Here is an 89,123-nt window from a genome sequence, read left to right as displayed (position 1 = left end):
TCACGGACTTCGTCCGCACGTTCTTCTGAGCACTTCAAGCCCCTCCGGCGATTGAGGAGCGGGGGTGGGGGGGGGGGGGGGGCCCCCCCCCCCCCCCCCCCCCCCCCCCCCCCCCCCCCCACCCGCCCCCCCCCCCGCCCCCGCGGGCCCCCCCCCCCCCCCCCCCCCCCCCCCCCCCCCCCCCCCCCCCCCCCCCCCCCCCCCCCCCCCCCCGGACCCCCGAAAGGCACCCATGGACCTCGTCATCCGCGACGCCCGCGTCGTCGACGGCACCGCCACCCCCTCCTACCGCGCCGACGTGGCCGTCACCGACGGCCGCGTCGCGGAGATCCACCGCGAGGACTCCCCCGGCCCCCGCCCCACCGGGCACCGCACCGTGGACGCCGACGGGCTCGCCCTCTCCCCCGGCTTCATCGACATGCACGCCCACAGCGACCTGGCGCTGCTCCGCGACCCGGACCACAGCGCGAAGGCCGCGCAGGGCGTCACGCTGGAGGTCCTGGGCCAGGACGGCCTGTCGTACGCCCCGGTGGACGAGCGCACGCTCGCCCAGGTCCGACGCTCCATCTCCGGGTGGAACGGCGACGGCGAGGACATCGACTTCGACTGGCGGACCGTCGGCGGCTACCTGGACCGCCTCGACCGCCAGGGCATCGCGGTCAACGCCGCCTACCTCATCCCCCAGGGCACGGTCCGGATGTACGCGGTGGGCTGGGACGACCGCCCCGCGACCGAAGCCGAGCTGGACCGGATGCGGCAGCTCGTGGACCAGGGCATGCGCGAGGGCGCGGTCGGCATGTCCTCGGGGCTCACCTACACCCCCGGCATGTACGCGGACGATGCCGAACTCACTGAGCTGTGCCGGGTGGTGGCCGCCCACGGCGGCTACTACTGCCCGCACCACCGCTCGTACGGGGCGGGTGCCCTGGAGGCGTACGAGGAGATGGTGCGGCTCACCCGCAGCGCGGGCTGTTCCCTGCATCTGGCCCACGCGACCATGAACTTCGGGGTCAACGAGGGCCGCGCCCCCGACCTGCTCGCCCTCCTGGACGACGCGCTGGACGCGGGCGCCGACATCTCCCTCGACACCTACCCGTACACCCCCGGCTGCACGACCCTCGTCGCGATGCTGCCCAGCTGGGCGAGCGAGGGCGGCCCGGAGGCGGTCCTGGCCCGGCTGGCCGACGCGGGGACGGCCGCCCGCATCCGCCACGACCTGGAGATCGTGGGGTCGGACGGCTGCCACGGGGTGCCGATCGAATGGGACACCATCGAGATCTCGGGCACCGGCACCCCCGGCCTCGCCGGATACGTCGGGCGTACGGTGGCCGAGTCGGCGGCGCTGCGGGGCGAGGAGCCCTGGGTGACCGCGCGGCGGCTGCTGGTGGAGGACCGGCTCGGGACGACGATCCTCCAGCACGTCGGCCACGAGGAGAACGTCCGGCAGATCATGCGCCACCGCGTGCACACGGGCGGCAGCGACGGCATCCTCCAGGGCGACAAGCCGCACCCCCGCGCGTACGGCACCTTCCCCCACTATCTGGGCCGGTACGCACGCGAGCTCGGCATCCTCTCCCTGGAGGAGTGCGTCGCCCACCTCACCGCCCGCCCGGCGGCCCGGCTGCGGCTCCCCGACCGCGGTCTCGTACGCGAGGGCTACCGCGCCGACCTGGTGCTCTTCGACCCGGCGACGGTCGCGGCGGGCTCGACGTTCGAGGCGCCGCGCACCCTGCCGACGGGCATCCCGCACGTGCTGATCGACGGCCGCTTCGTGATCGAGGACGGCAGGCGCACGCAGGTGCTGGCCGGGCGGTCGGTGCGTCCGGCGGGGGGCGCAGTGTAGTTTCTCCGCCCCCCGCCAGGGCAACCGGCTGTCATGAATATCTCTGCGACAGCCTCGAAGGGCCGGGGAAAGGCCCGGCGGGCGGGAAACAGCACAGCCGTGGAAGCGGCCGGCCGTGCGGGGTTCGTGGCACGCGGGGTCATCTACTTCCTCGTCGGGTTCCTCGCCCTGCGCATCGCGTTCAACGGCGGCGACGGCGACGGCAAGGGCGGCGGCGGGAAGCAGGCGGACCGGGGCGGGGCACTCGCGGAGATCGCGCAGAAGCCCTTCGGCCACGTGCTGCTGTGGGTCCTGGGCATCGCGCTCGCGGGCATGGCCCTGTGGCGGCTGTCCGAAGCGGCGTTCGGCGCGGCGGGCCCGGACGGGCACAAGGCGACGAAGCGGCTGACCTCCGGAGGGCGCGCGGTGTTCTACGGCTTCGTGGCGTACTCGGTGCTGATGTTCGCCGCCGGTGACAAGGGCAGCGGCAGCGGCAAGGGCGACGCCCGCTCGCAGGACGTCACGGCCCGGGCACTGGACCTGCCGGGCGGGCGCTGGCTGGTGGGCGCGGCCGGTGCGGGCATCGCCTGTGCGGGCCTGTGGATCGCGGGCCGCGCGGCACTGCGCAAGTTCCACAAGCACCTGCGCATGGACGACATGTCCCCGGCCATGCGGCGCGCCGTCGACGTCACCGGGGTCTTCGGCGGTGTCAGCCGGGGCCTGGTCTTCGCGGTCGCGGGCGGTTTCGCGGTGTCGGCGGCGGTGAAGGCACGGTCCGGTGAGGCCAAGGGCATGGACGACACCCTGCGGTCCTTCAGCTCCACCCCGGCCGGGCCGTGGCTGCTGGCCCTCATAGCCGTCGGCCTGATCGCCTTCGGCCTCTTCTCCCTCGCCAACGCGCGGTGGCGCAAGATCTGAACCGGGTGACGCGCGACGAAGGGGCGGGGCCGCGGCGGCCCCGCCCCTTCTCACGTACGACGGATCACGGCTTGGGCAGCGTGCACCCGGAGCGGTTCAGGTCGAAGACGTTGCCGGTGCCGATGCACGCGGCGATGCCGTAGGTCTCCTGGGCGTAGTTGATGCCCTGGCGGACCGTCACCTGCCCGTTCTCGTCGACCTCGCACGGGTTGTTGTCCGTGCAGCGCTGGCCGTCCTCGTTGCCGGTGTTGTTGACGGCGACCACCTTGCCGGTGGCGTTGTCGATCACCGGCGAACCGGAGGTGCCGCCGATGGTCTGGCAGGCGGAGGTGTAGCGGACCGAGTCCTTCCAGGTCCAGCTGCCCTCCTTGAGGCGGTAGACGAACCCGTCGATGTTGCAGCTGTACAGGCGCTTCCAGTAGCCGGACGCGACGGTGATCGCGGTGCCCGCGACGGGGTGCGTGGTGCTGAGCTCCAGCGCCTTGATGCCGTAGCGGCTCTCGATCTGCGCGTACGTGGAGGTGAGCTGGTACACCGAGATGTCGGTGTCCGTCATCGTCCCGTACGCGATCTTGCTCGCCCGGAGCGTGCCGACGCCGCTGCCCGAGGCGTTGAGCAGGGTGAAGCTGCGGCTGGACGAGCGGTTGAACACGACCGCGCCGGGAGCCGGGAAGCCGGTCTCCAGGCAGTGCCCGTTGGACAGCACGAGGGCGGGGTCGCCCGGCTGCGAGGAGGGCGTCCGGACGACCGAGCCGGAGCAGTTGCTGAGCGCCACGGTCCCGGCGAAGCCGACCGCCTCGGCCCGTATCTCCTTCTCGGACTTCACGGCGGTGTGACCGGACGGGGCCGAGGCCCCGGCCGAGCCGGCCGGTGCCGCGCCGTGGCTCGTGGCCGCGGTCGCGGGAGCGATGCCCGCTCCGAGGAGCAGCACCGCGAAGAGTGCACCGACGAGAGGCTTTTTCATGTGGGGGTCCCCTCTTGCGACTGAACAGAGCACAACTGGCCTCTGCGACCGAAGTTCCTTCGGTTTGACATGCGCATGCTGGCGTACGGAGAGGGGGCGCACAAGGGGCGGTTTCCGGCCGCGCGTTCAGGTCACCAGGCCCTGGCGGTACGCGTAGACGACCGCCTGGACGCGGTCGCGGAGCCCGAGCTTGGCGAGGATGCGCGAGACGAACGTCTTCACGGTCTCCTGGCTGATCACGAGCGCGGCCGCGATCTCGCTGTTGGAGAAGCCGTCCGCGATGAGGCGCAGGACCTCCAGTTCGCGCGGGGTCAGCGGGATGTCGGACGAGGAGTCCCCGGTGGGGCGGATCCGGGCGGCGTAGCGGCCGACCAGCCGGCGTGTCACCTCCGGGTCGATCAGCGCCTGGCCCGAGTGCACGGTCCGGATGCCGTGCAGCAGCCGGTCGGGCGGGGCGTCCTTCAGCAGGAACCCGCTCGCCCCGGCGCGCAGCGCCTCGTACACGTACTCGTCCAGGTTGAAGGTGGTCACCACGAGCACCTTGGCGGGCTGCTCCACGCCCGCCCCGGCCAGCAGCCGGGTCGCCTCGATGCCGTCGAGCTCGGGCATGCGGATGTCCATCACCACGACGTCCGGGCGCAGCCGCCCGGCCATCTCGACGGCGGTCCGCCCGTCCCCGCACTCGCCCGCCACCTCCAGGTCCGGCTGGGCGTCGATGATCGTGGCGAGGCCGGTGCGGACGAGCACCTGGTCGTCGCAGACGAGGACGCGGACCGGTGCGGTCACGAGGCGCTCCCCGAGGGTATGCGGGCCCGCACGGTGAAGCCGCCGTCCGGACCGGGCTCCGCGCGGAACTCGCCGCCGAGCACTCCGACCCGCTCGCGCAGCCCGGCGAGCCCCCGCCCGCTGCCCGCGGGCACCTTGGCGCGCCCGCCGGAGCCGTCCGTGCCGACCTCCACGGTGATCTCTCTTCCGCCGTGCCGCACGCGCACCGAAGTCCGGCCGCCCTGGGCGTGCTTGAGGGCGTTGGTCAGCGCCTCCTGGACCACACGGTAGGCCACGAGGTCGGCGCTCCCGGTGGCCTCGGCGGGGGTGCCCTCCTCGCTGAAGTCCACCTCCTGCCCCGCCTGCCGCGCCTGCTCGACCAGGCCGCGGATGCGGCCGGCGGCCGGTGTCCTGGCCCCGGCGCCGTGGCCCGGGTCGAGCAGGTCGAGCAGGTGGCGCAGGTCGTTGACGGCCCGCCGCCCGGTGTCGGTGACGCTGCTCAGGGCGCGGTCGAGCCGGTCGGGCGCGGCGGTCAGATAGCGCGCCGCCTCGGCCTGGACGATCATCGCCGTCACATGATGGGTCACCACGTCGTGCAACTCACTCGCGATCCGGGCCCGTTCGGCGGCGCGGCTCTCCTCGGCGACCCTCAGCCGGCGGTCGGCCTCGGCGGCCCGGGTGGCCCGCAGCCACGCCCCGACGCCCCAGACGAGGATGAGCACCAGATAGAACGTCAGGAACTCCTCCGCCGGTTCGGTGCCGTACCGGTGCAGGGCGAGCGCCAGCGGCACGTACGCGGCGGTGAACGCGACCGCGGCGACACGGCGGTGGCGGCCCAGGTGCGCCCCCGCGCTCATGACGGCGAGGGGAAGCGCGGTCCCGGCGACCGTGTGGTAGCCGCCGAGCTGGTCGACGGCGAAGCCCAGCGAGACCAGGACCAGGCAGATCACCGGCCACCGCCGCCGCAGGGCGAGCGACAGGCTCTCCAGTACGGCGGCCACCGCGCCCAGTGCGTCGAACGGACGCTCCGCCACGGCGCCGAGCGCCGTCCCGTGCCGGTGCAGGGCGGGAACGAGCGACATGGCCAGGAGCAGCAGACCGAACGGCAGGTCGCGGACCACGGGATCGAGCCGCTGCCACCGCTCCGACCACCGGACGGCGATGTCCAACCGCCGCCACCGGGCCGGTACTTCGCGAAGACTGATCACCGGGGCACTGTAGTGGCGGCCGGGGCCGGGGCGGCGCGCCGTCCGCCACGCGGCGCCAGATGGCCGCGCCGGCGGGCCAGCCACAGGAACGCGAGCGTCACGAGCACCCCGAAGACCACGGAGTACACACTCGCCTCCGGCCCGAAGTCGCCGCCGGTGACCAGTTCGGAGCCGGTGGCCGTCGAGTCCAGGAGACCCTGCGAGGCGCCGTTGCCCGAGACCTCCGAGCTGAAGATCCCCGCCGCGGCGAAGTTCCAGGCGAAGTGCAGGCCGATGGGCAGCCACAGGCTGCGGGTGGCGGCATACGCGGCGCCGAGCATGCCGCCCGCCTCGATCGCGATGGCGAGCGCGCCCCACAGGTTCGCGTCCGGGTTGGCCAGGTGCATCAGCCCGAACAGCAACCCGGTCGACGTGAGCGCGATCAAGGTCCCGGCGCGCTCCTCGACCAGCCGGAACAGCACCCCCCGGAACACCACTTCCTCGGTGACGGCGGCAGCGGCCATGAAGCCGACGAACCCGACCGCACCCGTGACCGACCCCAGGCCGTTCACCTCGTAGTCCCCGAGGAGGGCGATGTTCGCGATGACGGCCACGAACAGCACCAGCCCGATCAGCGCGCCGCGCCCCAGAGCCGGCCCGGCGCCCTCCCGGGCGAGCTCGGTGACCGGGCGGTGCTCGGTGCGCCCCACCACCCACCGGTAGACCAGGACGGCGAGCACCGACGTCACGAGGCCGAGCGCGAGCGTGAGCCACGGATTCCCGTCCACCGCGCTGACGCACTGACCGCCGACCGCCCAGACCGCCACGACGGCGAGAAGCTGCCAGACCACTCTCATGAGTCCCCCTTCGACGTGCCGCGGCGGCCTGCCGCGACTACCCCTGAACGCTATGAACGTCCGGCGCCGAAAGCGTCACCGCTGGGTGGACACCTGCGCGTAGCTCGCACGGGGGACAACGCGGTCCGGACTAGGGTTTCGCCGCCGCCACCGCCGTGGCTTCCCGCGACAGCTGTACGGCCTGTCGCAGGCTCAGTCCCGGCTCGGCCTCCCGCAGGGCCTTGACCGCCGCCACCGCGTCGAGGGGTCCGTCGTATCCGCCCGCCGTGATCCGCCGCGCGGCCCAGCGCCCGCGCAGTTCCGCGTCCGGGATCCCGGTCCGCGCCTCGGCCAGCGCGAGGGCCCGCCGCAGGCCGGGGCGGTCCGCGTCCGTCGCCCGGGCCAGCTCCTCGCGCAGCGCGGCGACCACGGCGTCCGCGTCCCGCACCACGATCACGGCCATGTCCTTCTTCCCGTTTCCGATCATGTACCGACCCTCCCCCGGAGCACCCGGGCGCACACGGCTGTTGAGCTGCTTCAGAGGTACGGGCGGACCAGGACGGACCGGGACCGCGTTCCCCGGGAGCCCTTCCGCCGGACCTGCCGGAGGGCGCGCGGCTTCCCGTGTGAGCCCCGGCGCACACCACTCCGTGGCGTATGTCACCCGTTCCGGTCCGTCACACAGCCGCGCCACCTCATTCCAAGCCCCGGGCCTCCCGTGACCGGCGTTCCCACGGTTCGCGGGAGGCGGGCGCATGGCGATGAAAGCCCGGGCGGAGCCGTGCCGCCGCCCGGGCGGGCCAACCGGCGGGCAAAGCCCGGGCGGCCCGTGAAACACAGTCGTAAGCTCGCTGACATGCAGGTCATCCAGTCCACAAAGCTCGCCAACGTCTGCTACGAGATCCGCGGCCCCGTGCTGGAGGAGGCGATGCGGCTGGAGGCGGCCGGGCATCGCATCCTCAAGCTGAACACCGGCAACCCCGCCGCGTTCGGCTTCGAGTGCCCGCCCGAGATCCTTGAGGACATCCTGCGCAACCTCTCCGGGGCGCACGGCTACGGCGACGCGAAGGGGCTGCTGTCCGCGCGCCGGGCGGTGATGCAGCACTACCAGACCAAGGGCATCGACCTGGACGTCGAGGACGTCTACCTCGGCAACGGCGTCTCCGAACTGATCCAGATGTCGATGCAGGCGCTGCTCGACGACGGCGACGAGGTGCTGGTCCCGGCCCCGGACTACCCGCTGTGGACGGCCTCGGTCTCGCTGGCGGGCGGCACGGCCGTGCACTACCGCTGCGACGAGCAGTCGGACTGGATGCCCGACCTCGCCGACATCGAGCGGAAGATCACCGACCGCACCAAGGCGATGGTGATCATCAACCCGAACAACCCCACGGGCGCGGTCTACGACGACGAGATGCTGCGCGGCCTCACGGAGATCGCCCGCCGGCACAACCTGGTCGTCTGCTCCGACGAGATCTACGACCGCATCCTCTACGACGGCGCCACGCACACCCCCACCGCGACGATCGCCCCGGACCTGATGGTCCTCACCTTCAACGGGCTGTCGAAGAACTACCGGGTCGCCGGATACCGCTCCGGCTGGATGGCCGTCTGCGGCCCCAAGGCGCACGCCACCTCGTACATCGAGGGGCTGACGATCCTGGCCAACATGCGGCTGTGCGCCAACATGCCCTCGCAGCACGCGGTCGCCACCGCGCTCGGCGGCCGGCAGTCGATCAACGACCTGGTGCTGCCCGGCGGCCGCATCCTGGAGCAGCGCGATGTGGCGTACGACCTGCTGACGCAGATCCCGGGCGTGACCTGCGTGAAGCCGAAGGGGGCGCTGTATCTCTTCCCCCGGCTCGACCCCAAGGTCTACAAGATCAAGGACGACCGGCAGATGGTCCTGGACCTGCTGCGGGCCGAGAAGATCATGGTGGTGCAGGGAACGGGGTTCAACTGGCCGGATCCCGACCACTTCCGCGTGGTGACGCTGCCCTCGGCCGAGGATCTGACGGACGCGATCGGCCGGATCGCCCACTTCCTGGACGGCTACAGCCAGGTGTAGCGGATCCCCGCTCAAGCTTTTCTCGAAGACGAACAACTTTAGACTGAATCCAAGCTAGGATGGTTCTCACAGCACCACCAGGAGGCCATCCATGTACGAACCGATCCGCACCAAATCGGTCCACACACCGGCCGACCACGCCGGCGACTTCCCGCACCGCACCCGCGAGGAGGAGCTGGACATCCAGCTCGCCGGACACCTGGCCGCCCTGCTCGCGGTCACCGACGAGCTGGGGCTCGGCGAGGCGGGCGACCGCATCGCCGAGCAGGTCGCCAGGCTGCGCGGCGCCCCGCCCGCCCGGCACGCCGGACTGAGCGACGCCCCCGCGACCGCCCTCCACCGCCGCGCCCACGCCCTCGCGGGCCGGGCCCTGGTGGTGGCGGCCTCACGCGCCGACACGGCGGCCGCGATCCTTTCGGCCGAGCGCATGGACGCCCACACCGAGGCGCTCGCGACCGACGCCCGGACTCCGGTCGGCGCCCACTGACGGCCCCGGTCCACGCACCGCAGAGGCGCGTGGACCGGGTGCCACCCAGACCCTCACGGGCCGCGCGAAGCCCCTGTCCGGGCCGTGCGCGTCGACGCGAAGGTCACGCCCCCGAGCGTGCACTCGGCGGCACCCCACACCGGAACCGGACCGGTGACCCGCCCGGACGCCGTGGCGCCCACCGCCAGGCCGGCCACGGTCACGCGGCCCTCCCCCGCGTCCACCCCGCGCCCCTTGCCGCTCCGCAGATCCCGGAACCCGACGTGCACGACGTAGGTCCCGGGCCGCGCCGCCTCACTCGTGACCCGTACGCCCGCCACCGGACGGCCCGTCACCTCGTCCCGGCCGCAGGACGTGACGGTGACGTCCTCGCCCGGGAACCGCATGTTCTCGTGGGCCCTGCCGGACGCCCAGATGTACGCGCCCAGGGTGCCGAGCAGGCCCGCCACCGCCAGGCCGGTCAGCGCCCCCACGGTGATCAGGGCCACCGTCCAGCCGTCCGTCCGGCTCCCTCGGAGAAGCGGCGGGCCGTCCTGCGCCGTGTTCGGGTACGGCGGATACTGCATGCCGGCCACCCCTCCGCCTCCGCGCACCGGCGGCGCGACCGGGCCGACTGTACGGCCGCGCACATCACCCCCGTGACTCCGTAAGGCCACAACCCGACCACGACCGGGGCGGGTTGAACGGCCGACGGCCCCCGAAGCCGTTTCGGGGGCCATCGCCTTACGTACGCGGGGCTCAGCCCAGGCGCTCGACCAGCGCGCGGTACTCGTCCCACAGCTCCTTCGGCGTGTGGTCGCCGAAGGTGTTGAGGTGCTCGGGGACCAGCGCCGCCTCCTCGCGCCAGACCTCCTTGTCGACCTTCAGCAGGAAGTCGAGGTCGGACTCGGAGAGGTCCAGGCCCTCGGTGTCGATCGAGCCCTTCGCGGGAAGGATGCCGATCGGCGTCTCGACGCCCTCCGCCTTCCCCTCCAGGCGCTCGACGATCCACTTCAGGACGCGGCTGTTCTCGCCGAACCCGGGCCAGACGAACTTGCCCGCGTCGTTCTTGCGGAACCAGTTCACGTAGTAGATCTTCGGCAGCTTCGACTGGTCCGGCTTGTCCGCGCCGACCTTGAGCCAGTGGCCCATGTAGTCGCCCATGTTGTAGCCGCAGAACGGCAGCATGGCGAACGGGTCGCGGCGCAGCTCGCCGACCTTGCCCTCGGCAGCCGCGGTCTTCTCGGAGGCGACGTTGGCGCCGAGGAAGACACCGTGCTGCCAGTTGAAGGACTCGGTGACCAGCGGGACGGCCGAGGCGCGGCGTCCGCCGAAGAGGATGGCCGAGACCGGCACACCCTTCGGGTCCTCCCACTCGGGCGCGATGATCGGGCACTGCCCGGCCGGGACGGTGAAGCGCGCGTTGGGGTGGGCGGCGGGCGTCCCGGACTCGGGGGTCCAGTCGTTGCCCTTCCAGTCCGTGAGGTGCGCGGGCGGCTCCTCGGTCATGCCCTCCCACCAGACGTCCCCGTCGTCGGTGAGCGCGACGTTGGTGAAGACGGAGTTGCCCCACATCGTCTTCATGGCGTTGGCGTTGGTGTGCTCGCCGGTGCCGGGCGCGACGCCGAAGAAGCCCGCCTCGGGGTTGATCGCGTACAGCTGGCCGTCCTCGCCGAACCGCATCCACGCGATGTCGTCGCCGATGGTCTCGACGGTCCAGCCGGAGATCGTGGGCTCCAGCATGGCGAGGTTGGTCTTGCCGCAGGCGCTCGGGAACGCGGCGGCGACGTACTTCGGCTCGCCCTGCGGCGGCGTGAGCTTCAGGATCAGCATGTGCTCCGCGAGCCAGCCCTCGTCACGGGCCATCACGGAGGCGATGCGCAGCGCGTAGCACTTCTTGCCGAGCAGCGCGTTGCCGCCGTAGCCGGAGCCGTAGGACCAGATCTCGCGGTCCTCGGGGAAGTGCGAGATGTACTTGGTCTCGTTGCAGGGCCAGGGGACGTCCTCCTGGCCCTCCGCCAGCGGGGCGCCCAGCGTGTGGACGGCCTTGACGAAGAAGCCGTCGGAGCCGAGCTCGTCGAGCACGGGCTGCCCCATGCGCGTCATGGTGCGCATCGAGACGGCGACGTACGCGGAGTCGGTGATCTCCACGCCGATCGCGGACAGCGGCGACCCGAGCGGGCCCATGCAGAACGGGACGACGTACATCGTGCGCCCGCGCATCGAGCCGCGGAAGACGCCCCGCTCACCCGTGAAGATCTCCCGCATCTCGGCGGGGTCCTTCCAGTGGTTCGTCGGACCGGCGTCCTCCTCCTTCGCGGAGCAGATGAACGTACGGGTCTCGACGCGGGCGACGTCGCTGGGGTCGGAGGCCGCGTAGTAGGAGTTCGGGCGCTTGATCTCGTCCAGCTTGGTGAAGGTGCCCTTGGCGACGAGCTCCCCGCACAGGCGCTCGTACTCGGCCTCGGAACCGTCGCACCAGACCACCCGGTCCGGCTGGGTGAGTGCTGCGATCTCGTCCACCCAGGAGACCAGCTCCTGGTGGTTGGTGGGAACAGTGAGGGGAGCCGCGATGTCGCGCGCCACGATCGCTCCTTGATGAGGGTGTATTCGGTTGGTGCCTGTGCCCCGTGGGGGCTGCGACCCGGATGCGTGTACCCCTTCGAATTCCCCATGGCGCTCATCCGGTGCCGACCGCACTCATTTGATCATCCGACCCTCGCGCCCATATGTCCAGAGGGCCGCCCATGTGAGCATCAGCACTCGGTCACCGCCCATATCCACTCCCTACGGGGGCGTAGGTACGATGCGGGAATGACTGCTGCCGCCGCGCCCGACACCGCCGGTCCCCGCCCGGCCACGCTCGCCGACGCTCCGCCGAAGCCACGGATGCGCGGCTGGCTGCACGCCGGGATGTTCCCCGCCGTCGTCATAGCGGGCCTGTTCCTCGTCGCCCTCTCGGACAGCACCCGGGGCCGGATCGCCTGTGCGATCTACGTCCTGACGGCGTGCCTGCTCTTCGGCGTGAGCGCGCTCTACCACCGGGGTACGTGGGGGCCGCGCGGCGAGGCCGTGCTGCGCAGGCTCGACCACGCGAACATCTTCCTGATCATCGCGGGGACGTACACCCCGCTGACCCTGCTCCTGCTGCCCGAGTCCACCGGCACCCCGCTGCTGTGGGCGGTATGGGCGGCGGCGCTCGCGGGTATCGCCTTCCGGGTCTTCTGGGTCGGCGCCCCGCGCTGGCTGTACACCCCGTGCTACATCGCGATGGGCTGGGCTGCGGTCTTCTTCCTGCCGGACTTCATGCGGACCGGCGGGATCGCGGTGCTGGTGCTGGTCGTCGTCGGCGGCGTGCTCTACAGCGCGGGCGGCATCATCTACGGCATCAAGCGGCCGAACCCGTCACCGCGCTGGTTCGGCTTCCACGAGGTGTTCCACTCGCTGACGCTGGCCGCGTTCGTGGTGCACTACGTCGGCATCTCGCTGGTGGCGTACAACCACAGCTGACGCCTCTCGGGGGCTTTCGCGGGGGGCACCCCTGGGCGCCCCCGCTCCCCGCTCAGACCCCGCCGAGTGCGCGGGCCAGCGCCTCCGCGTCCGTCGTCGGCGCCTCGCAGACGAAGTGCCTGCAGACGTACGCGGTCGGCGCACCGTCCGCCATCGGCCGGCCGGCCAGCAGCGGGAACTCCGCCCCGCCCGGCTCCCCCGCCGCCACGACCGCGCCGGGCGCCCGCCCGAGCAGAGCCGTACGGTGCAGCTCCCCGCCGACCGGCCCCGCCACGGCGACCTCGCGCGGCCCGTCGAGCAGCGCCTCGGCCACGGCGAGCCCCCAGCCGATGAAGCGCGGGGCGCGCGGGCCCAGCGCCTTCACGACGCCCAGGGCCTCCTCGGCGGCGGTGCGGTGCGGCTCGGAGCCGGTGTGCGCGGCGTACGAGAGGAGCGCACCGGCGGCGGCCGTCCAGCCGGCCGGGGTCGCGCTGTCGGTGGGGTCCTGGGGGCGCCGGATGAGCTGCTCGGCGTCGTCCGCGGTGTCGTAGAGCTGACCGCCCTCGCCCCGGAAGTGCTGGAGCACGATGTCCAGCAGGAATCCGGCGAACTCCAGCCAGACCCCCTCGCCGGTGACCCCGGCCAGCGCGAGGAAGCCCTCCGCGACGTCCCCGTAGTCCTCAAGGACCCCGGCGTGGTCACCGGCGCGCCCGTCCTTCGACGTCCGCACCAGCCGGGCGACGGGGCCCATGTGCACCCGCACCAGCAGGTCGGCGGCCTCGGTGGCCCGCTCGACCAGGTCGGGCCGGTCGAAGAAGGCGCCGGTCTCCGCGAGCGCGGCGATGGCGAGCCCGTTCCAGGCGGCGACGATCTTGTCGTCGCGCCCGGGTCGCGGACGCTCCTCGCGGGCGGCGAGCAGCCGCTGCCGTACGCCGGCGGCGCGGGGGTCGTCGGGGTCGCCCGGCAGCTGGAGCACCGAGGAGCCCTCCTCGAAGGTGCCCTCCTCGGTCACCCCGAAGTACTCGGCGGCGAACGCGGCGTCCTCCTCGCCCAGCACCTCGCGCAGCTGCTCGGGCGTCCACACGTAGTACGCGCCCTCGACGTGCCTGCCGTGCGCGTCCTCGCTGTCGGCGTCGAGCGCGGAGGCGAAGCCGCCCTCGGGCGTCCGCAGCTCGCGCACCATGAAGTCGGCGGTCTCCAGGGCCACCCGCCGGGCGAGTCCGGACCCGGTGGACCGCCAGAGGTGGGCGTACACGCGGCAGAGCAGCGCGTTGTCGTACAGCATCTTCTCGAAGTGCGGGACGACCCACTCCCGGTCCACGGCATACCGGGCGAACCCGCCGCCGAGCTGGTCGTAGATCCCGCCCCTGGCCATCGCCGCGCAGGTGTCGGCGGCCATCTGAAGCGCCCCGTCCGCGCCCGTGCGGGCGTGGTGGCGCAGCAGGAACTCCAGCGCCATGGACGGCGGGAACTTGGGCGCCCCGCCGAACCCGCCCCGCTTCTCGTCGTAGTCCCGGGTCAGCCCGAGCAGCGCCTGCGCGAGCTCCGCCTCCCCGGGCGGCCCGTCGCCGCCATGGGCGAGGCTGCGCTCGGACAGGTCCCGCACGATCCGCCCGGCGACCTCCCCGACCTCGTCGCGCCGGTCGGTCCAGGCGGCGGTGACCCCTTCGAGCACCTGCCGGAACGACGGCATCCCGTGCCGGGCCTCGGGCGGGAAGTAGGTCCCGAAGTAGAACGGCTCGGCGTCCGCGGTGAGAAACACGGTCATCGGCCACCCGCCCTGCCCGGTGGCCGCCTGCACCGCCTCCATGTACACGGCATCCACGTCGGGCCGCTCTTCACGGTCCACCTTGACGGACACGAAGTGCTCGTTCATGTACGCGGCGGTCGCCTCGTCCTCGAACGACTCGTGCGCCATGACGTGGCACCAGTGGCAGGACGAGTACCCCACGCTCAGCAGCACGGGCACCCTGCGCCGCCGCGCCTCCTCGAACGCCTCGGGCGACCAGGGCCACCAGTCGACCGGATTGTCAGCATGCTGAAGCAGATACGGCGAGGTCACACCAGCCAACCGGTTCATACGGGCCAGCCTCTCACAGCGCCGGTCCCGGGCACGGGGACCACCGCGAGACACTAGGCTGAGCCTCAACGGTCCCGGACTGTTCACACTCCTCGATGGAGGTACACCATGACCGCCGAGATGGTGGCGCCCGAGTGGATGCACGCGCAGATCAGCGCGGAGCAGTACGACTCGTGGTCCGAGGAGCAGTGCGCCGGCATCGAGATCGTGGACGGGATGGTCGTCGTGAGCCCGAGTGCCTCCAAGCGCCACAACCGGCTGGCCCGCATCCTGGCCAACGCCCTGGACGCCGCCGCGGGCCCGGACTGGAACGCGGACACGGACTTCGACGTCCGCCTCCAGGACGTCCCCCTCACCAACCGCCGCCCGGACGTCACGGTGTACCGGGCTGACACCATCGACCTCACACCGACGCGCCCCGAGCACGTCCTCCTGGTCGTCGAGGTCGTGTCGCCAGGCTCGGAGACCACGGACCGGATCGTGAAGGTGGACCAGTACGCCAAGGCCGGCATCCCCTTCTACTGGCGCGTCGAGCAAACCGCCACCGGGGTCCCGATCGTGTACACGTACGTCCTCGACCCCGCCACCAGGACTTACCGGGACGGCGAGATGTTCACCGGCGCGGTGAAAGCCAGCGCACCTTTTTCCGTCGCAGTCGATCTTGGGGACATGTAGGAAACGGAAAGTCGCCGCGCACAGCGAAGTGAATACGGCTCGGTCACACCAGCCAACGGTGCACGTCTTGCGCCATGGCGCCAAGGCGTCTTGGTGCTCCGGGAGCAAGGAAGGGGAGCAGCGGGATCACGCGTGTCCAGGCATCGGATCGCAGGATCTCCATGGCGATGCTCCGGGCCGCCTCCGTGTCAGGGGAACAGTCGCGGGTCCCAGCACGGGCGAGTGCCAGACAGGTGCGGAGAACCCGGGCGTGGGCTCCACTGTCCGCGGACGGCGCCACCTGGGCGCCCGCCAGGTGCATGGCGGCGGTGCCGAGAGCCGTCGCGCGGTCGTCCGGCGTCCGCGCTGCGTGGGCGTGCCGCCGCACGGCGGCGATGTCGCCGTTCACCGCTGCCAAGAGCGCCAGTTCGGCAGACGCCTGCGGTTCCCGCTGACCGGCGCGCCTCCATCTGCCCACCGCGCTGTCGGCTGCGTCCACGGCTTCGTCCGGAACGCAACCGAGCCGTTCCAGCAAAGCGAGGACGGCCATCGCCCGTGCCGGCGCCGCCATGGCGGGGGCGGTCATGCGCAGCACGGCCCGGCCAAGGACGTCGTTCAACCGGGGGGAAGGGTTCCGGACGTCGGGGAAGGCAAGGAGCAGCGCCGCCAGCTCGGAGAGGGGGACGCGTGGGCCGGCAACCCCCATCCGCCGCGCGAGGACCTCCACCAAAGGCTCGGCAACCCGTGCGCCCGCCTCCGGGCTGTGGTGCACGAGTCCGGCAGCGACGGCCGTCAGGGTCTGCAGCCGTTGCCCGGTGTTTCCCGCGGCCATGGCCGTGGCGGCGGCCTCGTCCCCTGCGTGAGCGAGGACCTGAGCCACGGCGTTGACCAGGTCGGGCGCAGCTGAGGCGGACAGCAGCCGAGCCGCTGCCCGGGCGTGACGGGCGCCCGGGCCCTCGTGTCCGGCGAGAGAACAGCCGAGGGAGAGAGCCGCCAGGTGTCGCACGCGGGCATGCATGTCAGGCAGGTGCAGCACGAGCGCTTCGGCCTCATCGGATGCGCCTGCCGCGCCCATGGCCTGGCAGAGTTCCGCAGTCCAGTCTCCGGTGAGACAGCGGGTGCTCGCGGGCTGTACCGCAGGTCGGCCTCGCAGGGCCGTCTCCAGAAGTTCCCGGCCGCTCAGGAGGTGGCCCGCGCGCACGTGGTCGTCCGCCTCCAGAAGCAGGGGAATAAGGGGCTGCTCCGGACGATCGGGGCACGGGCCGTCGCCTGGGCGCAGCAGGCCGGTCGCTCGCCGTTGCGGATCGTGGCGGAGGGGCGGGGAGGAGGAGCGCGTGCCCTCGTTTGGCGCTGTCCGTGGCGCCTCGGAAGCTGTCCGTGTGGGCGGTGGCGCCCCGGGGACGTGTGCGCTGTGGGCCATCCGCCCTGCGTTCAGCATCGCCCGCTCGGTGTCAGCCTCCCTGCGCTTCGCCTTGCGCTCCTTCTCCGTGTTCTCAACAGCCTCCCGCGCTGCCTCGCCGGCCCGTCGCACCCTCTCCTTCTCAGCCGCGCAGAGGATCAACTGCGCGCGTTCCAACAGGAGGTCCCCAAGGATTCCGGCGCGCTGGTCCTCCGGTACGGCCTCCATCTGGCGTCTGACGCCGTCATGGTCGCCCACCGCTTTCATGGCCACTGTGGCCTCGGCCAGCCGCTCCAGCGTCCCGGCGAGTTCGCGGCGCAGGTGGGCGCGATCGGCTTCCGACAAGGCGTCGCGCGAGGAGTCGGGGTCCCTCAGTACCTCGATCGCCCGACGCATCCGGGTGCGGGCCCGCCGCAGTTGCTCGGCGGCCCTGCGATGCCGCCTCGCGGGCAGAGCGACGAGCACTGACGCCGCGGTGGCCAGGACATCGACCGTTCCCAGTCCATCCGCGTCACCGAGGTCCTCGCAGACTGCCTCGATGCGATCACCGGCGTATGAGCCCAGATGGGGCGCCGCCTTCGCTAACGCTCCAAAGAGTTCGACGGCCGCGGTCCGGGCACGCAGGTCGCCCGCGCTGAGCGTCTCCGCCCGGAAGTACAGCGCCATGACGGCGCCCAGTTCCCCAGCCGCTTCGGCGGTCACGGCCGTCCCGGCCGCCGGGTCTCGGAACACCGCTTGGAACAAGGGCCGGGCGGTGGCGGAACCGTGCAGACGGGCAAGCGTCGCGGCGGCGCGTAGGAGTCGTTCGTACGTCTCTGGGGCCCGGAAGGCGGCGGGAAAGTCCTGGTGCTCGTGGTCCCGGGCCAGCCACTCTCCCGCCTCCTGGACAAGAGCGTCGACGTTCCCGTGGGCTTGTCCCACGGAGGGTCGTTCCGCGTGGGCCAGCTCCACCGCCACCTCCGCCAGATGGACGGCCCGGTCGACGGCCGTGGGCGCGGAGCGGGCCAGGCCGCGCGCACGCTCCACGTCCCCGAGCCGGACGAAGAGAGCCGGGGCTCCGTCGGGAACGTACGTGTCGGTTGCCTGGCGCAGCAGAGTCCGCGCACCGCAGAGGGCAGCCAGTTGCGCCAGCCGGTCGGCGGACGTGATGCCCGCCGCCGTGCGAATTTCCTCCTCGAAGGCGTCAAACTGGGCGAGCGGGACGTCGGGCCCGGCGGCGCGGGCGAGCCGCCGCAGGCGCGGCACGTCGAGTACGTACGAGATGCGTTCGGCGATCCCGGTCAGTAGACGGAGCTGATGCGCCAAGGGGTACGGAGGAGTGTCGTCCGGCCAGCCGGCCGCGCGCCACCTTCGCGCCCAGAGCAGCAACTCCTCGGTGTACCGCCGGACCGCAGCACTTCCCAGGTCCTCGCGTACCGCGTGCACAACGCGGGAGTCCGCCAGGGCGTACGTCCCGAGCACGGGGTCCTCGGTCACGAGGGCGCGCCCTGACGGGCCGCGCACCAGGCGGTCGAGGTGGTCCACAGAGAGCCCGGTCAGCTCCGCCAGGTCCGTGATCCGCAGGCTGCCGTCCGCCACGGCCAGCAGTCCCGCGACCGGTTCGCCCAGCGCGGTGGCGTCGGGTGGCGGCCGTCGGTGTCTCGGCACCCCGTCGATCGGCAGGAGGGTGCGCAGATTCTGGCTCTGCCGCAAGGGGTGCCGCTTCCGGGGGACGTCGCGAGGAAGGGGGACGCAGCGGCGGAGAGAGACGATGACGCGCATGTTGGGCGGTGGTACGGCGGGCAGAAGCGCGGCGATGCTCCCGCGCGCGGTTCTCCGTACGGCCCGGGCCAGGTGCTCGGGTCCGCCCGTGGAACGGGCTCCGGACCCAGGGGCCCCGCCGTCGTCGGCCGGCTCCGGCCGCCCGGCTCCGTCGCCCGACCAGGCCACGTCGTCGTCGAGTCCGTCGACCACGAGCAGGAGGTTCCGTCCGTGTCCCGCGCTCTTCTCGGCGGCCTGGGCGAATCGGGCGTTCCACGCCCGGGTGCCCTTGGGCACCAGGCTCCTCTTCTTCATGTCGAGAAGCCGGTCGATCTGGGCGGAGATCTCGTGCTCGAACGCGGCTCGGGTGTCGGTGCCGTGGGAGGCGGAGACGAAGAAGGTCAAGATGTCGCTGCTGATCGGGGGCCTATGACGGACGTAGCCGGCGAGCAGCGTCGTCTTGCCCACGGGGCCGTCGGCGTGCCAGCACAGGTAGGACGGCGCGCCGGAACGGGATTCCTGCGCGAACGCCTTCATCTCCGCGCGTTCGTTCGCGCGCGGGCGGACTTCGGAGGCGGACACGTCGGGGACCGAGCCGTGGAGGCCGATGAAGCGAAGGCCGGGGTCGGCCTTCCGCCGGTTGATGGGGATCTGCCGGTGCTGCGTGCTCTTCGCTTCCGCCTTCGCCGCCGTCACAGCGGCTTCCCACTCCGCGTCCGAGTGCAACGTCGGCGGGCCGTTCCCGCTCTGTGACCGGGCCAGTACGGCCAGGAGGGCACGCACGTGATCCACCGAGGGGACCCTCTCCCCCCTAAGCCAGTTCTGCAGCGTCGCACGGGAGACACGCAGTTCCCTGGCCACGCCGTTGTACGTCAGGCTCCGGGAACTCCACGCCTGCTGAAGCATTCCGCGCAGCGCGTCCCGCGCTCCCCGGGCTGAACCCTCCACCACCCGCCCCCAGTCGTGTTCGTTACGCGGAAAACTCAGCCGCCGCCGTAACAATTCAAGCGTTTGACCTGCGGAGATCGTGCGGCATGAGCAGCGCAACTGGGTTGCATGGGTGCGACGCCGCCAGTCTGGAGCCATCACCGCAAGCAGCCGAAACGGGCTCCCGACAGAAGGTCAACTCATGCCTCAGCTCCATGAACTCGCTGTCTACACCGCGCTCTTGAGCGGAACCGCCGGTCTACTCTACGGGGTCGCCCTGATCACCGCGGCCCTCGTCTCCGTCCTCGCTTCCACGCAGGATCGCCGCAGGGACGCGCGGACGACGCTCAGCATCCTGGTACGCCGACGCCCGCGTTGAGCCCGGCCGCGCCCCCAAACGACACCCGCCGCCACCCCCGCAGGGCATCTGGCATCGAAGCCGAACGCCATCTGGGATCGAACTCGGACGGTCGGAGTGCTTTGGCTTAGGCAACCTGTTGGACACCCCGCTCCGTGAAGGCCTGAAATCGCCTTTCTCCACTAGAAGTTGATCGGCAGACTCCTGCTGTTGCCACCCCGCTCGGGCCGTGGCGTTGTCTGCAGCTCGGCGACCGCCGAGGTGCAGACCTCGACGCGGAGGAGCGACATGGGCAGGGCAACACGCAGGTGGCTGGGGCGCCGCAGGGCTGAGCTGGTCCTCACCCTCGTGGCTGGAGTGGTCAGCGCAGTGGCTGCCAAGGTGGTCGACCAGCTCTGGTAGAGGGCCGTTCTCGACGCGAAGAGAGCGCCGAGAACGGCCGGCCCCGGCAATGAACGGTTCCCGTTCCGCGCGCACGGGGCGGGAACCGTTCGCACCTCGCCGGTCTCCCGGTGAGGTCCTGCCAGGGGTGCCGAGTCATCGGCACCTCGAATTTTAGTCCTTTGCGCAGGTGCCATCCGGCCGGATGGCGAGTACGGGCACTACCAAGGACCGTCCCGGCCGGGGAAGCGTTTCCCGCTTTCCGCGGGAGTGGCCCGTCGGATGGCCGTAGAGCCCTGGGATGGGCTTTGCCCCGCATACGCGGGGGTCGTGTTTCACCGGGGACCGACAGTTTGATCGAGCGGCAACCGAACAGAAGGAGGTGGCACTGATTGCCCGAGGCCCGACCGGCGGTTTCCGCCGGGCAGCGCGCCAGTTGGGACCCTCGCTCGCAGCCGTGCATCCCCGCCGTCGGTCTCGACGGTGCGACCGCGCACCATTCACTGCGTGCGGTCTTCGAGCGGGCCGACGACCTAGCCGCCCCCGACTGCGCCTCGCCGGGGGAGACCGTCGCCGTCATCGAGTACTTGCTGGCCATCTGCTTCGCCTCCGGCACCTGCCCGTCCTCCGACAAGGACTGGCTCGCCTGGGTCCTGGGCCGACGGTCTCTCGCACCGGCCGCCGAGTGGTTGTCGAGGCAACCGGCGGACTGCTGGGACCTGTTCCACCCCACGCAGCCCCTGGCGCAGAATTCCGACCTGGCGAACGATCTCCGCCGGAGCGGCACCGGAACCGCTCAGCTGGTCATCGAGCACTCCGGCGACTACAACCAGCACTTCGACCATCATCATCTCGAACGGGACAATCCGCTCCCTGCGGCGGACGCGTTCCGCGCCACCCTCACCCAGCACGTCTACGGTCCATACGGACGGGCCCGCATGTCCGGCGGCGAACTCGGCGCCCGGGTCACCAACCTCGCTGCGGGTCGCCTGACCGGCAGAATCCGGGTCGTCACCCTGGGGGGAACGCTCGGCGAGACGCTGCGCCTGAACCTCTATCCGCCCGACGGACCGGGCGAGCCGCTCAACACCTCCTGGACCACGTCCGTCCTTGAGCAGCGCAGGTTCGATGAGAAGCGGAAGCCCCGGGCGCCCCGGAGCTCCGCGGACCTGCACAGCGTCCTGGGGCGTTCCGTACTGCTGCGTCCGGCGCACGGTCCGCACGGGCAGGTCATGGTCGACCGGGTTCTGATCGGTGCAGGTGAGGTGCTGGAGCTCGACCCGGCGCGGCACCTCCAGGACGCCGTGTACAGCACAACGACGAACGGCGTGTCTAAGCCCCTGTGGCCCTCGCCCAGCCGGGCCCTCTGGCAACAGGCCCATGCCTTGTACGGCGCCGTCAACGACGGCAGGGGCGGGATGTACGCACGGCTGCGGTCCCTTCTCCCGTACCGGCGACCGGAGCCGCAGGAGCAGGACCGGGAGACGCAGCAGGGCGCCCCGTACCACCTCTGGGCCGTCGGCCTCCTGGCCAACAAGACGCTCCCCGTCATCTGGACCCACGGCGCCTACCCCTACGCCCCCGGGATGGCCGCGCACCTCTACCGCGCGTCCCGCCGCGGCTCGGACATCGCCGAGTATTTGGCGCGGACCCTCAAGAACGCGGCGATCGTGGCCGCCGAGACCGCGTTCCCCGCCATGCGAGCCGCGGACGAGCCGGGTCAGGTGGCACGGCTCGATGCCCGGTACGGCTTCTGGCCCGCAGCCGAAGACCCCTTCCTCGAACTTCTGGACGAAGTGGTCGACCGGGGATTCGAGGACGACGATCCGGTGTCCGCTCCCTTGATCGCCTACGCGCTGAAGTTGATGATCACGGCCCGGACCCGGTTGCTCCAACTCCTCGACACCCTGCCGCCCGGCCACCGCTACAACCAAGCACGGTCCCGGGCCGTGGGGCTCTTCGAGGAGGCCGTGTCCGGGAGCCGGGCTCCGGCCGAACTCCGAGGGGAGATTGCACTTGACTGAGCAGCATCCGTCGCCCGGTACGGAAGAGCATCGTTTCCCGCACGACAGCGCGGCACTGATCACTTGGCTCACCACCCTCGTCCGGAACCGCGAGTACGGGACGCTCGCCGATCTCCGACGGTCCCGGGTTCGCACCAACGCGCACATCCGCGCGGGCTGGTACGGCGGCGACGACCACCGCGACCTCTTCGAGCGGATGGCCTTCCTGTTCGCGGTCTACCACCAGGGGCGCTCCACGCCCTCGTACGGCCACGGCAGCTTCGGCGACGCGGCCCGCAGGATCGGGGACGGGACCGGGCGCGGGCCGGACAATCCCGGTGCCCAACGGCTGCTGGACCGGGTCGTCGCGAGCCGGCGCGTGCCCTGGCGCCACCTCCAGCACGGGATCACCCGGCTCCGCTCCTGCGAACAGCCCCCGCCGTCCTGGACCGCCCTGACCGACGATCTCATCCTGTGGCACGACCGCAAGGCGCGCATCGCCTACGAGTGGTCGGTCCATTTCCATACCCCTCCCGGGGCGGCCGGGAAGCGCGGAACGACCCCGTGACGCGAGTGACTTTGCCGCCGGCGATTCCATCGACGATTCGAAGGGACACCACCTCGTGACCGAGCCACCTCGGAGCCAGTTCCTCTCCCTGCACCTCCTCGAGACCTTGGCCGCAGTCCTCCCGGTCAGGGACGAGAACGGGCAGCCCAAGTCGCTGGTCTTCGGCGGTGTGGAGCGCCACATGATCACGAGCCAGGCGCGCCGGCGTGCCGAGCGGGTCCACGCCCGCAACCGGGCCAACGCCGGCCTGGGTGAGCTCAAGGGGCGCGCCATGGGCGTCCGTACCCGGGAGTGGGCCCTTCTGGCAGGTCGTGAGCTCGAGTCCGTCCACGGCTGGGACGGGGGCACGGCGCTGGTCACGGCGCGCGCGGTAATGGAGGCCAGCGGTCTCAAGTTCGGCGATCCGAAGAAGAAGACCGTGGCCAATCTGACCAAGGTGCTCGTCTTCGCCCCATCCGACGCCGGAGCGAGGATCGCGCGCCACATCGCCGAGCGGGTGGGGGAGATCGAGGAGTGGCGCGACGCCTATCTCGAAGCCCAGGCCCGCATCGAGGCGGCGAAGAAGCAGACGCGCCGGGGGGCGAAGAGCAAGGGCGCGGCAGAGCCGGATGCACAGGAGCCGCCCGGGGAATCCGCCACGGACGTCACGCTGCCCCGGCTGCCCAAGGCCACCCGCGACGCCGTGCTGCTGGCCCTCGCTCCCCGGGACGCCGTGGACATCGCTCTCTACGGCCGGTTCCTCGCCGAGATTCCCGACTCGCCCAACGTCGACGGCGCCGTCCAGACGGGCCACGCCTTCACGGTGCACGAAGCGGAACAGATCGAGGACTTCTACGCGGCTGCCGATGACGCGAAGCTCGACCGCAAGCGCAATGCCCTCGACTTCCTCGACGCCGCGGGCGACGCAGGCGCGGGTATGACCGGGTATCAGTCCCTGATCTCCGGCACCTTCTACCGACACGCAGTCCTCGACCGTACGCAGCTTCGCGTCAATCTGAGGGTGGCCGGAATGGGCGAGGCGGAAGCCGAACAGGTAGCGTCCGAGGCTGAGAAGGAGTTCGTGAATTCCTTCGTGGAGGCTTTTCCGGAAGCGAAAAAGAACTCGACTGCGTCCACCGGGTCGCTGCCGGTGCTCGTCCTGGCCTTCGAAGGGGACCGTCCCTACAACTACGCGTCCGCCTTCCAGCGGCCGGTCGACGAAGAGCCCCTGGCGGCCGGCGGGGAGGGACCGGCGGGACCCGCCGCCGTGCGCAGACTGCTGCGCCACCACCTCTTCGTCAGCCGCCGTCGCGCCGATCTGCGCACCGCACGGTTGCTTACGTACGACCCCGAGATCGATCTGCTCCTGGGAGAACTGGAGCTGCCGGCGGCGCTGTCCGTGGTGGAACGGGCCGAGGACCTCACACCGTGAGCGGCGCGAACGACTCGCACGTCCTCCTCGTCCGGCTGGCGGGTCCCCTGCAGTCCTGGGGCATCTCCGGCAGATTTGCCCGCCGCGACACACACAGTCGTCCGACGAAGTCAGGCGTGATCGGTCTGTGCGCCGCAGCCCTCGGGCTGTCGCGGGAAGACCCGCTCGGGGAACTCGCCGAGGTGCGCTTCGGGGTGCGGGCCGACCGCCCCGGCACGTCGCTGCGCGACTACCACACAGTGGGCGGCGGGACGTATCCGCTGCGTCCGCGAGACCTGATCACCGACCACCGGCGAGCCGTCAAGGCGACCACGGACCCGCTGCCCGAGTCGTCACCGGACGGCACACCGGAGTCCGGTCCGTTCGGACGTGCCGAGCTGCGGGCCTGGTACGGCTCACCGAAGTACGTCACCGCCGACCCGGAGTCAGGAGTGCTCGTCTCCGGGGAGGTCCGCCGCCACAGCCTGATCACGGAGCGCTGGTACCTCGCCGACGCCGCCTTCCTCGTCGGTCTGGAGCACGGGAACAGGGTCCTCCTGGAGCGTGTGGCCCATGCCCTGGAGCACCCGAATCGGCTGCTCTGGCTCGGCCGCAAGGCCTGTCCGCCGTCAGGAGACCTCGCCCTCCGCATCGCTCCGGGCTCACTCAAGGACGCTTTCGAGACGCACTCCCTGCTTCCCGACGCCGTCGGTCCCGAAGCCGATCCGTCGGCAAACGCGCGGCGCATACGTCCGTGGGCCTGGATCGAGAGCAGACGGCCGCTCCCCGGCGTCGGCCCCCTGTCCGACCAGCCCGTGCAATTCGGAGCGGGCGGCGGGACTCACAGTCTCCGCTGGGAAACCCGCCACCGCATCACCATCGCCGCACACGCCCATGGATGGGACATCATCCTGTGAACGCCACCCCTACCGCGCCGAACGCCTCGTCGGACAAGGGGCGGACCGCCAGGTTCGTCGCCGCGCAGAGTCTGCTGACCCTGGACGCCCGGCATCCGTTCGCCGGCAAATCACTCATCGACGCGCAGGACATGCACCGGACCGTCATGAGCGGCTTCCCCGGCTGGGTGGATGACGGCAGCCCGGACCCTCGTGCCCAGATGGGCATCCTGTCGACCTGGACCGTCGACCTCCGGCAGGCGCGCCTCAACCTGGTGGTCCAGTCGTCGCTCCCCGCCGACTGGAGCGGGATTCCCCGTGCGGCGCTGGTCGAGAAGCCTGAGCACCTCACGGTCGATCGCACCTTCCGCACCGGCGACAGCGTCGTCTTCCGCACGGTCGTCAATCCCGTACGCAGCATTCCGGCTCCGCCGGGCTCTCCGCCGGGGACCCGGGGCACCCGCGTCCCCCACACACGCCCCGAACATGTGAAGGGATGGTTCACGCGCCGCCTTCAACGGCCCGGCGATCCCGCGGTCGCCCCGGACGGCGTCACCCGCATCGGAGCGGACGCCGACACCGATCGGATCGCCGTACGCATGCTCCCGAGCGTCTCGAGCCCAGCGCCTCACAAGGGCCTGCGCATCGCTCGTGCGGAGATCAAGGGCACCCTCACGGTCACCGACCCCACGGCCTTCGTCGCGGTGCTCGCCCAGGGCATCGGCCACGCACGCGCATACAGCTGCGGGCTGGTCCTCGTACGCTGAACCATTGCGAGAACGGCTCGACGGCAGCAGGCCAGGGCGCAGCAGAACCAAACCCGCCGTGCGCTCAGGCTTGTGGCTGAACAGTCTTCAGCATCTGCAGAGCGACCTCGATCTCCTGGACGGCACTGGCACGGTCATCGTCACTCGTGTGGAAGTGCATGGTCTCGTTACATATCTTTCGAACGCGATCCATGCGTTCGGCGAAGCTCTGCTGCGGGAACTGCCAACCCGTTGCCTGCCAGACGTCATCCCGCTTGAGCAGAGTGATGTAGTCAGAAAAGTTCATGCCCTGCTCCGTGAGCTTGACGATCCTTGCGGGATCGCCGGGAAGCCCGTATGCGCCATGAGCCTGCTTCACCCGTATCAGAGCCTTCTTGAGCGCTCGGCGCAGACGCAGTTCAAGCTCTTGGAGGAGGGCGTACGGACGAAGTTCCTGCTCGAATCTGTGGGCCAGGTCGTGGCCGGTCACGATCCCGGAGAGGCTGCCGTCGGGATTGAGTACGAAGACGCAACCGTGGTCGGCCACATCCGCCAGACAGTCCACCATGGGCTCATCGGTGCGTATCGACCGGACCTTCAACACTGCGGCATCTTCGACCAGCGCGGTTGCAGGGCGGTTGGTCGCACCGATTTCCCGCCAGGTGATGGAGCCGCGCAAGTGACCGTCGTCGTCGAGGACCGGGAGCTGGTCATACGTGTTCTCGGACAGAAGTTCCACAGCTCGGCTGAGCGGGTCGCTGAGCCTGACGGTCTTCAGTTCACTGCGCGCCGACGGCAACCGCCCCACGGTCACCAACACGGGCGCCGGGCGAGCCGGCTCCTCGTCATCGTCGCCGCTCTCCCCCTCTCCGGCCCCACCAAGGATCAGGCTGACATCGCCGACATCCGAGGTCCCGGACGCCTCGTCGACCGGGAGATCCACCGGGGAGTCATCTCCTTCTTCCGGCTCCAATTCCAGGTCGGCGGTCTCCGCGCCCGACGTCTGCCGCTCAGCCTCCGGGGCCAGCCCGATGGGCACGACGCGGACCATGTGGTCGATCGACGGGACCTCGGTGAGGGGAGGGACAACCGCGAGACCGAGATCGTCCAGATCCCGGCGAATGGTGGCGATCGCCTTGCCCGAGCGGCTCACGAAGTCCCAGATGCTGAGCAGGTCCCGTACGGCAAGTCTGACCGGCTCGCCCGCCGGGGCTTCGGCCACCTTGTCGGCCAGTTCAGCAGGTCCTTGCAACAATCGCAGGTCAGCCGGAGCGTCAGGGTTTCCCGGATCGGAGTCCCCCGCCGCGAGTGCGGTGAGACGCTTCACGGCATCGAGGCGGCGCAACTCGCTCACCGTGAGGAGGGAGCCGATCGTGGCACGCAGGTCGGCGCGGAGCTCCGAACGCGGCACATCGGTCCGCTTCCACGTGACAGCACGTACATGCCGGAGTCCCGGAGCGGCCTCTGCACGGAACCGGTAATCGCCAGTGAGGTATCCGATGGCAATGTCGCCCGCCTTGAGCGGCAGGACGATCAGGTCCCCGGTCCGCATGACGGCGCGAAAACGCCACAGTTGCCCGCGCCAGTTGCCGAGAACGCGTGGGTTTTCACGGGGATACGCCTTGGCAAGCTCGGCTTTGAGGTCTCCCGGCGTTGTACAGCCCGACAGGTCACCGACCTCGGGCCAGCCGGCGATCGTCAAACCCTCGGACAGGGAGACGGTCTCCCTCTCGTCGTCCGCACCGGCGCGCACCATCCATGCCCGTACAGCGCCCACGTCGTCCCCTCGAACCTGTCGTTACTGAATATCGAAGTGCGATTCGCCGAGCCTAGCCCGGGCTTCCTGATCACGAAAAGCGGGTCATCACTCCGCTGACAACAGCCACACGCATGAACAGCACTCGCGGTGTAATAGAGCTTGTCCTACACTTTGAACATGAAGCCGACCCGCGCTGGAACCACCGAGAACATCTCCGTGTCCATGCCCGCCGAGCTGGTCAGCGAGCTCCGCTCTCGAACCGGCCGCCGCGGGCTGTCCGGCTACATCACCGAAGCTGTCAAACACCAGCTCGCCATGGACGGGCTCGCCGAGATCGTCGCGGCCCATGAGGAAGAGCACGGCGCGCTCACGGACCAGGAGATCGAAGCCGCTCGACGCGAGCTGTTCGGAGATGAGCACGCCGAGCGGGGCGCCGCGTGAAGGAGCAGCCGGCTCGCTCGCTGGTGCTCGACTCCGAGGCGCTCTCTCTGCTCCTGCGCAACGACCGTGGTATGGCCGCTCGCATCGAGGCATCCCGGCAGGCGGGGGTTCCCGTCCTCGTGTCCGCACTGACGATCGTTGAAGCCGTACACGGGAAGACCGATCTGGCGCGCCTGAAGTGGGTACTCTCCCGACTGCGGGTGGAACCGGTCAGCCAGGAGGACTCACTTACCGCAGTTCAGCTGCTTCAGGACGCAGGCGGGCTGCACGGGCACAAGTACGCGATCGATGCCCTCGTCGCCGCGCTTGCGCTCCGCGCCCCGGCCCCCGTGATCGTTCTTACCTCCGACCGGGACGACTGGTCGAAGCTCTGCGGGAAGCGCGTGATCATCAGGGACGTGTAAGCACCGTCGACTACTGGGTCTGTGAGGTCACTGGCACCAGTGGCAGGACGAGTACCCCACGCTCAGCAGCACGGGCACCCCGCGCCGCCGCGCCTCCTCGAACGCCTCGGGCGACCAGGGCCACCAGTCGACCGGATTGTCAGCATGCTGAAGCAGATACGGCGAGGTCACACCAGCCAACCGGTTCATACGGGCCAGCCTCTCACAGCGCCGGTCCCGGGCACGGGGACCGCACGGACTCCCCGCAGGAGAGGTTCCGGTGCGGGGTGGCGGCGCGGGTCCGCACGCGCGTCATGCGGACATTTATCCGGGGGCCCTACCCTGCGGCGCATGGTTCGTCTCGGGGGAAGGAATCTGGGTGTGTACACCATTGTCGTGGTACCCGGGCCCGGTATGCGGCCCGGTGAGAAGGTGCGGCTGGGCCCCGGGGAGGCGTTGCGGTTCGGGCGGGGGGTGTCCGGGCGGGGGCTGGGGATCCCGCATGACGGGGTGTCGCGTTGCGCGGGGGAGATCGTCGCGACCGACACGTACTGGGTGCTCAGCAATCTGAGCCGTACGGCGACCTATGCCGTCGAGAACCCCGAGGGCGCCGGGGAGCACATCAAGGTGGCGCCCGGGCGGCTCGGCGCGCCGGTGGCGTTCGAGTTCGCGCGGGTCGTGCTGCCCGCGGGGCACGAGCTGGTGAGCTTCGACGTGTGGGCGCCGCGCCACGATTACGCGGCGGAGGCCGAGGCGGTGGGCCGGGACGGGGAGGCGACCGCGCTCGCCTTTCCGCTCGACCGGTCGAAGCGGTACTTCACCGTGCTCGCGACCCTGTGCGAGCCACGGCTGCGCGGCGAACCGTATGCGCCGCTGCCCACCGTGGAGCAGGTCGTGGAGCGGCTGCGTCCGCTGTGGCCGGCGGCGAACCGGGCGGCTGTGCAGTGGAACATCGACTACCTCGCGGTGAAGCTGCGGCTCAAGCCCGGGCCCGAGTCCTGTGAGGCGGGGCCCCGCCTGAACGGCAAGAAGGACGCGCTCGTCGCACTGGCGCTGCGGTTCGACCTGGTGCGCGAGGACGACCTGACGGCGCTGCGCCCCGCGGCGAACGGGGCGGTCCGGTGAGCGGGCAGCGGCCGTACGCCGTCGCATCCGTGCCGCCCGGCTACCGCGTCGGGCCCTGGATCGTCGAGAAGCCCCTCGGCGCGGGCGCGTTCGGGAACGTGTACGCGGCCCGTCACGAGATCCCGGGCGCCCAGCCGGAGCGCGCGGCGCTGAAGTTCCTGCCCACCGGTACGCACACGCCCCGTCAGCTGCGCCACCTGCGGGAACTGGCCGAGCGCGAGGTGGCCCTGCTCCGCCGGCTCAGGTCGCCCCGGCTGATCCGGATGTACGAGGCGCTCGCCGTGGACGATCCGGAGCATCCCGAACTCGACGGCGCCACCGTGCTCGTGCTGGAGGAGGCGCGCCAATCGCTCGACGCGTTACTGGGGACGGACCACGCGCCGGAGAACGGCCCCGCCCTGCTCGTACAGGTCTGCGAGGGGCTGCGCCAACTGCACGACGCGGGCTGGGTCCACGGGGATCTCAAGCCCGGCAACGTACTCCTGATGAAGGACGGCACCGCCCGGCTCGGCGACTTCAACATGGCCGCCGAACTGGAGGGCACGCATGCCTATGCGCCCGCGTTCGGAACCGCCGACTACACGCCGCCCGAGCTGCTGTGGTCCGAGGTCGGCGAGCGGGGCATACGGATCCGGAAGACCGCGGACATCTGGGCGTTCGGGGTGCTGGCCCATCTGGTCCTGACCGGTTCCTTCCCGCTTCCCGGGGGCACGCCGACCGCCCGCCGGGACGCGGCGGTGCGCTTCGCGCGCGGCGAGGAGGAGCTGCGCCTGGCGGGCGAACTGCCGGACGCCTGGCGGGAGATCGTGCGGGACTGCCTCGCCCGCACCCACGAGGAGCGGGCCCCGCACGACGCGCCGTCACTGCTGCGCAGGGTCACGGCCGCCGCGGCGGGCCGGGAGCCGCGCCCGCGCCGCAGCCGTCGTCCCCTGCTGGTCGCGGTGGCCGCCGCCCTCGCGGTGACGGCTGCGGGCCTCGGGGCGTGGGCCCGGTGGGACGACGACCCGGCCGGGAAGCCCGGGGCCCGGGAGAGCGCGAGCCCGGTCGCAGGGGCGGAAGAGGCGAACGACGCGGGGTACGACCGTTGCCCCGCCCGGTCCGTGTGCTTCTTCCCGGAGGCGGACGGCCAGGGCGACATGTGCGCCTGGGACGGCGACGATCCCGACTGGACGGACGGCATGAACGACTGCGCGTGGGCGTCCGAGAGGTCACCGGGCTCGATCTTCAACAACGGCGGCGCCGATCCCAACGGCTTCGTGAACGTCTCGTACTTCAAGGAGCAGGAGTTGCACGGGCGCCTCGGCTGCGTCGAGCGGGGCGAGCGGAAGAACCTCACCCTCGCCTCGCATGTGCAGTCCCACACGTGGGCGAAGAGCTGCACCCTCTGACGTACGAGGTACCGCCCCGCCCGCCCCGGCGGGATGGTGTGGGTGTGCCACCGGGGGGTGGCACACCAACGGGGGTGGTGGCATGAATCGGGGGATCATCGCCGCGTGCACGGTCGCGGTGGCCTTGGCGGTCACCGCGACCGGGTGTACGCACGACGGCGCCTCCGAGCAGGGGTGGAAGCGCGACGCCACTTCGGCGGAGCGGCTGCGGATCTCCGACGCCGTCCAGGTGCTGACCGAACGGTGCATGGAGCGCCAGGGGTTCCGGTACTGGGCGGGTGTCCGGCTGAGCGAGGAGGAGAGCCGGGTCGCCGGTTACGTCAACGACGACACGGCGTGGGCCGCCGCGCACGGCTACGGCAGCCGCATCGACGAGAAGGCCGACCGCGCCCGGCGGGCGAACCCGAACGGGAAGTACCGCGCCGGTCTGTCGCCTCGGCGGCGTGCCGCGTACGACGCGGCGCTCGGCGGCGGCCCGGACACCCCGGTCGTCACCGCCGAGGTCCCCACGCCGAACGGGACGGGCCGGATCGGCAAGCGGCTCGGCGGCTGCTCGGCGGAGGCCGAGGAGAAGCTGTACGGGGACCCTGCCGCCTGGTTCCGCGCCGACAAGGCCGTTTCGAGCCTCCAGGGGCTGTACGTGCCCCGGATCACCCGCGACGCGAAGTTCACCGCGGCACTCGCGGCCTGGGCCCGCTGCATGAGCCGGGCCGGACACCCGTACCCCGACCCGCCCGCCGCACGGGACGCGGTGGCCCGGCAGTCCGCCGGGCTCCCGCGCGACGAGGCGTTCGCGGCGGAGAAGCGCGTCGCGGTCGCCGAGGCGCGGTGCGCCCGGGAGAGCTCGCTCGCGGCCGTCGCCCGGGAACGCGAGACCTACTACCGCGACCGCCTCCCCGACCGGTACCGCGAGCTGATCGGCACGCACCGGCGGCTGGAACACCAGGCGTACGTACGCGCGACCGGGCTCACCGGCCCGCGCGCCTGACCCGGCCGCCCCCACAGACCTCCACGGCGCCCTGCCGTGGACCATCACGCCTCCGACGAGGCAGACACACAGGAGCGAATCATGCGAAAGCTGGGCATGTCCATCGCAGTACTCGGTCTCGCCGCCGCCGGGCTGCTCGTCCCCGCGACGACCGCCCAGGCGTCCGCCGCGTCCAACCACTGCAACGACATCTGGCCGGGCCGGAACGGCTACGTGTACGCGTACGACTCCACGTACTGCTACAACAAGCTGGGCGCCGCCGCCGGAAACGACGCCGACTGGGACACGGCGGGCGGCGGCTTCGAGAACGCCAGGGACAAGGCGTCGTCCGTGCTGAACGCCGGCTACACCGGCGACCTGTCCACGGTGAAGTTCTACTGGCTGCAGAACTACGAGGGCGGCTACGCCTGCATCTCCGCGGGCGAGTTCTTCGTGGACGACCTGTCCCGGAACAAGTTCACCAACGGCTACAACGTGAACAACAACATCCGGTCCCACAAGTGGGTCAACAGCTGCGACAACTGGATGCACTGACCCAACCCCCGTGCGGCCCACCGGTGTTCCCGGCCGGTGGGCCGCTCCCCTCCCTCGCGCGGACGCGCCGTACGAAGGACACTGGACCCTCGCGACCGGCGGAGCCGAGGGGGACACGGATGCAGATGAGGGACGGCCACCGGGCCGACGCGGAACGACTGTTGGCCCGGGCCGTGGAGGAAGAGGCACGACGCAGCGGCGGACGGACCGACCCGTCCGTCCTGCTGACCCGGGCGCGGACCGCCCTGGACACCATCGCGGAGGGCGCGGCGGAGGAGTACGCGGCGTATGTGCGGGCGCTCGACGCGTCGGCGGGCGAGCAACGCTTCAGCCGGGAGAGCATGGCGACGCCGTTACTGGTCACGGGTGTCGCCGCAGCGGCGGCCTTCGGCGCCGATGTGGCGCTCGGCACCGCGTCCGGTCTCGCGCTCGGCGCGGGCGCGGTCGTCGCCGTGGCGGGGGCCACCGCGACGGTCGCCAAGGCCACCGCCTCGCACCGGCCGGCGGCCCGGGCGGGCGCGAGTCCGGAGCAGTTGCGGCTGCAGTGGCTGGCCGCCCTGGACGTACGGGGCATACGCCCGTTCCTCGACCAGCAGCGGATGCTCGCCGCCACCACCCGCGCCCCGGCGAAGAAGGCAGCGGCCAAGGCGCGCACCCCGCTGCGCGGCGGGGACCGCAGCGCGGCCGCGCGGATGCGGTCGCTCCTTGAGCAGTCGTTCGGGCATCTCCCGGCGGCCGACGGGCCGTTCGCGGGGCGGCGGGCCGAGCTGGCCCGCATCGGCCAGTGGGTGCACGCGGCCCGCGCGTCGACCGAGACGAAGCCGACCGTCGTCGTGCTGCACGGTCCTCCGGGCGCCGGGCGCACCACGCTCGCCGTGCGGGCGGCGCACGAGCTGAAGGACCAGTTCAAGGGCGCGTGCGTGGTGGACCTGCGCGGTGCGGCGGAGGGCGAGGCACCACTGCCGACCCGGGACGCGCTGCTGCATCTGCTGAACCGGCTGGGCGCGCCCCGCGAGCAGCTGCTGTTCCGGGACAGCGCGTCCGCCGAGCAGCAGGTGCGCAGGCTCAGCGAGCTGTACCACCAGCACCTGACGGGCACCGCCGTGACGATCGTCCTGGACGACGCCCGGGACGCGGAGCAGGTCGCCACGCTGATCCCGGAGCGCTCCGAAAGCCTGGTCCTGGTCACCGCCCGGGAGCCGCTCGACCTGCCCGGTTCGCTGCCCGCCTGGGTGCACCGGCTGGAGGTCGGCGCCCTCGATCCGGGCGGCGCGGAGGAGCTGCTGCGCGGGGTCTCGCAGGAGGCCGAGCCGGGTCCGTACGACTATCCGTCCAGCGAGGCGATCACCGAGCTGTGCGGCGGGCTGCCGCTGGCCCTGCGCGTCGTGGGTTCGGCGCTCGGGGCGCGTACGGCGGACGTGCTGGCCGCGGACCTCGCCGCGTACGGACCGGTGCCGCCCGTCGAGCGCGCCCTGTGGCTGCGCTACACCGACCAGTCCGAGCAGGCCAGGCGGCTGCTGCGACGGCTCGCGCTGGCGGGCCGGGCGAGCCTGGGCGCGGCGGCGGCAGCGGCCCTGCTCTCCGCCGACGAGCAGGAGGCGGACCGGCTGCTGACGGCCCTGTCCGGGGCCGGGCTGATCGACCACGTGCGCGGCTCCCGCTACCGGCTGCACGACCTGGTGCGCGGCTTCGCCCTGGCCCGGCTGCTGGACGAGGAGGAGCCCGCGGAGCGCGCCGCCGCGCAGGAGCGGCTGATCGCGAACTACGCAGAGCTGGCCGGTGCGGTGATCAGGATGGTGGACGGCAAGATGTCGACCCGGGCCGGCCAGTTCGGCTCGCACGGCTTCAGCTCGCTGGACGCGGCCCTGCGCTGGCTGGACGACGAGTCGAGCTTCATCACCTCCGCCCTGCGGCACGCGGAGGGCGTCGACCAGGCGGCGGTGCTCGCCCTGCTCGGCGCGCTGTGCGACTACTGCCTGCTGCGCGGCGACCTCTACCGGCTGGGCGAGATCAGCGAGCTGTCCCAGGCGGTCGACCAGGGTCTCCTCGAACGGTCGGTGCGGTGGCGCACGGGCATCGCGGCCCGGCAGCTCGGTGAGCTGGACAAGGCCCGCACCACGCTGTCCTCCGTCGTCGGCCTGTACCGGGAGGCGCAGAACGACGCCGGTACGGCGCTGGCGCTGTGCTCCCTCGGCATCACGCTGCACCACCAGGGCAACCTGACCGAGGCGGCGGCCCGGCTCCGCGAGGCGATGGCGCTCCAGCTCGCCGCCGGGCAGGACGCGGACCGGGCCTGGTCGCTGCACGCGCTGGCCGCCGTCGAACGCGACCGGGGCAACCTGGCCGAGGCGGCGGCCCTGCTGGACACCGCGCTCACCCTGCACCGCGAGGGCGAGTCGCTGCACGGGGAGGCATGGACGCGGTTCCAGTCGGGCCAGGTCCGGCTGCGCCTGGGCGAGGTGGCGGAGGCCGAGACCGCCCTGCGCGCCGCCCTCGATCTGTACGGGCGGACCCGCGACGAGCGCGGCATGGCGTGGGCGACGACCCAGCTGGCCCGGGCCCGGCTGCTGGCCGGCGACCCGGGCCCGGCGGTCGAGCAGCTGACGGCGGCCCTGGCCCGGCACCGCGACAACGAGGACGCGCGCGGCGAGGCGTGGACCCTGTACTACCTGGGCCAGGCGCTGGAGGAGACCGGCGACACGGTGGAGGCCGTACGGCAGCTGGAGCGGGCCCGGACGATGTTCTCGCGGATGCGCGACGTCTACGGTCTCGCCTGCGCCCGGCACCACTCGGGGCGCGTCACCCGGGACCAGCGGGCCGCGCAGACGGGCAACCTGCGCAATTCAGGGTTCGCCCGCCAGCTGCTGGCCGACGCGCGGGCGGACTTCCGGCGCATCGGGGTCGCCCACGGCGAGGCGTGGACCTGCCTGGACCTCGCGCTGATCGACGCGGGCAACCAGCGGACACCCCAGGCCCTCGGGCTGTGCGACGAGGCGGTCGCCCTGTTCGAGTCGTACGGGGACGCGCGCGGCGCGGACTGGGCGCGCTTCCTGCGGTGCACGCTGCTGCCGTACGCCTCGCCGGGCGGCGCCGAGGTGGGCACGGTGGTGGCCCAGCAGGAGCTGGCCGAGCTGCGCGCGGCCGGCCACCCGGCCAGGGACCCCAAGGTGGACGACTGCGCCGACACGTACCGGGTGGTCCTGGACCGGGGCGCGGACCTGGAGGCGGGCTGGCAGGCGTGGTCGCTGCACCTGGTCCCGTCCCGCCGGACCCGGGAGATCATGGGTGTGACGGTCCACTCAGGCCCGCCCGGCGATTGAGGGCGTCAACCCGCCGAACGACGGCGGTGGCGGGGGCGGCGTCCGTGAGCTCCCCGCCCCGCCGTACTACTTCCGCTTCGCGGACACCGGCTCGCCCGACTCCTCCGGCACCGGCTCCGGCGCCTCCTCGAAGTTCACCCGTCCCATGTGCCGGTTCATCGACTTCATGAGCGCCCACACGCCCACGGCGAGCGCCGCGAAGACGATGAAGCCGAGGACCCCGGGGGTCACCTTGTTCTTGTCGAGTTCCTCGGCGAGCGGGACGAGGTTCGTCAGTGCCTGAGTCGCGTACATATCAGGCATTGTCGCGGATGCCCGCGAAGAGGTCGCTCTCGGGGAGGGAGGTATCGACCAGAGACTTCGCCAGCTCGTACTCCTCGGTCGGCCAGACCTCCCGCTGGATGTCCATCGGGACGCGGAACCAGCCGCCGTCCGGGTCGATCTGCGTGGCGTGCGCGATCAGCGCCTTGTCGCGGATCTCGAAGAAGTCCGCGCACGGAACGTGCGTGGTCAGGGTGCGCTCGGCACGCCCGAACTCCTTCCAGCGCTCCAGCCACTCCCCGTACGGCGACTCCATGCCGCGGGCGATCAGCGCCTCGTGCAGGGCGACCGTGCGCGGCCGGTTGAAGCCCTGGTTGTAGTAGAGCTTCTGCGGCGTCCAGGCCGGGCCGAATTCCGCCTCGGGGAACTTCTCGGTGTCGGCCGCGCCCTCGAAGGCGATCATCGAGATGGTGTGGGTCATGATGTGGTCGGGGTGCGGGTAGCCCCCGTTCTCGTCGTACGTGGTGATGACCTGCGGCCGGAACGCGCGGATCTTCGCGACGAGGCGGCCGGCCGCGACGGTCTCGTCCTCCAGGGCGAAGCAGCCCTCGGGGAGCGGGGGCAGCGGGTCGCCCTCGGGCAGGCCCGAGTCGACGAATCCGAGCCACTCCTGCTTCACGCCCAGGATCTCCCGGGCCTCGTCCATCTCCTTGCGGCGCACCTCGTGGATGTTCTCCTCGATGTACGCGTCGCCCTGGAGTTTCGGGTTGAGGATGGAGCCGCGCTCGCCTCCCGTGCAGGTCACGACCAGCACGTCCACCCCCTCGGACACATACTTGGCCATGGTGGCCGCGCCCTTGCTCGACTCGTCGTCGGGGTGAGCGTGTACGGCCATCAGTCGAAGCTGCTCAGTCAAGACTCGATCCTCAGTCATTGGTCGCCATCAAAGGTGCCGTCCCGCAGGGACGCCGGTCTCGGGGCGGCGGTCGGGTGACGGGTGGGCGGCTTCTATAGTGACTGAACCGGGGGGTGGAAAATTCCTCGATCCCCGGTACGGGAGGAACGATCATGACGGCGGTGCGCGAGGCGCTTCCCGAGAACCGCTACGGCCGCTCCGCGGACCGGCGCGCGGACCGCAGGCTCAGGATCATCGGCTCGGTGCTGGGCGTCGTCCTGCTGGGCGTGGTCGGCTGGATCGGCTACGGCTATGTGACCGGGCAGGGCCTGAGCGGCGAGATGATCAAGTTCAAGGTGGCCTCGGACGCGAAGGTCGAGGTGCACCTGGAGGTCCGCAAGGACCGGGACGCCAAGGGCTACTGCACGCTCCGCGCGCTGAGCGAGGACAACGCCGAGGTGGCCCGCAAGGACTTCCGTTTCGACGGTGACAGCGGCCGGATCGACCAGATCCTGACCCTGCGGACGACCTCCAGGGCGACCGCCGTCGAGCTGCTGGGCTGCACGGAGGACGGCGGGGCGTCGAGTTGACCGCAGCACGCCAGTCGTAACCCCTTTTGACCGGCCCTGACCTGCGGTTTCCGCGGTCGGGGCTTTTACCTTCTCCCCCTTTTCCCGGTGAATTGTTAGGCTCGTGGTTTCGCCCACCCGTAGCAGCGCATGCTTGCGGGTAGGGCGTTGCTTTGTATTCCCAGTACCGACGAGGAGCACCCTGTGACCCAGACCAGCGAAAACGTCACCTGGCTCACGCAGGAGGCGTACAACCAGCTCAAGGCCGAGCTGGAGTACCTGTCTGGTCCCGCGCGCACGGAGATCGCCGTCAAGATCGCGGCGGCCCGTGAGGAGGGGGACCTGCGCGAGAACGGCGGGTACCACGCGGCCAAGGAGGAGCAGGGCAAGATGGAGCTCCGGGTGCGCCAGCTGACCCAGCTCCTTGAGCACGCGAAGGTCGGCGAGGCGCCGGCCGACGACGGCGTGGTCGAGCCCGGCATGGTCGTGACGATCGCCTTCGACGGCGACGAGGACGACACCATGACCTTCCTTCTGGCCTCCCGTGAATACGCGAGCGCGGACATCGAGACGTACTCCCCGCAGTCGCCGCTCGGCGTGGGCGTGAACGGCAAGAAGACCGGCGACAACGCCGACTACGAGCTGCCGAACGGCAAGACCGCCACGGTGAAGATCCTGTCGGCGAAGCCGTACACCGGCTGATCCGTACGTGCGGGAGCCCCGGCCGCGCGGTGCGGCCGGGGCTCCTCCGTGTCCGGGGTCCTCAGTGGGAGACCGAGCGGTACTTGCGTACGGCGAGGGTCCGGAAGACCACGATGATCAGCACGGACCAGATCAGCGACGCCCAGACCGGGTGCTCCATCGGCCAGGCGCCGGTCACCGACTTCGGGACGCCCTCGATGGTGTTGCCGAACAGTTCGCGGGCCGCCGCCACCGTCGCGCTGAACGGGTTCCACTCGGCGACGTACTGGAGGAACGTCGGCATGCCGTTGACCGGCACGAAGGCGTTCGAGATGAACGTCAGCGGGAAGAGCCAGATCAGACCGCCGGAGGTGGCCGCCTCCGGGGTGCGGACGGTGAGGCCGATCAGCGCGCCGATCCAGGTGAACGCGTAGCCGAGCAGGAGCAGCAGGCCGAAGCCGCCGAGGACCTTGCCGATGTTCTCGTGGGTGCGCCAGCCGACGAGGAGCGCCACGCCCGCGAGGACGACGAGCGTGACGGCGGTCTGCACCAGGTCGGCGAGCGTCCGCCCGGTCAGCACCGCGCCCCGGGCCATCGGCAGCGAGCGGAACCGGTCGATGAGGCCCTTGTGCATGTCCTCGGCGATGCCCGCGCCGGCCCCCGCGGTGGCGAAGGTGACGGTCTGCGCGAAGATGCCGGCCATCAGGAATTCCTTGTACGCACTGGCGCTGACGCCCGCGCCGGGGATGGCGATCGAGCCGCCGAACACGTAGGTGAAGAGCACCACGAACATGACCGGCTGGATGATCCCGAACAGGATCATCTCGGGGATCCGGGTCATGCGGATGAGGTTGCGCTTGCCGATGACCAGCGAGTCGCGGACCGACTGGCCGATGCCGCCGCCGGGGCGCGGGGCGGTCGTGCGGGCGGTTTCGCTGAGGGCGCTCATTTCTCCGTCTCCGTTCCGGGGGCCTGGGCCTCGTTCTTCTCCTGTTCGGCCGCATGGCCGGTGAGGGAGATGAACACGTCGTCCAGGGTGGGGCGGCGCAGCCCGATGTCGTCGATCTCCACGCCCTGGGCGTCCAGGTCGCGGATGACCTCGGCGAGGAGCTTGGCGCCGCCGTCGACCGGGACGGTCAGCTTGCGCATGTTCGGCAGGACGGCGGTCTCGCCCTTGCCGAGGCGGGTGAGGACGGTGCGGGCCGGCTCGATCTGCGCCGGGTCGTGGACGACGACCTCGACGCGCTCGCCGCCGATGCGGGCCTTGAGCTGGTCGGAGGTGCCGCGCGCGATGACCCGTCCGTGGTCGATCACGCAGATGTCGTGGGCGAGGTGGTCCGCTTCCTCCAGATACTGCGTGGTCAGCAGCAGGGTCGTACCGCCGGCGACCAGTTCCTCGATGACCTCCCAGAGCTGCTGGCGGTTGCGCGGGTCGAGCCCGGTCGTCGGCTCGTCCATGAACATGACCGGCGGCGACACGACGAGCGCCGCCGCCAGGTCGAGGCGGCGGCGCATGCCTCCGGAGTACGTCTTGGCGGGGCGGTCCGCGGCGTCGGCCAGGTTGAACCGGTCGAGGAGCTCGCCCGCCCGGGCCTTCGCCGCGCGTCCGCTCATCTGGTAGAGCTGGCCGACCATGCGGAGGTTCTCGCGGCCGGTGAGATATTCGTCCACGGCGGCGAACTGACCGGAGAGCCCGATCGAGCGCCGCACCTCGTTGGGGTGCTTCAGGACGTCGATGCCCGCCACGAAGGCGCTGCCGCTGTCCGGCCTGAGCAGCGTCGTCAGGACCCGGACGGCGGTCGTCTTGCCGGCCCCGTTGGGGCCGAGGAGGCCGAGGACGGTGCCTTCCGGCACGTCGAGGTCGACACCGCCGAGTGCTCGCACGTCTCCGAAGGTCTTGACGAGCCCTTCGGCGTAGATGGCGCCTGGCATATGGGAATCCCCCAGTGCGTTCGGGTGGCTACCTCTGGGATCCAGATCCTAGGGACGCCGGGGGCCCGATGCCCGATGAACACACAAGTGGGGGCATACGTGTCAGCCCATCACCAGATACCCCGCGTCGCGCAGCGCCGCCTTCACGTCGTCGCAGTGCTCCGGCCCCTTGGTCTCCAGGTGCAGCTCCACCTCCGCCTCGGTGAGGCCGAGCCGGGGGTCCGTACGGGCATGGCTGACGTCCAGGACGTTGGCGTCGGCGACCGAGAGGACGCCGAGCATGGCGGCCAGTGCGCCGGGCCGGTCGGTGAGCCGCAGGCGCAGGCTGAGGTAGCGGCCGGCCGCCGCCATGCCGTGGGTGAGGATGCGCTGCATGAGCAGCGGGTCCACGTTGCCGCCGGAGAGCAGGGCCACCACCGGGCCCTGGAACGCCTTCGGGTCGCTGAGGAGCGCGGCGACCGGGCTCGCCCCCGCGGGCTCGACCACCATCTTGGCGCGCTCCAGGCAGAGCAGCAGGGCGCTCGACAGCTCGTCCTCGGAGACCGTGCGCACCTCGTCCACCAAGTCCCTGACCAGGGCGAACGGCACGTCGCCCGGGCGCCCGACCTTGATGCCGTCCGCCATGGTCTGGAGCGTGCCGATGGAGACGGGGCGGTCGGCCGCCAGGGACGGCGGGTAGCACGCGGCACCGGCCGCCTGCACGCCGACGATGCGCACGTCGGGCCGGACGGCCTTGACCGCGACGGCGATGCCGGCCGCGAGCCCGCCGCCGCCGATGCCGACGACGATCGTCCGGACCTCGGGGCACTGCTCCAGGATCTCCAGGCCGACCGTGCCCTGCCCGGCGATGATGTCGGCGTGGTCGAAGGGGTGGATGAACACCGCGCCGGTCTCGCGCGCGTACTCCTGCGCGGCGGCCAGGGTCTCGTCCACGACGTTGCCGTGCAGCCGCACGCGGGCCCCGTACTCGCGGGTGGCGGCGACCTTCGGCAGCGGCGCCCCGACGGGCATGAAGACCGTGGAGCGTACGCCGAGAAGCGCAGACGCGAGGGCGACACCCTGCGCATGGTTCCCGGCGCTCGCGGCCACGACCCCTGCGGCGCGTTCGACCGGGGTGAGCCCCGAGATGCGTACGTAGGCGCCCCGCAGTTTGAACGAGCCGGTCCGCTGCAGGTTCTCGCACTTGAAGAGGACGGGCGCGCCCACCAGGCCCGAGAGGTGGCGGCTTCCTTCGAGCGGGGTGACCTTGGCAACCCCGGAGAGCATCTTCTGCGCCCCCCGGACGTCATCGAGGATCACAGGGGGAAAGCTGCCGGGCGACGGGAAGTTCATACCGTAAGTCTTGCAGCTCGCAGGGGCCGCGGCCGCCGCTTGCGAGGCCGTCCTGCGTCGATGTCCGCAGGTTTGTGCAGCGCTGGTACGCGTTGCCCCGGGGCCGCGTACTCTGTCCCCCACCCATCCGACACCGCACGAAGAGAGCCCCCGGCCATGCCCCCTCAGGACATGACGACTGCCTCGTCTCCTTCCGGGGGCGCTGCCCCGGAAAACCCGGGTCCCGACCACGTTCTCGACACCCTTCAGCATCAGGTGGCCGTATTCGCCCGCCGGGCCGAGCAGACCCGTCTCGGCGGGGTGGGCCAGGTGCGCAACTCCATGGACCGGGCGGCGTATCTGCTGCTGAACCGGCTGGACCGGGAAGGGCCGATGGGCGTCAAGGCGCTGGCCGCCGGGATGGGGATCGACTCGTCCACGGTGACCCGGCAGGTCGCGCCGCTGGTGGACACCGGACTTGTGAAGCGGACCTCGCATCCGGAGGACGGCCGGGCGGTCGTGCTCCAGCTGTCGCCGCGCGGCCAGGCCCGGCTGGACGAGGTCCGGGATTCGCGGCGGGAGTTGATGTCGCAGGTGACGGACGGGTGGACCGAGGAGGAGCGGGACACGTTCTGCGCGCTGCTCACCCGCTTCAACGCGGCGCTGGCGGCCCGGCAGACCGCGCACCAGACGGCGCACGCGAACTGAACGCCCGCCTTGCGCCCGGGGGTTGACCTGGGGGCCGCGGCGCGTTCGGATTGACGTGTGCGAGAGCGTCATGCGGACCCGCGGCGGGGCCGCGCCCAGGACTTCGAGTCCTTCGTCGCGGGCGCGGCGGGCCGTCTGCTGCACACGGCCACGCTGCTCACCGCCGAACCGGCGCAAGGCCCTCACCCGCACGCGCGGCGGCTGCTCACGGCCTCGCTGGCCCGGACGTTCGCCGACTGGGAGCGGCTGCGTGGCGAGGACCCGTACAACCGCACCCGGCAGGAGCTGGCGGCGAGGTTCGCCCGCGAGGCGTGGCGCCACCACCGGCCGCGCGGCGGCCTGCTGGACCGGCTGACCCCGCAGGAACGCCTCGTCCTGGTGCTGCGGCTGTACGAAGGGGTCCCGGAGGAGCAGACGGCGGCCCTGCTGGGGCTGCCGGAGGACCGGGTGCGCGCGGTCTGCAACCGGTCGGTGGCCACGATGCGCGGCACCCGGGCCCCGACCGCGCGCCGGGGCCCGGCCCGGCTGCTGGGGACCGCGCCATGAGCGGGACCGGGCGGCGCGAGGACGAGGTGCGCCGGATGCTGGAGGGCCCGCATCCGCAGGTCCCCGCCGAGCTGGCGGCGTCGGCGGCGGAGCGGGGCGCCCGGCTGCTGCGACGACGGCGGGCGCTGCGCCGGCTCTGGGTGCTGACGCTGGTCGCGGCGGTGACCACGTTCACCGTCTGGGCGCTGGCAGTCCGGCCGTGGGAGACGCCGCCTGCGGAGACGACGCCGGTGGAGGGCTGGTAGACGCGGCGTTCCGGACTACCCTGGAAGGGAGTGGTCAGGAGGCTGTCATGACCCGGAAAATCGCTGACTGCCGCAAGTATCCGAGTGAGATGGACTGCTCGCTGACGATCGCCGGCGAGGAGGAGGAAGTCGTGCGGGCCGCGAGCGAGCACGCCGTCTCCGTCCACCGGCACACCGACAGCCCCGAGCTGCGGGAGCAGGTCCGGGCGTCGCTGGAGGACGAGCCGGCCTGAGGCCCGGGCGGGACCGGCGAGCCGGCCCCGCCCTTTCACGTCTCAGCCCAGCGCCTGCGCGAGGTCCGCGAGCAGGTCGTCCGCGTTCTCGATGCCGACGGAGAGGCGGACCAGGTCGGCCGGAACCTCCAGCGGGGAGCCGGCCGCCGAGGCGTGGGTCATGCGGCCGGGGTGCTCCAGCAGCGATTCGACGCCGCCCAGGGACTCGCCCAGGGTGAACAGCTTCGCCCGGTTGCAGACGTCCAGCGCGGCCGCCTCGCCGCCCTCGACGCGGAAGGACACCATGCCGCCGAAGGCCCGCATCTGCTTGGCGGCGACCTCGTGGCCCGGGTGCTCGGGCAGGCCCGGGTAGAGGACCTGGGTGACCTTGGGGTGCCGGCTCAGCAGCTCGGCGACCTTGGTGGCGTTGTCGCTGTGGCGGTCCATGCGCACGGCGAGCGTCTTGATGCCGCGCAGCACCAGCCAGGCGTCGAACGGGCCGGCGACGCCGCCCATCGCGTTCTGGTGGAAGGCCAGTTCGTCGGCCAGGTCCGGGTCGTCGACGATCAGCGCGCCGCCGACGACGTCCGAGTGGCCGCCCATGTACTTGGTGGTGGAGTGCACGACGACGTCCGCGCCGAGCGCCAGCGGCTGCTGGAGGTAGGGGCTCGCGAAGGTGTTGTCCACGACGAGCCGCGCCCCGGCGTCCCGGGCGACCTGGGCGACGGCGGCGATGTCGGTGATGCCGAGCAGCGGGTTGGACGGGGTCTCCACCCAGACCGCCTTGGTGCGCGGGGTGATCGCCGCGCGGACCGCCGCCACGTCCGAGGTGTCGGCGACGGAGAACTCCACGCCCCAGCGCGAGGCCACCTTCGCGAACAGCCGGAACGTGCCGCCGTAGGCGTCGTTCGGGATGACCACGTGGTCGCCGGGGGTCAGCAGCGTACGGAGCAGGCAGTCCTCGGCGGCGAGGCCGGAGGCGAAGGCGAGGCCGCGCCGGCCGCCCTCCAGGGCCGCGAGGTTCTCCTCCAGGGCGGTGCGGGTCGGGTTGGCGCTGCGGCTGTACTCGTATCCGCCGCGCAGCCCGCCCACGCCGTCCTGCTTGTACGTGGACACCTGGTAGATGGGCGGAACCACGGCGCCGGTGAGGGGGTCGGCGGTGTTCCCCGCGTGGATGGCACGGGTTTCGAAGCTGTGCTGGTCGCTCATGGGGCCGAGCGTAGTTCGTTGCGAGGGGCCTCACGGGGCACATGGCCGTCCGGTGACAATGGGGGCATGGAGATTCTGTGGTTCCTGCTCGCGCTGTGCCTGCTGACCGCCGCGATCGGCCCGTACGTGCTGCGCCGCCGCGGCGGCGGCATCCGGCTGGCCGCGCCGGGCTCCCCCGACGCCGCCGACCCGCAGGACTACGGCTTCGCACGCCAGGAGGAGCTGGACGTCCGGACGCCGGGGCCGGACCAGGACCTGCTGGACGTGCTGGAGGTCGTGCAGCACACGCAGGAGTGGCGGGCCGCGTCCCAGCTGCTGGCCGGGACACCGAAGGAGGGTGAGCTGCGCTGGCAGCGGGTACAGGCGTTCGCCGGGGCGGCCTCGCTGGAGCTGCTGCGACAGCCGGGTGCCGGTGGGGCGTGGCTGCGCAAGTGGCGTGCGGAGGCGCCGAAGGACGCGGGCGCCGCGGCGGTGCACGCGGAGTTCCTGGTGCAGCAGGCGTGGCGCTCGTCCACGGCGGGTACGGACGACTTCCGGATCATCCTGGAGGAGGCCCGTACGGTGATCGGCGAGGCCGCACTGCTGGCCCCGGGCGACCCCGTGCCGTACATCGTGGAGCTGGCGGTGGCGCGCGGACTGGGTTACTCCGGCGAGGAGTTCGACCAGCTCTGGGCGAAGATCATCGACCGGGCTCCGGCGCATCTGGGCGCGCACATCGCGGCGCTGCACTTCTGGAGCGAGCGCTGGCACGGCTCGCGCGAGGAGGCCGACCGCTTCGCGACGGCCGCCGCCGCCCGCGCCCCGCAGGGCTCGCTGCTGGCGGGGCTGCCGCTGTTCGCGGTGTACGAGCATCTGCCCGAGGTCAATCTGGTGCGCGGCTTCTACGAGAGCCAGGTGGTGACCCGGGCCGTGGAGGGCGCGATGTACGCGGTGCACTCGGCGCGCGCGGACGACCCGATGCTGCCGCACGTGCGCCATCTGCTGGTGCTGTTCCTGGTGCGGATGGAGCGCTGGGCGGAGGCGGTGCACCAGCTGGTGCACATCGACGGGTACGTGGGCGCGCTGCCGTGGACGGCGAGCGAGGACCCGGCCGCGGAGTACGCGGTGTACCGGGCGCTGGCGGTCGCGGGCTACGAGGCGAACGGCGGCAGCCCGGCGTCGCTGCCGCACTGAGCCCGGCAGGAATCCGCGGGGGCCCCGGAACGTTGTACCGGGAGCACGCCCGACCCAGGAGGAGCCCCCGCATGTTCCTGCACCGCCGCACCCCGCAGCTCCCCACCCCGGAGGAGGCCCTGCGCGGCCGTCCCGCCCCCGAATTCACCGTCCCGGACCGCCACACGGTGCTGGGCAACCCGCTGCTCGGCCCGTACCCGGAGGGCCTGGCGGTCGCGGACTTCGGCCTGGGCTGTTTCTGGGGCGCCGAGCGCAAGTTCTGGCAGACGGACGGCGTCTGGACGACGCTCGTCGGCTACCAGGGCGGCTACACGGAGAACCCCGCGTACGAGGAGGTCTGCTCGGGCCTCACCGGCCACACGGAGGCGGTCCGCGTGGTGTACGACCCGGAGACCGTCACGTACCCGGAGCTGCTGAAGCTGTTCTGGGAGTCCCACGACCCGACCCAGGGCTTCCGCCAGGGCAACGACGTCGGCACGCAGTACCGCTCCGCCGTCTACACCCACTCCCCCGAGCAGGCGGAGGCCGCCGAGGCGTCCCGCGAGGCCTACCAGAAGGTCCTGACGGCCTCCGGGCACGGCACGATCACCACGGAGATCCTGCCGGCCGAGGGCCGCCCCTTCTACCCCGCCGAACCGGCGCACCAGCAGTACCTGGACAAGAACCCGGGCGGCTACTGCGGCATCGGCGGCACGGGCGTCTCCTGCCCGGTGGGCGTGGCCCCGGCGGAGAGCTGAGCGATACGGGAACGGGCCCGGGGAAGCGTCCCCGGGCCCGTTCCGCGCGTCGTGGCGGGGGTCAGATGAGCCCCTGGGCCAGCATCGCGTCGGCGACCAGTTCGAAGCCGGCGATGTTGGCGCCGACGACGTAGTTGCCGGGGCTGCCGTACTTCTCGGCGGTGGTGTAGCAGGAGTCGTGGATGTGGCGCATGATCTCCGAGAGGCGCTGCTCGGTGTGGGCGAAGGTCCAGGAGTCGCGCGAGGCGTTCTGCTGCATCTCCAGGGCGCTGGTGGCCACCCCGCCCGCGTTGGCCGCCTTGCCGGGGGCGAAGGCCACGCCGGCGTCCTGGAAGACGCGGACGGCCTCGGGGGTGGTGGGCATGTTGGCGCCCTCGGCTACCGCCTTGACGCCGTTGCGGACGAGGGCGATCGCGTCGGCCTCGTGCAGCTCGTTCTGGGTGGCGCAGGGCAGGGCCACGTCCACGGGGACGTTCCAGACGCCGGTGCCCTCGACGTACTTCACGTGCGCGCCACGCCGCTCGGCGTACTCGGAGATGCGTCCGCGGCCGCGCTCCTTGATCTCCTTGAGCAGGTCGAGGTCGATGCCCTTGTCGTCCACGACGTAGCCGCCGGAGTCCGAGGCGGTGACGACGGTCGCGCCGAGCTGCTGGGCCTTCTCGATGGCGTAGATCGCGACGTTGCCGGAGCCGGAGACGGAGATGCGCTGGCCGTCCAGGGACTCGCCCCGGCTGCGCAGCATCTCGGCGGTGAACATGACGCAGCCGTAGCCGGTCGCCTCGGTGCGGACGAGGGCGCCGCCCCAGCCGAGGCCCTTGCCGGTGAGGACGCCGGACTCGTGGCGGTTGGTGATCCGCTTGTACTGGCCGAAGAGGTAGCCGATCTCACGGCCGCCGACCCCGATGTCTCCGGCGGGCACGTCGGTGTACTCGCCGACGTGGCGGTGGAGCTCGGTCATGAAGGACTGGCAGAACCGCATGATCTCGGCGTCGGAGCGGCCCTTCGGGTCGAAGTCCGCGCCGCCCTTGCCGCCGCCGATGGGCATGCCGGTGAGGGCGTTCTTGAAGATCTGCTCGAAGCCGAGGAACTTCACGATGCCGAGGTTCACCGAGGGGTGGAAGCGCAGACCGCCCTTGTATGGGCCGAGCAGGCTGGAGAACTCGACGCGGAAGCCGCGGTTGACGTGGATGTCGCCCGAGTCGTCCGACCACGGCACGCGGAAGATGAGCTGCCGCTCCGGCTCGCATATGCGCTCGATGACCCGGGCGTCCACGAACTCCGGCCGCTTGGCCAGCACGGGGCCGAGGGTCTCCAGGACCTCACGGACCGCCTGGTGGAACTCCTTCTCGCCCTGGTTGCGGCGCAGGACCTCGGCGTACAACGGCTCGATGATGCGGTTCTCGGCGGCGTGCGAGGTGGCGGAGTCAGGGGTGACCGGCATCTGATCAAGACCTTCCATGGGTCGGCTCATACGCGGGGGCGCCCCCGTCCCGAGGGGCACCAGGTCCCCCTCCCCATTGAGGGTGTCGCCGGAACTTCGCGCGTACCGCTCGCGAGCGCGGCGTAACAGGACCGTCGTGGCGTATCGATTCTCCCAGTGACCCCGCGCCCCGGCCCGTGGCATCCACATGGTGATCGGGCCCCCCGGAAGCCCCGGACCTGGACCAACGGCCTTGCGGGAGGCCGGTTCCGGGCACGATTGGCCGGGTCGGGGCCGCGTCCGGCCCACCGCCGAAGTGGTGAATCTCACAGCCGCGCCGCCTCGGCGGTGAGGTTCCGGAAACCTGGGCGTTACGCCACCGGAGTGGCGCCCCGCAGCGCCGCCGCGGTCGCCCTCGGGTCGTAGTCCGCGGCGACGCCCTCCACGAGCACCACGTCGCCGGCCATGTTCCGGGCCCGCAGCGGCACCAGTTCCTGGTAGGCCGGGGAGGCGTACCAGGCGCGCGCCTCCCCGATGGACGGGAAGCCGACGACGACCACCGCGCCCGGCCACGCGCCCTCGATCACCTCGACCGGAGCGTTGTGGACCAGGAAGCGCCCGCCGTACGGGTCCAGGGTCGCCTGGATGCGCTCGATGTAGTCGATGACCTCGGCGTTGGGCCGGCTCTCGGGGTACAGGTGCGCGATGGCGTAAGCGGTCATGGTGGCCCTCCGGTGCGTCCGGTCGTCGGTTCGGCTGATGGAGTCCATGCTGCCGAGGGCACCGGAGGGCGTCGATTACCCCTGAGGTCATGCGGTCAGGCGGGGGCGTTCTCCGTGATGGTGACCTTGCCCTTGCGGATGGTGGCCAGGCGCGGGGCGCGGCGGGCGATGGCGCTGTCGTGGGTGACCATGACGAAGGTGAGCCCGTGCTCCTTCCACAGGGTCTCCAGGACCTCCATGATCTCGTCGCGCATGGACTCGTCCAGGTTGCCGGTGGGCTCGTCCGCGAGAAGCACCTTGGGCCGCTTGACCAGGGCCCGGGCGATGGCGACGCGCTGCTGCTGGCCGCCGGACATCTCGCCTGGCACATGGCCCAGACGCTCGCCGAGCCCGACGGACTCCAGCGCCTCGGCCGCCCTCCCGCGCCGCTCCGACGCCTTGACGCCGAGGGGGACGAGGGCCGTCTCGACGTTCTCCTGGGCGGTGAGCGTCGGGATGAGGTTGAAGCTCTGGAAGACGAAGCCGATGTTCTCGGCGCGCACCTTGGTGAGCTTCGCCTCGCTGAGCCTGGCCAGGTCCATTCCGTCGAGCTCGATGCTCCCGGCGGTGGGCCGGTCCAGGCCGCCGAGCATCTGGAGCAGGGTGGACTTGCCGCCGCCGGTGGGCCCCTGGATGACCAGGCGGCCGCCGTCCTCGATGGTGAGGTCGACGCCGTCGAGGGCGCGCACGGTGGACTTGCCGCGCCGGTACTGCTTGGTGACGCCTTGAAGGGTGTACATGGGTGGTCTCCTGACGGGGTGTGGGGTCCGGGCTGCTACTCGACGCGGCGGAGCGCGTCCGCCGGGCGCAGCCGGGAAGCGCGCCAGCCGCCGAAGGCGCCCGCGATCAGCCCGCCCGCCACGGCCAGGGCCACGGCGGTGAGGATGACGGAGAGGGAGACGGGCGCGGTGAGCGCGATGTCGAGGGCCTTGGAGGCGCTCTGCCGGCCGAAGCCGGGCCCGCCGCCGCCCATCATGCCGCCGCGCGTCCCGCCGGAGGAGCCGAGCTCGGCGGTGAGCGTGGGGCTGACGGCCGTGACCGCGTACGCGCCGGCCAGGCCGACGGCGATGCCGAGGACGCCGCCGATGAGGCCGTTGACCAGGGCCTCGCCGACGACCTGGCGGGTGACCCGGCCGCTCTTCCAGCCGAGGGCCTTCAGCGTGCCGAATTCGCGCACCCGACGGCTGACGGCGGACGAGGTGAGGAGCCCGGCGACGAGGAACGCGGCGACCAGGACGGCGATGGAGAGCCACTTGCCGACGCCTGCGGCCAGGTCGGACGCGGTGGACAGGGAGCCGGAGACGGTGTCCGCGAGGTCGGCGGAGGTGGTGACCGTGGTGCCGGAGATGTTCTTCTGGATGGCCGACTTGACGCCGTCGATCTTCTGCGAGTCCGCGGCCTTCACGTAGACCGTGGTGACCTTGTCCTTCGAGTCGGACAGCGTCTGCGCCTGCTTGAGCGGGATGTAGACGTTGGCGGCGGCGTCGCCGCTGTCGGCCGTCGAGACGCCGATGACCGTGAACTTCGTCCCGTGGATGGTCAGGGTCTTGCCGGTGGCGAGGCTCTTCTCCTTGGCGTACGCGGAGTCGACCACGGCCACCTTCGCGTTGGTCTCGGTCGCCGTGAACGTACGGCCGGAGGTGATCTTCGACGAGGTGAGCGGGCCGAGGTCCTGCTGGGTGACGTCGGTGCCGTACACGGTGTAGGAGTTGACGTCGAAGGAGGCGCCGCCGCCCTTGACCTCGCCCTGCGGCATGCCGCTGCCGCCACCGGGCCCGCGTCCGCCGCCGCCCTGGGCCGTACCGCCCTCCTGCTTGAACTCGCCGCGCTTGAACTGCCCGTCCACCTTCATGACGGACAGGCTCAGACCGCCGACCGCACCGGCGACGCCGTCCTGCTCGCCGACCTCGGCGACCGTGGAGGACGCCAGGGTCTGGAAGCCCTGGACCATGACCCGGTCCGTGCTCTGGGTCGCGTCGTCGTCGCTGTCCCTGGCGTCGAACTCGAACTTGGGGCGGCCGGTGGAGCCGGACTTGGGCGCCGTGGCCGCCTTGGTGACGGTCATGTCCGTGCCGAGCCCGTACAGCGATTCGAGGACCTTGTCCTGGGCCTTGCTCATGCCCGAGGAGACGGAGCTGACGACGATGACCAGCGCAATGCCGAGGGCGAGCCCGGAGGCGACGACGAGCGCCGCCTTTCTGCGGCGGCGCAGCTCGCGCCGGAGGTAGGTGAAGAACATGGCGCGAGGCTAGGAACGGCTCGTGATGGTGGGTTGAGGGCGCCATGAGAGCCGGATGAGAAGAGTGTGTACGCCGAAGGGGGTGGGGTTCGGCCGGACGGACCGGTCAGGCGGTGGAGCCCGCCGTCCACTCGGCCCAGCTGAGGTTCCAGCCGTTGAGGCCGTTGGAGGGCTGGATCGTCTTGTCCGGGGAGTTCTTGACGACGACGACGTCACCGACCAGGGAGTTGTTGTAGAACCACGCGGCGGGCTGTTCGGCGTCACCGGCGCCCTTGACGTCCTGGAGGCCGACGCAGCCGTGGCTGGTGTTGACCTTGCCGAAGATGCCCTTGCCCCAGTAGTTGCCGTGGATGAAGGTGCCCGACGTGGACAGCCGCATGGCGTGCGGGACGTCCTTGATGTCGTACTCGCCCTTGCCGTCGTCGTCCGTGAAGCCGACGGTGGCACCGTTCATCCGGGTCTCCTTGTACTTCTCGGAGATCACCATCTGACCGTTGTACGTGGGGTTGTCGGGCCCGCCCGCGGAGATCGGGATGGTCTTGATGGTCTTGCCGTCCCGGGTGACGGTCATCATGTGCGTCTTGGCGTCCACCGTGGACACCTGGTTGCGGCCGACCTTGAAGGTGACCGTCTTCTGCTGGACGCCGTAGACGCCGTCCGAGCCCTCGACGCCGTCCAGGGACAGCTTCAGGGTGACGGTCGAGCCGGCCTGCCAGTAGTTCTCGGGGCGCAGGTCGAGGCGCTGGTTGTTGAACCAGTGGCCGACGACCTCCTGGCCGCTGCTGGAGGTCACCTTGATGCCGTCCTGGACGGCCTTGGTGTCGGTGATCGGCTTGTTGAAGTTGATGGAGACGGGCATGCCGACGCCGACCGTGGAGCCGTCCTCGGGGGTGAAGTTCCCGATGAAGCTCTTGTCGGGCGAGACGGTGGTGAAGGAGGAGTTCTCGTGCGCCTCGCGGCCCTTGGCGTCCTTCGCCGTGGCGCTGACCTTGTAGGTGGTCGAGCGCTCCAGCTGGGCGTCCGGCTGCCAGCTCGTGCCGTCGGCGGCGAGGGTGCCCTGGACGCTCTTGCCGTCCGCGCTGGTCATCGTGACCTCGGTCAGCTTGCCCTTGGCGACGGTGACCTTGGCGGCGTTGTTGATGCTCGCGTTGGTCGCACCGTTCTTGGGCGCGATCGTTATCTGCGCCTCGGAGGTCTCCTGCGCCGCCGCCTTGTCGACGTCGGCCGCCTGGGACTTCGAGCTCTCGGGGCTGGGCCCGGCCTTGTCCCCGCCGTCGTCACAGGCGGAAAGCACCAGTACGCCGCCGAGCAGTGCGGACGCGGCCATCAGGCCCTTGCGCCGCTTGCTGTCCGTCATCACACGCTTCTCCATCGTTGCCGAAATCCCCAAAAACCCCGAACAAGGCCGCCCAACGGCGAAACCCCGTCAATGTTCCAAGAACCCCTTGTACGGGATCCCCGTTCCACGTGCGCCGAATGTGTGGGGAACACCACTCTTCGACGCCGTGCCGGGGGCGGTGGTTCCCGCGTCCGCGACACGGACCGGCTCCGGTCCGCCACGAGCGGGCAGGGCCTGCGTTCCCGCAGGTCGGGCCCGCCGCTCCGGGCCGCCGCAGCCGTCGCCCTCCCTCCCATTGTGCGGGACGCCAGGGGCGCGCCTCGTCGTGCACGCCTTCCCCGAGGGCCCCGCCGTCATGCGTTCCGCGGGGCCCTGGCGTGATCCGGACGGCAGCCCTAGCATCGGGACGAGCCGGACGTCCGGCCGTCGCAAGGGGGACCGATTCCGTGGCCATCGCCCGCCGCCCGCTCCTGACCGCCACCGCCGCGGGGGCGCTGTTGTGCGCCCTGTGGTTCGTCCCGTCGGTCAAGGCCACGGGCGATACGGGCACCGCGCCCGGCACGGTGTCCGGCAACGCGGCGACCGCGGGCGACGACGTGGATTCCGGCGCTCTCACCGCGCCGGGGACGAACGTCCACGCCACCCCGTATGTGCTCGGCGGTGTCGCCTTCCTCGGCATCGGGGCCGGTGTGGTGACGTATTCGTCGTCCCACCGGACGGCCCCGCGCCCCGCGCTCTGAAGCCCGCTCCGGTCAGGCCAGCGGCCCGGTGACCGGTTCCACGGCGGAGACCAGGCCGCCCGCCCGTACGAAGGCGTCGGCCGCGGCCAGGTCCGGCGAGAGGAAGCGGTCGGGACCGGGGCCCTCCACACCGGCGGCCCGCAGCGCCTCGATGACGGCGCGCGTGGCGGGTGCCGGAGTCAGCCCCTGCTGGGCGCGCAGCTCGACGGCGCGGGTCGCCGCGTAGAGCTCGACGGCGACGATCCGGGCGAGGTTGCCGACGGCGGTACGCAGCTTGCGCGCGGCGGACCAGCCCATCGAGACGTGGTCCTCCTGCATGGCGGAGGACGGGATGGAGTCGGCGGAGGCCGGGACGGCGAGCCGCTTCATCTCACTGACCAGGGCGGCCTGGGTGTACTGGGCGATCATCAGCCCGGAGTCCACGCCCGCGTCGTCGGCCAGGAACGGCGGCAGCCCGTGCGACCGGTTCTTGTCGAGGAGCCGGTCGGTCCGGCGCTCGGTGATGGAGCCCAGGTCCGCGGCGGCGATGGCCAGGAAGTCCAGGACGTACGCGACGGGCGCCCCGTGGAAGTTGCCGTTGGACTCCACCCGGCCGTCGGGCAGGACCACCGGGTTGTCCACGGCGGACGCCAGCTCGCGGTCGGCGACGGTCGCGGCGTACGCGAGGGTGTCCCTGCCCGCCCCGTTGACCTGGGGCGCGCACCGCACCGAGTAGGCGTCCTGGACGCGCGGCGCGTCGTCCTGGTGATGACCGGTGAGGCCCGACCCGGCCAGCACCCGCAGCATGTTGTCCGCGCTGGCGCCCTGGCCGGGGTGCGGGCGGATGGCGTGCAGCTCGGGGGCGAGGACCTTGTCCGTGCCGAGCAGGGCTTCCAGGGAGAGGGCGGCGGTGATGTCGGCCGAGGTGTAGAGCGTCCGCAGATCGGCGAGGGCCATGATCAGCATGCCGAGCATGCCGTCGGTGCCGTTGAGGAGGGCCAGGCCCTCCTTCTCGCGCAGCTCGACCGGGGCGATGCCGTGCGCGGCGAGCAGTTCACCGGCCGGGCGGACGGTGCCGTCGGGGCCCTCCGCGTCGCCCTCGCCCATCAGGGCGAGCGCGCAGTGCGACAGGGGCGCCAGGTCGCCGGAGCAGCCGAGCGATCCGTACTCGTGGACGACGGGGGTGATCCCGGCGTTCAGCACGTCGGCCATGGTCTGCGCGACCTCGGGCCGGACACCGGTGTGGCCGGAGGCGACCGTCTTCAGCCGGAGGAACATCAGCGCCCGGACGACCTCGCGCTCGACGCGCGGGCCCATGCCGGCGGCGTGCGAGCGGACGATGTTGCGCTGGAGCTGCGCACGCAGCTCGGGGCTGATGTGGCGGCTGGCCAGGGCGCCGAAGCCGGTCGAGACGCCGTAGACCGGCTCGGGCTTGGCGGCGAGCGCGTCCACGATCTCGCGGGCTGCGGCCAGCGCGGCCACCGCGGCGGCGGAGAGCTCGACACGGGCGTTGCCGCGGGCCACGGCGATGACGTCCTGAGCGGTGGTGCCGGACGTCCCCACCACGACTGTATGCATATCCATATTCAGCAGCGTACGGATTGAAACCCTTCATGTCACCAGTGGTCGGCGGGTTGACCCCTTACGCCGGCAGCGACGCTCGCACCGGTCGTACGGGTCACACCTCGGGCGGGTTGCCGCGCAGGTGGCGGCGGTCGTGCGGGGACTTCGGCGGGGCGTCCGCCAGCCGGATGACCTCGTCGTCGCGCCCCGCCACCACCGGGCGATCCGAGCGGGCCGCCTTCGCCCGGTACTGCGCCGCGTCCGCCAGCCGGAACAACCGCCGGGCCGAGACCACGGGCCCGATGTCGTCACCGGTGGACGCGATCCCGCAGGCGACCCCGTTGCCGGATTCGAGACCGGCCGCCCGCTCGCACAGCTCGGTGGCGACGGCGACCACCTCGTCCGCCCCGGGGCCCACCGCCAGCAGGCAGAACTCGTCGCCGCCCAGCCGGGCCGCCAGCGCGCCGGGCAGTATGGCCCCGCACCGGGACAGCACCGAGCCGAAACGTTCCAGCAGCCGGTCGCCCACCGCGTGGCCATGGGTGTCGTTGACCCACTTCAGCCCGTTCAGGTCGCAGACGACCAGGCTGACCACCGCACCCTCCGTCCGGTGCGCCTCCAGCGCCTCGTCCAGCCGCACATCGACGGCCCTGCGGTTGGCGAGGCCGGTCAGCGGGTCCGTGAAGGCCAGCTTGCGGACCTCCTCCAGGCGCTCGGTCTGGGCGAGCCCGGCCGCCACCACGGCGGCCAGCACCGTCGCGAAGTCGGCGTCCGCGCGTCCGAAGACCGGTTCGCCCACCGGCCGCGCCACGTACAGCTCGCCCCAGGCCCGCCCGTGCAGCACGATCGGCGCGACCACGCAGCACCCCCGCCCGCGACGGCGCAGCGCCGCGACCCGCTGGTGGCAGTAGCCGGGCCCGTATCCGTGCGCACCGGCCGCCGGCTCCCGGCCCGGCCCCCCGTCCACCGGGCCCTCGGCGGTCTCCACCCAGGCCTCCGGCTCACCGCCCCCGGCCCACCGCTCGTGCAGGAATTCGGTGATCTCCGGGAACCGGTGGACCGGGTAGACCTCCTCGTCGGGGAACTCCTCCTCGCCCTCGGCCCGCTCACCCGCGTTGACCAGGACCCTGAGCCTGCCCCGGTCGCGCTCCCAGACCGAGAGCGCGGCGAAGCTGCCCCCCAGCGCCTGGCAGGCCCCCAGGGCGGCGGCTCGCCAGCACTCCCGGGGGGTCTGCGCCGCGGCCATCGCCTGTGCCAGCGAGACCACGGCGCGCAGTCGTGCGTCGTCACCACCCATTGCGCCAGTTTAGGGCGATATGGCCTCAGCGATCACCCGACGACTCCGGAGCGTGACCGATCCGGCCGGAAAAGGGCACCCAGGGTCACTCCCCCGGCCAGTTCGGCTTCCGCTTCTCGTTGAACGCTGCCACGCCCTCCGCCCGGTCCCCGGAGAAGGCCACCGACCGCCACGCGGAGTCCTCGACCTCAAGCCCGGCCCGCAGGTCGAGCCCGTGTCCGAGCCGCAGCGCCCGCTTGGCCGCCCGCAGCCCGACCGGTGAGTGGGCGGCGATCCGTCCGGCCAGGGCCAGCGCCTCGGCCCGGTCCTGGCCCTCCGCCACCAGCTCGTCCACCAGGCCCAGCTCCCGGGCCTCGGGGCCATGCACCCGGCGGGCGCTGAAGATCAGCTCGGCGGCGCGCGCGGCCCCGACCCGGCGGGGCAGCAGCTGGGTGCCGCCGCCGCCCGGGATGACGCCGACGGAGACCTCGGGCAGGCCCACCAGGGCGGTCGGGTCGGCGACGATCAGGTCGCAGGACAGGGCCAGCTCGAAGCCGCCGCCCAGCGCGAAGCCGTGCACGGCGGCGATCGTCGGCATCGGCAGCTCCAGCACACCGGTGTAGGCGGCGCGCGCGGTGGGCCGCTGGCGCACCAGGTCGGCGTCGGAGAAGGAGTTGCGCTCCTTGAGGTCCGCGCCCACGCAGAACGCCCGCTCATGGCTGGAAGTCAGGACGGTGACGCGTACGTCCCGGTCGGCGGCGAGCGCGTCGCAGGCGGCGGCGATCGAGCGCGCCATGTCCGTGGACACCGCGTTCATGGCCTTCGGCCGGTCGAGGACCAGCTCGGCGACGTGATCGAGGCCCTCGTGGGCCCGGACGACGACGAACTCCCCGAACCGCTGCTCGGACGTGACGGTCATGGCTGCACCCCTGTCGGTTAACGAGCGTTACCGGAGGGATCCTAGAGCTCTCCCCCGAAAGGGCGTGCGGAACAGCTCAGGAGGTACCGCGCCGGGCCAGCAGCCAGGGTTCGACCACGCCGAGGCCGCGGACCGGGCGCTGCCACATGGGCTGGAGGCCGAAGCGGTACTTCGGCACCGGGACCACCTCCGCGTCCGGGCTCTCCTTCCCGGCCCGCTCGGCCGCCGCCGCGGCCTCCTCCGCCGCCCGCGCCTCGGAGACCGGGGCGTCGCCCGTACGCGTCAGCTCCTCGGCGAACGCTCCGTCGACCAGCACCGCGTCCTTGGGCGCTATCGAGGTGAGCCGGCTGGCCAGGTTCACCGTGGTGCCGAAGACATCGCCCATCCGGGTGGTGACCGTGCCGAAGGCGATGCCGACCCGGAGCGCCGGCATCGTCTCGTCCACGGCCATCGCCTCGACCAGGCGCAGCGCGATCTCGGCGGCGGTGCCCGCGTCGTCGGCGGCGAACAGGACCTCGTCGCCGAGGGTCTTGATGAGCCGGCCGCCGTGCGCCGCGACCAGGTCGGCGCAGGTGGTCTCGAAGGACTCGACCAGCTCGCCGAGCTCCTCCTCCTCCAGACGGCGGGTGAGCCGGGTGAAGCCGACGAGGTCCGCGAAGCCCACGGCCAGGCGCCGGTCGACCATCTCGTCGTCGTCGGCCGCCTGCACGACCCGGCCCGTGGCGGCGGCGAGCTGGCGCCGCCACACGTACACCAGGAACTCCTCCAGCTCGGGCAGGAGCAGTTCGACCAGGGGGTATGTGACCTCGGTGCGGGTCATGCCGGGCTCGGGGGGCTCGGTCAGGCCCTCCAGGAAGGAGTCGATCTGCCATTCGGCCAGCCGGGCGGTGGTCTGCCCGGTCGACCGGGCGACCTGGATCGCCATCGGCTCGCTGAGCAGCCCGGCCTCCACCAGACCGGAGAGCCGCCGCAGGGCCAGCACGTCGGCCTCGGTGAGCGCCTTGGCCTGGCCGATGTCCGCGAAACCCATGGCCCGCCAGAAGCGGGAGGCCAGGTCCATGGAGACGCCGGCCGTGCGGGCCGCCTGGAACGGCGTGTAGCGGCGGTCGGCGCCCAGGATCAGCTGTTCCAGCCGGATCGCGAGGGGGTCGTCGGTCGGCTCGGCCGTGTGGTCGACTTCGTGGTGCGGTGTGGCGTGCACCGAGGGGTCCGGTGACTGCTGCGCGCCATCGCCGGAGGTCGTGTCGTCGACGGTCACCAGCCGCCTCCTGCCCGTTCCCTGCGCACTGCCCTGCCGATCTGTCCGTCGGTGGATCACCTCAACGATACGGCAGGTGTGCCCTACCTCACGTCCTCAGGGCACGAGCCCGGGGCGCTCCCGGTTCAGGTCAGGCCGCCCGCCGCGCCCCGCAGGTGCACGATGTCGCCCGCGGAGACCGGTTCCCGCAGTCCGCCGCCGGTGGCGAGGACGAGCCGGCCGTCCCCGTCGACGGCGACGGCCTCTCCGGTGAGCGTGCGGTCGCCGGGCAGTTGGGCCCGTACGGCCTTGCCGAGGGTCGCGCAGCCCGCCGCGTACGCCTCCTGCACCCCGCTCGCCGCCGCGTCGCCGTCCGCGTCGCGCCAGAGCCCGTACCAGTGCTCCAGCGAGCGCAGGACGCCCCGCAGCAGCGTTTCGCGGTCGGTGGAGACCGCGCCGGCCAGGGCGAGCGACGCGGCGGTGGGGGCGGGCAGCTCGTCGGCGCGCAGGGAGACGTTGAGGCCGATGCCGATGACGACGCCGTCGCCGGCCCGCTCGGCGAGGATGCCGCCGGTCTTGCGCTCCTCCCCCCCGACTGTGACGAGCAGGTCGTTGGGCCACTTCAGGGCCATGTCGACGCCCGCGGCGCGCGCCAGACCGGTCGCGGCGGCGACGCCGGTGAGCAGCGGCAGCCAGCCCCAGCGCTCGGCGGGCACGTTCCCGGGCGTCAGGTAGACGGAGAAGAAGAGGCCGGAACGGGCCGGGGCGGTCCAGGTGCGCTCCAGGCGCCCGCGCCCGGCGGTCTGCTCCTCGGCGACGAGGACCGTGCCCTCGCTGAGGCCCGCCGCGCGCGCGGCGAGATCCGTGTTGGTGGAGCCGGTCGACTCGACCACGTCGAGCGCGGTCCACAGCGAGCCCGGCCGCAGCAGTCCGCGGCGCAGCGCGGGGACGTTGAGGGGCGGCCGGTCCAGGTCCGACCAACGGCTCTGTGGCGCATCCGAAGGTGTCATGCAAGCCACCCTAGGTGTGTCAAAGGACGCACTGCCGAACCGTATCCGCGCCGATACGCTACGGCTCAGTAGCTGTTTGTCAGCAGATCAGCAGCCAAGTCGTCCCCGTGACCAGGCAGGGAGCCGCCACCCGATGTCCGAGCCGGAAGAGACCGACGTCCACACGACCGCGGGCAAGCTCGCGGACCTGCAGCGCCGTATCGAAGAGGCGACCCACGCCGGGTCGGCGCGCGCGGTGGAGAAGCAGCACGCGAAGGGCAAGCTGACGGCGCGCGAGCGCGTCGAGCTGCTGCTCGACGAGGGTTCCTTCGTGGAGCTCGACGAGTTCGCCCGGCACCGCTCGACCAACTTCGGCATCGAGAAGAACCGGCCGTACGGGGACGGCGTCGTCACCGGCTACGGCACGGTCGACGGCCGTCCCGTCTGCGTGTACTCGCAGGACTTCACGATCTTCGGCGGCTCGCTGGGCGAGGTCTACGGTGAGAAGATCGTCAAGGTGATGGACTTCGCGCTGAAGACCGGCTGCCCGGTCATCGGCATCAACGACGGCGGCGGAGCGCGCATCCAGGAGGGTGTCGCGGCGCTGGGGCTCTTCGCGGAGATCTTCCGGCGCAATGTGCACGCCTCGGGTGTCATCCCGCAGATCTCGCTGATCGTCGGCCCGTGCGCGGGCGGCGCGGTGTACTCCCCCGCGATCACCGACTTCACGGTGATGGTCGACCAGACCTCGCACATGTTCATCACGGGCCCGGACGTCATCAAGACGGTCACCGGTGAGGACGTCGGCTTCGAGGAGCTGGGCGGAGCCCGTACGCACAACACCACCTCGGGCGTCGCGCACCACATGGCGGGCGACGAGAAGGACGCCATCGAGTACGTCAAGTCGCTGCTGTCCTACCTCCCGTCGAACAACCTCTCGGAGGCCCCGGCCTTCCCGGAGGAGGCGGACCTGGCGGTCAGCGACGAGGACCGCGAGCTCGACACGCTCATCCCGGACTCGGCGAACCAGCCCTACGACATGCACACCGCGATCGAGCACGTGCTGGACGACGGCGAGTTCCTGGAGACCCAGGCCCTGTTCGCGCCGAACATCATCACCGGCTTCGGCCGCGTCGAGGGCTATCCCGTCGGCGTCGTCGCCAACCAGCCGATGCAGTTCGCCGGCTGTCTGGACATCAACGCCAGCGAGAAGGCCGCGCGTTTCGTCCGCACCTGCGACGCGTTCAACGTGCCGGTGCTGACCTTCGTGGACGTACCGGGCTTCCTGCCGGGCGTCGACCAGGAGTACGGCGGCATCATCCGCCGCGGCGCCAAGCTGATCTACGCGTACGCGGAGGCGACGGTCCCGCTGATCACGGTGATCACGCGCAAGGCGTTCGGCGGCGCGTACGACGTGATGGGCTCCAAGCACCTGGGCGCCGACATCAACCTCGCCTGGCCGACGGCGCAGATCGCCGTCATGGGCGCGCAGGGCGCGGTGAACATCCTGCACCGCCGCACGATCGCCGCCGCCGAGGATCAGGAGGCCACCCGCGCCGAACTGATCGCGGACTACGAGGACGCGCTCCTCAACCCGTACGTGGCGGCCGAACGCGGATACGTGGACGCGGTGATCATGCCGTCCGACACCCGGGCACACGTGGTCAGGGGCCTGCGCCAGCTCCGCACCAAGCGCGAGGCCCTGCCGCCCAAGAAGCACGGCAACATCCCCCTCTAGAAAGGGTTCTGGCCATGATCAAGGTCGTACGGGGCAACCCGACCCCGGAGGAACTGGCCGCCGCCCTCGCGGTGGTCCGGGCCCGTGCGGCGGCGGTGTCCGCCGTGCCGTCCGGCGCCCCGGAACCGCCCGCGGGCTGGTCCCACCCGAGCCGCCTGGCCCGAAGCGGCCGCCACCTGCCGGGCCCGCGCGCGTGGGCCCGTACGTACTGGCCCGCGTAACCGCTGGTGACGCGAGGGGCGGCGGTTGAGTACGCGTACTCAGGCGCCGCCCGAGGCCCGCCCCGCAGGATCAAGTCATGCTCTGGTCCGACCCCGAGAACAAGCCCCCCAAGGAACTCCGCGACGCGGAGACGATGATGCGCCGAGCGGGCCTGATCCTGGCCCTGGCGATGGTCGTCGCGATGTTCGTGCTGGGCACGCGCTGAGGCAGAATCAAGCCCCTCCGGCGATCGAGGAGCGGGGGCCCGGGGGCAGCGCCCCCGCAACGGCCCGCGTCCGTACGATGGCGCGCATGACCGCACCCCGCCGCTTCGTACTCGCCTCCGCCTCCCCGGCCCGCCTCGCCCTGCTCCGCCAAGCCGGCCTCGCCCCGGAGGTCATCGTCAGCGGCGTCGACGAGGACGCCCTCACCGCCCCCACCCCCGCGGAACTCGCCCTCGTCCTCGCCCGGGCCAAGGCGGCCGCCGTCGCCGCGCTCCCCGAGGCCGCCGGGGCCCTGGTCATCGGCTGCGACTCGGTGCTTGAGCTCGACGGACAGGCGCTCGGCAAGCCGGCCGACGCCGAGGAGGCCACGGCCCGCTGGAAGTCGATGCGCGGCCGCGCCGGCATCCTGCGGACGGGGCACAGCCTGACGGACACCACGACCGGCCGCACGGTCTCGCGGACGGCGTCCACCACGGTGCGCTTCGGGGAGCCGACGGACGCCGAGGTCGCCGCCTACGTCGCGTCCGGCGAACCGCTGCACGTGGCGGGGGCCTTCACCCTGGACGGGCGCTCGGCGCCGTTCGTGGACTCCATCGAGGGCGACCCGGGCAATGTCATCGGGCTCTCGCTGCCCCTGCTGCGCCGCCTGCTGGGCGAGCTGGGCATCCAGGTCACCGACCTCTGGGCCTGAGCCGGGATCAGGCCGGCTCGGGCTCCGGCTCGGGACCGGCCGCCTCGGGACCGGCCTTCCCGGACCCGGCGGCCGTCTCGGGACCGTACGCCACCAGGACGAGCACGATCAGGCCGAGCGTCACCATCATCCAGGCGAACGCGGCCCAGCCGACGAGTCCGACCGTCAGCGCGCCGAGTACACCGTGGACGACCGCGCAGCAGATCAGCACGATCCGCGCGACACGCCCCGGGGCCCGGTCGCGGACCCCCGCCAGCACGAGGAGCACGGCGCACAGGAGCAGGAAGACCCCGGAGACCCCGCCGAGCACCCAGGTGCCCTTGGACATCGCCTCGGGGTCCGTACCGGCGAGTGACATGTCCTGGTTCTTCACGACCGTGCCCAGGACCACGTTGACGACCACGACGCCCACGGCTTCCACGGCCAGCACGAGCGCGGCCAAGAAGGCGACCAGCCTGCGCACCACGACACTCACCCCCTGTTACCAGCAGTACGTGCAATAGCGCGGACCCTACTAACGAGTAATGGCCACGACAAGAGCCATGCGCAACCCCGACCCGCCCCCACTCCTCCGGGTCTTCGTGGGTCGGGCAAAGAATTCCCCACCCCTTAGTGGGAACTCCACAAAGAATCACGGTAAGTCGCTGCCCGTGCCGATAGAGACCTGGGCCACACCTGGTCGCTACTGTGCGGTTTCAGAACCCGGCGTACCGTGGTGGCACAAGGGATTTCGCGACTCGAGCACGCCTCGAATCACACTCCGTGTGGGCAAGCTCACCATTGGGGACGGGTCGTAGGACCGTGTCGGTAGTCCCTAAACTCAGCTTGTTTCAAGGAGGGAGCCATCGTGCGCAAGGTGCTCATCGCCAACCGTGGCGAAATCGCTGTTCGTGTTGCCCGGGCCTGCCGGGACGCGGGTATCGGCAGCGTGGCCGTCTACGCCGATCCGGATCGTGACGCTCTGCACGTCCGTGCGGCCGACGAGGCATTCGCTCTGGGCGGTGACACCCCGGCGGCCAGCTACCTGGACATCGCCAAGGTGCTCCAGGCTGCCAAGGACTCCGGGGCGGACGCGATCCACCCGGGTTACGGCTTCCTCTCGGAGAACGCCGAGTTCGCCCAGGCCGTGCTGGACGCCGGTCTGACGTGGATCGGCCCGCCGCCGCACGCGATCCGGGACCTCGGTGACAAGGTCGCCGCCCGCCACATCGCGCAGCGCGCCGGTGCCCCGCTGGTCGCGGGCACCCCGGACCCGGTCTCGGGTTCCGCGGAGGTCGTCGCCTTCGCCGAGGAGCACGGCCTGCCGATCGCGATCAAGGCCGCGTTCGGCGGCGGCGGCCGCGGCCTGAAGGTCGCGCGCACGCTGGAGGAGATCCCGGAGCTGTACGACTCCGCCGTCCGTGAGGCGGTCGCCGCGTTCGGGCGCGGGGAGTGCTTCGTGGAGCGCTACCTCGACAAGCCGCGCCACGTGGAGACCCAGTGCCTGGCCGACACCCACGGCAACGTGGTCGTCGTCTCGACGCGTGACTGCTCGCTCCAGCGCCGCCACCAGAAGCTCGTGGAGGAGGCCCCGGCCCCCTTCCTGTCCGACGCGCAGAACGCCGAGCTGTACGCGGCGTCCAAGGCGATCCTCAAGGAGGCCGGCTACGTCGGCGCCGGCACGGTCGAGTTCCTGGTCGGCATGGACGGCACGATCTCCTTCCTGGAGGTCAACACGCGCCTTCAGGTGGAGCACCCGGTGACCGAGGAGGTCTCCGGCATCGACCTGGTCCGCGAGATGTTCCGGATCGCCGACGGCGAGGAGCTGGGTTACGACGACCCCGCCTCGCGCGGTCACTCCTTCGAGTTCCGGATCAACGGCGAGGACCCGGGCCGGGGCTTCCTGCCGGCTCCCGGCACGGTGACCAAGTTCGAGGCGCCGAGCGGTCCCGGCGTCCGCCTGGACGCGGGCGTGGAGTCCGGCTCGGTCATCGGCCCCGCCTGGGACTCGCTGCTGGCCAAGCTCATCGTGACCGGTGCGACGCGTGAGCAGGCGCTCCAGCGTGCGGCGCGTGCCCTGGCGGAGTTCAACGTCGAGGGCATGGCAACCGCCATCCCGTTCCACCGCGCGGTCGTGACGGACCCGGCGTTCACCGCCGACCCGTTCCGCGTCCACACCCGCTGGATCGAGACGGAGTTCGTCAACGAGATCAAGCCGTTCGCCGCGCCCGCCGAGGTGGAGGCCGACGACGAGTCCGGCCGCGAGACGGTGGTCGTGGAGGTCGGCGGCAAGCGCCTGGAGGTCTCGCTGCCCTCCTCGCTCGGCATGAGCCTGGCCCGTACCGGCCTCGCGGCCGGCGCCAAGCCCAAGCGCCGCGCGGCGAAGAAGTCCGGCTCGGCCGTCTCCGGCGACACCCTCGCCTCCCCGATGCAGGGCACGATCGTGAAGATCGCCGTGGAGGAGGGCCAGGAGGTCAAGGAGGGCGACCTGATCGTCGTCCTGGAGGCCATGAAGATGGAGCAGCCGCTGAACGCGCACCGCTCCGGCACGGTCAAGGGCCTGGCCGCCGAGGTCGGCAGCTCGATCTCCTCGGGCGCCGCCATCTGCGAGATCAAGGACTGACCCGCGTCTTCCCCGCCGGTGCCCCGGTCATGTCCTCGGACGTGACCGGGGCACCGGTGCGTTCGGGGAACGGCGCCCGCCCGCACGATGGCATCCTGGAGACCGGGGAGACAGGCCGGGAAGACTGGAGGGACCGCACCATGGCGACGAGCCAGGCAGGGGCACCGGCCCGGCCCATGCGTGCCGACGCGCGCCGCAACTACGGCCGGCTGCTGGCGGAGGCCCGTACCGCCTTCGCGGAACACGGCACCGACGCGTCCCTGGAGGACATCGCCCGGCGCGCGGGGGTGGGCATCGGCACGCTGTACCGCCACTTCCCGACCCGGCACGCCCTGATGAGCGCGGTCTTCCAGGAGGCGGTGGCCTCCCTGATCGCCCGCTCCCGCGAACTGGCCGGCGCGGAGCGGCCGTGCGCCGCGCTGGTGGACTGGCTGGGCGCGATCGTCACCCACGCCGGGGAGTACCGCGGCCTGGCCCAGGCCCTCATGTCGACGTGCCACGACGAGAGTTCGGCCCTGGCCCGCTGCAACACCCCGCTGCGCGAGGCGGGCTCGACGCTGCTGGCCCGGGCCCAGTCGTCGGGGGCGGTCCGCCCGGACGTCTCGATAGACGACCTGATGCAACTGACGAACGCCATCGCCCTGGCGGCGGAACAGTCCCCGGACGACCCGGAACTGGCGAACCGCCTGCTGAAACTGACGCTACGAGGGCTGCATCCGAGCCCCTCCGGCGACTGAGGAGCGGGGGAAAGGGGCCACGCCCCGAATCAAGCCCCTCCGGCGATTGAGGAGTGGGGGTCCGGGGGCAGCGCCCCCGGGCTACCGCCGCCGCAGGTCCGCCACCCGCGCCCGGTCCCGCTCCCGGTCACCGACCCCCGGCTCCCCGAGCGCCCGCAACGGCTGCCCCTGCGTACGCCGCTGCCCGGGCAAGGGCATCTCGCGCCTGGCGGGCCGCCCGCCCCCCGCCCCCGGGTCCGCGGCGGCGGAGGACGCCCCCCCGCCCCCCGCGACAGCGATGCGCACGCCCTGATCCGCCAGCGCCTGCAACTCGGCGGCGGACCGGTCGTCGTGCGCGGCGGGCTCGTCCGTCACCAGATGGGTGATGAGATCCGTCGGCACGGTCTGGAACATCGTGTCGGAACCGAGCTTCGTGTGGTCCGCGAGGACCACCACCTCCGCCGCGGCCTGCACCAGCGCCCGGTCCACGCTCGCGGAGAGCATGTTGGACGTGGAGAGCCCGCGCTCGGCGGTGAGCCCGCTCCCGGACAGGAACGCCCGGGAGACCCGCAGCCCCTGGAGGGACTGCTCGGCCCCGCTGCCCACGAGGGCGTAGTTGGAGCCGCGGAGGGTGCCCCCGGTCATCACCACCTCCACCCGGTTGGCATGGGCCAGCGCCTGGGCGACGAGCAGGGAGTTGGTGACGACGGTCAGGCCGGGGACGCGCGCGAGCCTGCGGGCCAGCTCCTGCGTGGTCGTACCGGCACCGACGACGATGGCCTCGCCCTCTTCGACGAGGCCGGCGGCCAGGTCGGCGATGGCCGTTTTCTCCGCGGTGGCGAGATGGGATTTCTGCGGAAAGCCGGACTCCCGCGTAAAACCGCCCGGCAAGACCGCACCGCCGTGCCGGCGGTCGAGGAGTCCTTCTGCCTCCAGTGCCCGCACGTCCCGCCGTACGGTCACTTCGGAGGTCTGGACGACGCGGGCGAGCTCACGGAGCGATACCGCCCCGTTGGCGCGCACCATTTCGAGGATCAACTGACGACGTTCTGCAGCGAACACGAAACTGACAGTAACGTGACCGCGCGAGACTTTTCAGCAGTTTGCGCCGAATAGCAGAAGTTGTACATACGGGCGGTCACCAAGTGGTATAGGAGGCCGCCTTGTTGTCGTCTCCTGATCGCACGGCGGGTGCGGACCGCCCGACTTGGCGGGAGTTGCCGGGGATTGCCGGGCTCCGGCCCGGCGCCCCCGGCCCCGTCACGCCCCGCCCGTGCGCTTACGGCTGTGCAACTGGCGGGCCACTTCGGCGATCGATCCCGACAGGGACGGGTACACAGTGAAGGTGTTTGCGATCTGGTCGACCGTCAGATTGTTGTCGACCGCGATCGAGATGGGGTGGATCAGCTCGCTCGCCCGGGGGGCGACGACACAGCCGCCGACCACGATGCCGGTGCCGGGGCGGCAGAAGATCTTGACGAAGCCGTCCCGGATGCCCTGCATCTTCGCGCGCGGGTTGCGCAGCAGCGGCAGCTTGACGACCAGCGCCTCGATCTTGCCCGCGTCGACGTCCGCCTGGGTGTAGCCGACGGTGGCGATCTCCGGGTCGGTAAAGACGTTCGAGGAGACCGTCTTGAGGTCCAGCGGGGCCACCGCGTCGCCCAGGAAGTGGTACATCGCGATGCGGCCCTGCATGGCGGCGACGGAGGCGAGCGCGAAGATGCCGGTGACGTCGCCGGCCGCGTAGACGCCGGGCGCGCTGGTACGGGAGACCTTGTCGGTCCAGATGTGTCCGGAGTCCTTCAGCCGGACGCCGGCCTCCTCCAGGCCCATGCCCGCGGTGTTGGGGATGGCACCGACGGCCATCAGGCAGTGCGTGCCGGAGATGACCCGGCCGTCGGCGAGGGTCACCTCGACCCGGTCGCCGACGCGCTTGGCGGACTGGGCGCGGGAGCGGGCCATGACGTTCATGCCGCGCCGCCGGAACACGTCCTCCAGGACGGCCGCCGCGTCGGGGTCCTCGCCGGGGAGCACCCGGTCGCGGGACGAGACGAGGGTGACGCGCGAGCCGAGGGCCTGGTAGGCGCCGGCGAACTCGGCGCCGGTGACACCGGAACCGACGACGATGAGCTCCTGCGGCAGCTCGTCGAGGTCGTAGACCTGGGTCCAGTTCAGGATGCGCTCGCCGTCCGGCTGCGCGTCCGGGATCTCGCGGGGGTGCCCGCCGGTCGCTATCAGCACGGCGTCCGCGGTGAGCGTCTCCTCCGTGCCGTCGGCGGCCGTGACGACGACCTGGCGGGAGCCGTCGGCGGCCTGAAGGCCCTCCAGGCGGCCGCGGCCGCGCATGACGCGGGCGCCGGCGCGGGTGACGGAGGCGGTGATGTCGTGGGACTGGGCGAGCGCCAGGCGCTTGACGCGGCGGTTGACCTTCCCCAGATCGACGCCGACGACGCGCGCCGCCTGCTCTATGTGCGGGGTGTCGTCGGCGACGATGATGCCCAGCTCCTCGTACGAGGAGTCGAAGGTGGTCATCACCTCGGCCGTCGCGATCAGGGTCTTCGAGGGCACGCAGTCGGTGAGGACGGACGCGCCGCCGAGGCCGTCGCAGTCCACGACGGTCACCTCCGCGCCGAGCTGGGCGCCCACCAGTGCCGCCTCGTACCCGCCGGGTCCGCCGCCGATGATCACGATCCGGGTCACGAAAAGTCCGCCTCGCGTTTCTCGTCCCGCGGCCGTCTGCTGCCCCGGCCGGGGGTCCGGGGGATCGCCCCGGGGGAATGCAGTACGTACTTCATTGTCCCGCACGCGCCAAGGTGCTTCTCCCCGGGGCCCTCCATACGTGCGCCGGAGCGCACGGCGCGCGCACGCGGCGGACGCGTCCGCCGCGTTCCCGCCTCCCCCCGGGGGTCGTTCCTCACAGGAACCGGCATGCCCGCCGCCACCTCCCGTACCCTCGATCCCATGTCGCTCTACGCCGCGTACGCCGGCAACCTCGACGCGCGGCTGATGACGCGCCGCGCCCCGCACTCACCGCTGCGCGGCACCGGCTGGCTGAACGGCTGGCGGCTGACCTTCGGCGGGGAGCAGATGGGCTGGGAGGGCGCGCTGGCCACCGTGGTGGAGGCGCCCCGCTCGCAGGTGTTCGTCGCCCTGTACGACCTGGCCCCCATGGACGAGGACTCCATGGACCGCTGGGAGGGCGTCGGCCTCGACATCTACCGCCGCATGCGGATCCGGGTGCACACCCTGGACGGCGAGGAGCCGGCCTGGATCTATGTGCTGAACGGTTACGAGGGCGGCCTGCCGTCCGCCCGCTATCTGGGCGAGATCGCGGACGCGGCCGAATCGGCGGGCGCCCCGCACGACTACGTGATGGAACTGCGCAAGCGCCCCTGCTGACCGGCGCGCTTGTCGGAACACACGAACGAATCCGGCAAGACTCTGTACAGGGGCATCTACGCGCGTAGGGATTCAGCGGTTACGCTCGTCCGCGTGAACGCATCACTTATTCCGGACCACATCCAGGGCGACCCGTACGCCGCCGCCGCCGACGCCGCCGCCCGCCTGCGCGAGCTGACCGGTGCCGAGACTCACGACGTCGCCCTCGTGATGGGCTCCGGCTGGGCGCCGGCCGCTGCCGCGCTCGGCGTTCCGGCGGCCGAGTTCCCGGTGACGGCCCTGCCCGGCTTCCCGGCGCCCGCCGTCGAGGGCCACGGCGGAACGATCCGCTCGCACGTGATCGGCGAGAAGCGGGCCCTGGTGTTCCTGGGCCGCACGCACTACTACGAGGGCCGCGGCGTCGCCGCCGTGGCGCACGGGGTCCGCACCGCGGTCGCCGCCGGGTGCCGGACGGTCGTCCTGACGAACGGCTGCGGCGGCCTGCGTGAGGGCATGCGCCCCGGCCAGCCGGTCCTGATCAGCGACCACATCAACCTGACGGCGGCGTCGCCGATCGTCGGCGCGAACTTCGTGGACCTCACCGACCTGTACTCGCCGCGTCTGCGCGCGCTGTGCAAGGAGGTGGACGAGACGCTCGAAGAGGGCGTGTACGTGCAGTTCCCCGGCCCGCACTACGAGACCCCGGCCGAGATCAACATGGTCCGCGTCATGGGCGGCGACCTGGTCGGCATGTCCACGGTCCTGGAGGCGATCGCCGCCCGGGAGGCGGGTGCCGAGGTGCTGGGCCTGTCCCTGGTGACGAACCTGGCGGCTGGGCTGAGCGGGGAGCCGCTGAACCATGAGGAGGTCCTTCAGGCGGGGCGGGATTCCGCGACGCGGATGGGGTCCCTGCTGGCGCGGGTGCTGGACCGGATCTGAGGTTGTCCCGGGGCGCCGCCCCCGGACCCCCGCTCCTCGATCGCCGGAGGGGCTCACCGGTATCCCCGCCGCAGGCGCAACGCACCCGCACCGCACACGAAAGGCTCCCCGTGACGACACCCCCGGACCTCCTCGCCCGCGCCAGCGCCTGGCTGGCGGAGGACCCCGACCCCGACACCCGCGATGAGCTCGCCGAGCTCATCGCCGCCGAGGACACCCCCGAGCTCACCGCCCGCTTCGCGGGCACCCTCCAGTTCGGCACCGCCGGGCTGAGGGGCGAACTCGGCGCGGGCCCGATGCGCATGAACCGCTCCGTGGTCATCCGCGCCGCCGCCGGGCTCGCCGCGTACCTGAAGGACCAGGGGCGGGCCGGGGGTCTCGTCGTCATCGGCTACGACGCCCGCTACAAGTCCGCCGACTTCGCCCGGGACACCGCCGCCGTGATGACCGGCGCCGGGCTGCGCGCCGCCGTGCTCCCCCGCCCGCTGCCGACGCCCGTCCTCGCGTACGCCATACGGCACCTGGGAGCCGTCGCCGGGGTCGAGGTCACCGCCAGCCACAACCCGCCCCGCGACAACGGCTACAAGGTCTACCTCGGCGACGGCTCGCAGATCGTGCCGCCCGCCGACGGCGAGATCGCCGCGGCCATCGAGGCGGTCGGCCCGCTGGACACCGTGCCCCGCCCGGAGAACGGCTGGGAGACCCTGGGCGACGAGGTCCTGGACGCCTACCTGGCCCGTACGGACGCCGTGCTCGACGCGGGCTCGCCGCGCACCGCCCGCACCGTGTACACCGCGATGCACGGCGTCGGCACCTCGGTGCTCACCGCCGCGTTCGACCGGGCCGGCTTCCCGGCCCCGGTGCTCGTCGCGGAGCAGGCCGAGCCGGACCCCGCGTTCCCCACCGTGGCCTTCCCCAATCCGGAGGAGCCCGGCGCGATGGACCTCGCGTTCACCACCGCGCGCCGCGTGAACCCGGATCTGGTGATCGCCAACGACCCGGACGCGGACCGCTGCGCCGTCGCCGTGCCGGACCCGGCGGCGGACGGCGGCTGGCGGATGCTGCGGGGCGACGAGACGGGCGCGCTGCTCGCCGCGCACCTGGTGCGCCGGGGCGCAACCGGCGTGTTCGCGGAGTCGATCGTCTCGTCGTCGCTGCTGGGCCGGATCGCGGAGAAGGCGGGCCTGGGCTACGAGGAGACCCTGACGGGCTTCAAGTGGATCGCCCGGGTCGAGGGGCTGCGTTACGGGTACGAGGAGGCGCTCGGCTACTGCGTGGACCCGGAGGGCGTCCGCGACAAGGACGGCATCACGGCCGCGCTGCTCGTCGCCGAGCTCGCCTCCGTACTCAAGGAGCAGGGGCGTACGCTCCTGGACCTGCTGGACGACCTCGCGCTCGAACACGGGCTGCACGCGACCGACCAGCTCTCGGCGCGGGTCGAGGACCTTTCCGTCATCGCGGACGCGATGCGCCGCCTGCGCGAGCGCCCGCCCGCCGCCCTGGCGGGGCTGCCCGTGACCTCGGCCGAGGACCTGTCACGGGGCACGGACCGGCTGCCGCCGACCGACGGGCTGCGGTACACGCTCGACGGCGCCCGGGTGATCGTCCGCCCGAGCGGCACCGAGCCGAAGCTCAAGTGCTACCTGGAGGTCGTCGTGCCGGTGGCCTCCGCCGACGCGCTGCCGGCCGCCCGTGCCCGGGCCGCGGAGCTGCTGGCCGGCATCAAGCGCGACCTGGCGGCAGCGGCGGGCATCTGAGACGGGGCGGCCGGGGCCCGGCCCGGCCGCCCTCCGCTCAGCCCGCCACCCGCGCCATCCACGCCTCGACCTCGTCCGCCGAGCGCGGCAGCCCGGCCGACAGGTTCTCGTGGCCGGAGTCCGTCACGACGAGGTCGTCCTCGATGCGGACGCCGATGCCGCGCCACTCCTCCGGGACCGTCAGGTCGTCCGGCTGGAAGTACAGCCCGGGCTCGACGGTCAGCACCATGCCCGGCTCCAGCACCCCGTCGACGTACGCCTCGCTGCGCGCCCGGGCGCAGTCGTGGACGTCCAGGCCGAGCATGTGACCGGTGCCCGCCATCGTGAAGCGGCGCTGGAGGCCGAGTGCGTACGCCCGCTCGGCCGGGCCCTCGATGAAGCCCCACTCCACGAGCCGGGCGGCGAGAAGGCGCTGCGCGGCCTCGTGGAAGTCCCGGTAGTGGGCGCCCGGCTTGACCGCGGCCATGCCCGCCTCCTGCGCCTCGTACACCGCGTCGTACACCTTCCGCTGGAGCGGTGTGAACGTGCCGCTGACGGGAAGGGTGCGCGTGACGTCGGCGGTGTAGAGGGTGCGGGTCTCGACGCCCGCGTCGAACAGGAGCAGGTCGCCGGGGCGCACGGGCCCGTCGTTGTCCCCCCAGTGCATGATCGTGGCGTGGTCGCCGGCGGCGCAGATGGAGCCGTAGCCGACGTCGTTGCCCTCCAGCCGGGCGCGGCGGAAGAACGTGCCCTCGATCCACCGCTCCGAGGTCGCGACGGCCCCCGAGAGGTCGGCGATCACGTCGGTGAAGCCGCGCACGGTCGAGTCGACGGCCTTGCGCAGCTCGCCGATCTCCCACGCGTCCTTGACGAGGCGGAGGTCGCTCAGCGCCTCCTCCAGCTCCGCGTCGCGCTCCTCGTCGGTGACGACCGCTCGCTCCAGGGCCGGATCGATGCCCCGGACGATCCGGGTCGGCACCCGGCCCCCGGCTCCGGCCAGCGCCTCGGCCGCCGTGCGGACGTCGCGGCAGGGCAGTCCGAGGACGCGGGCGGACTCGGCGAGCGTGCGGCGCCGCCCGGTCCACAGCTCGGCCGTGGCCCCGATCCAGAACTCGTCGTTGTCCCGGGTGTCGCGCGGCAGCTGGAAGCAGTAGGCGTCGTGGCCGCCGTCCGCCCGGGGTTCCAGGACGAGGGCACCGTCGCGGGCCTGGTCGCCGGTCATGTGGACGTAGCCGGAGTAGGGCCGGAAGGGGTAGTCGTCGTCGTTCGACCGGGTTTTGAGGTTCCCGGAGGGAATGACGAGGCGCTCGCCGGGGAAGCGCGCGGAGAGCCGGGCGCGCCGGGCGGCGGCATGCGGGGCCTGCTCGTCGGGTACGAGGTCGTGCCGTTCGGTGTCCGCCCATCCGGTCCTCATCAGGGCGGAGAGTTCCTCGGAGATCTCCGTGTAGAGCCCGTTCTTCCGGCCTTTCGCCACGTCATGCTCCCTCTGTGGACGTGTTGGACCGCCGGGTCCTCACCGACGGCACCCGGAAGCTACCGCCGTCACGGGCGTGCGGGTGCGCGGCTGTGCCAGTGGCACCGATCGGCCACCGCCGCGCCTCTTCCCCGGCGGACAATGCCGTACATGACGAACGCGAAGCTGGCCGGGGCCCTTCGGCTCCTCGGGGTGGGCGAGGCGGCGGCCCGGGTCTATCAGGCGCTGCTCGACCTGGCGCCCGCGCCGTTGGCCGCGATCGGCCGGGCGGCCGGTCTGGACGCCCCCGCGCTGTCGGCGGCGTACGGGGAACTGGCCGACGCGGGGCTGGTCGGCGGCGCGGGCACCGGCGCGGACGTGGTCGCCCCGGTCCCGCCGGGCGACGGTCTGGAGATCCTGGTCAGGCAGCGGGCGAGTGAGGTCGAGGAGTCCCGGATCGCGGTCGGGGGCGCGTTCGAGTCGTTCCGGCGGCAGCGGCTCGCCGCGTACGACGACCATCTGGTCGAGTCCGTGACCGGGGACGCGGTCGGGCCGAGGATGCGCCGGGCGTGGGCGAGCGCGCGGGAGCAGATCCGGCAGCTGGAGTCGCCGCCCTACGTGCCGCAGCCCGGGGCGACGGAGGACGCGCTGGCCACGCTCGCGCGCGGGGTGACGCAGCGCGTCGTGTATTCGCGGGAGTCGCTGGAGCACCCCGGGCATCTGAAGGACGTCATCGAGCCGTGCGTACGGGCCGGGGAGCAGGCCCGTGTGGCGCCCGCGGTGCCGGTGAAGCTGGTGATCATCGACGACGCGTCGGCGCTGGTGTCGCTGTCGATCCGGGAGGCGGACGTGCACAACACCATGCTGGTCGTGCGGCCGTGCGGCCTGCTGTCGGCGCTCATCGCGCTGTTCGAGCAGTACTGGCAGAGCGCGCTGCCGTTCAGCGGCCGGACCACGCGCCCGGGCGGGCTGGCGCCCGCGGACCGGCGGCTGCTGTGGCTGCTGGCGGGCGGCACGAGCGACGAGGTGATCGCGCGCGAGCTGGGCGTCAGCCGCCGCACGCTGTTCCGCCGCCTCCAGGTCCTGATGGCCAGGCTGGGCGCCGCGAACCGCTTCCAGCTGGCGTTGCAGGCGCAGCGCCAGGGCTGGCTGTGAGCGCCCGGGAGGTCAGCCGGTCGCGCCCAGGACCACGAGCAGCACCGCGCCGAGGGCGGCCGGGGCGATGACCTCGTACGCCCAGCGCACCGAGGCGGCGGGGGCGTCGGCCGCGGGCTTGTCGCCGGCGCGCTCGGACAGCTCGCGCAGGTCCGCGACGGCCTGGTCGGCGGCCGCCGTGCGGGCCTTGGTGTTGCGTACGTCGGCGATCGTGGACGTACGCCGGTAGGGGTCGTCCACCGCCTGCCGGGACTGCTGGCGGGCGGCCTTCTTGCGCTGCCGCAGCGATACGGGAACGGCCCAGAGCTGGAACTTCGTACCGTCGTGCGTGAGGAGTTCGCTCGAATACCCGGCCCGTACGTCGGCGACGTCGCTCCACGGGAGGGTGATCGTGCGGAACGGGTTGCGGATGCGGATGCGCCGCTCGTTCGCGGCGACCACGGGGCGCAGCGTGAAGGCGACGATCAGGGGCGCGGCGGTCAGCATCCCGGCAAGCGCCATCCACGGCACCCGGCCGTCGCCCCGGAACACGGCGTCGCCGCCGATCCCGCAGACGAGCACGAGAAGCAGGACGCCGCCGGCCAGCCCGGCGGGCGACCGGAAGGTCCGGTCGGCGTAGGTGGGCTCGTCGGCAGGCGTGGGGCTCGTCATGAGCCCGATTGTGCCTGACGCGCCCGCGAGGCGCGGTGGCGGCCGACGCACGGGCGCGGAGGCCGTGGGACGCGCGGACGGCCCGCACGGCATCTCCGGGGTCCCTGTACAGGTCGCTACGCGCGTAGATATGCTCATGTGGTGACCATGCCCACCACCCTCCCCGCATTCGCCGACGCGACGGCGTCCGACAGTGCGCTGCGCCGCTTCCTGCACGGGCTGCCCGGCGTCGACCCGGTCGGCCTCGAAGCACGCGCCGCGGCCCTCGGAACCAGGTCGGTCAAGACGACGGCCAAGGCGTACGCCATCGACCTCGCGATCTCGATGATCGACCTGACGACGCTGGAAGGCGCGGACACCCCCGGCAAGGTCCGGGCCCTCGCCGCCAAGGCCGTCAACCCCGATCCCACCGACCGCACGACGCCGCGCACCGCCGCGGTCTGCGTCTACCCCGACATGGCGGCCACCGCGGCCGCCGCCCTGGCCGGCTCCGGCGTGAAGGTGGCGTCCGTGGCGACGGCCTTCCCCGCCGGGCGCGCCGCGCTCGACGTGAAGCTCGCGGACGTCCGGGACGCCGTGGCGGCCGGGGCCGACGAGATCGACATGGTGATCGACCGGGGCGCGTTCCTGGCCGGCCGCTATCTGAAGGTCTACGAGGAGATCCTCGCCGTGAAGGCGGAGTGCGGGTCCGCCCGGCTCAAGGTGATCTTCGAGACCGGTGAGCTGTCCACGTACGACAACATCCGGCGGGCCTCCTGGCTCGGGATGCTGGCCGGCGCGGACTTCATCAAGACCTCGACCGGCAAGGTGGCGGTGAACGCCACGCCCGCGAACACCCTGCTGATGCTGGAGGCGGTGCGCGACTTCCGCGCGCAGACCGGCGTCCAGATCGGCGTGAAGCCGGCCGGCGGCATCCGCACCTCGAAGGACGCGATCAAGTTCCTCGTGCTGGTCAACGAGACGGCGGGCGAGGACTGGCTGGACAACCACTGGTTCCGCTTCGGCGCCTCCAGCCTGCTGAACGACCTGCTGATGCAGCGCCAGAAGCTCAGCACCGGCCGTTACTCCGGCCCCGATTACGTGACGGTGGACTGATACCCATGGCATCCGCATTCGAGTACGCACCGGCGCCGGAGTCCCGTTCCGTCGTCGACATCGCCCCCTCGTACGGCCTGTTCATCGACGGTGAGTTCACCGACGCGGCCGACGGCAAGGTCTTCAAGACGGTCAGCCCGTCCTCCGAGGAGGTGCTGTCCGAGGTCGCCCGGGCCGGTGCCGACGACGTGGACCGGGCCGTGCGGGCGGCCCGCCGCGCGTTCGAGAAGTGGTCGGCGCTGCCCGGCTCCGAGCGCGCCAAGTACCTGTTCCGGATCGCCCGGATCATCCAGGAGCGCAGCCGCGAGCTGGCCGTCCTGGAGACCCTGGACAACGGCAAGCCGATCAAGGAGACCCGCGACGCGGACCTCCCGCTGGTCGCCGCGCACTTCTTCTACTACGCGGGCTGGGCCGACAAGCTGGACCACGCGGGCTACGGCCCGGACCCGCGCCCGCTGGGTGTGGCCGGACAGGTCATCCCGTGGAACTTCCCGCTGCTGATGCTCGCGTGGAAGATCGCCCCGGCGCTCGCCACGGGCAACACGGTCGTCCTGAAGCCCGCCGAGACGACGCCGCTGTCCGCGCTGTTCTTCGCGGACATCTGCCGCCAGGCGGGCCTGCCGAAGGGTGTCGTGAACATCCTGACGGGGTACGGCGACGCGGGCCAGGCGCTCGTGGAGCACGGGAACGTCGACAAGGTGGCGTTCACGGGTTCGACCGCCGTCGGCAAGGCCATCGCCCGGAGCGTCGCGGGGACGGACAAGAAGGTCACGCTGGAGCTGGGCGGCAAGGGCGCCAACATCGTCTTCGACGACGCCCCGGTCGACCAGGCCGTCGAGGGCATCGTCACCGGCATCTTCTTCAACCAGGGCCAGGTCTGCTGCGCGGGCTCCCGCCTCCTGGTCCAGGAATCGATCCAGGACGAGCTGCTGGACGCGCTGAAGCGCCGCCTGTCCACGCTGCGGCTGGGCGACCCGCTGGACAAGAACACGGACATCGGCGCCATCAACTCCTCGGAGCAGCTGGCCCGGATCACCGCACTGGTGGAGACCGGCGAGGCGGAGGGCGCGGAGCGCTGGAGCGCCCCGTGCGAACTCCCTTCGACCGGTTACTGGTTCGCCCCGACGCTGTTCACGAACGTCACCCAGGCGCACACCATCGCCCGCGACGAGATCTTCGGTCCGGTGCTCTCGGTGCTGTCGTTCCGAACGCCGGACGAGGCGGTCGCCAAGGCGAACAACAGCCAGTACGGCCTGTCGGCCGGCATCTGGACGGAGAAGGGCTCGCGCATCCTCGCGGTGGCGAACAAGCTCCGGGCGGGCGTCGTCTGGGCCAACACGTTCAACAAGTTCGACCCGACCTCGCCGTTCGGCGGTTACAAGGAGTCGGGCTACGGCCGCGAAGGCGGCCGTCACGGCCTGGAGGCGTACCTCGATGTCCGATAACCGTCTGAGCGTCTTCAAGACCTACAAGCTGTACGTCGGGGGCAAGTTCCCCCGCTCCGAGAGCGGCCGGGTGTACGAGGTGACGGACTCGAAGGGCAAGTGGCTGGCGAACGCGCCCCAGTCCTCCCGCAAGGACGCGCGCGACGCGGTCGTGGCCGCCCGCAAGGCGTTCGGCGGCTGGTCCGGCGCGACCGCGTACAACCGCGGCCAGATCCTCTACCGCGTCGCGGAGATGCTGGAGGGCCGCCGCGAGCAGTTCGTGCGCGAGGTGGCCGAGGCGGAGGGCCTGTCGAAGTCCAAGGCGGCGGCCGTCGTGGACGCGGCGGTGGACCGCTGGGTCTGGTACGCGGGCTGGACGGACAAGATCGCCCAGGTCGTGGGCGGCGCGAACCCGGTCGCGGGCCCGTTCTTCAACCTCTCGACGCCCGAACCGACCGGTGTGGTCACGGTCCTGGCGCCGCAGGAGTCCTCGTTCCTCGGCCTGGTCTCGGTGATCGCCCCGGTGATCGCCGCCGGCAACACCGTGGTCGTGGTGGCCTCCGCGAAGGCACCGCTGCCCGCGCTGTCGCTGGGCGAGGTGCTGGCCACCTCCGACCTGCCGGGCGGTGTGGTCAACGTCCTGTCGGGGAAGACCGCGGAGATCGCGGCGCCGCTCGCCGCCCACCAGGACGTGAACGGCATCGACCTGACGGGGGCGGACGCGGAGCTGGCGAAGGAGCTGGAGATCGCGGCGGCCGACAACCTGAAGCGCGTGAGCCGTCCACAGGCTGTGGACGGCGCTGCGGCCGACTGGACGGCCGACCCGGGTACGCACCGCCTGACGGCGTTCCTGGAGACCAAGACGGTCTGGCACCCGACGGGTGCGCTGGGCGCGTCGGGCTCCTCGTACTGACCGCACACGGCGACGGCCCGTTCCCGGAGGCGCCTCCGGGAACGGGCCGTCCCATGTGCCGGCCGGACCTCAGCCGCGCAGCCCCTCCACGACCGGGCCCACGACGGGCAGGTCCTTGATGGCGCCGCCGCTCGTCAGCGGGTCGGTGACCAGGGCGGTGGAGAGCGGCTTGAAGTCGGCGACCTGGGTGCCCACCGCGTTGTCCAGCGGGTCCGTACCGGTGCCGGCCAGCGGGTCGAGCCGCAGGTGCGTGACGGGCGCGACGCTGTGCTCCAGCGACTGTCCGAGCGCCCCGGTGACCGCACCGCCGGCTGCCTCGGTGGCCTCCGCGAGGCCGACGTCGGCCCCGGTCTCCTGGACGACGGGCAGCGGGGCGGCCTGCGCCGCCGCACCCCCCGCGCCGAGCGCGGCGCCGACCGCGGTGACGGTCAGACCTGCGCGCAGCAGGGTGCGGCGCCGGGACTTGGAAAGTGCGTGACGTGCCATGGATTTCCCACCTGATCGGGACGATCGGACCATCGGTCGTGTAATCGACCGAATGCAAAGAGTAGTTGAGGTGTGATGCGCGATACCAACAGGACCTCCGGGGGGTCCCACGTGCGGGTCAATGCCTCACACTCGTGTCCTGTGAGTTCCCAAGCGCTTTCGACCCGCGTCGTCCTGTTGACGGGCCCCTCCGGCTCCGGCAAGTCGTCCCTCGCCGCCCGCACCGGCCTCCCGGTGCTGCGGCTGGACGACTTCTACAAGGAGGCCGGCGACCCGACCCTGCCGCTGGTCGCCGGCAGTACGGACATCGACTGGGACTCCCCGGGCTCCTGGGACGCCGACGCGGCCGTCACCGCGATCACGGAGCTCTGCCGGACCGGCCGCACCGACGTCCCGGTGTACGACATCTCCACCAGCTCCCGCACCGGGCACGAGGTCCTGCACACCGGGCGCACGCCGCTCTTCGTGGCCGAGGGCATCTTCGCGGCCGACATCATCGACCGCTGCCAGTCCCTGGGCCTCCTGGCCGACGCCCTCTGCCTGCGCGGCCGCCCCTCCACGACCTTCCGCCGCCGCCTCCTGCGCGACCTCCGCGAAGGCCGCAAGTCGGTGCCGTTCCTGCTGCGGCGAGGGTGGCGCCTGATGCGTACGGAGCGCCGCATCGTGGCCCGCCACGTGGCGCTGGGCGCGCACGCGTGCGCCAAGCCGGAGGCGCTGGGCCGCCTGGCGGCGGCGGCCGCGGGGCGGTGCCGTTTGCCGGCGACCCGGTAAGCCCTCCGCCGGTTTCGGTTTCGTGGGCTCCGCCCCCGAGCCCCCGCTCCTCGATCGCCGGACGGGCTTGAAATGAAAAACGCCGCGGGGCCGGACAGGACCCCCCGGCCCGTCCGACCCCGCAGCTTCCCCGTATCCCCGTTGTCCCCGAGATACCCCCGTATCCCTCGGGCTCCCCGCTTCCCCCGTGACACCACCGCGTCCCCCGCCGCGGCAGCGCCCCCGTTCCCCCAGCCTTCAGGCCACCAGCTCGCCGAAGGACTCCTCCTCGTCACGGCCGAAGCTGAGGACCTCGTCCTCGCGCAGCCGGCGGAGCGACCGCCAGATGCTCGACTTCACCGTGCCGACACTGATGTCGAGGATGGACGCGATCTCGGGGTCCGTACGACCCTCGTAGTACCGCAGGACGAGCATCGTGCGCTGCAGCTCGGGAAGGCGCGCCAGCGCCTGCCAGAGAACGGCGCGCAGCTCCGTACCGCGCATCGCGTCCGTGTCGCCCGCCGTCTCCGGCAGCTCCTCGGTCGGGTATTCGTTCAGCTTGCGCCTGCGCCAGGCACTGATGTGCAGATTGGTCATCGTGCGGCGCAGGTAACCGCCGACAGCAGCCTTGTCGCTGATGCGGTCCCAGGCCCGGTACGTCGAGAAGAGGGCGCTCTGGAGCAGGTCCTCGGCCTCGAACCGGTCACCGGTCAGGTGGTAGGCGGTGGCGTACAGGGAGGCGCGGCGCTCCCGGACGTAGGCCGTGAACGCCGCTTCGGCGTCCCCGGACCGCTCCGGTGACTTCCGCTCCCCCGAGTCCTCCCCGTACGTGCTTCCCCCGTTGCCCCCCGCGTCAACCACCGTCATGAATGACGTGTGCTGACGCCCGGCGCCTCGAACGCACCCCCGTCCGTTCACTGCGGCGCCGGACTTCTCGGTGTTCCGCCCGACATCGTGGAGACGCGTGACAACTGCGCTTGCGTTGATGCTGTGAGTTGCGTTCATCTCGCGCCCCCCATCGGTGGAGTCCGTCCGTTCCTTGTGCCAACGAGCTTGCCGGGGCAGTTTCATGGGGCTGTCCGCCGACTGTCACAGGGCTGTCACAGGGCCCGGCGGGGTCACGAATCCGTGCTTCCGGATGCATGAGGGACGTATGGGGCACGCATCAGGGGGGACCAACTGTCGAACTGGGGCGCCCCATGGGTCAGAATGACCAAGTGCCTTTCCTGTTGCTGATCGAGGACGACGACGCCATCCGCACGGCCCTCGAACTCTCGCTGTCACGCCAGGGCCACCGTGTGGCCACCGCGGCGACGGGAGAGGACGGCCTCAACCTGCTGCGCGAGCAGCGCCCCGACCTGGTCGTGCTGGATGTGATGCTGCCCGGGATCGACGGTTTCGAGGTGTGCCGGCGCATCCGCCGCACCGACCAGCTGCCGATCATCCTGCTGACCGCCCGCAGCGACGACATCGACGTCGTGGTGGGTCTGGAGTCCGGCGCCGACGACTACGTGGTCAAGCCCGTGCAGGGGCGGGTGCTCGACGCCCGTATCCGCGCGGTGCTGCGCCGCGGCGAACGGGAGTCGACCGACTCCGCGACGTTCGGGAACGTGGTGATCGACCGCTCCGCCATGACCGTCACCAAGAACGGCGAGGACCTGCAGCTCACGCCGACCGAGCTGCGCCTCCTGCTCGAACTGAGCCGCCGGCCCGGCCAGGCCCTGTCCCGGCAGCAGCTCCTGCGCCTGGTCTGGGAGCACGACTACCTGGGCGATTCCCGGCTGGTCGACGCCTGTGTCCAGCGGCTGCGCGCCAAGGTGGAGGACATCCCGTCCTCGCCGACCCTGATCCGTACGGTCCGGGGCGTGGGTTACCGGCTGGACTCGCCGCAGTGAGCACGGCTGTGCGGCGGGGCCTGCGCGCCGGGCTCCGCTGGACCAGCCTGCGCCTGCGGCTCGTCATCGTCTTCGGTCTCGTCGCGCTGACCGCCGCCGTGTCGGCCTCCGGCATCGCGTACTGGCTCAACCGCGAGGCCGTGCTGACGCGTACGCAGGACGCGGCGCTCGGGGACTTCCGCCAGGAGATGCAGACCCGGGCGGCCTCGCTGCCGCTGCGCCCCACCAAGGAGGACCTGCAGACGGCCGCCGTGCAGATGGCGAGCAGCAGCCCCGGCTACAGCGTGCTCCTGATCGACGAGCGCGACCCCGGCAAGCCGATCGTCGGCAACAGCGACCTGGACACCTTCACCCGCGACAACGTACCGCTGTCGTTGCAGGAGCAGGTGGACAGCAAGCAGCCGGTCAAGGCGGGCAACAAGTACGAGTACCACCTCTTCTGGCAGCGCACCTCGATACGCGGCACGCCGTATCTCGTCGCGGGTACGAAGATCATCGGTGGCGGGCCGACCGGCTACATGCTGAAGTCGCTCGACCAGGAGCGGCAGGACCTGAGCTCGCTCGCCTGGTCGCTGGGGATCGCCACGGCGCTCGCCCTGGTCGGCTCGGCGCTGCTCGCGCAGGCGGCGGCGACGACCGTGCTGCGGCCGGTGCAGCGGCTCGGGGACGCGGCCCGCAAGCTCGGCGAGGGCAAGCTCGACACCCGGCTCGTGGTGTCCGGCACCGATGAACTGGCCGACCTGTCGCGGACGTTCAACCGGACCGCCAGCTCGCTGGAGAAGAAGGTCGCGGACATGAGCGCCCGCGAGGAGGCCAGCCGCCGCTTCGTCGCCGACATGTCGCACGAGCTGCGTACGCCGCTGACGGCGCTCACCGCGGTCACGGAGGTGCTGGAGGACGAGGTCGACAGCCTCGACCCGATGATCGCCCCCGCGGTGAACCTGGTGGTCAGCGAGACCCGCCGGCTGAACGACCTCGTGGAGAACCTGATGGAGGTGACCCGCTTCGACGCGGGCACCGCCCGCCTCGTCCTCGACAACGTGGACGTCGCCGACCAGGTGACCGCCTGCATCGACGCCCGCGCCTGGCTGGACGCGGTCGAGCTGGACGCCGAGCGCGGCATGATGGTCCGCCTCGACCCGCGCCGGCTCGACGTGATCCTGGCCAACCTGATCGGCAACGCGCTCAAGCACGGCGGTTCGCCGGTACGGGTGTCGGTGCGCATCGAGGGCGAGGAGCTGGTCATCGAGGTCCGGGACCACGGCCCCGGCATCCCCGAGGACGTCCTGCCGCACGTCTTCGACCGGTTCTACAAGGCGAGCGCCTCCAGGCCGCGTTCGGACGGCAGCGGACTCGGGCTCTCCATCGCCATGGAGAACGCGCACATCCACAACGGCGACATCACCGCCCGCAACTCCCCCGACGGCGACGGCGCGATCTTCGTGCTGCGCCTGCCGCGTGACCCCGGGGAGCCGGGCCGTCCCGCCGGGGACCACGACGCACCGATACCGGACCACCAGGAGGACGACGCGACGTGAGGCGCAGCGAACGCCGGGGACCCCGAACCGCCGCCGCCCTGGCAGGTGCCGCACTCTGTGCCGTACTGGCGGCGGGCTGCGGCATCCGTACGACCTCGGTGCCGGTGGACGCCGGTGCCGCCCCGTCCCGGGTGCCGTGCGCGATGCCCGCCGAGGACGCCGCGGCCCAGGCCGGGCGGGGCATCCCGGTGCAGGTGTACCTGGTCTGTGCCGCGCAGCTGGTGACGGTGGACCGGGCGGTGCGGGTCCAGGGGGCCGAGTCGGACCGGACGGCGGTCGCCGCGGAGCTGCTGGACGAGTTGCGCAGGCAGCCCACGGCGGGGGAACGGCAGGCGGGCTTCTCCACCGACGTTCCCCGGAGGCTCCGGGTATTCGGCCCCCGCTTCGGCGACGCGAAGGACGTGCTGCGGCTCAACGAGCAGCCGGAGGACCTGCCTGCCGAGGCCCTGGCCCAGGTCGTCTGCACCTTCGCTGACAGCGAGGCCCTGACCCCTGGCGACACGGTGTCGCTGGGCGGCCCCGGCGACTACCCGGCCCGCGGCTACCTCTGCACGGCGGAGACGAAGGCGAGCCCGACGGCGGTGCCGAGCACGGCGGGCGTGCCGTAGGCGGCCCCGGGGATCCGTCGTGAGGCAGGTCTCCCCAGGTCCGGCGGAACCGATCCTGCCGCCGCCCGCGTCTAGGGCATCGTGCGTCAAGGTACGGACGGCCGGGCCGTCATCCGCTTCCGCGCGGTCGGGGTGTCGATGCTCCTCGCGCATCTCCTGCTCGTCGGGTGGCTCACCCTGCGTCCGCTGGACGTGCCGTGGATGAACGCCGCCAACCTCTCACCGTTCGCCGGTATCAGGGCCGATCTGTCGCTCGGCCCCGCCGCCGCGTTCCGCCGGATCGGCGGCGGGCTGCTGCTCCTGGCGCCCCTGGGCGTGCTGCTCCCGATGGCCGGGGGCAGGCTGTACGTGCACCCGTGGCTCTCGCTGGCCCGTACGGTCGCGGCCGGCTCCCTGATCTCGCTCGCCATCGAGCTGGGGCAGACCGGGGTGCCCGGCCAGGTGGTGGACGTGGACTCGCTGTTCCTGAACACGGCGGGCGTCGCCCTCGCCCACGTCCTGGTGGTGCCCGCGTGCCGGGCGCGCCTGCGGCGGCGCGGCGGACCGGCGGGGACGCGTGTGGTGTCGCGACGGGGGCACGAGGTCTCTCAGGGTTCGATCCCTCAGGGTTCGACCCCGACGATTTCCGGGGTCGGGATGGCCCCGTAGAGCGATGCTTCGTCCGTTTCGTCGCGGGACGATGGATGCATCGGGAGCACAACGGACTGCTCCCCGCAACGGTTCGCGAAGGAGCCCACCATGGCCGCACTTGCCCGCCCCCGTGACGGACGCATGCTCGGCGGAGTGTGCGCAGCGCTGGCGCGGCGTTTCGGCACGTCGGCGAGGACCATGCGCATCATCTTCCTGGTCTCGTGCCTGCTGCCGGGCCCGCAGTTCCTGCTCTACCTGGCGCTGTGGCTGCTGCTGCCCCAGGAGGGGCCGTCGCCCTCGGCCGCCTGGTAGCCGTTCCCCGTACACATGCCGGTGGGCGGGCACCCGCTCGGGGTGCCCGCCCACCGGCGTCTTTCGGCTTCGGCTCAGCCGCCGAGCGGCAGACCGTTGGCGGACAGGCCGCTGGTGCTCAGACCGCCGGCCGGCATGCCGCCGAGGAGGCCCTTGACGGGGGTGGTGGCGTCGCCGACGAGCTTGGTCTGGCTGGTGCCGAGGAGCTGGTCGGCGGTGTCCTTGACCGGCAGCGTCGAGGTGGCGTCGGCCACGGCACCGGCGACGGGAAGGACGCTGGTCGCGGTCTCCAGCGGCAGCGCGGAGGCGGACGCGGTGCCGGCGGCGGCAGCGGCGAAAGCGGCGCCGAGAGCGGCGACACCGAGAGTCCTGGCGGCAGACTGCTTCATATGACATTCATCCTTGGGGAAGGGGATGTGAGCGGCTATGCAACGTAGTCAGCCGCGCCCCGGATCCGCAAACATGCGACACCAGGGAAAACGGCCGGGAAATCCTTTCCCCGGCCGTTTTCCGTACGCTTCCGTCAGCCGGCGAGCGAGGAGGAAACGCTGGTCGCAGCGGTCTGCTCGAAAAGCCATTCGGACTTCAGCTCGGCATAGCCGGGCTTGATGACGTCGTTGATCATCGCCAGACGTTCATCGAAAGGAATGAACGCCGACTTCATTCCATTGACGGTGAACCACTGCATGTCATCGAGCGTGTATCCGAATGCCTCGGTCAGCTTCTCGAATTCCTGGCTCATGGTGGTGCCGCTCATCAGCCGGTTGTCGGTATTGACGGTGGCCCGGAAGTGCAGCTTGCGGAGCAGCCCGATGGGGTGCTCCGCGTACGAGGAAGCGGCCCCGGTCTGGAGGTTGGACGTCGGGCACATCTCCAGCGGGATGCGCTTGTCCCGGACGTACGAGGCGAGCCGCCCCAGCTTCACGGAGCCGTCCTCCGCGACCTCGATGTCGTCGATGATGCGGACCCCGTGCCCGAGCCGGTCGGCGCCGCACCACTGGATGGCCTGCCAGATCGACGGCAGTCCGAACGCCTCGCCCGCGTGGATCGTGAAGTGGTTGTTCTCGCGCTTGAGGTACTCGAAGGCGTCCAGGTGCCGGGTGGGCGGGAATCCCGCCTCGGCGCCCGCGATGTCGAAGCCGACGACGCCCTGGTCCCGGTAGCGGTTGGCGAGTTCGGCGATCTCCAGGGAGCGCGCGGCGTGCCGCATGGCGGTGAGCAGGGCGCCGACGCGGATGCGGTTGCCGTCCTGCCGGGCCCGCCGCTCGCCCTCGCGGAACCCCTCATTGACGGCCTCGACCACCTCTTCGAGGGTCAGCCCGGCCTCCAGGTGCTGCTCGGGGGCGTACCGCACCTCGGCGTAGACGACCCCGTCGGCGGCCAGGTCCTCGGCGCACTCGGCGGCGACCCGGACCAGCGCGTCACGGGTCTGCATGACCGCGCAGGTGTGGGCGAACGTCTCCAGATACCGCTCCAGCGAACCGGAGTCGGCCGCCTCCCGGAACCAGATGCCGAGTTTGTCGGGCTCGGTCTCGGGAAGCGTGTCGTAACCGATCGCCGCCGCGAGGTCGACGATCGTTCCGGGGCGCAGACCGCCATCGAGATGGTCGTGCAGAAGGACCTTGGGGGCACGCCGGATCTGGTCCGGGCCGGGCACGTGGAGGGTCGGGCTCATCATCCAGGCACTGTAGCGCCTACGCGCGTAGAGCGGGCTTGTCGTTGCATAACGGAACGGTCGAGCCTTCCCGCGCGCCGCTGCGTAACAGACCCCGCGAACAGGGGTGGCGGAGGCACGCTCGTCTGACACTGTTACGTCATGGCACAGCGCGCACTCCCCCAGCCCGCGGCACGGCTGGGACGGGCCGTCGGAGCGGCGGCCGGAGCAACAACGGTCGGCGGCGTGGTCCTGCTGCTCCCGGACGGCGAGCCCCACTCGAACCGCCGCCCCTCCTCCCTCTCCCACGCCCGCCTGCTCCCGCTGGCCCGCGCCCTGGCCCACGCGGGCCGCACCGACGGCCTCACCGCCCATGTGGTGCGCTACCGCTGCCGCGGCTGGAACGAGGACGACGCCCATCTCGCGGCGGACGCGGAGTGGGCGGTGAAGGAGGCCGTACGCCGCTACGGCGACGTCCCCCTCTGCCTGGCCGGCCACGGCATGGGCGCCCGGGCGGCCCTCCGCGCGGGCGGTCACCCGGCGGTCGGCGCGGTCCTGGCGATGGCCCCCTGGCTCCCCGGCGACCCGGCCGCCGACCCCGAACCGGTCAAACACCTGGTCGGCCGCCCCGTCCTGCTGGTCCACGGCACCAACGACACGCGCTGCGCACCGGAGTTGTCCTTCCGGCTGGCCGAACGCGCCAAGAAGGCCAACCGCGACACCTGCCGCTTCGAGGTCCACTCGGACGGGCACGGGCTGCGCCAGCACCGCTCGGAGGTCGCCGCCCTGGCCGCCGACTTCGTACGCGGCACGCTGTTCGGCCACGCGTACGCCCGCCCGGTGACGGACGCGCTGGCGGCACCACCGCCGCTGGGGCTGCGGATGCCGCTGGCGGTGGGGTTCGGGGAGTCGTTGGGGGGCTGAGGGCCCCGCGTGCGGTCCCCTCACCCCGGCAGCAGACTCCCCCGCCTCCCCAGCAGGAACTTCTTGAACGCCGCCACCGGGGCGGTGTCCGGGTGCCCGTCCAGCCAGGCCACCCCGATCTCGCGCGCCGCTCTCGGCGCCGTCACCGTCAGTTCCACCACGCCGGGGCGGGCCACCGCCGGAGGGGGCAGCAGTGCTACGCCCAGGCCCGCCGCCACCAGGCCGCGCAGGGTCTCCGCCTCCTCGCCCTCGAAGGCGACGCGGGGGACGAAGCCGGCCGCCGCGCAGAGGTCGTCCGTGATGCGGCGGAGGCCGTAGCCGGGTTCCAGGGTGACGAAGGTTTCGTCGGCCGCTTCGGCCAGGCGGATGCGGCGGCGGGTGGCGAGGGGGTGGTCCTCGGGGACGACCAGGCGGAGGCGTTGTTCGTCGAGGCGGCGGGTGACCAGGTCGGGGGCGTCCGGGACCGGGGAGGTGAGGCAGAGGTCGAGGCCGCCGGCGCGGAGGCGTTCGATCATGGCCTCGCCGTAGTTCTGGACGAGTTGGAAGCGGACCCGGGGGTGGTCGGCCCGGAAGGCGCGGATGAGGGCGGGGACGGTTTCGGAGCCCATCGTGTGGAGGAAGCCGAAGGCCACCTTGCCCGCGGTGGGGTCGGCGTCGGCGCGTACCGAGTCGGCGGCCTTCTCCACCTCGGCGAGGGCGCGTTCGGCCGAGCCGAGGAAGGTGCGGCCGGCGGGGGTCAGGGAGACCGTGCGGCCCTTGCGCGCGAACAGGGCGACGCCCAGGTCGTCCTCCAGCCGCACCATCGCGCGCGAGAGCGTGGACTGCGGGACGCCCAGCTCCTGCGCGGCGCGGGTGACGTGCTCGTGGCGGGCGACCGCCTCGAAGTACGCGAGGCGCGGTGCGAGGACCGCGCGGATGTCTTCTTCGTAACTGCTCGGTGACAGCCGGGGCTGTGAGCTGCGTTGATGCACCATGGGATTGATTATTCGCTGTTTGTGCATTGGACGCATGAATCCGGGGCGGCCTACCGTCGTCGCATGCCTCCCGCCAGTACCGGGGCGTCCACCCTCGTCGTGGCCGCCTCGACCCAGCCGTCCCCCGTCACCGACACCACCGACCGGCTCGCGCCCGGGCGCCCCGGCTACCGCCGGATGAGCTTCGCCCTCTTCGCCGCCGGTGTCGCGACCTTCGCGCTCCTCTACTCCACGCAGGCGCTGCTGCCCGCCGTCTCCGCGTCCTTCGGCGCGACGGCCGGGCAGGCGAGCTGGACGGTGTCCGCCGCGACCGGGGCGCTGGCGCTGTGCGTGCTTCCGCTGAGCGCGCTGTCCGAGCGGTTCGGGCGGCGGCAGATGATGACCGCCTCACTGGTGATCGCGGTGACGGTCGGCCTGTTCGTCCCGTTCGCCCCCTCGCTGGGCTGGCTGATCGCGCTGCGCGCGGTCCAGGGCGCCGCGCTCGCCGGACTGCCCGCCTCCGCGATGGCGTACCTGGCGGAGGAGGTGCGGCCCAAGGCGCTCGTCGCCGCGATCGGGCTGTTCGTGGCCGGGAACAGCATCGGCGGGATGAGCGGCCGCATCCTCACCGGCTGGGTCGCGCAGCTGTGGGGCTGGCGGGCGGCGCTCGGCGCGGTCGGGCTGCTGGCCGTGGCCTGCGCGGTCGTCTTCCACTTCATGATCCCGCGCGCCCGCCACTTCACCCCGGGCACGCTGAATCCCAAGGCCCTCGCGCGTACGGTCGGTTCGCACCTCGCCAACCCGCTGCTGCGGCGGCTGTACGCGATCGGCGCGCTGTTCATGACGGTGTTCGGCGCGGTGTACACGGTCATCGGATACCGGCTCGTGGAGGCCCCGTTCAACCTGCCGCAGGGCATCGTGGGGTCGATCTTCCTGGTGTACCTGGTCGGTACGGTCTCCTCCGCGGCCGCCGGACGGCTGGTCGCCCGGCTGGGGCGGCGGGGCGCGCTGTACTTGGCCGTCTCCACCACGGCCGCGGGTCTGCTGCTCTCGCTGGGCGACACGCTGGCCGCCGTGCTCCTCGGCCTGGTGCTGATCACGGCCGGGTTCTTCGCCGGGCACGCGGTCGCCTCGTCCTCGGTGAGCCGTACGGCGACGACGGGCCGCGCCCAGGCGTCGGCGCTGTACCAGTCGGCGTACTACCTCGGTTCCAGCGCGGGCGGCACGCTCGGCGCGGTGGCCTTCCACACCGGCGGCTGGGCGGGCACGGTCGTGCTGGGGCTGCTCGCGGTCCTCGGCGTCGTGTCCATCACGCTGTACGGGACGCGGGCCGCCCGCGCCGAACGGCTGCGGCCCGCCGCCGCGGTGCCCGTACAGAACTGAGACATTCGGCGCACAACCTGTCGCTCCCCTTCGCGCGTCTAGCAGGCGGAATCACCGCAGTGCGCGCGAAGGGGAGTTGGCGTACATGGGAGTCAGGAAGAACATGCGGAACATACGGGGCATTGCGGGCGTACGGGCGCGGCGGGGGCTCGTCCTGTCCGTCGCGGGTCTGACCGCGATACCGGCGTTCGTCCTCGGTACGGGCACCGCCGCGCAGGCGGCGTCCTGCACGACGTCCACGGGCCCGTACCAGAAGCAGGTGGAGAAGTACCTGCACCTGAAGGTGGACGGCAGGCAGTCGTCGGCGGACTGCAAGAAGATCCGGTCGTTCCAGAGCACCTACGGGGTCACTCCGACCATCGGTTACGCGGGACCGGTCACCTGGCGCACGATGCAGACGCTCACCGCGCAGAAGGCGGCCAGCAAGAACCCGAACAAGGCCGGGAAGTGCCCGACCAACAAGGGGCGCATCGCCTGCGTCGACCTGACACGGCAGATCAGCTGGATCCAGGACGGCAAGAAGCTGAAGTTCGGGCCG

Annotated in this window: 85 protein-coding genes and 1 pseudogene (1 of these 86 running past the window's edge); 49 read left to right on the top strand and 37 right to left on the bottom strand. The window is 71.9% G+C overall.

From position 1 onward, the window contains the following. The first annotated feature begins 232 nt into the window (after positions 1-232). A complete protein-coding gene (locus tag ACZ6C6_RS18660; RefSeq protein ID WP_469203997.1) occupies positions 233-1,843 on the top strand; it encodes an N-acyl-D-amino-acid deacylase family protein in 1,611 nt (536 codons plus the stop codon). 33 nt (positions 1,844-1,876) lie between these two features. Further along, positions 1,877-2,740 (top strand): DUF1206 domain-containing protein, encoded by an 864-nt coding sequence (locus tag ACZ6C6_RS18655; RefSeq protein WP_469203995.1) that lies wholly within the window; start codon positions 1,877-1,879, stop codon positions 2,738-2,740. Between the two features lie 64 nt (positions 2,741-2,804). Here ACZ6C6_RS18655 and ACZ6C6_RS18650 read toward each other — a convergent pair whose 3' ends face one another. From ACZ6C6_RS18650 to ACZ6C6_RS18630, 5 genes are all read right to left on the bottom strand, one after another. Continuing rightward, complete coding sequence (locus ACZ6C6_RS18650; RefSeq protein ID WP_469203994.1) at positions 2,805-3,704, bottom strand: S1 family peptidase; 900 nt, start codon at positions 3,702-3,704, stop codon at positions 2,805-2,807. A gap of 126 nt (positions 3,705-3,830) precedes the next feature. Next, positions 3,831-4,490 carry a response regulator gene (locus ACZ6C6_RS18645; protein WP_469203992.1) on the bottom strand — a complete coding sequence of 220 codons (660 nt, stop codon included), beginning with the start codon at positions 4,488-4,490 and terminating at the stop codon, positions 3,831-3,833. Further along, positions 4,487-5,638, bottom strand: coding sequence for a sensor histidine kinase (locus ACZ6C6_RS18640; protein ID WP_469204042.1), 1,152 nt, complete (start codon positions 5,636-5,638; stop codon positions 4,487-4,489). Before ACZ6C6_RS18640 ends, ACZ6C6_RS18645 begins: the two co-directional genes overlap by 4 nt. 35 nt (positions 5,639-5,673) lie before the next feature. Further along, on the bottom strand, positions 5,674-6,513 hold the full coding sequence (locus ACZ6C6_RS18635) for a lysostaphin resistance A-like protein (protein WP_469203990.1): 840 nt from the start codon (positions 6,511-6,513) through the stop codon (positions 5,674-5,676). 130 nt (positions 6,514-6,643) lie between these two features. Next, positions 6,644-6,979, bottom strand: coding sequence for a hypothetical protein (locus tag ACZ6C6_RS18630; protein ID WP_469203987.1), 336 nt, complete (start codon positions 6,977-6,979; stop codon positions 6,644-6,646). 369 nt (positions 6,980-7,348) lie between these two features. Between ACZ6C6_RS18630 and ACZ6C6_RS18625 the strand changes: the two genes are divergently transcribed. Both ACZ6C6_RS18625 and ACZ6C6_RS18620 read left to right on the top strand, forming a co-directional pair. Continuing rightward, positions 7,349-8,560 carry a pyridoxal phosphate-dependent aminotransferase gene (locus ACZ6C6_RS18625; RefSeq protein ID WP_469203985.1) on the top strand — a complete coding sequence of 404 codons (1,212 nt, stop codon included), beginning with the start codon at positions 7,349-7,351 and terminating at the stop codon, positions 8,558-8,560. Positions 8,561-8,651: 91 nt separating this feature from the next. Then, positions 8,652-9,047 (top strand): SCO4983 family protein, encoded by a 396-nt coding sequence (locus ACZ6C6_RS18620; protein ID WP_469203983.1) that lies wholly within the window; start codon positions 8,652-8,654, stop codon positions 9,045-9,047. Positions 9,048-9,100: 53 nt separating this feature from the next. On the opposite strand, the gene ACZ6C6_RS18615 is transcribed toward ACZ6C6_RS18620, so the two are convergent. Both ACZ6C6_RS18615 and ACZ6C6_RS18610 read right to left on the bottom strand, forming a co-directional pair. Then, entirely contained in the window at positions 9,101-9,613 is a 513-nt protein-coding gene (locus tag ACZ6C6_RS18615) for a hypothetical protein (RefSeq protein WP_469203981.1), read from the bottom strand. 172 nt (positions 9,614-9,785) lie between these two features. Next, on the bottom strand, positions 9,786-11,612 hold the full coding sequence (locus ACZ6C6_RS18610) for a phosphoenolpyruvate carboxykinase (GTP) (protein WP_469203980.1): 1,827 nt from the start codon (positions 11,610-11,612) through the stop codon (positions 9,786-9,788). Positions 11,613-11,840: 228 nt separating this feature from the next. On the opposite strand from ACZ6C6_RS18610, the gene trhA reads away from it, so the two are divergent. After that, complete coding sequence (gene trhA / locus ACZ6C6_RS18605) at positions 11,841-12,536, top strand: PAQR family membrane homeostasis protein TrhA (protein ID WP_469203978.1); 696 nt, start codon at positions 11,841-11,843, stop codon at positions 12,534-12,536. 52 nt (positions 12,537-12,588) lie between these two features. On the opposite strand, the gene ACZ6C6_RS18600 is transcribed toward trhA, so the two are convergent. Further along, positions 12,589-14,595, bottom strand: coding sequence for a thioredoxin domain-containing protein (locus ACZ6C6_RS18600; RefSeq protein ID WP_469203976.1), 2,007 nt, complete (start codon positions 14,593-14,595; stop codon positions 12,589-12,591). 108 nt (positions 14,596-14,703) lie between these two features. Between ACZ6C6_RS18600 and ACZ6C6_RS18595 the strand changes: the two genes are divergently transcribed. After that, positions 14,704-15,270, top strand: a complete 567-nt coding sequence (locus ACZ6C6_RS18595; protein ID WP_469203974.1) for a Uma2 family endonuclease — start codon at positions 14,704-14,706, stop codon at positions 15,268-15,270. Positions 15,271-15,313: 43 nt separating this feature from the next. Here the strand turns inward: ACZ6C6_RS18595 and ACZ6C6_RS18590 are convergent, their stop codons facing one another. Then, complete coding sequence (locus ACZ6C6_RS18590) at positions 15,314-19,294, bottom strand: helix-turn-helix domain-containing protein (RefSeq protein WP_469204040.1); 3,981 nt, start codon at positions 19,292-19,294, stop codon at positions 15,314-15,316. A 1,152-nt stretch (positions 19,295-20,446) separates the two neighbouring features. Here ACZ6C6_RS18590 and ACZ6C6_RS18585 point away from each other — a divergent pair. Genes ACZ6C6_RS18585 through ACZ6C6_RS18565 form a run of 5 tightly spaced genes read left to right on the top strand, consistent with a single transcriptional unit; the run spans position 20,447 to position 25,678 of the window. Continuing rightward, entirely contained in the window at positions 20,447-22,078 is a 1,632-nt protein-coding gene (locus ACZ6C6_RS18585) for a type I-E CRISPR-associated protein Cse1/CasA (protein WP_469203972.1), read from the top strand. Then, positions 22,071-22,625 carry a type I-E CRISPR-associated protein Cse2/CasB gene (gene casB, locus ACZ6C6_RS18580; protein ID WP_469203970.1) on the top strand — a complete coding sequence of 185 codons (555 nt, stop codon included), beginning with the start codon at positions 22,071-22,073 and terminating at the stop codon, positions 22,623-22,625. The genes ACZ6C6_RS18585 and casB overlap by 8 nt, the downstream gene beginning before the upstream one ends. Positions 22,626-22,680: 55 nt before the next feature. Continuing rightward, a complete protein-coding gene (locus ACZ6C6_RS18575; RefSeq protein ID WP_469203968.1) occupies positions 22,681-24,036 on the top strand; it encodes a type I-E CRISPR-associated protein Cas7/Cse4/CasC in 1,356 nt (451 codons plus the stop codon). After that, complete coding sequence (gene cas5e, locus ACZ6C6_RS18570; RefSeq protein WP_469203966.1) at positions 24,033-24,932, top strand: type I-E CRISPR-associated protein Cas5/CasD; 900 nt, start codon at positions 24,033-24,035, stop codon at positions 24,930-24,932. The genes ACZ6C6_RS18575 and cas5e overlap by 4 nt, the downstream gene beginning before the upstream one ends. Further along, on the top strand, positions 24,929-25,678 hold the full coding sequence (locus ACZ6C6_RS18565) for a type I-E CRISPR-associated protein Cas6/Cse3/CasE (RefSeq protein WP_469203965.1): 750 nt from the start codon (positions 24,929-24,931) through the stop codon (positions 25,676-25,678). The genes cas5e and ACZ6C6_RS18565 overlap by 4 nt, the downstream gene beginning before the upstream one ends. A gap of 64 nt (positions 25,679-25,742) precedes the next feature. On the opposite strand, the gene ACZ6C6_RS18560 is transcribed toward ACZ6C6_RS18565, so the two are convergent. Beyond that, on the bottom strand, positions 25,743-27,434 hold the full coding sequence (locus tag ACZ6C6_RS18560) for a CBS domain-containing protein (RefSeq protein ID WP_469203963.1): 1,692 nt from the start codon (positions 27,432-27,434) through the stop codon (positions 25,743-25,745). A 159-nt stretch (positions 27,435-27,593) separates the two neighbouring features. Between ACZ6C6_RS18560 and ACZ6C6_RS18555 the strand changes: the two genes are divergently transcribed. Together ACZ6C6_RS18555 and ACZ6C6_RS18550 are read left to right on the top strand one after the other, a co-directional pair. Next, on the top strand, positions 27,594-27,857 hold the full coding sequence (locus tag ACZ6C6_RS18555) for a hypothetical protein (RefSeq protein WP_469203961.1): 264 nt from the start codon (positions 27,594-27,596) through the stop codon (positions 27,855-27,857). Continuing rightward, a complete protein-coding gene (locus ACZ6C6_RS18550) occupies positions 27,854-28,261 on the top strand; it encodes a PIN domain-containing protein (protein ID WP_469203959.1) in 408 nt (135 codons plus the stop codon). Before ACZ6C6_RS18555 ends, ACZ6C6_RS18550 begins: the two co-directional genes overlap by 4 nt. A gap of 33 nt (positions 28,262-28,294) precedes the next feature. Here the strand turns inward: ACZ6C6_RS18550 and ACZ6C6_RS18545 are convergent. After that, a pseudogene (locus ACZ6C6_RS18545) lies at positions 28,295-28,450 on the bottom strand (DUF255 domain-containing protein); the annotation flags it as partial. Positions 28,451-28,621: 171 nt separating this feature from the next. Between ACZ6C6_RS18545 and ACZ6C6_RS18540 the strand changes: the two are divergent. The 5 genes from ACZ6C6_RS18540 to ACZ6C6_RS18520 all read left to right on the top strand — a co-directional run bounded on the left by ACZ6C6_RS18540 (position 28,622) and on the right by ACZ6C6_RS18520 (position 35,595). Beyond that, positions 28,622-29,365 carry an FHA domain-containing protein gene (locus tag ACZ6C6_RS18540; protein ID WP_469203958.1) on the top strand — a complete coding sequence of 248 codons (744 nt, stop codon included), beginning with the start codon at positions 28,622-28,624 and terminating at the stop codon, positions 29,363-29,365. After that, positions 29,362-30,753, top strand: a complete 1,392-nt coding sequence (locus ACZ6C6_RS18535; RefSeq protein ID WP_469203956.1) for a protein kinase domain-containing protein — start codon at positions 29,362-29,364, stop codon at positions 30,751-30,753. Before ACZ6C6_RS18540 ends, ACZ6C6_RS18535 begins: the two co-directional genes overlap by 4 nt. An 82-nt stretch (positions 30,754-30,835) precedes the next feature. Beyond that, on the top strand, positions 30,836-31,741 hold the full coding sequence (locus ACZ6C6_RS18530) for a hypothetical protein (RefSeq protein ID WP_469203954.1): 906 nt from the start codon (positions 30,836-30,838) through the stop codon (positions 31,739-31,741). Between the two features lie 96 nt (positions 31,742-31,837). Continuing rightward, complete coding sequence (locus ACZ6C6_RS18525) at positions 31,838-32,275, top strand: hypothetical protein (protein ID WP_469203952.1); 438 nt, start codon at positions 31,838-31,840, stop codon at positions 32,273-32,275. A gap of 119 nt (positions 32,276-32,394) precedes the next feature. Further along, positions 32,395-35,595: a tetratricopeptide repeat protein gene (locus ACZ6C6_RS18520; RefSeq protein WP_469203950.1), complete on the top strand. Its 3,201-nt coding sequence runs from the start codon at positions 32,395-32,397 to the stop codon at positions 35,593-35,595. Between the two features lie 66 nt (positions 35,596-35,661). On the opposite strand, the gene ACZ6C6_RS18515 is transcribed toward ACZ6C6_RS18520, so the two are convergent. Both ACZ6C6_RS18515 and mca read right to left on the bottom strand, forming a co-directional pair. Further along, positions 35,662-35,889, bottom strand: a complete 228-nt coding sequence (locus ACZ6C6_RS18515) for a hypothetical protein (RefSeq protein ID WP_469203948.1) — start codon at positions 35,887-35,889, stop codon at positions 35,662-35,664. Position 35,890: 1 nt separating this feature from the next. After that, a complete protein-coding gene (gene mca / locus ACZ6C6_RS18510) occupies positions 35,891-36,772 on the bottom strand; it encodes a mycothiol conjugate amidase Mca (RefSeq protein ID WP_365678193.1) in 882 nt (293 codons plus the stop codon). A 152-nt stretch (positions 36,773-36,924) separates the two neighbouring features. On the opposite strand from mca, the gene ACZ6C6_RS18505 reads away from it, so the two are divergent. Together ACZ6C6_RS18505 and greA are read left to right on the top strand one after the other, a co-directional pair. Further along, positions 36,925-37,341 carry a DUF4307 domain-containing protein gene (locus ACZ6C6_RS18505; RefSeq protein WP_469203946.1) on the top strand — a complete coding sequence of 139 codons (417 nt, stop codon included), beginning with the start codon at positions 36,925-36,927 and terminating at the stop codon, positions 37,339-37,341. A gap of 183 nt (positions 37,342-37,524) precedes the next feature. Then, entirely contained in the window at positions 37,525-38,022 is a 498-nt protein-coding gene (gene greA, locus ACZ6C6_RS18500; RefSeq protein WP_018101005.1) for a transcription elongation factor GreA, read from the top strand. 61 nt (positions 38,023-38,083) lie between these two features. On the opposite strand, the gene ACZ6C6_RS18495 is transcribed toward greA, so the two are convergent. The 3 genes from ACZ6C6_RS18495 to ilvA form a co-directional block, all read right to left on the bottom strand. After that, a complete protein-coding gene (locus ACZ6C6_RS18495; protein ID WP_469203943.1) occupies positions 38,084-38,950 on the bottom strand; it encodes an ABC transporter permease in 867 nt (288 codons plus the stop codon). Further along, positions 38,947-39,933: an ATP-binding cassette domain-containing protein gene (locus ACZ6C6_RS18490; RefSeq protein WP_469203941.1), complete on the bottom strand. Its 987-nt coding sequence runs from the start codon at positions 39,931-39,933 to the stop codon at positions 38,947-38,949. Before ACZ6C6_RS18490 ends, ACZ6C6_RS18495 begins: the two co-directional genes overlap by 4 nt. A 102-nt stretch (positions 39,934-40,035) precedes the next feature. Further along, entirely contained in the window at positions 40,036-41,265 is a 1,230-nt protein-coding gene (gene ilvA, locus ACZ6C6_RS18485; protein WP_469203939.1) for a threonine ammonia-lyase, read from the bottom strand. 156 nt (positions 41,266-41,421) lie between these two features. On the opposite strand from ilvA, the gene ACZ6C6_RS18480 reads away from it, so the two are divergent. The 4 genes from ACZ6C6_RS18480 to ACZ6C6_RS18465 are packed head-to-tail and all read left to right on the top strand — an operon-like array spanning position 41,422 to position 42,976. Continuing rightward, positions 41,422-41,952, top strand: coding sequence for a MarR family winged helix-turn-helix transcriptional regulator (locus ACZ6C6_RS18480; RefSeq protein ID WP_469203937.1), 531 nt, complete (start codon positions 41,422-41,424; stop codon positions 41,950-41,952). Between the two features lie 57 nt (positions 41,953-42,009). Beyond that, entirely contained in the window at positions 42,010-42,498 is a 489-nt protein-coding gene (locus tag ACZ6C6_RS18475; RefSeq protein ID WP_469203935.1) for a sigma factor-like helix-turn-helix DNA-binding protein, read from the top strand. Beyond that, positions 42,495-42,743, top strand: coding sequence for a hypothetical protein (locus tag ACZ6C6_RS18470; RefSeq protein ID WP_469203933.1), 249 nt, complete (start codon positions 42,495-42,497; stop codon positions 42,741-42,743). The genes ACZ6C6_RS18475 and ACZ6C6_RS18470 overlap by 4 nt, the downstream gene beginning before the upstream one ends. A gap of 47 nt (positions 42,744-42,790) precedes the next feature. Beyond that, a complete protein-coding gene (locus ACZ6C6_RS18465) occupies positions 42,791-42,976 on the top strand; it encodes a DUF1059 domain-containing protein (protein WP_469203931.1) in 186 nt (61 codons plus the stop codon). Positions 42,977-43,018: 42 nt separating this feature from the next. Here the strand turns inward: ACZ6C6_RS18465 and ACZ6C6_RS18460 are convergent, their stop codons facing one another. Beyond that, entirely contained in the window at positions 43,019-44,164 is a 1,146-nt protein-coding gene (locus ACZ6C6_RS18460; protein ID WP_469203929.1) for a cystathionine gamma-synthase, read from the bottom strand. Positions 44,165-44,230: 66 nt separating this feature from the next. Here ACZ6C6_RS18460 and ACZ6C6_RS18455 point away from each other — a divergent pair, with 66 nt between their 5' ends. Together ACZ6C6_RS18455 and msrA are read left to right on the top strand one after the other, a co-directional pair. After that, positions 44,231-45,337 (top strand): hypothetical protein, encoded by a 1,107-nt coding sequence (locus tag ACZ6C6_RS18455; protein WP_469203927.1) that lies wholly within the window; start codon positions 44,231-44,233, stop codon positions 45,335-45,337. Between the two features lie 71 nt (positions 45,338-45,408). Continuing rightward, a complete protein-coding gene (msrA, locus tag ACZ6C6_RS18450; protein ID WP_469203925.1) occupies positions 45,409-46,074 on the top strand; it encodes a peptide-methionine (S)-S-oxide reductase MsrA in 666 nt (221 codons plus the stop codon). A 61-nt stretch (positions 46,075-46,135) separates the two neighbouring features. Here the strand turns inward: msrA and gdhA are convergent, their stop codons facing one another. The 5 genes from gdhA to ACZ6C6_RS18425 all read right to left on the bottom strand — a co-directional run bounded on the left by gdhA (position 46,136) and on the right by ACZ6C6_RS18425 (position 51,866). Further along, a complete protein-coding gene (gdhA, locus tag ACZ6C6_RS18445) occupies positions 46,136-47,515 on the bottom strand; it encodes an NADP-specific glutamate dehydrogenase (RefSeq protein WP_469203923.1) in 1,380 nt (459 codons plus the stop codon). A gap of 350 nt (positions 47,516-47,865) precedes the next feature. Next, entirely contained in the window at positions 47,866-48,216 is a 351-nt protein-coding gene (locus tag ACZ6C6_RS18440) for a DUF1330 domain-containing protein (protein ID WP_469203921.1), read from the bottom strand. Between the two features lie 95 nt (positions 48,217-48,311). Beyond that, positions 48,312-48,995: an ABC transporter ATP-binding protein gene (locus tag ACZ6C6_RS18435; protein ID WP_469203919.1), complete on the bottom strand. Its 684-nt coding sequence runs from the start codon at positions 48,993-48,995 to the stop codon at positions 48,312-48,314. Positions 48,996-49,030: 35 nt separating this feature from the next. After that, positions 49,031-50,494 carry an ABC transporter permease gene (locus ACZ6C6_RS18430; RefSeq protein ID WP_469203917.1) on the bottom strand — a complete coding sequence of 488 codons (1,464 nt, stop codon included), beginning with the start codon at positions 50,492-50,494 and terminating at the stop codon, positions 49,031-49,033. Positions 50,495-50,600: 106 nt separating this feature from the next. Then, entirely contained in the window at positions 50,601-51,866 is a 1,266-nt protein-coding gene (locus ACZ6C6_RS18425; RefSeq protein ID WP_469203915.1) for a L,D-transpeptidase, read from the bottom strand. 413 nt (positions 51,867-52,279) lie between these two features. Between ACZ6C6_RS18425 and ACZ6C6_RS18420 the strand changes: the two genes are divergently transcribed. Further along, entirely contained in the window at positions 52,280-52,573 is a 294-nt protein-coding gene (locus ACZ6C6_RS18420; protein WP_469203914.1) for a hypothetical protein, read from the top strand. 12 nt (positions 52,574-52,585) lie between these two features. Here the strand turns inward: ACZ6C6_RS18420 and hutH are convergent, their stop codons facing one another. From hutH to ACZ6C6_RS18395, 5 genes are all read right to left on the bottom strand, one after another. Continuing rightward, positions 52,586-54,130 (bottom strand): histidine ammonia-lyase, encoded by a 1,545-nt coding sequence (hutH, locus tag ACZ6C6_RS18415; protein ID WP_469204038.1) that lies wholly within the window; start codon positions 54,128-54,130, stop codon positions 52,586-52,588. A gap of 100 nt (positions 54,131-54,230) precedes the next feature. Further along, positions 54,231-55,412 carry a GGDEF domain-containing protein gene (locus tag ACZ6C6_RS18410; protein ID WP_469203912.1) on the bottom strand — a complete coding sequence of 394 codons (1,182 nt, stop codon included), beginning with the start codon at positions 55,410-55,412 and terminating at the stop codon, positions 54,231-54,233. Between the two features lie 85 nt (positions 55,413-55,497). Beyond that, positions 55,498-56,310, bottom strand: a complete 813-nt coding sequence (locus tag ACZ6C6_RS18405; protein ID WP_469203910.1) for an enoyl-CoA hydratase/isomerase family protein — start codon at positions 56,308-56,310, stop codon at positions 55,498-55,500. A 76-nt stretch (positions 56,311-56,386) separates the two neighbouring features. Further along, positions 56,387-57,568: an adenylate/guanylate cyclase domain-containing protein gene (locus ACZ6C6_RS18400; RefSeq protein ID WP_469203908.1), complete on the bottom strand. Its 1,182-nt coding sequence runs from the start codon at positions 57,566-57,568 to the stop codon at positions 56,387-56,389. Between the two features lie 125 nt (positions 57,569-57,693). Next, a complete protein-coding gene (locus ACZ6C6_RS18395; protein ID WP_469203906.1) occupies positions 57,694-58,557 on the bottom strand; it encodes a biotin--[acetyl-CoA-carboxylase] ligase in 864 nt (287 codons plus the stop codon). Positions 58,558-58,690: 133 nt separating this feature from the next. On the opposite strand from ACZ6C6_RS18395, the gene ACZ6C6_RS18390 reads away from it, so the two are divergent. The 4 genes from ACZ6C6_RS18390 (at position 58,691) to ACZ6C6_RS18375 (ending at position 61,390) form a co-directional block, all read left to right on the top strand. Continuing rightward, positions 58,691-60,274: an acyl-CoA carboxylase subunit beta gene (locus tag ACZ6C6_RS18390; protein ID WP_469203904.1), complete on the top strand. Its 1,584-nt coding sequence runs from the start codon at positions 58,691-58,693 to the stop codon at positions 60,272-60,274. Positions 60,275-60,288: 14 nt separating this feature from the next. Beyond that, a complete protein-coding gene (locus ACZ6C6_RS18385; protein WP_469203902.1) occupies positions 60,289-60,495 on the top strand; it encodes an acyl-CoA carboxylase epsilon subunit in 207 nt (68 codons plus the stop codon). Positions 60,496-60,572: 77 nt separating this feature from the next. Beyond that, the gene (mmpB, locus tag ACZ6C6_RS18380) at positions 60,573-60,701 is read left to right on the top strand and encodes a morphogenic membrane protein MmpB (RefSeq protein ID WP_018101029.1); all 129 of its coding nucleotides are present in this window, start codon (positions 60,573-60,575) and stop codon (positions 60,699-60,701) included. Positions 60,702-60,778: 77 nt separating this feature from the next. Beyond that, positions 60,779-61,390, top strand: coding sequence for a nucleoside triphosphate pyrophosphatase (locus tag ACZ6C6_RS18375; RefSeq protein ID WP_469203900.1), 612 nt, complete (start codon positions 60,779-60,781; stop codon positions 61,388-61,390). Between the two features lie 7 nt (positions 61,391-61,397). Here the strand turns inward: ACZ6C6_RS18375 and ACZ6C6_RS18370 are convergent, their stop codons facing one another. Continuing rightward, a complete protein-coding gene (locus tag ACZ6C6_RS18370; RefSeq protein WP_469203898.1) occupies positions 61,398-61,865 on the bottom strand; it encodes a hypothetical protein in 468 nt (155 codons plus the stop codon). 372 nt (positions 61,866-62,237) lie between these two features. Here ACZ6C6_RS18370 and ACZ6C6_RS18365 point away from each other — a divergent pair, with 372 nt between their 5' ends. Together ACZ6C6_RS18365 and ACZ6C6_RS18360 are read left to right on the top strand one after the other, a co-directional pair. Beyond that, positions 62,238-63,992, top strand: a complete 1,755-nt coding sequence (locus ACZ6C6_RS18365) for an acetyl/propionyl/methylcrotonyl-CoA carboxylase subunit alpha (protein WP_469203896.1) — start codon at positions 62,238-62,240, stop codon at positions 63,990-63,992. Positions 63,993-64,132: 140 nt separating this feature from the next. Next, positions 64,133-64,729, top strand: a complete 597-nt coding sequence (locus ACZ6C6_RS18360) for a TetR/AcrR family transcriptional regulator (protein WP_469203894.1) — start codon at positions 64,133-64,135, stop codon at positions 64,727-64,729. Between the two features lie 81 nt (positions 64,730-64,810). Here the strand turns inward: ACZ6C6_RS18360 and ACZ6C6_RS18355 are convergent, their stop codons facing one another. Together ACZ6C6_RS18355 and ACZ6C6_RS18350 are read right to left on the bottom strand one after the other, a co-directional pair. After that, a complete protein-coding gene (locus ACZ6C6_RS18355) occupies positions 64,811-65,770 on the bottom strand; it encodes a DeoR/GlpR family DNA-binding transcription regulator (RefSeq protein ID WP_469203892.1) in 960 nt (319 codons plus the stop codon). A gap of 198 nt (positions 65,771-65,968) precedes the next feature. Further along, a complete protein-coding gene (locus tag ACZ6C6_RS18350; protein WP_018101035.1) occupies positions 65,969-67,408 on the bottom strand; it encodes an NAD(P)H-quinone dehydrogenase in 1,440 nt (479 codons plus the stop codon). Between the two features lie 261 nt (positions 67,409-67,669). On the opposite strand from ACZ6C6_RS18350, the gene ACZ6C6_RS18345 reads away from it, so the two are divergent. The 3 genes from ACZ6C6_RS18345 (at position 67,670) to ACZ6C6_RS18335 (ending at position 70,782) form a co-directional block, all read left to right on the top strand. Next, positions 67,670-68,107, top strand: coding sequence for a gamma-glutamylcyclotransferase family protein (locus tag ACZ6C6_RS18345; RefSeq protein ID WP_026171252.1), 438 nt, complete (start codon positions 67,670-67,672; stop codon positions 68,105-68,107). Between the two features lie 93 nt (positions 68,108-68,200). Next, positions 68,201-69,025, top strand: coding sequence for a purine-nucleoside phosphorylase (locus ACZ6C6_RS18340; protein WP_469203890.1), 825 nt, complete (start codon positions 68,201-68,203; stop codon positions 69,023-69,025). Positions 69,026-69,135: 110 nt separating this feature from the next. Continuing rightward, entirely contained in the window at positions 69,136-70,782 is a 1,647-nt protein-coding gene (locus tag ACZ6C6_RS18335; RefSeq protein ID WP_469203888.1) for a phospho-sugar mutase, read from the top strand. A 37-nt stretch (positions 70,783-70,819) separates the two neighbouring features. Here ACZ6C6_RS18335 and ACZ6C6_RS18330 read toward each other — a convergent pair whose 3' ends face one another. Continuing rightward, positions 70,820-72,235 carry an aminopeptidase P family protein gene (locus ACZ6C6_RS18330; RefSeq protein WP_469203886.1) on the bottom strand — a complete coding sequence of 472 codons (1,416 nt, stop codon included), beginning with the start codon at positions 72,233-72,235 and terminating at the stop codon, positions 70,820-70,822. A 141-nt stretch (positions 72,236-72,376) separates the two neighbouring features. Here ACZ6C6_RS18330 and ACZ6C6_RS18325 point away from each other — a divergent pair, with 141 nt between their 5' ends. Next, positions 72,377-73,369, top strand: coding sequence for a LuxR family transcriptional regulator (locus tag ACZ6C6_RS18325; protein ID WP_469203884.1), 993 nt, complete (start codon positions 72,377-72,379; stop codon positions 73,367-73,369). A gap of 12 nt (positions 73,370-73,381) precedes the next feature. On the opposite strand, the gene ACZ6C6_RS18320 is transcribed toward ACZ6C6_RS18325, so the two are convergent. Further along, positions 73,382-74,020 (bottom strand): PH domain-containing protein, encoded by a 639-nt coding sequence (locus ACZ6C6_RS18320; protein WP_469203882.1) that lies wholly within the window; start codon positions 74,018-74,020, stop codon positions 73,382-73,384. Between the two features lie 147 nt (positions 74,021-74,167). Between ACZ6C6_RS18320 and deoC the strand changes: the two genes are divergently transcribed. The 3 genes from deoC to ACZ6C6_RS18305 are packed head-to-tail and all read left to right on the top strand — an operon-like array spanning position 74,168 to position 77,452. Further along, positions 74,168-75,115, top strand: coding sequence for a deoxyribose-phosphate aldolase (deoC, locus tag ACZ6C6_RS18315; RefSeq protein ID WP_469204036.1), 948 nt, complete (start codon positions 74,168-74,170; stop codon positions 75,113-75,115). 5 nt (positions 75,116-75,120) lie between these two features. Beyond that, positions 75,121-76,560, top strand: a complete 1,440-nt coding sequence (locus tag ACZ6C6_RS18310; RefSeq protein WP_469203880.1) for an aldehyde dehydrogenase family protein — start codon at positions 75,121-75,123, stop codon at positions 76,558-76,560. Beyond that, on the top strand, positions 76,550-77,452 hold the full coding sequence (locus ACZ6C6_RS18305) for an aldehyde dehydrogenase family protein (RefSeq protein WP_469203878.1): 903 nt from the start codon (positions 76,550-76,552) through the stop codon (positions 77,450-77,452). The genes ACZ6C6_RS18310 and ACZ6C6_RS18305 overlap by 11 nt, the downstream gene beginning before the upstream one ends. A 69-nt stretch (positions 77,453-77,521) precedes the next feature. Here ACZ6C6_RS18305 and ACZ6C6_RS18300 read toward each other — a convergent pair whose 3' ends face one another. Continuing rightward, positions 77,522-77,938: a hypothetical protein gene (locus tag ACZ6C6_RS18300; RefSeq protein ID WP_073964293.1), complete on the bottom strand. Its 417-nt coding sequence runs from the start codon at positions 77,936-77,938 to the stop codon at positions 77,522-77,524. Positions 77,939-78,115: 177 nt separating this feature from the next. Between ACZ6C6_RS18300 and ACZ6C6_RS18295 the strand changes: the two genes are divergently transcribed. Continuing rightward, the gene (locus ACZ6C6_RS18295; protein WP_469204034.1) at positions 78,116-78,709 is read left to right on the top strand and encodes an ATP-binding protein; all 594 of its coding nucleotides are present in this window, start codon (positions 78,116-78,118) and stop codon (positions 78,707-78,709) included. Positions 78,710-78,946: 237 nt separating this feature from the next. On the opposite strand, the gene ACZ6C6_RS18290 is transcribed toward ACZ6C6_RS18295, so the two are convergent. After that, positions 78,947-79,693 carry a SigE family RNA polymerase sigma factor gene (locus ACZ6C6_RS18290; protein ID WP_469203876.1) on the bottom strand — a complete coding sequence of 249 codons (747 nt, stop codon included), beginning with the start codon at positions 79,691-79,693 and terminating at the stop codon, positions 78,947-78,949. A gap of 212 nt (positions 79,694-79,905) precedes the next feature. Between ACZ6C6_RS18290 and afsQ1 the strand changes: the two genes are divergently transcribed. The 5 genes from afsQ1 (at position 79,906) to ACZ6C6_RS18265 (ending at position 83,671) form a co-directional block, all read left to right on the top strand. After that, positions 79,906-80,583, top strand: coding sequence for a two-component system response regulator AfsQ1 (gene afsQ1 / locus ACZ6C6_RS18285; RefSeq protein ID WP_199563647.1), 678 nt, complete (start codon positions 79,906-79,908; stop codon positions 80,581-80,583). Continuing rightward, positions 80,580-82,121: an ATP-binding protein gene (locus ACZ6C6_RS18280; protein ID WP_469203874.1), complete on the top strand. Its 1,542-nt coding sequence runs from the start codon at positions 80,580-80,582 to the stop codon at positions 82,119-82,121. Before afsQ1 ends, ACZ6C6_RS18280 begins: the two co-directional genes overlap by 4 nt. Then, positions 82,118-82,729, top strand: a complete 612-nt coding sequence (locus ACZ6C6_RS18275; protein WP_469203873.1) for a hypothetical protein — start codon at positions 82,118-82,120, stop codon at positions 82,727-82,729. Before ACZ6C6_RS18280 ends, ACZ6C6_RS18275 begins: the two co-directional genes overlap by 4 nt. 81 nt (positions 82,730-82,810) lie before the next feature. Next, on the top strand, positions 82,811-83,377 hold the full coding sequence (locus tag ACZ6C6_RS18270) for a VanZ family protein (protein WP_469203871.1): 567 nt from the start codon (positions 82,811-82,813) through the stop codon (positions 83,375-83,377). A 90-nt stretch (positions 83,378-83,467) separates the two neighbouring features. Further along, complete coding sequence (locus ACZ6C6_RS18265; RefSeq protein WP_469203869.1) at positions 83,468-83,671, top strand: PspC domain-containing protein; 204 nt, start codon at positions 83,468-83,470, stop codon at positions 83,669-83,671. Positions 83,672-83,745: 74 nt separating this feature from the next. Here ACZ6C6_RS18265 and ACZ6C6_RS18260 read toward each other — a convergent pair whose 3' ends face one another. Both ACZ6C6_RS18260 and ACZ6C6_RS18255 read right to left on the bottom strand, forming a co-directional pair. Continuing rightward, positions 83,746-84,060, bottom strand: coding sequence for a hypothetical protein (locus ACZ6C6_RS18260; protein WP_469203867.1), 315 nt, complete (start codon positions 84,058-84,060; stop codon positions 83,746-83,748). A gap of 134 nt (positions 84,061-84,194) precedes the next feature. After that, positions 84,195-85,349 (bottom strand): adenosine deaminase, encoded by a 1,155-nt coding sequence (locus tag ACZ6C6_RS18255; RefSeq protein WP_469203865.1) that lies wholly within the window; start codon positions 85,347-85,349, stop codon positions 84,195-84,197. Positions 85,350-85,571: 222 nt separating this feature from the next. Between ACZ6C6_RS18255 and ACZ6C6_RS18250 the strand changes: the two genes are divergently transcribed. Continuing rightward, a complete protein-coding gene (locus ACZ6C6_RS18250) occupies positions 85,572-86,249 on the top strand; it encodes an alpha/beta hydrolase (RefSeq protein WP_469204032.1) in 678 nt (225 codons plus the stop codon). Between the two features lie 20 nt (positions 86,250-86,269). On the opposite strand, the gene ACZ6C6_RS18245 is transcribed toward ACZ6C6_RS18250, so the two are convergent. Then, on the bottom strand, positions 86,270-87,223 hold the full coding sequence (locus ACZ6C6_RS18245; protein ID WP_469203863.1) for a LysR family transcriptional regulator: 954 nt from the start codon (positions 87,221-87,223) through the stop codon (positions 86,270-86,272). A gap of 63 nt (positions 87,224-87,286) precedes the next feature. Between ACZ6C6_RS18245 and ACZ6C6_RS18240 the strand changes: the two genes are divergently transcribed. Then, positions 87,287-88,585 (top strand): MFS transporter, encoded by a 1,299-nt coding sequence (locus tag ACZ6C6_RS18240; RefSeq protein ID WP_469203861.1) that lies wholly within the window; start codon positions 87,287-87,289, stop codon positions 88,583-88,585. Positions 88,586-88,688: 103 nt separating this feature from the next. Further along, on the top strand, positions 88,689-89,123 hold the 5' portion of the coding sequence (locus ACZ6C6_RS18235) for a L,D-transpeptidase family protein (protein ID WP_469203859.1). The gene runs 282 nt beyond the window's last position; 435 of the gene's 717 nt are visible here — the first part of the coding sequence; its start codon is at positions 88,689-88,691; its stop codon lies beyond the right edge, outside the window.

The sequence above is a fragment of the Streptomyces sp. NPDC041814 genome (assembly GCF_055590565.1).
Note: the sequence above shows the minus strand (reverse complement) of the source record. Positions and strands in the feature narration are given on the sequence as shown.

Coding starts and splice junctions, on each gene's coding strand:
- ilvA (WP_469203939.1), bottom strand. CDS start 41,265: ATGAACTTCCCGTCGCCCGGCAGCTTTCCCCCTGTGATCCTCGATGAC.
- gdhA (WP_469203923.1), bottom strand. CDS start 47,515: ATGCCGGTCACCCCTGACTCCGCCACCTCGCACGCCGCCGAGAACCGC.
- ACZ6C6_RS18490 (WP_469203941.1), bottom strand. CDS start 39,933: ATGCCAGGCGCCATCTACGCCGAAGGGCTCGTCAAGACCTTCGGAGAC.
- ACZ6C6_RS18305 (WP_469203878.1), top strand. CDS start 76,550: ATGTCCGATAACCGTCTGAGCGTCTTCAAGACCTACAAGCTGTACGTC.
- ACZ6C6_RS18655 (WP_469203995.1), top strand. CDS start 1,877: ATGAATATCTCTGCGACAGCCTCGAAGGGCCGGGGAAAGGCCCGGCGG.
- ACZ6C6_RS18460 (WP_469203929.1), bottom strand. CDS start 44,164: ATGAGCGACCAGCACAGCTTCGAAACCCGTGCCATCCACGCGGGGAAC.
- ACZ6C6_RS18620 (WP_469203983.1), top strand. CDS start 8,652: ATGTACGAACCGATCCGCACCAAATCGGTCCACACACCGGCCGACCAC.
- ACZ6C6_RS18375 (WP_469203900.1), top strand. CDS start 60,779: ATGGCGCGCATGACCGCACCCCGCCGCTTCGTACTCGCCTCCGCCTCC.
- ACZ6C6_RS18600 (WP_469203976.1), bottom strand. CDS start 14,595: ATGAACCGGTTGGCTGGTGTGACCTCGCCGTATCTGCTTCAGCATGCT.
- ACZ6C6_RS18390 (WP_469203904.1), top strand. CDS start 58,691: ATGTCCGAGCCGGAAGAGACCGACGTCCACACGACCGCGGGCAAGCTC.
- ACZ6C6_RS18255 (WP_469203865.1), bottom strand. CDS start 85,349: ATGATGAGCCCGACCCTCCACGTGCCCGGCCCGGACCAGATCCGGCGT.
- ACZ6C6_RS18395 (WP_469203906.1), bottom strand. CDS start 58,557: ATGACACCTTCGGATGCGCCACAGAGCCGTTGGTCGGACCTGGACCGG.
- ACZ6C6_RS18630 (WP_469203987.1), bottom strand. CDS start 6,979: ATGATCGGAAACGGGAAGAAGGACATGGCCGTGATCGTGGTGCGGGAC.
- ACZ6C6_RS18260 (WP_469203867.1), bottom strand. CDS start 84,060: ATGAAGCAGTCTGCCGCCAGGACTCTCGGTGTCGCCGCTCTCGGCGCC.
- ACZ6C6_RS18530 (WP_469203954.1), top strand. CDS start 30,836: ATGAATCGGGGGATCATCGCCGCGTGCACGGTCGCGGTGGCCTTGGCG.
- ACZ6C6_RS18635 (WP_469203990.1), bottom strand. CDS start 6,513: ATGAGAGTGGTCTGGCAGCTTCTCGCCGTCGTGGCGGTCTGGGCGGTC.
- ACZ6C6_RS18515 (WP_469203948.1), bottom strand. CDS start 35,889: ATGTACGCGACTCAGGCACTGACGAACCTCGTCCCGCTCGCCGAGGAA.
- ACZ6C6_RS18505 (WP_469203946.1), top strand. CDS start 36,925: ATGACGGCGGTGCGCGAGGCGCTTCCCGAGAACCGCTACGGCCGCTCC.
- ACZ6C6_RS18405 (WP_469203910.1), bottom strand. CDS start 56,310: ATGACCGTCACGTCCGAGCAGCGGTTCGGGGAGTTCGTCGTCGTCCGG.
- msrA (WP_469203925.1), top strand. CDS start 45,409: ATGTTCCTGCACCGCCGCACCCCGCAGCTCCCCACCCCGGAGGAGGCC.
- deoC (WP_469204036.1), top strand. CDS start 74,168: ATGCCCACCACCCTCCCCGCATTCGCCGACGCGACGGCGTCCGACAGT.
- ACZ6C6_RS18660 (WP_469203997.1), top strand. CDS start 233: ATGGACCTCGTCATCCGCGACGCCCGCGTCGTCGACGGCACCGCCACC.
- ACZ6C6_RS18300 (WP_073964293.1), bottom strand. CDS start 77,938: ATGGCACGTCACGCACTTTCCAAGTCCCGGCGCCGCACCCTGCTGCGC.
- ACZ6C6_RS18265 (WP_469203869.1), top strand. CDS start 83,468: ATGGCCGCACTTGCCCGCCCCCGTGACGGACGCATGCTCGGCGGAGTG.
- ACZ6C6_RS18455 (WP_469203927.1), top strand. CDS start 44,231: ATGGAGATTCTGTGGTTCCTGCTCGCGCTGTGCCTGCTGACCGCCGCG.
- ACZ6C6_RS18555 (WP_469203961.1), top strand. CDS start 27,594: ATGAAGCCGACCCGCGCTGGAACCACCGAGAACATCTCCGTGTCCATG.
- ACZ6C6_RS18325 (WP_469203884.1), top strand. CDS start 72,377: ATGCCGTACATGACGAACGCGAAGCTGGCCGGGGCCCTTCGGCTCCTC.
- mmpB (WP_018101029.1), top strand. CDS start 60,573: ATGCTCTGGTCCGACCCCGAGAACAAGCCCCCCAAGGAACTCCGCGAC.
- ACZ6C6_RS18440 (WP_469203921.1), bottom strand. CDS start 48,216: ATGACCGCTTACGCCATCGCGCACCTGTACCCCGAGAGCCGGCCCAAC.
- ACZ6C6_RS18615 (WP_469203981.1), bottom strand. CDS start 9,613: ATGCAGTATCCGCCGTACCCGAACACGGCGCAGGACGGCCCGCCGCTT.
- ACZ6C6_RS18435 (WP_469203919.1), bottom strand. CDS start 48,995: ATGTACACCCTTCAAGGCGTCACCAAGCAGTACCGGCGCGGCAAGTCC.
- ACZ6C6_RS18320 (WP_469203882.1), bottom strand. CDS start 74,020: ATGACGAGCCCCACGCCTGCCGACGAGCCCACCTACGCCGACCGGACC.
- ACZ6C6_RS18525 (WP_469203952.1), top strand. CDS start 31,838: ATGTCCATCGCAGTACTCGGTCTCGCCGCCGCCGGGCTGCTCGTCCCC.
- trhA (WP_469203978.1), top strand. CDS start 11,841: ATGACTGCTGCCGCCGCGCCCGACACCGCCGGTCCCCGCCCGGCCACG.
- ACZ6C6_RS18470 (WP_469203933.1), top strand. CDS start 42,495: ATGAGCGGGACCGGGCGGCGCGAGGACGAGGTGCGCCGGATGCTGGAG.
- ACZ6C6_RS18590 (WP_469204040.1), bottom strand. CDS start 19,294: ATGCTTCAGCAGGCGTGGAGTTCCCGGAGCCTGACGTACAACGGCGTG.
- ACZ6C6_RS18430 (WP_469203917.1), bottom strand. CDS start 50,494: ATGTTCTTCACCTACCTCCGGCGCGAGCTGCGCCGCCGCAGAAAGGCG.
- ACZ6C6_RS18245 (WP_469203863.1), bottom strand. CDS start 87,223: ATGGTGCATCAACGCAGCTCACAGCCCCGGCTGTCACCGAGCAGTTAC.
- ACZ6C6_RS18625 (WP_469203985.1), top strand. CDS start 7,349: ATGCAGGTCATCCAGTCCACAAAGCTCGCCAACGTCTGCTACGAGATC.
- ACZ6C6_RS18360 (WP_469203894.1), top strand. CDS start 64,133: ATGGCGACGAGCCAGGCAGGGGCACCGGCCCGGCCCATGCGTGCCGAC.
- ACZ6C6_RS18290 (WP_469203876.1), bottom strand. CDS start 79,693: ATGAACGCAACTCACAGCATCAACGCAAGCGCAGTTGTCACGCGTCTC.
- ACZ6C6_RS18310 (WP_469203880.1), top strand. CDS start 75,121: ATGGCATCCGCATTCGAGTACGCACCGGCGCCGGAGTCCCGTTCCGTC.
- ACZ6C6_RS18650 (WP_469203994.1), bottom strand. CDS start 3,704: ATGAAAAAGCCTCTCGTCGGTGCACTCTTCGCGGTGCTGCTCCTCGGA.
- ACZ6C6_RS18595 (WP_469203974.1), top strand. CDS start 14,704: ATGACCGCCGAGATGGTGGCGCCCGAGTGGATGCACGCGCAGATCAGC.
- ACZ6C6_RS18425 (WP_469203915.1), bottom strand. CDS start 51,866: ATGGAGAAGCGTGTGATGACGGACAGCAAGCGGCGCAAGGGCCTGATG.
- hutH (WP_469204038.1), bottom strand. CDS start 54,130: ATGCATACAGTCGTGGTGGGGACGTCCGGCACCACCGCTCAGGACGTC.
- ACZ6C6_RS18480 (WP_469203937.1), top strand. CDS start 41,422: ATGCCCCCTCAGGACATGACGACTGCCTCGTCTCCTTCCGGGGGCGCT.
- ACZ6C6_RS18520 (WP_469203950.1), top strand. CDS start 32,395: ATGCAGATGAGGGACGGCCACCGGGCCGACGCGGAACGACTGTTGGCC.
- ACZ6C6_RS18240 (WP_469203861.1), top strand. CDS start 87,287: ATGCCTCCCGCCAGTACCGGGGCGTCCACCCTCGTCGTGGCCGCCTCG.
- ACZ6C6_RS18465 (WP_469203931.1), top strand. CDS start 42,791: ATGACCCGGAAAATCGCTGACTGCCGCAAGTATCCGAGTGAGATGGAC.
- ACZ6C6_RS18495 (WP_469203943.1), bottom strand. CDS start 38,950: ATGAGCGCCCTCAGCGAAACCGCCCGCACGACCGCCCCGCGCCCCGGC.
- ACZ6C6_RS18410 (WP_469203912.1), bottom strand. CDS start 55,412: ATGGGTGGTGACGACGCACGACTGCGCGCCGTGGTCTCGCTGGCACAG.
- ACZ6C6_RS18385 (WP_469203902.1), top strand. CDS start 60,289: ATGATCAAGGTCGTACGGGGCAACCCGACCCCGGAGGAACTGGCCGCC.
- ACZ6C6_RS18345 (WP_026171252.1), top strand. CDS start 67,670: ATGTCGCTCTACGCCGCGTACGCCGGCAACCTCGACGCGCGGCTGATG.